The sequence below is a fragment of the Sorangium sp. So ce176 genome, from assembly GCF_051519835.1.
GTDB classification, from domain to species: domain Bacteria; phylum Myxococcota_A; class Polyangia; order Polyangiales; family Polyangiaceae; genus Sorangium; species Sorangium cellulosum_G.
Map to the genome: position 1 here is coordinate 461,371 of NZ_CP150371.1, position 115,343 is coordinate 576,713.

A 115,343-nucleotide genomic window follows, 5' to 3' on the forward strand; every position below is an offset into this window, starting at 1 on the left:
GTGAGACGTCACGTCATCCCTCGATCAGAGCCCATACCCCGCGGACATCCCGAAGAAGAACCCGGTGATGGACATGCCGGCGTCGAGCCGCGTCTGGAGCTGCTTGATCGGCTTGTACCGGAAGCTCACCTGCGGGAACGAGACCCACGGGAACACCGAGGGCTTCGCGCCCCCGTTGACCCAGCTCGGCTCGTCGTAGTCACCGTAGTGGTTGTTGGACGCGTCGCAATACGGGCCGCCCGGGCCGCCCGGGCCGGTGCAGCGGCTCCAGGAGCTCACGTCGTCGGGGCCCGGGTTCGACGCGGCGCCGTTCGGGTACGCCTGGGCGCGGTGGAGGTCGCCGAACACGACGCCGAGCCCGACGCCGCCGCCGACGAGGAGCGAGAAGCGGCCCTTCTCCTCGTCGAGCGGGATCTCGAAGAGGAGATCGCTCGTGAAATAGACCAGCTTCATGTCGCTGGAGACCATCTCCCAGGCGAACTGGTTGTCGTTCTTCCCCTTGAAGAGGAAGGGATCCATCGAGTAGTCGGCGTAGGACAGCGCCAGATCGAGCTCGAGGCCGTTCTTGCGCGTGGTGAACTCCGGGCCGAACGTGAAGACGTTCACCGACGCGCCGCCGTCGGCGAAGAGGTTGATCATGAACTTCGGGACGATGACGTTCCGGAACCGGACCCCGATGAACTTGTAGGCCTTGCCGTCCTTCTCGAGCGGGGCGTTGGCGTCGGTGGGCTCCGGCGCGGCCTCCAGCTCCCTGTCCTTCTCACCGGGCGTCTCGTCGCCCTGCGCCTTCTCGTCGTCGGCCTGCTTCTCGGCCGCGGGGGGGTCGTCCAGCTTGCTGTCGACGCCGTCCTCGGGCTGCGCGCGGGCGCTCGACGGGAAGCACACGGCGCCGAGCAGCGCGGCGAGCGCGGCGGTCCTGGCGTGCACCCCCACCGCGAGCTGCCGACCCATCTTCCAGTGGTACATTGTAGGTCACCTAGCGATGCGTAAGGTCAGGGCCGGACTCGGGCACTCGCGGGACGGGCGCGCCGGGGCGAGCTCCGTTTCGCCGCGCGCCCCGGTGTACCGGGTACCAGCCGAGGGGGGAGGGTACACGAGACGCAGCGCCGTGGGGCGCCCGCGGACCGCCCATGGCGGAGCTTTTTCCGGCGCGGCGGCGAGGCGGTGCGACGCCGCCGCGGCGCTTCCGCGGCGGCCGGCGTCTCCAGCACGGAGAGCGGCCGAGGTTGCGCACAGCGAAATGATCCGCAATAGACGGAAAGGATGATCCTTCACCAGTCCCAGGTGGAGCAGACGGTCGACCGCGACGAGCGGGACAGGTTCATCAAGGAGCTCGTGGTGGTGCGGGTCCGCAGCACCGCGGCCGAGGTGGCGCCGGCGAGCCGTGGGATCGAGGGGGCGCGCGCTCCCGGGGTGGAGGACTCGGTCGTCGACCGGGAGTCGGTGGTCCACGACGTGCCCCTCGCGATGATCCGCAAGCGCAGCGCGCAGCTGCGGAGCACGGTGGCGAGCGTGCTGCTTGTCCATGGGTACGGCCAGAACCGTTACATCTGGCACCTGCCGTCGCGGAGCTTCTCGAACTACCTGGCGCGGGCGGGCTTCGACGTCTTCAACCTGGATCTGCGGGGGCACGGTCGGTCGCGGCACCTCGGGGCGCGGCGGCCGGCTCACGTGACGGATTTCGTCCGCGAGGACCTTCCGGCGGCGATCGAGGAGGTCCGGCGCATCTCCGGCCCGCGACCTGTGTACCTGATCGGGCACTCGCTCGGGGGTCTCATCGGCTACGCGACCGCGCCGACGATGGGCGACGCGGTGGGGGGGATCGTCACGCTGGGGAGCCCTTACCTGTTCACGCACGGGTCGCGCGCGCTCGCGCTGCTCGGCCGGCTGATGTTGACGGTCGACCGCCGCGTCCCGCTCGGGCAGGGGGCGCTGGCGCTGTCGGCGTGGGGTGAGCCGTTCCGGTTCGTGCGCGCGTTCGTCGAGAGCCCGATCTTTCCGCTGCCGATCCGGGGCTTCGTGCCTGGCTCGATGGAGACGCGGGTGCTCACGCAGCACATGTCGCTGGCGATGGACAGCGGCAGCATCACGGTCCTGCGGAACATGTTCCTGGACGCCGTGGCGTCGCGGAAGAGCGGCCAGCACATGGGGAGCCTCTTCGGGTACGCCAAGGCGTTCGAGGGCCTGGATCTGCCGCTCCTCGTGATCGCCGGCACGTTCGACGACCTCGCGCCGCCGGCGTCGGTGAAGCCGGCGTACGACTTCAGCCGATCTTCGGACAGGACGTACCGCGAGTTCCCGCGCGGCCACCTCGACATCGTCGTTGGCCGGGACGCGCCGCTCACCGTATGGCCGCTCATCGAGGCGTGGCTGAAGACGCGCGTCCGGCGGGCGGCGGCGAGGGAGCGGGAGCGGCTGAGCGCGTAGGCTGAGGGAGAGTGCTCCGCTGTAGATCCTGCGGCGGTTCAGCCGGGAGCGGCCTCGCGCAGAGCTGCGCGGTGACCGTTCGTAAGCTCCACCCTGTGCTCGAGCCCCGCTGCGCCATCTGGGCCGCTCGCCCCCCGCATGGATCAGCTCGCTCAGCGGGTAGGACTGGACCTCGTGACCCTCCCCTTCGCACGAGCGACCGTGCCTGCCTGGCGAAGCTCCTGGATCACGGCTCGAAACTCAGGTGTGTTCGTCGTGCCGAGGGCTCTCGCTATCTGGGCGGCGTGGCACTGTGGGTTGTTCTCGATGAAGGTCCGCGCCTCGTCCCGCAGCTTCGCCAGCCCGGCTGACGAGCGTGTCCGGGCCGTTTCGCCGGCTGAGCTCCTGGGCGCGCCGGGTGATCGACCGGTCTTGGCTCGTCCTCGCCTGTCCTTCGATGCTTCGTGAACAGCTTTGCTTGTTGTCTTGTTCACGATGTAAACGAGATCGGAGACGAGCGCGTCGACCGCCTGGTTGATGCCCATCTGCGCGGAAGCCGTGGCTGCTTCGGCGACGCGCCTGTCCCGGTCGTGGTTCGAGAATTCATGAATCTGGCTGCCGGCGGCCACGAGCGTGGCAGACGGGGCATAGGTCTCGAAGGCGAACGCCAGCCCGTCGAGGTAGCCTCTTGAGTTGATCATCGTCCACGCGAACATGAGGGGTTTGCCGAGGATTGGCCTCCATAGAGGGTGCGACGAGCCGTCGATGATGAGCGTGTCGTCGTCCTCTCGCGGTGCTTTCGAGATGAGCAGCGTGTCGTCGTTCGGGTCGACGTCGATGTGAATGACATGACGGCCGAACCGGAGCTCGAGCCCGGTGAGCCACTCGAAGACGCAGGCGGTCTCGTCTGGATCGTGGAATATCCGTCGGCTGATGGACGTGAGCCGCTTGCCGACGAGCAGATCCAGGAGCTCGCGAGCTGTCTTGTGCGGGTTGGGCTCTACCTCTTGCATCCTTTGGCTTTCTCGGTCTTGTCCTGTTTGACCAGCTTCAGGGCGGTGTCTGCGAGACGGGCGTCTTCCTTGCTGGAGTTAGGGTCGGATTTGATCTTGGCAACTTCCTCCAGTGTCTTGTCTGCCATGTGTCCAGTCTGGTTCGCGGTGCTCGCGTTCCCGCCTCGCTCCTGGATCGCCTGGCGCACCGTCTTGTCCTTCATGTCGATCAGGTTGCCGAGGTTGCGCTTCCAGGCGCTGAGTCCGAGAGGGTCGATGTCGTTGATCGGGCTTCCATCAAAGCCGAACAGGTTGAGCCCACCAGCAATCCCGAGCGGATCCGGGCTGCACCATCCCCCCGTCTCCGGATCGAAGAACCGGAACCGCGTGTAGCAAAGCCCCGTCTCCTCGTCCGCGTACTGCCCCAGCAGCCTGAACGGCGACTCGACCGAGCTCCTGTGGCTGAGCTCGCTCAGCGGATCGCGCCGCACCTCGACGATCTTCCCCCAGGCCGAGTGCGCCGCTGCCCACGCCACGAGCCCCCGCGGGTCGAGCAGCTCCTTCGGGGTGCCGAGGTGGTCGTTGACGTAGGTGAGCACGCGCCCGTCTTGCTGTTGCAAGAGCGGCACGAACGTCCCCGGCGCGTGGACGAACGTCCGCCCGCCACGCTCGCTGTCGATGTCGGCCGCGAGCACGTCGCCATCCCAGACGAACTCCACCACGCGCGGCCGGCCGGCCGCCGTCGTGGCGGTGACCTCCTTGCGCACCCGCCTCCCGAAGGCGTCATAGGTCATCACCACGCGCGCGCCATCCGGCGTCCGCACCTCGCGCAGCCGGTCCCGGCAATCCCATGTGTACCGGGTCATCGCCTCCTCGGCCGGCGACCCGCCCTCGGGCCGGTTCGCCCGGTGCCGCGCCAGATCCACCTTCACCGTGCGCCGTCCGCGCGCGTCGACGTCGTACGCCGCCTGCTCGGTCTTCCGCAGCACCCCGCCGCGCTCGACCCGCCAGGTCGGCTGCGTCCGGCCCTGGTGCGGCGCCTCCGCGACCCGGCTCGCGCTGCTCCGCTCGGCGATCTCCGTGAGCATCCCCCGGATCGAGCCGGCTGGATCATACGCGAACACCTCGCGCCCCGCCCCGCGCTGCGCCGAGGCCAGCCGGCTGGCGCGATCGTACAGGTACGTCGTCACCCCCCAGCGCGCGTCGTCGACGCGATCCACGCGCCCGCGCGCGTCGTAGTGCCACTGCCGCGCGACCATCACCGACGGCACCCCCGGCCCCGGCGCCGTGGCCCGCTGCTCGATCAGCCGGTCCATCGCGTCATACGCGCTCCGCACCGCCACCCCGGCCTCGCCGCTCGCCCTCTGGATCTCCCGCCCCAGGGCATCGCGCTCGAACGCCACGCGGTGGCCGTCGTGATCGACAGCGACCAGCGCATCCAGCGCGTCGTACGCATAGCGCGTCCTCGCGCCGTCCGGCATCACGCGCTCCGCGCGCAGGCCGCGCTCGCCGTACGCGTACCGGATCGCCCTGTCGCCCTGCCGCTCGCGCACGATCCGCCCGAACGCGTCGCGCTCGAACCACGTCTCCACGCGCTGCCCGCTCGCCTCCTCCAGCACGGCCCCGAGCATCCGCCCCATCCGATCGCGCGCATACCGGATCACCCCGTCCGGCGTCTCGTCGGCCGTCAGGTTCCCCGCGCGGTCATAGAACAGGTTGCGCCACGTCCTGTCCGCGGCGTGCTCGATGCGCCCGAGCCGACCCGAGCTGCGGTATCCGTAGCGCAGCGTCCGCCCGTCGAGGCAGCGGGCTAGGCGCCGCCGGCGTCGTGCACACGCTCACGGCCATTCCCGTCATCTGGTGTCCGGAGCCCTCGTGCACGGTGTCCAGGCCGAGCGCGGTGACCTTCGCCATGGACAACGAGGATCCTCGCCGCCCCATGGAGCGTCAAGGCGACGACCCGCCAGCGGCCCCTCCGCGCGGAGGTCGATGCGCCGCGGACGGCCTGGTCAGCCGATCCGTGCCTGCGAGTCCCGGGACGCGCGGCCCCTTTGCTATGGTTCGCCGCATGCACATCGAGCTCCGGCAGCTGACCGCCGAGCAGCAGGGCGAGTTCGTTCATCCCATCCTCACCGCGTTCGGTGCGATGGCCAACCCCGAGCGCCTCGAGGGCACGAAGCGCCTCGCGGAGCTCTCGTCGCGCATCGGCGCGTACGACGGCGAATCGATCGTCGGAGCCGCCGGCTCGTACTCGCTCACGATGACGACGCCCGGCGGCGGCGCCGTCCCGGTCGCCGGGCTCACGATGGTCGCGGTGATGCCGACGCACCGCCGCCGCGGCATCCTCACGTCCCTCATCCGCCGCCACCTCGACGACGCGCGGGCCGAGGGGCGGCCGATCTCCTCGCTCTGGGCCACGGAGGGCACCATCTACGGCCGCTTCGGGTACGGCCTCGCGTCCCGGGCGTGCTCCATCTCGATCGAGCGGGATCGCGCCGCGTTCCGCGGAGAGGCCGGCGCGCAGGGCAGCGCGCGGCTGCTCGGAGAAGAGGAGGCGCTCGAGGCCTTCGCGCCTGTCTGGGAGCGCGCCCGCCCGCTCGCCCCCGGGATGCTCGCGCGCTCCGAGGCGTGGTGGCAGGTCCGCCGGCTGAGAGACGACGACTTCGTCCGCCAGGGAGGCGGCCCGCTCCAGCGCGTCGTCATCGAGGTCGACGGGCGCCCCGAGGCGTACGCGATGTACTGCATGCACCACAAGTGGGACACCTCCCAGATCCCGGTCGGATCGGTCCGCGTGATCGAGGCGATCGGCGCGTCGCCGCTCGGGACCCGGCTCATCTGGAGGTACCTCTTCGACATCGACCTGGCGCAGCGGATCGAGGCGAGCCTCCTGCCGCCGGATCACCCGCTCGGCCTGCTCGTCGCCGAGCCGCGGCGCCTGCGCCTCACGGCGAGCGACGGGCTGTGGGTGCGCATCGTGGACGTCGAGGCCGCGCTCGCGGCGCGCGCCTACGGCAGCAGCGAGCCGCTCACCCTCGAGATCACCGACAGCGATCGCCCCTCGAACGCCGGCCGCTTCCGGCTGCACGGGGGCGAACGGCGCGCGACGCGGACAGCGCAGGCGCCGGACCTCCGCCTCGACATCACGGCGCTCGGCTCGGCCTACCTCGGCGGCGTCTCGTTCCAGGCCCTCGCCGACGCCGGCCAGGTCGAGGCGCTCTCCGAGGACGCCATCGAGCGCGCCGATCGCCTGTTCCGCGCCGCGCGCGCCCCGTGGTGCCCCGAGATCTTCTGACCGGCCGCGCCGCGCCGAGGACCGGGCGGCCCATCCTCGGGCGCGCGCGCGCCCGAGGATCGCTCGCCGCTCGGGCCGATCCGTGCCACTTTCCGCGGCGATGACGCTCCCGCTCCGCGGCGTCTACGCGGTGACGCCGACGCGCCGCCGACGCTTCCTGTGGGCCGCCTGGTGGACGGCCGAGCCTGCGCGCGAGCCGTTCCGCCCGCCGGACGCGAGCCAGGGCGGCGCGCGGACCGTGGACGAGGCGCGGGCGCAGGCCGAGCGCGCCGCCGGGCGCCCGCTCGTCGAGATCGAGCCGGCGTGGGCGACGGCCTGGACCCGCGTCCTGCGCGGCGATCCCCCCTGGCCCAGGCCGCGCGCGCGCCGCGAGGCGCCCCCGCCGCCGCCCCCCGGGCCGTCGCGGCGCGCCCCGTCGCGGCCCGCCGCCGCGCGCGGCGCCTCGCCGTTCGCGGTGCTCGGCGTCACCGAGGCCGCGAGCGCCGACGAGATCCGCCAGGCGTTCCGCCGGCTCGCGCTCGTCACGCACCCCGATCGCGGCGGCGACGCCGGCGAGTTCATGCGCGTCAAGTGGGCCCACGACGAGGCGATGTCCCGCCTCTCCCGCCCCCGGCGGGAGCGGCGCTAGGGGGCGTTCGCCGCCGCGATCTTCCTCGCCTCGCCGAGGAGCGGGGCGTGCTCGCGCGCGAGCAGCGGGCTCTCCTGGAGCGCCCGATCGAGCACGTCGGCGGCGCGGCGGGCCAGATCCAGGCGCAGCGCCCGGTCGCGCTCCGCCTTCGCCTTGAGCAGGAGCAGCGCGCCCTGCTCGGCGCTCGCCGCGGGGAAATCCGGGTCGATCTCCAGCGCGCGGTCGACAAGCGCGAGCCCCGCCTCGACCTCCGCGCGCGCGTCGAGGAACCCCGGCGCGGCGACGGCCGCGCGCAGCCGGTGGACCTCGGCCAACCTCGCGAAGATCCTCGCGTTTCCGTCGTTCGCCTCGACGGCGCGGAGCAGCGAACGCTCCGCGGCGTCCAGCGGCGCCACGGGGATCCGCCCCCGGGACGCGGCCCAGCGCGCCGCGAGCAGGTCGACGCCCCCGAGCGCGAGCAGCGCCTCCGCGTTGCGCGGCCTCGCGGCCACGATGCGCTCCAGCTTGCCCCGCGCCGCGCGCAGCGCGTCGGTCGGGTCCTCGCCGCGCGAGAGCGCCCACCGCGCCGCCTCGGCGAGCGCGAGGCCCGTCCCCTGCTGCGCCTCGAGATCCTCCGGGTCGAGGTGCGCCGCCGCGCTGTAGCCGTCGAGCGACCGCGCGAGCGACACCTCCGGGCTCCGCCCGGTGAGCCGCTCGTACCGACCCTGGATCAGGTAAGCCAGCGCCAGGCTGTTGTACGATTGGTAGCTGTCCGGCCGCAGCCGGAGCGCCGCCTCGAGGTTGTCCATGGCCACCTCGAGCGACGCCTCGGGCGACACCCCGTGGTCGAGCTCGTACTGCGCCCGCTGCGCGTGGAACCAGCCCTGGTTGAGGCGCGGCGGCGCGTCGTTCGGGGCGATCTCGATCGCCCGCTCGATGTGCGACGCGCTGAGCTCGAAGAGGCGGATGGGGTCGGCGCCGCGGGACGCGCTGTACTCGGCCATCATGCCGAACGCGATCCCCGTGTCGTTCCACGCCCAGAACGAGTTGGGGTCGAGGGCGAGCGACCGCTGCATGCTCTCGATCGCGCGCTCGAGCGAAGGCCGCGTGTCGAGCCCCAGCGTGCCCTCGTAGGACGCGATGAGGAACAGGCTCGCCCCCATCGACCCGTACGCTGTCGCGTCCGACGGGTCCCCCTGGATCGCTTGCTCGCTCGCCGCGATCGCCCGGGTGAGGTCCGGCCTCGGGTCAGCGCCCCTCGACAGGTCCCGCCTGGCCCGGTGCACGTGGGCCCAGGCCTTCTTCGCGTGCGCGCCGCTCGCGCGCGGGTTGGCGTGGAGCGCCCTGTCGCAGCGATCGATGAGCTGCGCGAAGAGCCGCTCCACGTCGCCGCCGCGCTGCGCCTCGATCAGCATGATCTCGCTGAGGGCGCTCGCGGTCGCCTCGTGGAGCTCGGGGTCGCTCTCGGCCATCTGCGCCGCGGCGTCGTACGAGGCGACGGCGGCCCGGAACTCGACGAGCGCCGCCGCGTGGTCGCCGGCGTCGCGCGCGGCCGCCCCCTTCGCGGACAGGACGTCGCCCTCCAGCTTCTTCGCCTCGTACTCCCAGGGCGATCGCGCGAACGCCCGCCGCGCGTCGCCGAGCGCCTCGTCGAAGCGCCCCTCGTAGAGCTCCGTCAGCGCCGCGGTGTACGCCGACGGCGCCCCTGTCGACCTCACGCTGTCGCGCAGGTACTTGATCGCCGGGCCCTTGTGCCGCTCGTCGAGCTCGATCTGCTGCGCGGATCGCTCCCCCTTGTCGGCGAGGCGCCGCGCCCGGTCGAGCCCCTTCCGGTAGAGCATCCCGTGCGCGAGCCCCGCCGCGAACTTCGCCTCGCGCGCGGCATACCCGCTCCCGAGCGCCGCCTCGAGGTGCCGCAGCGCCTCCTCGGGCTCGTGCAGCGCGAGGTGCCCGCGCCCGAGCGCGTAGCGGCCCGGGCCCTCGACGAGGTCGCCCGCGGCCCCGCGCATCGCCTGCATCTTCCGGTCGATCTCGCCCATGCGCGCGCGGATGACCTCCTTCTCCCGCGACACGTCGTGGAGCGGGAGCGCGTACGCGTAGCGCATGAACAGCTCCATCTCCTTCACGTCCTGACCGAAGCCCTCGGCCAGCGACGCCACGTGCGCCGCGAGCTCCGCCTGGCGCGCGGCGGCGAGCTTCGCGCGGAGGGCGACGGCGCCCGAGAGCGAGAGCACGACCAGCGCCGCCGCGGCCGCCGAGACGGCGAGCCGGTGCTTCCTCGCCCGCTTCAGGGCGCTGTACACGAGGCTCGCGGGCCGCGCCTCGATCGGCTCGCCCTCGAGGTAGCGCCCGAGGTCGAGGGCGAGCATCTTCGCGGAGTCGTACCGCCGCTGAGGCTCCTTCTCGAGGCACTTCATCACGATCGTCTCCAGATCGACCGGGATCCCCTTGTCGATCTGGCGCGGCGGCACGGGCAGCTCGTTGACCACCCGCCAGATGAGGCTCGTCATCGACGGATCGACGAACGGCGGGCGCCCGGAGAGGACCTCGTAGAGCGTCGCGCCGAGGCAGTAGACGTCCGTGCGGCGGTCGAGCTGGCGCTGGCCCCCGGACACCTGCTCCGGCGCCATGTACGCGGGTGTCCCTTCATCGCTCGTCGTCGCCCGCCCGTCGGCCCCGATGTCCCGCGCGAGCCCGAAATCGAGCAGGTAGGGGCGGAAGGCGCCGTCGGCCGTCCGCTCGACGAGGATGTTCGCCGGCTTGATGTCGCGGTGGATCAGCCCGAGCCGGTGGGCGGCGTGGAGGCCGTCCGCCACGTCGGCGACGATCTTGAGCCGCTGCTCGAGCGACATCTGCTGCGCCACGCGGTGGAGCGGCTGGCCGTCGATGTACTGCATGGCGATGAACGGCTGGCCCTGGGCCTCGCCGACCTCGTACACCTTGCAGACGTTCGGGTGCTCGACCCGGGCCTGGGCCCGCGCCTCCCAGATGAAGCGCTGCGCGAGCTCCGGATCGTTGCCCCGGATGAGCTTGAGCGCCACGTACCGCTGCAGTCGGGGGTCCCTGGCCTTGTAGACCGTCCCCATTCCCCCTTTGCCGACCAGCGACAGGCACTCATAGCGATCCCAGTCGCGGATCGGAAACCGGCTCGGCGCGCGCGAGGAGGGCGGATCGACGCAGACGAACACCGTGTCCTGCGCGGCGCCCGAGCCCTCCGGCGGGAAGGACGAGGCAGGCGGAGCGGTGAGGACCGGCGTGGCGTGGGGAGCGGGCGGGGCGGGCGGGACTGACGAGACGGAGCGGGGAGCCCTGCTCGAGGGGGCGAGCGGGGCGCCCCTGGGCGTGGGCTCCTGGTCCGCCGACCTCGCGGCGCGCGCGCTCTCCGGGCCCGCTCTTCCCACTCGGCTCATCAATCGGACCCTTTTCGACAGCAAAGGCGGAACCCCCAGGGCTCGGGGCTTCGATCCTAGTCGAGGAAGGTCGTGATGACCTCCTTCGAGCCGTTGCACGCCGCATAACCCATCGCCGGGTCGCCCGCGGTCGAGCAAACGGAAGAGCAGTCTCCCGTCCGCTGGATGATACCGCACCCAACGACCGTCGAGCCGGTATCATGCCCCGTCGCGCAGGAGCGGCTCCTCGCGCGCGAGCGCTCGAGGTTGTCCGGGACGTGGCATGTGTAGAGCGCGGGCGTGTCGCTGAACAGGTTGCCCCAGAACGCGCCCTCCTTGCTGGCGAAGGCGCCGCGCTCCTCCGGGCCGGCGGCGAGCTGCGCGCTGCCCTGCGAGCGCATCGAGAGCATCACGCGCACGCCGAAGTAGTTGGTCCGCGCGGCGACGCAGGCCGAGACCCACCGCTGCTTGACCGGAGAGAGCGGCCCGTCCACCCACTCCGGGGCGAGCCCGACCGCCCCCCGGTGCTCCTCGGCGCCGTCAGGCCCGTCGAGCTCGATCGCCTGAGAGCGGTCGAGCGCGCACCCGACCGCGTAACGAATGAAGTCGCGGGACACGACCCCTTCGAGCGCCTGGACCCGGAGCGCGCGCAAGGAGGTGGACGGTATCGAGTCCGGCCTGAGCGCATTCGGCCAGAAGCCGTTCGGCCAGAAGCCGTTCGGCCAGAACCCGTTCGATACGACCCCGCTCGGCGAGCGCTCGCCCGGCGCCGGACTGACCGACTCAGCCTCTCCCATCGACAGGAGATCGGCCGTCGTCGCCAGGCGCTCACCCTCCTCGAAGACGTCCGGAGCGCAGCCGCACACCAGGCCAAGGAGCAGTGTGGACATCAACCTTCGCATCAGCACCTCCCTTGGCAGCTCCCAGCGAATGGCCCCGAATCGCCATCATCCGGAACCGCCTGGGTCGCTTGCCAGTGGGCGTCTTGGGTCGTGAGCACCTGGCGACAGTACAGAACTGTCGTACGACGGTAGACCGGAGTTTACGTCCATGTCAATACCCCGACGCGTGGTGTCGCCGCGCTCTGTACGCTTTCAGTATGGCGCGAGCGTGCGACGCCGGCTACGCGGCGATTCGCGGTTGAGGTGGCGCGCGGGCGCAGGTGGGCGGGTGTTCTGCTCGAGGAGAGGGGCCGGCGTGGAAAGATGCCAGCGTGGAAAGGGGCGGGCGAGGAAAGCGGCCAGCGCGGAAAGACACGAACGCAGAGCGGCGCGCGCCGTCCACGTCCTGGATCGATGTGGGGGGCGCGACATGCGTCCAAGGTGGGTCAAGCTGCGATACAGCTCAGGGCCCGTCGGCCCGCAGCTCAGTACTTGACCGTGCAGCCGAACGCCTCGGTCTCCTTCGTGGAGATCGGCTTGCTGGCGGTGAGCTCGGCCAGCGCGGCCTCGACGTAGTTCGTGACCTGCTCGCCCGGCTCGGGCTCACCGCCCTTCGTGCTGTCGATGGCGCCCGCGTAGACGAGCGTGCCCTGCGGGTCGATGATGACCATGTGCGGTGTGCGCTGGGCGCCGTAGGCGCGGCCGACATCGCCCTTCTCGTCGACGAGGATCGGATAGCTCATCCCGAACTCGCCCTTGGCCTTCACGTTGTCTTCCCTGGCGGCGCCCTGCTTGCCGGGGGCGCCCGAGTTGATGGCGAGCCACACGACGCCCTTGGCCATCTGCTGCGCGGGAACGTCCTTCAGGCCGCCCTTGCGGTGCGCGAGCTGCACGAACGGGCAACCGGGGTTGAACCACTCGAGCACGACCGTCTTGCCCTTGTGGTCGGCCAGCTTGACGGGCTTGCCGTCGAGGTCCGACAGCGTGAAATCCGGCGCGGGCTGGCCGACCTTCGCGGGGCCCGCGTTCGCCTGAGCCGCCGGCGCGTCCGCGGCCTTCGCCTTCTCGGCCTCCGCCTTGGCGGGCTGCTGCGCGGCGGCGCCTGTCGCCGCGGGGGCGGCAGGGGCGCTGGCGTCGCCGGGCTGGGTGCACGCCGCGAGCGACGCGGCGAGAAAGGTCAGGGGGATGAGCTTGTTCATGCCGGGACGCTTACCACGCTGCGTGCCCGGCGCATGGATCACGGGAACTCCGGCCATCGATCGCCGGTCGCCCACCGGTACCGCAGGCCGAGCTGCCCGAGATCCGCGCCCAGCAGGCCGAGCCGATCGGGCGTCGCCGCCACCACCATCACCGTCCCCACCGCGTCGAGGTGGTGTGTCAGCGAGACCGCCAGCAGAGGGCCGATGCGCACGACGGCGCCCTCGCGGCCCGGGTTGCCGAGCACCTCGGCGGCGGCGCCGAGCCGGAGCTCGCCGAACCTGTCCATCTCCGCCATGTAGCCGAGCCGGGCGCGGTAGAGGTACGGCGGCTTCATCACGGCGTGGAGCGCCTCCTCGTAGAGGTAGTACCCCTCCGGCGTGCCCAGCACCGCATAGCCCGTCGCGACGCCGAACAGGCTGCCTCCGAGCAGCGGTATCGAGCCCGACACCTCGAGCTCCCCGGCGATGTAGCGCGACCTCGGGCCGAGCATGAGCTCGGTGTCCCTGCGCGTGTACGACGCCCGGGGCTCGAGGAAGTACTGCGTCGTCGAGAACGCGTACCGCGCGCCGCCGCGGATCTCCAGGCTGGGCAGCGCCGCGCGAAGGCCGACGTACTCCGCGCCGCCCGAGGGCGAGACGCTCGAGTACCCCTCGATCCCGATCCACGACCAGTGCGGCCGGCCCACGCCGAGCGCGAGGCTCGGCCTGAAATAGATGACGCCGAGCTCCAGGACCGCGGAGACGAACGGGCGCGCGGCCGCGCTCCGCGCCCAGTACGAGCGCTTTTGCAGGAGGTCCACCCCCGAGGAGATCGCCGGCGGCTCGATGGCGGGCGGCGGCAGGTCGGCCGGATCCTGGGCGACGGCCGCGGCCGGGACCAGGACGGGCGCGGCGGCGACGGCGAGCGCGGCGGCGGCGAGCGCGCGGCGGCGGGCCATGACTAGAACCTGCCCATCAGGTACCCGCCGAGCGGCGCCGGCACGAAGCTGATCGACGCGGCGTCCGCGCGCGTCGAGGCCGGGGCGCCGCCGCGGTAGTGCAGGAGCCACGGGAGACCGAGGCCCGTCAGGGTGCCGACGGCCGCGCCCGTGAGCGCGTCGGTCGCGAAGTGCTGGTCCGAGACGACCCGCAGCGTCGCCACGGCGGCCGCCGCGCCGAGCGAGGCGACGCACGCGAGCGCGTCGGGCGCGCCGCCGCCGTAGAGGGGCAGGTGCGCGTGGTGCGAGCACATGAGCCCCGCCGCCGTGAACGCTGTCGAGCTGTGGCCGCTGAAGAAGCTCCGGTACCGCTTGCTCCCGCGGCAGTCGCGGTCCTGCTCCTGCTCCGGCCCGACGCACACGGCGCGGTAGGGGCGCTCGCGGCTCGTGAGCCCCGCGACGAGGCCGTTCACGGCCGCGTTCAGCGCGAGCGCCTCGATGTCGATCAGCGCGATCTCCCACGCGACGCTGCCGCGCCCGTGCCCCCACCAGGCCACGAGCAGGGCGTCCGCCGCGAGCTGGTTGGTCATCAGCGTGAGCAGGAGATCGCTCGCGTCCCGCGCCATCTCGCGCTGGCGGTCGCTCCGGATCCGGAGGACGTCGCGCGCGGCGCCGTCGAAGCCGTTCACGGCCGTCCACCGGCCCTCCGACGGCGGGATGGCCAGCGTCGCGAAGGCGGTGGCGGCGAGGAGCCCCGTGGCCACGTACTCGCTCGCGCGGAAGCGCGGCCAGCGCGGGTCCCACGTCAGCTCGGGCCGCGCGGCCTCGGGCGCCGTCGCCGCGGCGGCGCCCGAGGCAGCGCGCGCCGCGGGGGCCTCGGCCCGCGCCGCGGGCGCGGCGAGCAGCGCCGCCGCGGCGACGGCGCCCGAGGCAAGCCGCAGCGCTGCAGTGCACCTCAAGGAGCGGGCCGCGCGATCAGAAGTCGGGGTGGCCGATGACGAGGAACTCGAGCGGCCCGGCGCCCGCGTTGCGCAGCCCGTGGTGCACGTTCTTCTCGACGTGCATCATCTGGCCGGGGCCGAGGGGGACCTCGCGGTCGCCGATGATGCCGAGCGCCTTCCCGGCCAGGATGTAGATGGTCTCCGTTGTCTCGGTGTGGAGCTCGCGCGAGATCTCACAGCCAGGCTCCATCTTGCCCTTGTAAAAGCCGAAGCCGTCCCCGCGGTGCTTGCCGAGCAACTGCGCGAAGAAGACGCCTCGGTTGGGCAAGTACTCCATGACGTCTTCCTCGGCCGCGGTCAGCACCACGGCCCCGTCGATCTGCTGCCTCATGGCAACCCTCCTTCCCGCGAGTGAAGCTGCTGGAGAATCCATCAGTTACAGAAGCGTACCGCGTCCTGTCAACGGCGGTCGCGGCGGCCGCGGCCTCGTTTCAGAACGGCAACACGACGCTCGCACCCACGCGCAGCTCGTAGCTGAACGACATGGTCGTCAGGCCCTTCGGGGGCAGCTCGACGCGGCTGCGGAGAAACCCGTCCTTCTCCTCCAGCGTCCATCCGAGGGCCTCGACAAGCGCGACCTCCACCTCGGCCACCTCGCTGACGGGGATGCGCTCGGTGACGAGCACCCGCTTCGCGATGCTGGAGAGGTTGGAAAGAGAGAGCTTCACGCAGCGGCGGATCTTGCGGCTGCCGGTGATGGCCGAGGTGTCCTGCTCCTCGTCCACGGTGCGCCGCACACGCACGGCGTCGTCCACGCCGAAGCCGAGCTCGAACGGCTCGCCCGCGCCGACGAAGTCGAGCCGGCCGCGGCCGACGAGGCTGCCGCCCCGCGCGATCCGCACCGGGCCGGCGAGCAGCGGGCGCGGCCTCCCGGCGCCGCCGCCCCTCCCGGCGCCGCCGCCGTCAAGCGTCGCTGTCGCGCGCAGGTGCGCCGCGGGGTGGGCCTCGGGGTACAGCACGAGCGCGAGCTCGGCCGGGAGCGCGCGCCGCGCGATCTCGACGCGGAGCGGGCGGCCGTCGGAGGGGAGGGTGACCGGCTCGGTCGCCTCGAAGACAAGCGGCTCGCCCCCGTCGTCGACGCCGGGCATCTCGTCGACGGCGCGCGCCCCGCGGTCGAGCCCGGCCGCGGCGATCGCCTGGTCGCGCGCCTCGACGACGACGCGGCGGCGCTCGACGTCCGTCTTGCGCCGCAGCCGGAGGACGTCGTCCGCGAGGAGCGGCGCCTCGGCGCTCCGCGCCGGCCGCGCTGTCGAGAAGCGCGCGGCGACGTTCTCCCAGGCCTCGCCGGTCGCCTGCCACGCCGTCGCCCAGGTGGTGAGCTCGACCGAGCCGCGCGTCGCCTGCGCCGCGGCGTCGCCCGCGCTCGCGGCGTCGCCCGCGCCGTCCACGGCGAGCCGCGCCAGGTGCTCGGGGCGCCAGACCGCGCACGCGACGCGGTAGGTCAGCTCGATCTCGACGGGCTGCGGCGCGGGGGCGTGAATCTCCACCTCGATGACCGCCTCGTAGCGCGGCTGCTCGACCGACCCCTCGCGCAGCCGCGCCGTGGCGCGCCGGGCGTCGTCCTCCGCGTGCGCACGCGCCGCGCGCGCCTCGGCCGACGCGGCGAGGGCCTCGTCGAGCGCCGCGCGCAGCGCCTCGACGCCGGCGCGCCACGAGGCGAGCCGCGCGGGCTCGCCCGCGTCCTTCGGGACCTCGCCCATCGCGTGCGCCCACGTCGCGAGGAGCTGATCGAGGTGCGCCTCGCGGCGCGACGCCCGGTCCCGCGCGAGCTCGGCGGCGGCGGTCCGCCGGGACGCCTCGCGGTGCTCGCGCTCCAGCGCGTCGATCGCCTCGCGCCCGAGCGCCGCCTCCCGGTGCGCCCTCCACCGCACGCGCGCCGCCGTCACCCGGGCCGCGCCCGCGCCCTCCGCGCCCCCCGCCGGCGCGACGCGCGCCTGCACGGTGCGCTCGTCGACGAACACCGACACGCCGCCGATCGCGACCCACTGCGCCCCGGCCGCGACCTCGACGCGCGCCGCGCGCACGACCTCGGCGCGATCCTCGAACAGCGTCACCGCGCGCGCCGCGCTCGGGTGGGGGGCGCGCTCGGCGACGCTCGCCCCGGCGGCGTCTCCCGCGCCCGCGCTCCCCTCGCCCGCGCTCCCCTCGCCGGCGCTCTCCTCGCCGGGGCTCCCTCCGGCGGCGCCCCGCTCAGCCCGGCCCGAACCGTTCGCATCGCTTGCCATGGCGCGCTCGTTTCCCCTGTTATTCCCGGCGGTTACCGCCGACGACCTCGCTCTTCGAGGAGAACACCACCCGGTACGTGAAGGCCACGGAAGCCTTGCCGCCGGGCGCGAGCGGCACGCGCCAGCGCAGCCCGCCGCGCACGGGCTCGCCGAGCTCCTCCTGGCTGTACGGCTCGGCCTTCGGCTGCGACGAGAGCAGCTTGATCTCGACGTCCTTGTCGTCCGTCACCGGGATGCGGTCGAGGACCTCGACCTCGACGCTCATCCCGAGCGACGAGGAGAGGTCGATGGTGACCGCGTGCTCGACGGCGAGCGAGCCGCCGAGCAGGCCGGCGCTCGACTCGTCGACGCGCGCGTTCCTGGCGACCCGGATCCGCTCCTCGACGCCGAGGCCGGCGCGGAGGACGCCGCCCCGGTCGACGTGCCCGAGCGTGGACTGCGCGGCGAGGGCGCCGTCGACGAAGATCTCGACGGGCCCCTCGAGGAGCGGGGCGTCGAACGGGTTCTCGACGCGCGCCTCGCGGTAGACCTCGGCGGCCTCGCGCGGCGCTGTGACGAACCGGGGCGTCGCCGGGGCGCGCGCGGCGCTCAGGGCGACGCGGTGGAGCCTGCCGTTCGACGGCACGTCGGCGGCGCCTTCGCCGGCGTAGAGGTGATCGAACTGCCCGCGCGTGTCGCGCGGGTCCACGGCGCGGGGCGGGGCGGGGAGGTTCGTGACGTCCGCCTCTGCCCGCTTCGCGAGGCGCCGCGAGCGCCGGGGCCTCTCGCGCGTGAGCCGGCCGCGCTGCGGGCCCGCGCCGGGGAGGCGCAGCGCGTCGAAGTCGAGCCACCCTTCGACGAGCGCCGGCTCGAGCGGCGCCGGGGCCGAGCCGGCGTCCTCGGGCCCCTCGGCGAGCGCGTCGTCGGCCACGCCGGCCGTGAGCTCGGCGGCCTGCGCGCGGGCGAAGCCGCCCCTGGGGGCCGCGGGCGCGCTCGCCTGGGGCGCCGGCGGCCGAGGCGGCGCCCCGGAACCCCCGCCGAACGACGGGAGCGACAGCGACAGCCCGCGCGACTTGCGCGCCGGCGCGGGCATCGGCATCGGCTCGGCGAGCGTCATCGGGGGTGGCGGCGCGAAGGCAGCGCCGGGCGGCGCCGCCGGGGCCGCGGCGGGCGGGAGCTCCGCCGGCGCGGCCCTGGTCCGCGCCGCGGGCGCGGGGAGGGCGGCGACGAAGCGGTCGAACCCCTCGAACATGGCGTCGAGCCCCTCGGGCGCGGGGCGATAGCCGCGGCGCGGCGGGCGCTGGGCGCGGCTGAGCCGCAGCGAGGCGAGCTCCGGCAGCCGCGTATCCTGCACGAGCTCGGCGGAGGCGAGCGCGAGGCGCACGTCCTTCCAGTCCTCGCCGGAGGCCTGCGCCACGAACGCGTCGAGCTGCAGGGCGACCTCGGTCGCGCCGCGCGAGAACCGCGCCGCGTAGGCGGGCCACCAGCGCGCGGCGGCGACGGCGTACTCGAGCCGGATCGCCGGCTCGCCGCCCGCTTCCCCGCCCGCGGGCGCGAGCCGCACGACAACGTCGAGGCGCGCCGGGGCGCGCTCCTCGACCTCGCCGCTCGTCGCCTGCGCGGCGTCGAGCTGCGCGGCGCGGAGCTCCTTCCGGGCGCGCTCGAGCTCCGCCTCCAGCGCGGCGGCGCGCGCGTCGAGCGCGGCGAGCTCGTCCGAGAGCAGCCCGCTCACGGCGAGCGCGTCCCGGACGCGGGCCGCCGGGTCGCCCGGCCGGAAGCGCCGCGCGAGCTCCGGATCGAGCACGACGTCCGCGAGCCTGTCGCGCCAGAGGCGGAGGTGGGCCTGCTCGGCGGACAGGCGCTCGACCGCGAGCTCGAGCTCCCGGAGCTGCGCCGAGAGCGCGCTCCTCGAGACGGGCGCCGGCGGCACGACGAGCCGCGCGCGCACGCCGACGACCTCGCGCGGCGCCCGCGAGGCCCCCGCCGCGTCGCCGGCGGAGGGCGCGGTGGACACGAGCGCGCGGAAGCTCCCCGGCTCGGCGAGCGGGGTGATCCCCGGCACAGCGATCTCGGCCGCCCCCCGGGGGAGCGGCGCCGCGAGCGCGACGCGGCGGGTGACGATCGCCCCGCGCGCGTACACGACGACGCCCTCGATACGGCTAGCGCACTCGATCCTCTCGGCCGTCATCCGCTCGTCCCTCGCCCGCGAACGCCTTGTGGGAGCGCGACCGTACCACGCCGCGTCCGGGCGAGGCAGCGCGCCGTCGTCTCGTGTCGAGGAAGCTGAACCCCGGGAGCGCGTCGATGCCGTAGGCGCGGAGCGCGAGCGCGTCGAGCCTCTCGAAGTCGCGCTGCCGGAACGAGCTGCGGAGATCGCTCATCACGTCCTCCGCGACGCTCTCCGGCGGCGGCAGCCGGATCCGCCGCAGGTACTGCGCCTGGAAGCGCAGGTAGCCCCCGCGCATCTTGACCGCGTACGACCACACGAAGAAGAGGGCGACCCGGGAGCTGAGGAGCCCGCCGAGCGCCTCGAGATCCCAGCCCTCCGAGGTGATGAAATACAGGTTGTGGTGCGGGTGAAACCTGCCCTCCTCGTAGACCACCTCGTTGGATCCTGCGATGTCGGGGACGAGCAGCTTCCGGGCGAGCGCCACCTCGGGGTAGACGCGATCGATGGTGCGGAACCAGCTCGCGGCGTTCTTCTGGGCGATGTAGCGCTTCCTGATCTCGGCCTCGTGGGCGCGCAGGTACGCGGCGAGCTTCGGGTACTCGTCCAGATTGACCACCTTGCCGTCGCGCCCGAAGGTGTTGATGACGCACCGCCCGGCGTCGCGGACGCGGCCGTCCTCGATGTCGTCTCGCAGGACGAGCGGCACGAGGCGATCGCGCTCGATGTCGATGTCGTCGCGGACGATGTAGATCCTGTCGCTCCCCGTGGCGACGCCGATGCCGACGCGGGTGCCGCCCACCTCCTCGATCGGCGCGAACCGCGCCTCGAGGGAGCGCAGGGCCTCGAGGTGCGCCGGTGAGCTGAGCACCCAGGGGTCTTCCCCGTCGAACCAGGTGGGGTACTCCGACAAGGTGACGCCGGCGCAGCGCTCCGGCGCGCCCCCCTCCGCGCGCCGAAGAGCGGAGGACGCCGCCTCGCATTCCTCGGGAGAGGCGGTGCTCAGCGTCGCGACAGGGACGCTCCCCGTCTTGCCGCGCGACACGGCGAATATCGAGGGATACGCGACGACGTCGGACTCGAACGGAGAGGCGCTGTGCAGGTCGATGTAGCACTGGACCCGGAACCACCTCGAGAGCATCCGGCGGAGCGGCGCGCCGTAGCGGTTGAGCGTCCACCGGTCGGCGCAGATAAACGAGAGGACCCCGCCGGGCGCGAGGAGATCGAGGCCGCGCTCGATGAACGCGACGTAGAGATCGGCGCGGTCGTAGAGCGATCGGTAGCGTTGCCGGTACTCCTCCTGGAGCTCGGGAGAGAGCTGCTCGATCCGGATGTAGGGTGGATTGCCCACCACCGCGTCGAAGCGGCGTCCCTGGCTGGTGAGCAGGAAGTCGCCGTGGGCGATCCAGGCGTCCGAGAGGCGCCTCGCGTCGTCGGGCGGCAGCCCGAGCCGGGCGAGCGCGCCGGAGACCGCGAGGCGCGCGCGGCCCACGTGGTCTGGCTCGATGTCGTAGGCCCGGATGGCGGACTCGATGTCTCGCAGGTCGCGATCGTGGCGGCGCGCCGAGGAGATGAGCCGCTCGGCGGCGGGGACGAGGAACGCGCCGTGGCCGCAGGCCGGCTCGAGCAGCGACAGCGACGCGAGGTCCCGGTCCGCTGTGTAGCCCGCCAGATCGAGGATGAGGTTCACCACGTGGGGCTTGGTCAGCACCACGCCGTGGGCCTCCCCTGACGAGCGCTCGCCGTAGTCGTAGGCGCTCGGCGGGAGCATGACCGTCAGATCGAGGGCTGTCTGCATGGGCGCCGCCAGCATGCTAGCCGCGAACGGCGCGCCGCGTCCGGGTCGCGCGACGCCCGCGCGTCTCGCGCCGCGGCCGGCTGCCCTGGAGGGCGCGGGCCTCCGCGCGCGCGCACCTCTGGCGACCGTCCTCCGCGCTCCTCGGGGCACGCGCGCGCCGCGGGCGCGTTTCACAGGGCGTCGCCGGTGAATAGGGTAGAGTCGCCGGCATGGCCTTCCCCCCGCGTCTCTGCTCCGTCGATTCCGTCGATCGCGCCGCGGCGAGCCCCGCCTGCGCTGTCGCCCTCGGGCCGCCGCCGGTCGGCCTCCGCCCCGGGTCGCTCGAGGTGGGCGGATGATCCTCGGCATCGGCATCGACGTCTGCGGCATCGGACGCATGGAGGAGGCGCTTGCGCGGTGGGGGGAGCGGTTCTGGGAGCGGGTGCTGTCCGAGCCCGAGCGCCGGTCGCTCGCGCACCGCGTGGACCGGGCGACCGCGCTCGCGGGCCGCTTCGCCGCGAAGGAGGCGGTGGTGAAGGCGCTCTCCGGCGCGCCGGGCGTCGGCTGGCACCACCTCGAGGTGCGCGGCGCGCCGCGCACGCCCCCGACGATGGCGCTCCACGGCCCGGCGCGCGCGCTCGCCGAGCGCCTGGGCGTCAAGCGGGTGCACCTGTCGATCACGCACGACGCCGGCGTGGCGGCGGCGGTGGCCATTCTGGAAGGGGACGGCGAAGGCCGATCCCCGACCGATGATGAAGGGGACGGCGAAGGCCGATCCCCGACCGATGATGAAGAGGACGGCGAAGGCCGATCCCACCTGGACGACGAAGGGAAAGAGCGCTCGTGATTCCGGTCCTCTCGCGCGCGCAGATGCGCGCCTTCGACAAGCACGCGATCAACCAGTGCCACGTCCCCGGCGTGGTCCTCATGGAGAACGCGGGCCGCGGCGCCGCCGACGTCATCTCGGCGATCATCGAGGCGCGCAGCGCCGGGCAGCCCGGCGCCGCCGGTCTCCCCGGCCTCGCCGCGCGCCCCTCGCCGCACCCGATCGCGCCCGGCCAGGCGGCCGCGCGGGCGTTCTGGCCCGCCACGCTGCCCTCCGGGGGCGGCCCGCGCGCCGGGAGCGTCCCGCCGCCGCCGAACGGCCGCCGCGACGTCGAGGACGCCCGCGCCGCGCGGATCCGCGCGTTCCCGGTGCGGCACGTCCCGAGCCCGGGGCAGCCCGCGACCTACCCGCTCCACGCCCGCGTCGTCATCGTCTGCGGCGCCGGCAACAACGGCGGCGACGGCTTCGTCGTGGCGCGCCACCTCCTCGCCCGCGGCGCCGAGGTCCAGGTCTTCCTGGCGGCCCCGTCCGAGAAGGTCACCGGCGACAGCCGCATCCACCACGACGCGTACGTCGACCTCGGCGGCGCGCTGACCGAGCTCCCCCCCGGCGCGTCGCTCATCCCGCTCGAGGCAGCGCTCGCCGAGGCCGACCTCGTTGTCGACGCCGTCTTCGGCACGGGCCTCGACCGCCCGATCGAGGGCCACCTCGCCGACGTCATCGGCGTCCTCAACACCGCCACCTGCCTGTGCATCGCGCTCGACGTCCCCTCGGGCCTCGACGCTGACAGCGGCGCGCCGCTCGGCGCCGCGGTGCAGGCGGACGAGACAGTCACCTTCGGCCACCTCAAGATCGGCCTGCTCACGCCCGAGGGCGCGCGGCTCGCGGGCAACGTCCACGTGGTCGACCTCGGCGTCCCCGACCGGCCGATCCTCGCCCACGTGGGCCACGTCGCGGAGGTCATCCGCAAGGAGACGATCGGCGCGTACCTGCGCCCGCGCGAGACGAGCGTCTACAAGCACCAGGCCGGCAACGTGCTCGTGATCGCCGGCTCGCCCGGCAAGCTCGGCGCCGCGCTGCTCACCGCGCGCGCGGCGATGCGCACGGGCGCGGGCCTCGTGACGATCTGCACCTGGGCCGACACAGCGCGGGCGATGGAGTCGCGCGTCGTGGAGCTGATGACGACCCCGATCGATCCGGCGCGCATGGAGGCGACGCTCGACGCCGCGCTCGCCGGGCGGCGGGCGGTCGCGATCGGCCCCGGCTTCGGCCTTGACGACAGGGCGCGGGCCGCCGTGGACCACGTCGTGCTCGGCTGGAACGGCCTCAAGGTCGTCGACGCCGACGCCCTCACGCACTTCGCCGGCCGCCCCGAGGCGCTCGCGACCGCGCGCGGGAGCCTCGTCTTGACGCCGCACTCCGGCGAGCTCGGCCGGCTGCTCGGCCGCAGCGCGCGCGCCGTCGAGGAGGACCGCTTCGGCGCCGTGCGCGACGCCGTGGCGCTGACCCGGGCGATCGTCCTGCTCAAGGGGGCGCGCACGGTCATCGCGCTCCCGGACGGCCGCATGTTCATCTGCATGGCGGGCAACCCGGCGCTCGCCACCGCCGGCTCGGGCGACGTCCTGACCGGGATGATCGCGGCCCTGCTGTGCTCGATGGAGCCCTCCGCCGCCGTGAGCGCGGGGGTGCTGATCCACGCGCTCGCCGGCGACATGTGGCGCGCCCGGACGGGCAGCGACCGCGGGCTGCTCGCGAGCGAGATCGCCGAGCTGGTCCCCGGCCTGATCGCCGCGCTGGCCGCCGGGGTCGATCCGCTATCTATTTGATTTGATTATATAAATTCGCGCAGGTGCGGCGCCGGGGTGTCGCGCGCCCCGGCGCGGCCGCTCGTCTGGCTACCTCTTCAGGAGCTTGAACGCGTGCGTCCACCGGTTGTTCAGCAGCCCGGGGATGCACCAGAGCATGCAGAGCGGCTCGATCGCGCGCGCCGCCTCCACGCTCCCCATGTCCTCGGTCTCCCAGCCGAAGGTGTCGAGGATGCGCTCCACCTGCTTCTTCGCGTCGGCGCTCTCGCCGCAGATGAACATCGTCGGGCGGACGTCGCCGAAATCCGGATCGACCATCCACACGCTGCCGACGCACGAGAACGCCTTCACGAAGTTCGCCTCGGGCGCGCGCCGAACGAGCCGCTCGAGCAGCGACTCGTTCGGCCCCGTGAAGAACTTGAGCACGCCGTGGACGGGCGGCTCGTCCGCGATGGGGTTGGTCGCGTCGATGACCGTCTTGCCCGCGAGCGCCTGGGCGCCCGCGAGATCGACCGCCTGCTCGGCCGCGGTCCCCTTCACGGCGAGCACCACGAGCTCGCCGAACTGCGCCGCCTCCGCGAACGTCCCCACGGTCGCCTTCGGCCCCGCGTCCGACAGCCAGCTCGCGAGCTTCGAGGGGTCGCGCGTGGCGCGCATCACGCTGTAATCGTGCTTGAGAAAACCGTCGGCCAGCGTCTGCCCGACAATCCCAGAACCGAGAACCGCGACTTTGTTCATGGCGGGAGCATCGCACGCGCGCGGAGCCTGGCTCCAGCGGCGCTGTTCGAAACTCAAGGCATGCTCGGGCCGCGATCGCGAGGCGCCGGGCGCAGGAGGTATCATGAAAGCGCACGTCGCAACGTGGATCACCGCGCTCGCCGCCGCGGCGATCGTCGGATGTGATGCAGGCGAGGAGTGGTTTCCAGGGGATGACCGGCCCGGCAGCTCGGGGGCGGGGGCAGGCTTCTCGACGGGGGCCTTCTCGACGGGGGACTTCGCCGGGACGGGCGGAGGCGGGGTCGGGGACGAAGAGGCCGTCGTGTCCCCGGTGCCGCCGCCCCCCATCAGCGGCGGTACGCTCCTCGTGACCGCCGACAGGCAGCTCGCCGTCGCCGCGGATCCGGACCGCGACAGGGTATCCCTCGTCGATCTCGTCACCGGCGAGGTGGAGCCCGACCTCGCCCTGCAAGCGGGCGACGAGCCGGGGCGCGTGATCGAGGGGGCGCCCGGCACCGCGCACGTGGCGCTCCGCCGCGGAGGCGCGGTGGTCACGATCGATCTCGCGACCCGGGAGATGCACCGCAGGCCGGTCTGCCCCGCGCCGCGCGGGCTGGCCTACGACGCGAAGACGGAGCTGCTCCACGTGGCGTGCGCGGGAGGAGAGCTCGTCTCGCTCTCCTCCGACCTCGAGGCCCCGCCCGTGCGCGCGCTGCGCCTCGACCGCGACCTGCGCGACGTCGTCGTCGAGGGCGACGCGCTGCTCGTGAGCCGGTTCCGGTCGCCCGAGCTCCTCGTCGTCTCGAAGGACGGCGCGGTGGTCGAGCGCGTGAAGCCGCCGATCGCCGTCCAGCCCCGGTCGGAGCGCGTCTTCGAGCCGGCGGTGGCGTGGAGGATGGTCCCGCTGCCCGGGGGCGGCGTGGCCATGGTGCACCAGCGCGGCCTTGTCGATCCCATCGACATCGCGAACGCGGCGCAGAGCGGCTACGCGGGGTTCGACTGCGCGACGATCGTGACGCAGCCGGCGGTGACCATGCTGCGCCCGCTGCCCAGCGAGACCAACCCCGCGCCCGCGCCGCCCGTGGCCGGCGTGGGCGGCCTCGGGTTCGGCGTGCTCCCTGTCGACATGACGATCTCCCCGGACGGGTTCCGCGGGGCGATCTTGATGGCGGGCAGCCGCATGGTGTTCGAGACGCCGCTCGATCTGCTCGAGAAGACGGATGCGCTCGACTGCGAGTTCTCCGGCGGTCAGCGCAGCATCTCGGTGCGCGGGGACCCCATCGCTGTCGGCTACGACGAGGCGAGCAACCTGCTCGTGCAGCTCCGGGAGCCGCCGAGCGTCGTGCGCCTCTCGGCCCTGACCGGCGAGCTGGTCGCGACGTTCCCGCTCCCGGGCGAGCGCCGGGTCGACACGGGCCACGCGCTGTTTCACGGCCTCGGCGCCGCGCAGATGCCCCTCGCGTGCGCGTCGTGCCACCCGGAGGGGCTGGACGACGGGCGGGTGTGGTCGTTCCGTCCGATCGGCGCGCGGCGGACGCAGACGCTCGCGGGCGGCGTGACAGCGACGGCGCCGCTGCACTGGGACGGCGACATGACCGATTTCGGCACCATCATGAGCGAGGTGTTCGAGCAGCGGATGGGAGGCCAGCGGCAGAGCGACGAGCGCGTCGCGGCGTTCGCGTCGTGGCTCGACACGATCAAGCCCGTGCCCCTGTCGGCGCCGGCGGACGAGGACGCGGTCCGGCGCGGCGAGGCGCTCTTCAACGACAAGGAGGTGGCCTGCGCCTCGTGCCACGCGGGCGAGAAGCTCACGGACAACCGGACGGTCGACGTGGGCACGGGCAAGGCCTTCCAGGTGCCCTCGCTGCGCGGGCTCGCCGCGCGCGCCCCGTACATGCACGACGGCTGCGCCGCGACCCTCCACGACCGCTTCGGGCCGTGCGGCGGAGGCGACAAGCACGGCGTCACCTCGACGCTCTCGCCGGCCCAGATCGACGATCTCGTCGCCTACCTCGAGACGCTCTGACGCGGAGCCGCCCGGCGCGGCACGCCTCGCCACTCTGGCGCGCGCGCGGGGCCTGATGTCGATTTGACACGCGCCCGCGTGTCTCCGCCCGCGCCATCCGGCGTATTTCGCGGCGTTCGCGCGGTCCTCTCGGTGGCACCTGCCTTGCCAGTGCCGATGTGAAGGAGGTCCCGCCCATGCTCGTCCACGCCGCTCACGTCCCCGCCCGGTCCACGATTCCAGCGCCGCTGCCGCCCGGCGTGAGGCCCGCGCTCGGGCCCGGGCCGTCCCTCGGCGCGGCCGGGACGGCGCCGGGCGGCGGACCGCGGGCGGCGCTCGACGAGCTCCTCCGCGGCCTTGTCGAAATGACACCGGAGCTCTTCGGCCGCGCGCTCCGGCTCTCTCGATCGCCCGCGACGGCGGAGGACCTCGTGCAGGACACGGTGGAGCGCGCGATCCGGTTCGCGTCCAACTACGAGCCTGGGACCAACCTGCGGGCGTGGGTGCATCAGATCCTCTTCAGCGTCTTCATCACCCGTTGCCGGCGCAGCCGCCGCGAGCGCAACGCCCTCGACGTGCTCGCGACCGACCCTTGCGCGTGGACCGCGCCCGAGCGTCGCGCGGAGATGCACGCCCTCTCGCCCGGCGTGCGCCGCGCGCTCGCGACGCTCCCGCCGAGCTTCCGCGACACCGTGGTGCTCGTGGACCTCGAGGAGATGTCCTACAAGGACGCGGCGACGCAGCTCGGCGTCCCGGTCGGCACGGTCATGAGCCGCCTGCACCGCGGCCGGAAGCTGCTCGCCGAGGCGCTCCGGGGCGGGGCCGCGCCCGATCTGAAGATCGACGTCAGGGACGTGAGCGACGTGAAGGCGAAGGCGGACGTGAGCGACGTGACTACGGGCGTGAGCGACGTGAAGGCCGCCGCGTGAGCCATCGCGGCCGCTTGCCGCGCTGATCGGCGACCCCTACCATCGGCGTGCCACCGAGGAAGCGTTCCTCGCCAGGAGGCACCATGGCCACGCCCGCGAAAGAGCCCCACGTCGTGATCGTCGGCGGAGGATTCGGCGGCCTGAACGCGGCAAAGGCGCTCCGCGACGCGCCCGTCCAGGTCACGCTCGTCGACAGGACGAACCACCACCTGTTCCAGCCGCTGCTCTACCAGGTCGCGACCGCGAGCCTCTCGCCGGCCGACATCGCCGTTCCGATCCGATCGGTCCTGTCGCGCCAGCGCAACGCCCGCGTCCTGCTCGGCGAGGTGACGCGCGTGGACCTCGCCGGCCGGCGCATCACCGTCGACGGCGACACGCTCGACTACGATTACCTGATCCTCGCCGTCGGCGCGGCGAACAACTACTTTGGCCACGAGGAGTGGGCCCGGTTCGCGCCCGCGCTCAAGAACCTCGACGAGGCGCTCACCATCCGCGAGCGCATGCTGCTCGCCTTCGAGGCCGCCGAGCGCGAGCAGGACCCTGCCGTGCGCCGGCGGCTGCTCACCTTCGTCGTCATCGGCGGCGGCGCGACAGGCGTCGAGATGGCCGGCGCCTTCGCCGAGCTCGCGCGCTACATCCTCGCGCGCGACTTCCGCGCCCTCGACCCGTCGCTCTCGCGGGTGCTGCTCGTCGAGATCGGCCAGCGCATCCTCCAGGCCTTCCCCGAGCGCCTCTCGGCGAGCGCCGAGGAGCAGCTCACGTCCCTCGGCGTCGAGGTCATCAAGGGTCGCCGCTTCCGGACCATCGACGAGCAGGGCGTCGAGTTCGAGGACGGCGAGCGCCTCCCCGCCGCGACAGTCATCTGGGCCGCCGGCGTCCGCGGCACCCCGCTCGCGCACGCGCTCGGGGTCGAGCTCGACCGCATCGGCCGCGTGAAGGTCGAGCCGGACTGCTCGTTGCCCGGGCACCCGACCACCTTCGCCATCGGCGACATGGCCATGCTCCGCGACCGCAACGGCGTCGACGTGCCCGGCCTCAGCCCCGCCGCCATCCAGGAGGGGCGCTTCGTCGCGGGCTGCATCCTCGGCGACCTCACGGGCCGCCCGCGCGGGCAGTTCGCCTACCGCGACAAGGGGACGATGGCGACCATCGGCCGCTCGCGCGCCATCGCGAAGGTCGGGCGCCTGCAGATGTCGGGCATGCTCGCGTGGCTCGCCTGGCTCGGTGTCCACGTGCTCTTCCTCATCGGCTTCAAGAACCGCTTCGCTGTAATGTTCGCGTGGATGTGGCAGTACATCACCTTCAAGCGCGGCGCCCGGCTCATCACGGGCCACACGACGCGGGCAGCGCTCCCCGCCGCGGCGACCGCTGTCGCGCCGCCGGCGCCCCGCCCGTCGGCCAGGAGCGCGGTGGTCGACGCCGTCTCTGGCGGCGCCTGAGCGCCCTCTTCCCTCGCTCGCTTGACGCGCGCCCTCCACCATGGCGGATACGCCTCCAGTGAAGGCACGCAAAGCCCAGCAATCCGCGCGATCTCTGGCCGCCGAGCCGCCGCCCCCGGCGAGCGCGCCGGCGCCCCTGGCGAGCGAGCCGGGCGGGGACGATCCCGCGTTCGACGAGGCCTCGGATCTGACGCCTGTCGTCGCCTCCAACCTGAAGCGGTTCCGCGCCGAGCGCGGCCTGTCGCTCGAGCGCCTGGCGAAGGCTTCCGGGGTGAGCCGGGCGATGCTCGGGCAGATCGAGCTGGGCCAGAGCACACCGACGATCAACGTCCTCTGGAAGATCGCGCGCGCCCTCGGGGTCCCCTTCTCGGCGCTGATGAGCCAGGCGGCCTCGCCGGTGACGACGGTCATGCAGTCGGCGCACGCCCGCATCCTGCGCTCGAAGAACGGCGAGTTCTCTTCCCGGGCGCTCTTCCCGATGGATCGGCCGCGCAACGTCGAGTTCTACGAGCTCCGCCTCGCGCCGCGCTCCGTGGAGCACGCCGACGCGCACGCCCCCGGCACCGCGGAGAACCTGATCGTCACGGAGGGCTCGGTGGAGATCACCGTGGCCGGCGAGCGGCGCGTCCTCGAGACAGGCGACGCCATCCTCTTCGAGGCCGACAGCCCGCACAGCTACCGCAACCTGGGCGGCGCCGAGGCCGTCATGTACCTCGTCATGACCTACGGCTCGCGCGGGTAGCCCCGCGCGGTCGCTGTCGGCCTGAATGGCCTCGCTCTGCCTGCCCGGCCCCACGCTGCCTGCCTGGCCCCGCTCTGCCTTGCCTGTTTCCGGATCCCAGCCGCTCGGTCTCCCTCCGGTATCCAAGACGTGTCCTCCGTTATACTGTCAGATCTCCCTTGCGCCCTCCGCTTTAGCGTGAGATATGTCCGTTATAGCGGCGATGACCCGCTGGACGTTGCAAGGAGACGGCGCGATGCGGATCACCTGGATCGGGGGGTTGGATCGCAATCAGGCCCAGCTAGAGCGGATGGCGCTGCAGGCGGGCCACCACCTGGAGTTTCACACGGGCAACACAGGGGGCCGCGGGGCGGCCGAGCTGCGGGCCGCCATCGAGCGGGCCGACCTCGTGATCGTGTTGACGGACGTGAACAGCCACGGCGGCGTGCTGCTCGCGAAGAAGCTCTGCCAGAAGCTCGGCCGCGCCGCCTTCATGGCGCGCCGCATCGGCGCGTCGCGCTTCCAGCAGCTGCTCGACGCGCTCGCGCAACGGGAAGCACGGTTCCTAGCCACGGGATGAAGGAGTGAGGACGATCGATGCGATGCTGGATGATGGTGCTCTGCTGCGTGCTCGCGCTGGCGGCGTGCTCGAAGGGCGACGCGAGCAAGTCGGGGGGCGTGCAGCTCCTGAACGTCTCGTATGATCCCACGCGCGAGCTCTACGAGGAGGTGAACGCCGCCTTCGCGAAGCGCTGGAAGGAGCAGAGCGGGCAGGACGTCGTCATCAAGCAGTCGCACGGCGGCTCTGGCAAGCAGGCCCGCTCGGTGATCGACGGGCTCGAGGCGGACGTTGTCACGCTGGCGCTCGCCTACGACGTCGACGCGCTCGTGCCGAGCGGCCGCGTCAAGGACGGCTGGCAGGCTCGCCTCAAGGACAACAGCGCTCCTTACACATCGACCATCGTCTTCCTGGTGCGCAGCGGCAACCCGAAGGGCATCAAGGACTGGGACGATCTCGTGAAGGAGGGTGTGGCGGTCATCACGCCGAACCCGAAGACCTCGGGCGGGGCGCGGTGGAACTACCTCGCCGCGTGGGGCTACGAGCTGAAGCGGGCGGGCGGCGACGAGGCGAAAGCGAAGGAGTTCGTCGGCCGCCTCTTCAAGAACGTGCCGGTCCTCGACACCGGCGCGCGCGGCTCGACCACGACGTTCGTCGAGCGCCAGATCGGCGACGTCCTGATCGCCTGGGAGAACGAGGCGCTGCTCGCGTTGAAGCAGGCCGGCAAGGACAAGTTCGAGGTGGTCGTCCCGTCGATCAGCATCCTCGCCGAGCCGCCGGTCGCGGTGGTCGACAAGGTGGTCGACAAGCGCGGGACCAGGGCGGCGGCGGAGGCGTATCTCAACTTCCTCTACACGGAGGAGGGGCAGCGCATCGCGGTGAAGCACTTCTACCGCCCGCGCCATCCGGCGGTCCTCGCGGCGGCCGAGTCGGAGGGTGTCTTCCAGAAGGTCGCGCTCTTCTCGATTGACGAGATCTTCGGCGGATGGCAAAAAGCCCAGAAGACGCACTTCTCCGACGGCGGCGTCTTCGACCAGATCTACCAGGCCGGCAAGTAGAATTTCGTGGCTCTCCTGTGGCGGCGACAGAGCGTTCTGCCCGGCTTCGGGCTCTCGATGGGGATTACGGTAACGTACCTGTCGCTGCTCGTGCTCGTCCCGCTGTCGATGATCTTCCTCAGGACGGCGACGCTCGACCCCGGTGAGATCTGGGCGGTAGTGACGTCGCCGCGCGCGGTCGCCTCCCTGAAGATGAGCTTCTCCGCGTCGCTGATCGCGGCGGGCATCAACGCGGTCTTCGGCGTCCTCGTGGCGTGGGTGCTCGTGCGCTACACCTTCCCGGGCAAGTCGATCGTCGACGCGCTCGTCGATCTGCCCTTCGCGCTCCCGACGGCGGTCGGCGGCATCGCGCTCACGGCCATTTACTCCCAGCAAGGGTGGGTGGGCCGGTTCCTCTACCCGCTCGGGATCCAGAGCGCGTTCAGCCGCCTCGGCGTCGTCATCGCGCTCACCTTCGTGGGGCTCCCGTTCGTGGTGCGGACGGTCCAGCCGGTGATGGAGGAGCTCGAGGTGGATCAGGAAGAGGCGGCGGCGTCGCTCGGCGCGGGCCGATTCGAGATCTTCCGTCGCGTCCTCCTCCCGTCGCTCTGGCCGTCGATCCTCACCGGGTTCGCGATGTCGTTCGCGCGGGCGTTCGGCGAGTACGGGTCGGTCGTGTTCATCTCCGGGAACATGCCGCTCAAGACGGAGATCACGCCGCTCGTCATCATGACCAAGCTCGAGCAGTACGACTATGCGGGCGCGACGGCGCTCGCGATGGTGATGCTGCTCTGCTCCTTCGTCCTTCTCTTCCTGATCAACCGACTCCAGGCCTGGAGCGGCGCGCGCGTGTCGTCGCGGAGCCCTGTCGAGGCGCCGCGCCCGGCGCCCGCTGGTCCTGCCGGCGCGCCCGGGGTCGCGTCGTAATGGCGGGCGCGGCGGGCAAGCTGCGGGTGAGGTCGCGCGGCGCGGTGCGCGGCGCGACCTCCGAGCCGCCGCTGGTGCGCTGGGCGCTCACGGCGGCGGCGCTCGCGTTCCTCGGGTTCTTCCTCTTCCTGCCGGTCGTGGCGGTGTTCATCGAGGCGTTGAAGGACGGCCTCTCGGGGTACTGGCGGGCGATCACCGCGCCGGACGCCGTCGCCGCCATCGAGCTGACGCTGACGACGGCGCTCATCGCCGTGCCGCTCAACCTCGTCTTCGGCGTGGCCGCGGCCTGGGCGATCGCGCGCTTCGAGTTCACCGGCAAGAGCCTGCTGGTCACGCTCATCGATCTGCCGTTCGCTGTCTCGCCGGTGATCTCCGGCATGATCTTCGTCCTGCTCTTCGGGGCGCACGGGGTGATCGGCCCCTGGCTCATGGATCACGACATCCGGGTGATCTTCGATCGTCCTGGCATCATCCTGGCGACGACGTTCGTGACGTTCCCCTTCGTCGCGCGCGAGCTCATCCCGTTCCTGGAGAGCCAGGGGGCGGACGAGGAGCATGCGGCGCTGTCGCTCGGCGCGAGCGGGTGGAGCATGTTCTTCCGCATCACCCTCCCCAACGCGAAGTGGGGTCTGCTCTACGGCGTGGTGCTCTGCAACGCGCGCGCGATGGGCGAGTTCGGCGCGGTCTCGGTCGTCTCGGGCCATATCCGGGGACAGACCAACACGATGCCGCTGCACGTCGAGGTGCTCTACAACGAGTTCCACTTCTCGGCGGCGTTCGCCGTCGCCTCGCTGCTCGTGCTCCTCGCGCTCCTCACGCTCGTGGTGAAGCGCCTCATCGAGCACAGGGCGCAGCGAGAGACCGCCCCGCAGCTCGTCCCGGCCGTCAAGGCCGGCGCGCAGTAGCGCGGTCGCGGAGCGGGCGCCTCGCGGTTGGCGCTCGCCCTGCGCGCGGCGGGCGCGGAGAGGCGAGGACGGCTGGAGGACCGGAGGCGAGCGGGAGCGCCCGGGGCGCTGCGCTTCGCTGGAATCGCCTCTGCACGGCAGAACGGAGGGGGCGCGGAGAACAGCAGATCTCGGCGCGGGGGTGCGCCGCGACTCGGGCGCTGCCGCGCGCGCCCGGCTTGCGATGGGTCCCCGGTGCGCCAGGTTGCAGGGAGGGGGGGCGTCATGCGGTTTCTGGAAGCGGTTGGGCGTGCGATCGGGGGAGTCCTGGCTCCCTTTGTCTGGCAGGGCAGCCTTCTGCGGAGAGCGCGGCTGGTCCACGCCGACGGCGTGGTCTACTGCGCGGGGGTGAAGGCGCTCGCGGTGGAGGGCGATGTCGGCGCGCTGGCGCAGCGGCTCGCGGGGCCGGCGCTCGTGCGGCTGTCGAGCGCGCTGTGGCGATGGCGGGGCGGCAAGCGGGAGCGCCGCCCGGATGTGCTGGGCGTCGCGGTGCGGTTCCGGGCGAGCGAGGAGATAACGCCTGTCGCGAGCGGTGGTGATCAGGACCTGATCTTCCTGAGCGCGCGCCGCTTTTCGCTGATTCCGATCGCGTTGTTCACGACGAAGACGCGCGATTTCCTGGACAACGATTATTACGCGCAGCTCCCCTTCGACGTGGCCGATTTCGGTCGTGCGGAGTTCCGCCTGGTGCCGCTGCGCGCGTCGACGATGGAGGGCAATCGCCTGGACAGGCTGGAGCGCGCTGCGGCGTCGAGGCTCGCGCTGCTGCGGCTCGAGGTGAGGCGGGGGAAACGGGCGCGGTGGATGGCCGTGGCCGATATCGAGCTGTACGAGCCTGTGGACATCGACCAGAACGCGCTCCGCTTCGATCCGTTTCGCACGGGGCGGGGGATCGTGCCGCGCGGGTTGCTCCAGGCCACGCGGCTGGCGACCTATGCGGCCAGCTACTTCGGGCGGATGCTGGGGGCCCGGGGGACCCGGGGGCGAGCGCGGGGGACGCGGCGCGGCGGGCGCGAGCTGTAGGCGAGCGAGGGGCCTCTGGAGGTCGCGGGGAGCGATTCCAGGGCGCAGGACCGGCGGAGGAGCACGCGCCGTGCGTGCTCCTCCGCCGGGTCGAGGGCGCGAGGAGGAGCGGTGGAGCGCTCCGCGTTGAGGTGGCTCGGCTGCATAAATCGAGCTCGAGGTGCTGAAAGCGTTGACAGCGGGGCCGGGATGAGGCATGACCTCGCGCCGATTCGAACAGTCGGTGAGGTAGCCAAGTGGTTAGGCAACGGTTTGCAAAACCGTTATACGCGGGTTCGAATCCCGTCCTCACCTCCGCAAGCACGACAGCCCAGCGCTGACGGAAGCGCCGCCCCCGTATCGAGCCAGCAGGGCCTTTTGGTCCTGGCACACGGCTCCGGGAGGCCCCTTGTCGCCGGCACAGGCATCGAGCGCCGGATACCCGGCTGTACAGCTCCCTGCTGGACGCGGCCTGCACGCGCTGTCCGGCGATGTCGATCGGCGACGGACAACAGAGCGCTGCGTCGATATCGTCGCCTGGGCTTCGTCGAAGTGAGCCGGAGCGACTCGTCGCTCGCCATGATGCGAGGTTCATGGCGGGCTCACGCCGACACAGGAGAGGCTCGAGCGAGGTAGGGCCGTCGCCGGAGCGCGTCTCCTCGCGCTCTGGGGGCCGCGGGGCGCGACGGCAGCCATCGAGTCCGGCGCTGGACCGCAGTCGCTATCGAGTCCTGGACATCGCCGAACGGCTGACAGCGGGCGCCGCCGGGCGGCAGTGACGCGCGAGCGCAACGCGGGAGGAGCCTTTGACGGACAGGCCATCTCCCCCCGCCGCGTCGGCTCGCCTCGTGCGCGAGATGTTCGCCTGGATCACGGCGCGCGAGGCTGGACTCGCCGCCGGATGAGACGCCTGGCGCGCGGGACCACCGTGGAGATCGATCGTGGTAGCGTGGCGCGGCTGGATCACCGCACCCCGGGCGCCGCGGTGGCGCCGCGGGCTCCGGCGCGCTGACGCATGGCCTCGGACCCCCCGCGAAACCCCCCCGCGCACCCCGAAGGGGCCGGCGCTCGGCCCGCCCCGCTGGAACCCACGCTGCCGTACGACGCCGGCGCGGCGAGCTCCGACCCGACGCCGAGCGATCGCGCGCCGACGCGGCTCTGGTCGCCCCGGCACCCGCCGCCGGCGCCGCCCGCGCCCGCGTACGCTCCACCGGCGCCGCCCGCGCCCGCGTACGCTCCGCCGGCGCCTCCCGCGTACCCGCCACCGGCGCCGCCCGCACCCGCGCGCCCGCCGCGGGCGCGGTGGATCGCCGCGCTCCGCGCCCTCCTCCAGCGAAAGCCCCGCAACCCGGGCCCCAGGCCGCCGCGACGCGCGCAGCTCCTCCTGTGGGGCAAGCGGCTCGCGATCGCCCTCGCGTGCCTCGTCGCGGCCGCGACCCTCGCCTTCTTCTTCGTCGTCCGCCACTACGAGCGCGACCTGCCGACCACAGAGGAGCTGAAGAATTACAACCCGCCGCAGGTGACGCGGTTCCTCGCGCGCGATGGCACGGTCATCGGTGAGCTCTTCGTCGAGCGTCGGACGCTCGTGCCCGTCACCGAGATCCCGCCGGTGATGAGCCTCGCGGCGCTCGCGGCCGAGGACGCCAGGTTCTACAAGCACGACGGGCTCAACTACCTCGGCATGCTCCGCGCCCTGATCGTCAACCTGCGCTCCGCGGAGGCGCGCCAGGGCGGCAGCACGATCACCCAGCAGGTCGTGAAGAACGTGCTGCTCACGCACGAGCGCACGCTGGAACGCAAGATGCGCGAGCTCCTCCTCGCCCGGCGGATCGAGCAGGAGCTCACGAAGGACCAGATCCTCGAGCTCTACCTGAACCACATCTACTTCGGCCACGGGCGCTACGGGGTCGAGGAGGCCGCGCGGTTCTACTTCGGCAAGAGCGTCCGTCACGTGACGCTCGCCGAGGCGGCGCTCCTCGCGGGCATCGTGAAGGGGCCGTCCATCTACTCGCCGCGCGTGAGCAAGGAGCGCGCGGAGAAGCGCCGCGCCTTCGTGCTCGGCCAGATGCGCGAGAAGCGGTTCATGCCCGCGGCGCAGATCGACGCCGCCCTCGCGGAGCCGATCCGCCTCGCGCCCGAGCCGGAGCACTCGGACGAGCTCGCGCCGGAGGTCGTCGCCGAGGCCGAGCGCGCGCTGCGGCAGGCCGTGGGGCCCGAGGCCCGGTACGGCGGCTACACCGTCGTGACCTCGATCGACCCGAAGATGCAGGCCGCGGCGCGCGCGGCGGTGCGCCAGAACCTCGACGCGTACGCCGCCCGGCACGGCATCGCCGCGCCGTTCGCCCGGGCCAAGGGGGACCCGACGCCGTTCCAGGGCGAGCCCAGGGACCCGAACCGCGCCTACCTCGGCGCGGTGACCGGCGCCGACGACGGCCGCGGGACGCTGGCGATCCGCGTGGGCACGGTCCAGGGGACCGTCGACCTGCGCAAGGAGCGCCGGTACAACCCGCGCGGGCTCCCGCCGAGCCGCTTCGCCGAGATCGGCAAGGTGCTGCGCGTGCGCTTCGCGGGCGATCCCGAGGCCGGCAAGCTCCGGCTGGACCTCGGCCCGCAGGGCGCGCTCGTCGCGATCGACGCGCGCACGCGCGAGATCCTCGCGCTCGTCGGCGGCTACGACGGCGCGCGCGGCGGGCTCGACCGGGCGAGCCACGCGCACCGCCAGCCGGGGTCGACGTTCAAGGCGCTCGTCTACGGCTATGGCATCCACGCGCGGAAGCTCACGGCCGCGTCGATCCTCGAGACGGACCCCGCGGCGCTCGACGGCTACCAGCCGGGCAACCACGACGAGAGCGAGGGGCAGAGCCCGAAGCGCCTGCGCGAGGCGCTCGCGCACAGCGTGAACGTCGCCGCGGTGGCGGCGCTCCGGGAGGTCGGCCCCGAGGCCGTCGTCGCGTGGGCGCGTGAGCTCGGGATCGCCTCGAAGCTCGGCGCCGACCTGTCGCTCGCGCTCGGCTCGTACGAGGTGACCCCGCGCGAGATGGCGGCCGCGTACGCGACGTTCGCGGCGGGCGGCGCGTACCAGGCGCCCGTCGTCGTGACGAGGATCTCGGGGCCGCGCGGCGAGGCGCTGCCGCTGCCGGCGCGACCCCCGCCGCGCCCGGTGATGACAGCGGCCGAGGCGTACATCACGACGGACCTGCTCACGTCGGTCGTCAAGGTCGGGACCGCGAAGCAGGCGCTCTCGCTGCGCCGGCCGATCGCGGGCAAGACCGGCACGACGAACCACGCCAGGGACGCGTGGTTCGTCGGCTACTCGACCGACATCGCGTGCGCCGTGTGGACGGGCTTCGACGACGCCGCTCCCCTCGGCGCCCGCGAGGCGGGCAGCAGCGCCGCCCTGCCGGCCTTCGTCGCGTTCATGGAGAAGGCGCACGCGGGGCGGCCCGCGACCGACTTCCCGGAGCCGCTCGGGATCGTGCGCCTCGAGATCGACCCCGAGACCGGCATGATCGCGATGCCCGGCCAGGAGAACGCGGTAGAGGAGGTGTTCCTCGAGGGCACCGAGCCGACCGGCGTCGCGATCCCGGACCCGGCCGCAATCGGACAGGGGATCCTGGACCTGTTCAAGACGCAGTAGGCCCGCCGCGGAGGTCACGCCAGGTCACGCGACGTCCTCGCGGCTCATCCGGAGCAGCCACAGCGGCGCGAGCGCCTGCGACAGGCTCCGCACCAGCGCCGCCTCGGCGTACCCCATGACGTAGTCCTCGATCTCGATCGGCGCGGTCTTGCCCGGCCGGCGCGGCGGGTCGAACCGGATCCGCCGCACCACGTGAAGGAGCTCCGCCGGGTTCGGCGGCAGCGGGCGCCCGCGCCGCGCCGCCTCGTCGAACGCCGCCTGCCGCTCGAGGTGGTCGCGGACCGCGGCCGCGGGCGAGAGCCCCGGCCGCGCCGGCAGCACGCGCACCCGCACCACCTCGGGGCCGCGCGCGAGCGACGTCCAGACGTGGGCGCCCGTCTCGAGCTCGAAGAAGTCCCGCACGCAGAGCCCGACGACGCTCAGCACGAGCAGCTCAGGGCCGCTCGAGAGCGCCGCGTCGAGCCCCGCCGCCCCGCGGCCGTGCTCGACCGCGCGCGCGTGGCCGTCGCCTTCCGGCGCGCGGCCGGAGCGCGCGCCCGCCCACCCCTCGACCTCGCCGCCCGCCTCGCCGTACGCGCGCGCGAGCGCCTCGAAGAGCCCCTCTTCCGCCGCGCCGCGCGCGCCGGCGGGGCCCCCGGCCGGGGCCTCCGTGAAGCTCGCGGCGCGGAGCAGCTCGATCAGCACCGCGTGCTGGCCCGGCTCGTCCACCTTGCGGAGCGCGCGCCGCAGCGCGTGGCCCTCGGCGATGCACTCGAGCACCTCCTGCTTCGCCAGCCGCGGCAGCGGGCGCGCCTGTTGGCCCCGGTGGAACAGGCGCACGCGGGTGCGGCTCCACTCGTCGGCCACGATCACGTGCCGGAACCGCTGCAGCTCCAGGTCGAGGTGCCGCTGCTCGTCGTCGTCGCCGCTCCGCCGCCGCGCGAGCTCGATCCGCTCGCGGAACGCCCGGATCGCCCCGCGCATCGCGTCGAGGTTGTAGACCGCCTCCGCGTGCTCGTGCGCCTCGGGCCCCTCCGCGGCGGTGCGGCTGTGCTCCGCGAGGTGGTAGCGGATCCGCTCCGAGAGGCGCGCGATGCCGTCGCTCCGCTCGAGCGCGTCGACGAACTCGAGCAGCGGCGAGAGCTCCGCCACGAGCGCGTCGAGCGGCTGCTCCACGAGCGGCGCGAGCGCCCACGCCGCGGCCGCGGGCTCGGCCTCGACGAGCGCCTCGCGGTGCAGCACGAAGGGACCGGGGGCGGGGGAAGGGGAGGGGGACGCAGGCGAGCCGGCCGACGCGGCGCCGTCCTCGGCGGCGGCGCCGCGCGTGTGGATGCGCAGGAGCTGCATCGCGGCGGGCGCGCCGCCGGCGAGCGCGTCGCTCAGCAGCGAGCCGATCTCGTCCTCGACGAACCGCTTCACCGAGCGGGCGCCGTCCTCGGCGACGAACGCCTCGCGCGCGATCCGCTCGGCCACGCCGGCGCCCCGGCGCACGAAGACGCTCCGCTCCGTGAGCCCGCGACGGCAGAGCAGCCTGTCGAGCTCCTTCTCGGCCACCCGCACAGCGACCTCGGGCGTCAGCGGCCGGAACGGCACGACCCGATCGATCCGGTTGAACAGCTCGGGCGGGAAGAACTCGCGCACGGCCCGCGCGACCTCCTGGGCCGCCTCCTCCGCCATCGCGAGCGCGCGCGCCTCGGGCAGCCCCGCGCCGCCGAAGCCGAGCAAGGGCCGCGCCCGCGCGCCAAGGTTCGAGGTCATCACCACCACGGCGTGGTTGAAGTGCGCGGGCCGCGCCGCCGCGTCGGTGAGCCGGCCGTCCTCGAAGAGCTGGAGCAGCAGGCTGTGCACCGACGGGTGCGCCTTCTCGATCTCGTCGAGCAGCACCAGCGAGAACGGCTGCTCCCGCACCCTCTGCGTCAGGATCCCGTCGGGCGCGTAGCGGTCGCCGATGAGCCGCGCCGGCGCGTCGGGGCCGCTGTGCTCGCTCATGTCGAGGCGCAGGAGGCGCGACGCGCCGCCGTAGATGAGCTCCGCCATGCACCTGGCGAGCTCGGTCTTGCCGGTCCCCGTCGGCCCGGTGAACAGGTACACGCCGTACGGGCGCCGCGGGTCCACGAGCCCCGCCTTGATGCGCGCCACGAGGTCCGCCGCGGCGCGCACGGCCTCGGGCTGGCCGATGACCCGCCGGCCGATCTCCTCCTCGAGCGCGCCGGCGTCGAGCGGCTCGTCGCCGCCGAGCAGCAGCCTCGGCACGCCGGTCTTCTGCGACAGCAGCCGGAGCACGTCGTGCGAGCCGACAGGCCGCGGCCCGCGCGCCGCGGCCGGCTCCGCGGCGGGCGCGGGCCGGCCGCCCGCGCGGACGACCTCGCGCAGGAGGTCCATGGCCTTGCCCGGGAGCGCCTGCGCCGACAGCAGCGAGCCGCCAAGGTCGAGGATCGTCCGCAGCGCGTACGGGCTCACGCGGGCGGCGTGGCGCTGCTCGAGGGCGCGGACCTCGCGCACCATGAGGCGGAAGGTCTCCGAGGGCGTCGCCTCGGGGAGGAACAGCGGCGTGAACAGGGCCGCGAACGACGGCGCCTCCTGCTCGAGGAGGCGGAACGCCTCGGGCGAGCACTCCCCGACCATCACGATCTCGCGGCGGGAGAGCGGGCCGCGGAAGAAGTCGGCGAGCGAGCGCTCGCTCTCGCGCGACCGCCCGATCCGGCCGAAGTGGTGGAGGTCGTCGACCACGAGGATCGCGCCCCGGCTGCGCGCGTCCTCGACCAGCTCGACGCAGCGCTTCTCCCAGTCGCCGAGGTGGCTCATCCCGGCGATGATCCTGCGGCCGCTCACGGCGACGACGTCGCGCGCGCGGTCGAGGTTCCGGTGCGCGGCGTACCCGTCGGCCTCGAGGAGGTCGAGCACCGCCCGGTGGATCAGCGTCGTCTTGCCGCACCCCGGCGGGCCGACGACGAGGACGCTCTGGGCCCTGCCGGCGCCGAGCAGCAGCGCGAGCTGCTCGCGCGCGGGCGACCGCGGCGCGCCGCCGTCGAGGTCGCCCTGGGCCGCGCGCTGCGTGAGGCTCACGCCGAGGCCCGGCAGCACCTTGAGGCCCCGGCGCTTCTTCCAGCGGAACGCCGGATCGGCGCCGGTGTCGTCGTCGCCCGGCCGATCGGGCAGGTCCGCGAGCGCCGAGCGCGGGGCGCACGAGAACGACAGCGTCGTGAGGCGCTCCTTGCCGCGGCTCCAGAGCGCCGCGATCTCGTCGTCGTCGAGCGCGGCCCACGCGACCTGGAACAGGGCGCGGAGCTGCTCGTCCAGCGGGAGGTCGTCGCGGATCGGCGCCGCGTCGCCCTGCCGGGCGGGGTGGTAGGCGAAGACGATGCGCTCGTGCTCGGAGGCCCAGCGCGGCTCGAGCACGACGGGGCAGAGCCCGCTCACCTTGCGGCGATCGGCGAGGCCGGCGCCGGACAGCGTGAGCTCGAGGCGCACCTTCTCGAGCCGGATGCCGCGCGGCACCTCGAAGCGCGCGAGCTGCGCGGCGCGGGTCTTCTCGAAGATCGGCCTGAGCTCCTCGATGAGCAGGCGCCGCACGCGCTCCGGGTGCCGCCCCTCGCGCGAGCGCGTGCTCGGGCCGAGGCCCAGCGTCACGCACGCGACGTTCGTGGTCCTCCGCTCGAAGAGGGGGATCGTGAAGTACACGGCGGCGAGTGTAGTGGAGATCCCACGCCGCGAGGCGCCGCGGCCGGCTCAGCTTGTCTCAGGGGTGAAGTACGCGCTCCGATCCAGCCCGCTCCCCTCGCCCTCGAACAGGAGCAGGTGCGTGAGCGCGATCTCGTCGAGGCGCTCCCAGTACCACGCCGGATCCATGGAGACCCGCGCGCGGCGCCCCGCGATCAGCACCGCGCCCTCGACCTCGTCGTGCTCGCGCGCCGCCGCCCCGCGCCGCCTCGCCGCGGCCGACCCGGCGGCGGGCGGCGCGAGCGACCGGTGCTCCCACTGGTCCTCGGCGATGTCGGCCGCGTGCGCGACGAAGTGCACGAACACGTGCAGCCGCCCGTCGTTTGACGCGTCGCGCGCGGCGCCCGCCTCCCGCCGGCCCACGACGATCTGGTGCAGCCCCCGCTCGAGCGACAGGAACGCGCCCGCATACGCGCCCGTGCAGCGCAGGAGCACGCTCCGGAACCCGCGCTTCGGCCGGGCGAGCGCCTCGATCACGTCGCCCGGCGCGCGCGGCGGGCCCCACCGACGGCCCGCGGGCCACGCGGCGTCGCCGGGCCCGGCGCGGTCTCCGTCGATGTGCAGCGTCGCGCCCCACCCGCGCCGCGGGAGCTCCCTCAGGAGCGGCGCGAGCCACCTGTCGAACGCCCCCTCGTCGAGCTCCTCCAGGATCAGCGTGATCGCGTCGCGCCGCGCCTCCGTCGCGACCATCGCGCGCGGCAGCACCTTGCGGACGCCCTCCCACGCCGCGCGCGCCTCGCGCGCGAGCTCGCGCACCTCCTCGCCCTCGAGCAGCGCCATCAGCGCGAGCTCCTCGACGCTGTGCATCTCCTCCTGCGCGCTCGCGAGCCGCGCCCAGAGCTCGCTCAACCGGTGGTGCTCGGCCTGCAGCGCCGACGTGTCGAGCTCCTTCCGGCGGTCGCGCGACGGCCCGGTCGCGAGGCTGAGCTGGGTCAGCAGGAAGTCGATCTGCTCCCGGAGCTGCTCGATCGGCCCGAGGCCCATCCACTGGTCCACCTCGCGCCGGAGGTCGCCCACCTGCTCGACGCCGAACGCCTGCCGCGCCGCCCGCGCCGCGCGCCGCCGGCGCGCCTCGAGGCGGAGCGCGGGCGTCTCCGCGCGGCCGACCACGGCGCCGTCGACCGGCGCCTCCGGCTCGCCGGCCTCGGTGACCCACACAGTGAGCTCCCGCGCGTCGCCGCCGAGCCGCGCGAGCAGCCGCGCGAGCGGCGCCGCGAGGTGCTCCTCGATGTGCCGCCGGAGCGCCCGCGCGCCGTAGGCCGGCGCGTGACCGTCCTCGGCGAGCCGCGCGAGCGCGCGCGGCGACACCTCGAGCGCGACGCCCGCCTCGGAGAGCCCGCGGCGCTGGCTCAGGCGCTGGGTCGTGAGGCGGGCGACCTCGGCGAGCTCCGCGCGGGTCAAGGACCGGAACGGCACGACGCGATCGATGCGGTTCACGAACTCCTGCCGGAACGCGCCCGCGACCGCGCGCTGGTAGTGCGCCTCGTCCAGCGCGGCCCGCTCCTCCGGGGAGCCCGCGCCCGGCCCGCCGGAGAACCCCGCCTGCGCGCGCCGCTCCGCCGCGCCGAGGTTCGAGGTCATGATCACGATCGCGTTGTGGAAGTAGGCCGTCCTGCCGCGCGCGTCGGAGAGGCGCCCCTCGCCGAGGACCTGGAGCAGGAGGTCGAACACGGCCCGGTGCGCCTTCTCGATCTCGTCGAGCAGGAGCACGCAGAACGGCTGCTCGCGCACGCGCTGCGTGAGCAGCCCGCCCGCGCCGTCGGTCCCGCGGATCAGCCGATCGGCCGCGCCCTCGCTCGCGAACTCGCTCATGTCGAACCGCGAGAGCCGATCGGGCGAGCCGAAGAGCAGCGCCGCGAGCGCGCGGGCGAGCTCGGTCTTGCCGACGCCCGTCGGTCCCACGAAGAGGAACGCCGCGAGCGGCTTGTCCGGCGGCGAGAGCCTCGCCTTCACCACGGCGATCGTCTCGGCGAGCGCGCGCACGGCCCGCTCCTGCCCGACGACGCTCGCGCCGAGGTCGCGCGCCACGCGATCGACCCGGAGCGGCAGATCGTCGCGCAGCAGGAACGCCGGCATCCCGGTGCGCATCGAGAACAGCTCGTGGAGGTCGCTCCGCCCGAGCGTGACCGGCTCGCCCTGCGCGGTGCGCTCCCGCTCGTGCACGGTGCGCAGGTCCTCGTAGAGGCGGACGGCCTTGCCCGGGAAGGCGCTGTACGGGAGGTAGCGCTCCGCGAGATCGATGAGCGCCGTCAGCGCGTCGCCCGCGACGGCGGGGCGGTGCGGCTCGACGCGGGCGTCGCGCTCGGCGCGCTCCGCGAGCGCCCTGCGGGTGTCGGCGGCCGACAGCGGCTCGATCCGGATGCGGCTCAGGCCGGCGAAGAACGCCCAGTGCCGGCCCTCGAGCGCGTCGAGCCGGTCGTCGCGGAGCTCGCACACGACGCGCACGCGCCCCTCGTCGAGGTAGGGCTGCATCGCGCCCGCGAGGTCGACGTGGCCGCCGTCGACGCGCTCGGCGAGGAGGTCGTCGAGGTTCTCGAAGTAGAGCACCGCGTCGAGCGCCGCGGCGGCCTCCATCACGCCGTGGAGGCGCTCCTGCCACTGGCCGAGCCCGCTCATGCCCGCGATGAGCTGCGCGCCCGACGTCGCGTAGACGAGCCGCGTCTGGCGGGCGACGTACGCCTGCATGAGCGCGGTCTTGCCCGCGTGCTCCGGCCCGACGAGCAGCACGCCGAGGCGCTCCTCGCCGTCGAGCAGCGCGGCGAGGCGCGCGAGCTCCGCGTCGCGGCAGGCGAGCGGCGGTGCCGCGAGCGGGCTCCGCTGCGCGGCCACGTGGAGCGGGGTCGCGACCGAGACGAGCGCGTCCACCGCCTTCTTCCGCCGCGCGCGCTCGGCGACGGAGGCGACGCGCTGGCCGGGCTGCACGCGGTCGAGCTCGGGCAGCGGGGCGTGGAGCACCTCCAGGCGGTGCGCGCTTCCGGGCAGGAGCCCGAGGTGGTCCCACGTCGACAGCGACTGCGAGGCGAGGAGCCGGCGCACCTCGCGCCGGATCGCCGGCTCGAGCGGCTCGCCCGCCTCCACGTAGAACGCGTGGCCGAGGGCCGGCACGAGCACCCACGCGTCGCGCTCGTCGACGCGCGCCTGCGCCGTTCGCGTCGCGCGCGCCGCCTGCTCGCCTGCGGGCACGACGACGCAGGGGAAGCTCACGGGCACCTCGCGCCGCAGCTTGCGCGGCAGGTCGTCGCGCGGGACGGCGACGTCCACGGTGAGGAGGTCTGTGCCCTGCGGGAACGAGAGCCTGGAGATCGCCTCGGGCTGGGCGCGCGCCGCGTGCTCGCGCAGGAAGAGCCGCTGCTCGACGAGGACGTCCTCGTCGCGGCCGAAGCTCGCTGTGTCCGGCGCCGCGACAGGGAAGGCGAGGCACGCGCCGTCGAAGCGCTCGCGCACGAAGACGAGCGCGCGCGCGGTGCGCCCCTCGCGCGCGCCCGCGGAGTCCTCGGGGGTGCTCGCTGTGTCCTCGGGTGCGCCCGCTCCGTCCTCGGGTGCGCCCGCTCCGTCCTCGGGAGCGGGCGCGTCCCGTCCGTCGTCGCCCGAGGTCGTGCTCATCCGGGAGGGCGGAGCAGACCCGATCCGCCCTCCTGGCGCAATCGGATCAGCTCACGTGGGGTCGGCCTTGGGCGTTGTCGGCGTGCTCGGGGGCAGCTCGGGCTTCTTGATGTACTCGGTCGGGAGGTCGCCGGTGAGCGCCTTGAGGAACGCGACGACGGCCTTCACCTCGTCCGGCTTGGCCTCCACGCCGAGCTGGTGCCACGCCATCTTGGTCACGGTGTCGTCGAGCGTCGCGATCGAGCCGTCGTGGAAGTAGGGGAAGGTCTTCTCGACGTTCCTGAGGCTCGGGACGCGGAAGAAGAACTTGTCCTTCTCGTCCTTCGTGTGATCGAAGCGCCCGAAGTCCTTGAGGCCGGTGAACTCCTTCACGAGGCCGAGCTTCTGGAACGTCGAGCCGCCGACGGCGACGCCCGTGTGGCAGGTCGGGCAGCCGAGCGAGATGAACTTGTGGAACCCGACCTTCTCCTCGGCGGTGAGGGCCTTGTCGTCGCCGCCGAGGTACTTGTCGAAGCGCGACGGCGTGACAAGGCCGCGCTCGAACGCGCCGATCGCCTTGGCCATGTTGTCGTAGGTGATCGGGTCCTTGTCCTCGGGGAACGCGGTCTTGAAGAGGTTCACGTACTCGGGGATCGACTTGAGCGTCGCGATGACCCGCTTCTCGTCCGGCATGGCCATCTCGACGGGGTTCAGGATAGGCCCCTTGGCCTGGTCCTCGAGCGTGGCCGCGCGGCCGTCCCAGAACTGGGCGACGTGGTGGCCCGCGTTGTACGCGGAGGGCGAGTTGCGGCCGCCGAGCTGGCCCTTGTGACCCGACGAAAACTGCTTGTTGTCGACCCCGTACGACGAGAGGTCATGACACGAGTTGCAGGAGATATCGTGGTTCTTCGAGAGGCGCGCCTCGTACCACAGCATCCGCCCCAGGGTCACCTTCTCATCGGTGATCGGGTTCTTCTCGTAGTCGAACTTCGCGGGCAGGACCTTGAAGGACTTGACGTCGTCCGGGTTGAAGACGAGCGGCTTCGTCTCGCCCGCGCCCGGCGCGGCGGGCTTGCCCGTGGTCGATGCAGCGGGGGGCTGATACTCGTAATCCGCCTGCCGGTCGCACGCGCCCAGCCCGGCGGCGACGAGGAGCACACTGATGAGAGAAGAGGGCCAACGCATGATGTCTCCTGGCTCGTGAGGACGCGGTCCACGGTAGAAGTAGCCGCCCTGAACGTCAACGCGCGCCGCGGCCGCTCCGCCGCCATCCGCCGCCGGGGCCGTCGGCTATCAGGCGCGCTGTACGGCGGCCTCGCGGGGGGCGTCTGATCGGGTGATGCGTGTTACCGGGGGGTTGCAACTCTTGGTCTTGAAGGTAGCGCCATGGAGGCTGAGATGCCTCCTGAGCGCCTATCTACCCCGAGGTGCGCTCTCCCGTCTCGCCTTGTTTTCTCGATCTTTGCGCGGCGAGGCGGGCGGGGTGATGTGAGACGGGCGGCGCGCGGCGCGCGCCGCGTGACGGCCAGAGGGTGGAGGCGGCGGTGCGATGAGGGGCCCCTTGCGCGCACGGGGGCGGCTGGGCAACCCTTGCGGCCGTGGAGTCGCCGATCGACAGCGGGGTCGTCCTCATCACCGGCGCGTCGTCCGGCATCGGTCGCGCGGTGGCGCACGAGGTCGCCCGCCGCGCCCGGGCGCTCGTGCTGGTGGCGCGCCGCAAGGATCGCCTGGACGCGCTGCGCGCCGAGCTCGCCGCGGCGCGGCCGGAGCTCACCGTGCTCGTCTTCGGCTGCGACGTCACCGATCGGGCGGCGGTCGACGCGCTGCTCCGCGCCGTCGCGGCCGAGGTCGGGCAGGTCGACGTGCTCGTCAACAACGCCGGCTTCGGCGACGTCGGCGTGTTCGACCTCTCCGAGTGGTCGCGCACCGAGCAGATGATCGCGCTGAACGTGACGAGCCTCGCGTACCTCACGCACCGGCTCGTCGTCCCGATGGTGTCGCGCGGGCGCGGCGCGATCGCGAACGTGAGCTCCGGCTTCGGGCTCACGTTCGGGCCGGGGATGGCCTCGTACATCGGCACGAAGCACTTCGTCACGAGCTTTACCGAAGCGCTGCGCATCGACCTCGCCGGCACCGGCGTGCGGGTGACGCAGGTCTGTCCGGGCCCGGTGCAGACCGAGTTCAACGAGGTGGCCGGGAACTTCACGGGCCTCGAGCCGCCCGCGCTCCTGTCGATCTCCCCGGAGCGCTGCGCGCGCTCTCTCGTCCGCGCGGTGGACCGGGGTCGCGCGCTCGTGGTGCCCGGGCTGGTGGCGTGGTTCGTCGTGTACCTCGGCGTCCTGTGCCCGCGCTGGCTCCTCCGGCTGGCCTACTGGCCGATCGCGCGCGCGCTGCGCAAGAAGCAGCTCGCCGTGCGCGGCGCGACGGCGCCGCCCTGAGGCGCGCCGGCGCGGCCGCGGCTGACCTCACGGCGCGCCGGCGAGCGGGGCGTCGCGGGGGCGCGGCGGGCGCGGTGGCGCGGGCAGGTTCGCCCGCGGCGGCGTCCGCCCTTGTGGTAGCGTCGCTCGCGGCTCGCCAGGCCCTTCAGGAGAACGACGGATGAAGAAATATCGGTGCATCGTCTGCGGATTCATCTACGACCCGGCGCTCGGTGACCCCGACACCGGCATCGCGCCGGGGACGCTGTTCGAGCACCTGCCCGACACCTGGATTTGCCCCGACTGCGGCGCGACGAAGGCCGATTTCGAGCCGCTCGACGACTGAGCACGCAGGCGCGGGCACGTCGGTTGGCCGCCCACCGTGCCCGCGCCCCTCCCGGATGGCTCCCTCCGCCGCGCATCAGGGCGCGGCAGGAGCCGAGATCGAGGCGAGGAACGCTTGCGGCAGGCAGCGCCTCTCCGCGCTGCGGCCATGGCAGGCCGCGTACCGGACCGACGACACAGTCAGCGTGAGCTCAACGCAGAGCTCGAACGCGTTTCACGGACAGGCTCGCTTCGCGGCGAGCTCACGCCCGCCGTCGCCCAGCGTCGACCTGTGAAGAGATAAAGAAGACGAACTGTTAAGAAAGAGACGTGAGCAACTTCGAGGGTGGACCTGACAGGGATCGAACCTGCGACCTCTAGAGTGCGATTCTAGCGCTCTCCCAACTGAGCTACAGGCCCTCGCTTTCGAGAGCGCGGACTCTACTCGCCGGGGCGGCCCTGTCAAGCGCAGATCGCATTTTCCGTCCGCCCCCGGCTGTTCCGCGTGTTTCGTGCCTGTCTTGTCTGTCGCGCCCGCCCTGGAGCTGCGAGCTCGGCGGGGCCCCCGCGCCGCGCGACGTCTCCCCGGGCCGGGCAGCTCGGAAGGCCTCTCGCCGCGCAACGAGGGCGACGTCGGCTGGCGAGGTGCTGCTAGTTCGCCGGGCTCTCGGGCGCCTGCGCCGGCTCGGCCTGCGCGCGCGCCTGCGCCTTCGGGTTGTAGAAGGAGAAGAGCTTCTCGCGCTCCTCCCCGTAGCTCTGCGTGCTGCCCCACTTCGGGTTCCAGTCCTTCACCCAGTACACGTCGCCGGAGACGATCGCGTCCTCGGGCCGGCCCGTCCGCTCGGGGTAGCGGTACATGTACTCCTTCATCGCGTCGCGGTACGCGGTGTTGGCCGGCAGCTTGATGCGCGCGAAGTAGTCGCACCAGATCTGGGTGTACGCGAAGCTCTTCGCGTGCAGGAGGTCGAAGTTCGGCGGCTCGCCCGTGAACGGGTTGACGTGGCGGCCGTCGACCGTGACCGCATCGACGACGATCGTCCCGTCGTCCATCACCGGGTTGGGGGAGAACATGAACCAGCCCTGGAGGAACCGGAGCTTCTGCGCGAGGACCCGCGTCGGCTCGGGGTGCGGCACCTTCCAGCGGTTCTTGATGACCCAGAGCTCGACAGCCGCCTGGTTGACCGCGCCGACGAACATCACGAGGACGCCGATCTCGCGCAGCGCGCCGAGCGCCGTGCGGCCCCAGAGCCGGAGCGGCGCCGGCGGGGGCGCGACCTCCGAGCGCTCCGGGATCCGCGCGCCGAGCGCCCGGCCCAGGCTGCGGCGGTGCGCCGCCGCCATCGCCGCCGTCACCGCGCCGCGCACGCCCGGCAGGCGGATCGCCCACGCCACCGCGGGGCCGAGCGGGATCGCCGCGACGATGTCCGCGAGCGCGTCGGCGCCCGCGGCCAGCGCGCCGTCGGGGCGCCGCACCGACAGCCCGTGCGCCGCGGAGCTCGACGCCTCGAAGGTGAGCAGCCCGAACCGGTCCATCCGCTTCAGGACGCGGCAGGCGAGGACGGCGCCCGGCGAGCGCGGGTCGTAGAGCACGACCCGGGCCCGGTGCACGCGCCGCATCGTGCGCGCGGCGATCTCCCAGTCCTCGCGGCCGAACAAGAGCGTCGACATCACGCAGAGCGCCCACGCGAACGGCCCCAGCACGAACGTCATGCCGAAGCCGATGTGGAGCACGTTCATCATCACCATCGTGAGCCGGCGCGCCCAGGCGCGGCCGACCGGCGCCAGGAGGCACACAGGGATGGCCGCTTCGAAGGCGATCACCATCTTGGTCATGAACAGGATGATGAAGTTCGGCGCGTAGTCGCGGATGTCCGCCACGATGGGCGTCACCATCCGGTCGACGTAGAGCACGTAGTGGATCGCGGTCCCGTTCTTCCAGGCGGGGCCGGTCTTGTGCACCACGTTGAAGAAGTAGATCGCCGCGATCTGGATCAGCAGGACGGGCCCGAGGACGGTGACGTAACTGTCCGGCTTGAGCGGGTCGTCGATCGTGGTGCGGTCGTTCAGATCGGCGGCGGTCCGCTCGCGGCTCCGCTTCATCGAGGCGAGGAGCGCGTCGAGCGAGAAGCGATCGCCCATCGGCAGGAAGCACGTCCAGAGCAGGAGCAGGTTGTGGACGACGTAGCCGCCGTTCTCGATGAGCAGCACGCGCCCGTTCATGCTCGTGACGAACACGAGCGAGAGCACCTGCATGAGCTTCGTCTTCCAGCCGATGAGCAGGCAGACGTAGGTCGCGAAGATCACGACCCAGAGGACCCAGAGCTCGCCCGGCGTCGAGAAGGCGTTGACGAGCGAGAAGTTGCCGCTGCCCTGCGGGCGCCAGAGGTTCACGTGGTTCGGCAGGACGCCGATGTCCGCGAACATGTCGCTCCACGCCCACGAGCGTCGGAACAGGTCGCCGATGAGGAAGAAGCCGAGCAGGATGCGCGTGAAGCCGAGCGTCCGGCGGTCGAACGTGAAGAAGCTGTCCCGGAGGATGTCCCACATCGACGGCCCGGGCGGGCGCGGGGCGGGCGCCTCGTCGGCCTCCTCCGCGTCGTCGTCCCCGGCCGCGGCGTCCTGCGCGTCGTCGTCCCCGGCCGCAGCGCGGTCGTCCGCCGGCGCTTCCTCGCGCGCGCCGGAGCCCTTCGCGGCGGCGGCCTTCCCGCCGGCGCCGCGGCGCTCGGTGGGGTCCTCTTTCCGGAGCGCGCCCTCGAGCTCGCTCTCGTCGCGATCGTCGTTTGCGTTCATAAGGCGTCGAGATCGATCCTGCGCGAGCAGAGCGCTCGCCGCTGTGGTTCCTACCTACCGCAACCGCGCTGGCGCCGCACGAGGCGACCAGGGGCGCGGCGAGCGGGCGCCGGCCGGCGGCGAAGGGCGCGGACCGCGCGGGGCGCTTGATGCGCGCGGCGCGGGGAGGTAACGAGCACACGAGGTGCCCTGGATGCCCGACGCGGAAGAGCGCCTCACGCTCGCGACCTGCGCCTTCGTGGCCGGCTGCACCCTGCTTGCGCCGCGCGAGTGGGTCTCGGCGGGGCTCGCGCTCACGATCGCCGCGGCGCTCTTCGTGTGGCACCTCCGGCTGCGCCGCGGGGCCTCGCCCGGGGGCCCGGCGGCGCAGGCGCAGGGCGCCGCGGGCGCGCCGCGCGCGTCAGGCGAGGCGGGCGCTCAGCCCCGGCTGGGCGACGAGCGGCGCGAGTCCGCCTGAGCGCGCAGCGGCGGGCGGCCGAAGCGGGCGCGCACGCGATCGGCGAAGGCGCGCATCTTCGGCGTCCCGAGGAACCGCCGCTCCATGCGCCGCTTGCCGGGAATGTCGAGGAGCATCACGCCGATCAGGATCACCAGCGCGCCCGGGCCCGGGACGCCGGGCAGCGAGAGCATGACCCCGAGCGCCACCGCGAGGACGCCGAGCAGGTTCTTTCCGATGCGCGCCGACACGCGCATCCAGGCCGGGCGCCCCGGCAGGAAGGGCTCGTCCTCCTGCTTTACCAGGTAGTCCTCGGGCATCCGGACGAGCACGAACGCGACGAGCGCCGTGCCCCCGACGAAGCTGACGAGGGCTACCCCGGCGCCGATCGCGATCTGCTCGCGGTGCTCCAGCGCGAACGACAGCGCTGCCCGGACGGCATCCATCATCGAGGAGGCGAGGAGCATGCGTGAGGCGAGGAGCATACGGCGCGCGGCCGGCCCGGGCGAGGCCGGCCGCGCCGCTCAGGGGACGAGCACGGTGCCGATGGATCCCGGCGCGCTCGCCTCGCGCGCGAGATCGCCCGGGCGCAGGCGGCCGAGGATGTGGATGCGGCGGACGCCCTCTGCCAGCGCGGCGAACGACTCCTCGAGCTTCGGGATCATCCCGCGCGTGACGGCGCCGCTCGCGATGAGGGCGCGCCCCTCGGCGACCGTGAGGCTCGGGATGCGCGAGGCGGGATCGGCGACGTCGCGCAGCACGCCGGGCACGTCGCTCACGAGGAAGAGCCCGGCGGCGCCGAGCTCGACGGCGACCCGGTTGGCGACTGTGTCGGCGTTGATGTTGTAGACCTGCCCGTCCGCGCCCGCGCCGAGGCAGGCGAGCACGGGCAGGTAGCCGCCGCGCCCGAGCAGCTCGAGCAGCGCGCGGTCGACGCCGGTGATGTCGCCGACGAGGCCGAGGTCCACCGGATCGGGCCCCACGCTCGCGTGGACCTTCGGCGGCCGCTTGACGGCCGTGAGGGCTGGCCCGCTGGCGCCGTGGAGCCCGACGGGCCGCGCGCCCGCGGCGAGGAGCGCGGCGCACAGGTCGACGTTGAGCTTGCCGGCGACGACCATCTTCATGACGTCGAGCGTGTCGGCGTCGGTGACGCGCTGGCCCGCGACCTGCCGGACGGGGATGCCGAGCCGCTCCTGCAGCCGGGTGGCCTGCGCGCCGCCGCCGTGGACGACGATCGCGCGCGTGCCCGCGCGGCTGAGCGCGGCGAGGTCGCCGGCGAGGACGGCGAGGGCGGGGCTGCCCACGACCTCGCCGCCGAGCTTGATAACGAGCGGTCCTTCCGACGCTGTCACGGGCGCCTCCGCGCTGCTCTGGAACGTTGCATGCGCGGACACGTACCACTTCTGCCGCGGCCAGGGCAGAGGTCGCCGGCCGCGCCTCGCGCGCGCGACCTGCCGATCGCCGGCCGGCGGCCCGCGGGAGCGCGGTGGCCAGGCGGAACCCTGGGCGCCGGGGCGCGGCGGCGCCCGGGGTTCCGTGGCATGCTGGCGCGGTGATGCAGGCCCTCCGACAGGCGCTCTCCGGTCGCACGGAGCCGATGCTCGCGCTCCTCGAGCGGCTGGTGAACCTCAACTCGTTCACGGACAACCCGCGCGGCGGCGACGCGGTGGGCGAGGTCATCGCCAACGAGCTCTCGACGATCCCCGGCCTCTGCGTGCGGCGGCTCGCCAGCGCGCGCTTCGCGGCGCACTGGGTGGTGGAGAGCGAGGCGGCGAAGGCGTCGCCGGCGGGCCACGTCGCCCTGGTCGGGCACCTCGACACGGTGTTCCCGCCGGGGACCTTCGAGGGCTTCCGCCTGGACGGGGAGCTCGCGCGCGGGCCCGGCGTGCTCGACATGAAGGGCGGGATCGTGGTCGCGATCGAGGCGCTCCGGGCGCTCGAGAAGATCGGCGCGCTGCCCGAGATCCCGGTGCGGCTCGCGATCGTGTCGGACGAGGAGGTCGGGTCGCCGGAGGGGCGCCCGCTGCTCCAGCGCGAGCTCGCGGAGGCGTCGTGCGCGCTCGTGTTCGAGGCAGGGCGCGAGGGGGACAGGATCATCACCGCGCGCCGGGGCACGGGGAACGCCATGGTGAGGGCCACGGGCAAGGCGGCGCACGCCGGCAACGCCCACCAGCAGGGCGCGAACGCGATCTGGGCGCTCGCGCGCTTCATCGACTGGGCGCAGCGGCTCACCGATTACGGGCGGGGGGTGACGGTCAACGTCGGCATGGTGAGCGGCGGGCACGGCAGGAACACGGTGCCCGACGCGGCGGAGGCGGGGGTCGACTTCCGCTTCGTGAGCCGCGCGGACGGCGAGGCGATCATGGCGGCGCTCTCCGCGGCCGCGCACGAGGCGTCCGTCGAGGTGCCCGGCACCGCCGTGCGCGTCGCGTGCGAGATCGCGCGGTCGCCGCTCGTGCGGACCGAGGCGAGCGCCGCGCTCTACCGGGAGTACGCGGCGTGCGCGCGGGCGGCGGGGCTCGGCGACGCCGAGGCGCCGCTCATCGGCGGCGGGTCCGACGCGAGCTCGACGGCGGACATCGGGATCCCGTCGATCGACGGCCTGGGGCCGCGGGGGAGCGGCTTCCACACGAAGGACGAGCTCATCGAGGTGAAGACGCTCGTGCCCAAGGCGGAGGCGCTGGCGGCGTTCCTGCTGGGGCGGCGCGCCGCGGTGAGGTGAACGAGAGCGCGCACGTGTCCGCAAGCGAGCGTCTCGTCGTCCGCCACGCGCAGGGCGAGTCGCCCGGCGCCGAGGCGCCCCCGGGATGCGTTGACGCCCCCGCAAAGCACGTCATGATCGCGACATGTCCGGGGCAACGGCATCGATGGAACTCGCGATTCCGGTGGTCGAGCGGCCCGACATCTCCGGGCTCGTCGTGGAGGACGACACGCCGGTGGACAACCTGCCTTCGGAGAAGCAGCAGCGTCTGCTGACGGAGAGCCTGTACGCGAGCTGGGCCGGGCCGCCCTCGGAGGCGAGCGGAGAGCCTCGCCCGTTCCTCGCAGCGGCGAACGTGGGGCTGTTCGCGTCCGTGAGGCGCCCGCCGCTCGTCCCGGACTTCTTCCTCAGCGTGGATGTCGTGCCGGCTGAGCCCCGGTGGGCGAAGGAGAACCGGACCTATCTCTTCTGGGAGTTCGGCAAGCCGCCCGAGCTCGTCGTCGAGGTCGTGTCGAACCGCGAGGGCGAGGAGCTCGGCAAGAAGCGCCGCGGCTATGCGGCGATGCGCATCCCTTATTACGTGGTCTATGACCCGGCCAGGCACCTCGGGCAGGCGGCGCTGCACGCCTTCGAGCTGCGTGGCGATCTGTATGTGCCGATTCAGCCCTGGTTCGAGACCCTCGGGCTCGGCCTGGTAGAATGGGACGGCGAGTTCGAGGGGATGGGCGGCCCGTGGCTGCGATGGCGCCGGGAGGACGGCGTCGTCCTGCCCACCGGCGCGGAGCGCGCCGAGAGCGAGAGCAGGCGCGCCGAGAGCGAGCGCAAGCGCGCCGAGAGCGAGAGCAGGCGCGCCGAGAGCGAGCGCAAGCGCGCCGAGGACGCGGAAACCCGCGCGCAGCGGCTCGCCGCGCGGCTGCGAGAGCTGGGTGTGGATCCCGACGGCGAGACGTGATCGCCCGCGGCCGCCGCGCTCCTCTCCCGTCGCCGCTCCTCGCTACTCCAGCACCACGAACTTGAGGTAACGCCCCTCCCACCACGCCGGCAGCGTCGGGTGGTCCTCCGGCTGCCCGTGGATCGCTCGGACCCGCAGGTCGTCCCGCTCCAGGGTCGCGTCGTCCAGCGTGGCCAGGAAGTCCTCCGCCGTGATGTGGCTCGAGCACGACGCCGCGCACAGCAGGCCGCCGCGATCGAGCACGCGCGCGACCGCCGTGTGCAGTCGCCGGTAGGCGCCGAGCGCCCGCGGCCTGGCGCGCTCGCTCGGCGCGAAGCTCGGCGGATCGCAGATGATGAGATCGTACCGGTCGCCGCGCGCGCGGGCCTTCTCGAGGAAGTCGAACGCGTCCGCCGTCACGAACTCGTGCGCCGCCGGATCGACGCCGTTCTCCCGGAAGGTGCGCTGCGCCGACGCGTGCGCGGCCGACGCCGAGTCCACGGAGGTGACCCGGCCTGCGCCGCCGAGCGCCGCGGCCACCGAGAAGCCCCCCGCGTAGCTGAACAGGTTCAGGACGCGCCGGCGCCCGGCCGCGAGCGCGCGCACGCGGGCGCGGTTGTCGCGCTGGTCGAGGAACGCCCCCGTCTTCTGCCCGCGCGCGAGGTCGACCTCCATCGCGACCCCCATCTCCCTCACGAACAGGCGATCCGGCAGCGGCGGTCCGTGCAGGTGCGCGAGCTTCTTCCCCTCCGCGTCCCCGCTCGCCGACGACGGCGCGCGCGCGCGCAGGCCGATCGAGCGCACCCCGCGGGCGCCCAGCGCGCGCGCCAGGTGCGGGAGCAGCCGATCGAGCCACGGCGCCAGCATCTCGCCGTCGAGGCGGACCACCGCGGCGCGGTCGTACCTGTCGATGACGAGCGACGGCACGCGGTCCCCCTCGCCGTTGCACAGGCGGTAGGCCGTCGTGTCGCGTCCGGCGAACCAGCCGTCGCGCAGCGCGAAGGCGCGCTCGATCCGCTCCGCGAGGGCGCGCTCGTCGAGCGGCGGCGCCTGCGTGCGCTGGAAGACGCGGACGGCGATCGCCGACTCCGCGTCCCAGAGCCCCCGCCCGAGGAACGGCGCGCCCTCGGCCGACAGCTCGACAACGTCGCCCGTGGCCGCCGCGCCGGCGGCGCGGGGCGCGCGCTCTCCGCGCCGGCGCTCCCCGCGCTGGACGGCGTTCTCGCCGCCGCCCGCGATACCGTCTCGGTACACCCACGGGTGGCCACGGCGGACGGCGGCGGCGGCTGTCGCGGTGAGATGGACCCGCATCGACCCCGCCTAGCACGGTAAGCTCGCAGCGTGCTGCACCGCGTTCGTCCGATCGGCTGGGCCTGCCTCGCGGGGATCCCGCTCGCCGCTGCGGCCGGCTGCACGCAGGACCATGACCTCCTCGGCCGAGATCCGCCGGCCGCGGCGAGCACGTCGGGCGCCGGCGCCGGCTCGGGGGCGACCTCGAGCAGCGCCGCCACCTCCGGCGCGGGCGGCGGCGACGTCGTCGATCCGCCGGGGCCGACGAGGCTCACCGTGGTGAACGGCGTCGCCGACCGCGACGCGGTCCGCTTCTGCTTCCTCGCGTACCCCGACGGCACCGGCGCCGGCGTCGACCCCTGGCCGGGCGCCGGCGAGGGCCTCGAGTTCGCCCGGGCCCAGGTGGTCGAGCCGCTCGGCGCGGTGATCCCCGAGGGGGCGAGCGTGGGCCCTCACGTGATCGCCGGCGATCTCGGCGCGATCGAGGGGCTCGACTGCGCCGAGATCCTCGCGCTCGCCGCCGAGGCCTCTCCCCCGGTCGTGGCCGTGGCGCTCCCCGTCGTGCCGGCGCCTGTGTTCGCCGAGGAGAAGAGCCTGCTCCTCGTCGCCACCGGCTGCCTCGGCGGCGAGGGGCACACCCACGCCCTGGAGAAGCAGGCCTGCGGCGACGCTTACACGATCGACACGCCGACCGCCGGCCTCGTCGCGGTCGCCATGTCGCGGCGGACACGCTTCGACAGGATCGGGCTGCAGGTCGCGCACGCGAGCGCGGCGACCCCGGTCATCGACGTTCACCTCACCCCAGAGCGCTCGTCGGTGAGCGGGGTGATCCTCGCGCAGGAGCTCTCGTACGGGGCGATCTCGCCCTCCCCGCCGTTCACCGGGCTGGCGCGGGCCGATCTCGGCGCGCCCGAGGACGTCGCCGTCCAGGCCTACGACCCCGTCGAGGGCACGACGATGGCCTCGGTGCCGATGCGCGAGATCCTGGCGAACAGCGACGTGGAGGCGACCAGCATCGCGGACGGCCGGGGGTTCGTGCTCGTCGCCGTCGGCGCCGCCCCGGGGACGGAGCGCGGTGGGTTCTGGCAGCCCCACACGTACACGCTGTTGCAGTCGGATCCCTGATCCTGTCTGAACGTCCCGTTGGCGGCGGAGTTCCGTGCTGCGCCGTTCGTCAGCGCTCCAACCGCACCTCGCCCGGCTGCCCCGGCGATTCGCCGTGATTCCGCCTTGGGCATGACGACTCCCGTGCAAGCGCACGCACTCTCGCGTTGCTCGCGTGGTGCGCTGCGTCGTCCGGTGTGCTGGCACCACCCTCATCGCTGCTCAGAGAGCGACAAGGATGCCTCCGACGCGTCTGACGGGCTTGCAGCGCTCGTTGTCTTATTGAAGGATAATGGTTCTGCCCCCACGGTCCCGGGGTTCGCTCTCTCCTCCGCAGCTCTCCTTTGGTAGGCCCGCCGCGGCTTTGTCGGTCCTTCACACCGCGCTCGGCCGGGAAAACCATGAGTCGCTTGAAGGGATGGATCGCCCCGTACGGACGACAAGACAGGAGAACCACGCGCCGTGACGAGCGAGCGAATCTCCAGTATAACGCGAGTGCCTGAATTGTGAGGGGGGAAGAGGATATGACGACACAGCTGTTTATCGGGGCGAGCTCCTCGGCGGATCCAAAGATGGCTGCGGCCGAGTCCGTGGCGGCGGCGCTCCGCGCGTCGGCGCGCCCCGAGCTCGTGGCCTCCCCGCCCGGACCGGCCTTGCAGCCCGGATCGGCGCGCCCCGCCTTCGCGCTCGTCCTTTCGACGGACCAGTACGACGCCGACGCGCTCGCTGCGGCCGTGACGAGCGAGCTGCCCGGGATCCCCTGGGCGGGGTGCTGCACGGCGGGGGTCTTTGCGGGCAGCCGGCTCCTCCGGCAGGGGCTCGTCGTGGGGTTGATCGTGTCGGACGCCGTGCGTGTCGGCGTCGGCGTCGCGCACCCGGTGAGCCAGGACGGACGGCGCGCCGGGGTGCTCGCCGCGTCGCGCGCGCTCGAGGGGTTCCCGTCGTCCGCCGCGCCTGGGTGGAGCCGCGCGCTCATCGTGCTGCCGGACGCGCTCACAGGCAACGCGGCCGACGTCGTGCGCGGCGCGGTCGAGGTCGGCGGGACGGGCGTCGTCTGGGCCGGCGGCGGCGCGGGCGACAACCTCCGCTTCGTGCGCACCGCGCAGTTCGCGGGCGGGCGCGCCTACTCGGACAGCGTCGTCGTCGTCGCGATCGACTCGCCGGCCCGCATGGCCACCGGAATCCGCCACGGCTTCCGGCCCTACGGCCCCCCGACGATGGTCACGCGCGCCGAGGGGACGGTCGTCGCGGAGCTCGAGTTCGAGGGCGCCTTCTCGGTCTACCAGCGCACCGCGCGCGCGCGCGGAGATCAGGTGAACCTCGACGGCTTCGCCACCTTCGCGATGACCCACCCGCTCGGCATCCCGCAGGCCGACGGCGAGCACGTCATCCGCGATCCGCTGCGCGTCGTCACGCCGGGCGGCCTCTACTGCGTCGGCGAGGTCCCGGACGGGTGCCTCATCCGCGTCATGGAGGGCGATCCCATCGGCCTCGTCAGCGCCGCGCGCGAGGCCGCGACCACCGCGCGCGACGCCGTGGCCGGGCCGATCGCCGGCGCGTTCGTGTTCGACTGCATCTCGCGGTGCATGATGCTCGGCGACACGGTGCGCGACGAGCTGACCACCTTCGAGAACGAGCTCGGCCAGAGCGTCCCCGTGATGGGCTGCCTGACGTTCGGCGAGGTGGGCGCGCTGGGCCGGGGGGTACCGCAGTTCCACAACAAGACCGCTGTCGTGCTCGCGCTGGGGGCTTGAGCGTCGGAGCGGCTGGAGCCTTGCCCATGGCGAGCGACGAAGATCACGAGATCCAGGAGGAACGGCTGGCGCTCCTCAGCGTCCTCCAGGAGCTCACGGTCGCAGCGCTCGACCTGTTCGATCCTCGCCAGTCGATGGCGGTCTTCCTGGAGCGGCTCGCCGAGCGGCTGAGCTGCGTCGCGGTGATCGTGCTCGTCGAGCCGACGCCGCTCGCCCCCCGGCTCCTCGACGCCGCGGGGCTGTCGGCGAGCTCGCGCGCCCTGCCCATCCCGCCGCGCGTCACGCCCCCGGCGGCCGCGCCCGGAGGCGAGGGCCAGGGCCTCTGCCTGCCGTTCCCCGAACTCGCGCGGCCCGGGCTCGTGACCTGGCACTTCTCGCTCGAGGGGCAGGGCGACAGCGGCGCTTCCTGCCTCATCCTGTGCTTCGAGGGCGAGCCCCCGTCCGCGCCGCGGTACCGGGGCATGATGCGCCGGCTCGCGGGGACCTTCCGCACGGCGCTCGTGCACCGGCTGCTCTACGCCCGCATGATCGAGAACGAGCGCGAGCGGGCGCGGCACCTCGCCGCCGCCGAGGCGGGGCGCGCGGCGGCGGAGGCGGCGCAGCGCCGCGCCGCGTTCCTCTCGGAGGCGAGCCGGCTGCTCTCCAGCTCGCTGAACTACGAGGCGACCCTCGTGCGCGTCGCGCGCCTGCCGGTCCCGTTCGTCGCGGACTGGTGCATGGTCGACATGATGGAGCGCGAGGCGATGCTCCGGCGCGCTGTCGTCGTCCATGCCGACCCGCAGAAGAGCGAGCTCGCGCGCCTCCTCCAGGGCCAGACGCCGATGGATTCGGTCCTCCCGTCCGGCGTGGCGCGCGTGCTGGAGACGGGCGAGGCGGTGCTCTGCGAGGTGGCGGGCGCGCCCGCCGCTGCGGAGCGAGGGCTGGACGCGCGCGACAGCGACCCGCCCGTGTCGGCCAGCGAGGCGCTCCTCAAGGAGCTCGGCCTGCGGCGCTACATCGCCGTGCCGCTCGTCACCCGCGGCACCATGCTCGGCGTGCTCACGATCGCCTCGGGCCGCGACGATCTGCTGTACGGCGCCGAGGACCGGGCCCTCGCCGAGGAGCTCGGGCGGCGGGCCGCGCTCGCGATCGACAACGCGCGGCTCTACGAGAGCGCGCAGCGGGCGATCCGCGCCCGGGAGGAGCTCGTGGCGGTCGTGTCGCACGACCTCAAGAGCCCGCTCGCGACCATCGTCATGAACACGAGCCTCCTGCGCCGGAAGCTGCCGAGCTCGGACGAGGCGGCCGACCTCCGGCGCCCCGTCGAGCGCATCCAGAAGTCGGCCGATCGCATGAACCGCCTCATCCGCGATCTGCTCGACCTGGCGAAGCTCGACGGCGGCCACATCTCGATCCAGCCGGCGCCGCACGACGTCCCTGGCCTGCTGAGCGACGCCATCGAGATCCTGCGGGAGGAGGCGGCCGAGAAATCGCTGCGCATCGAGCAGGGCGTCGAGCAGGGCGTCGACCGGGCGCTCTGCGACCGCGAGCGGGTCCTGCAGGTGATCGCGAACATCGTCGGCAACGCGATCAAGTTCACGCCCGCGGGCGGCGAGGTCGCGCTCCGCGCCCAGCCGTGGGGCAGGGAGGTGCTCGTCTCGGTGCGCGACACAGGCCCGGGCATCCCGGAGGATCAGCGGGCGCGCATCTTCGAGCGCTACTGGCAGGCGAAGGAGACCGCCCACAAGGGCACGGGGCTCGGCCTCTCGATCGCGAAGGCGCTCGTCGAGGTCCACGGCGGGCGGATCTGGGTCGAGAGCAAGGTCGGCGAGGGGAGCACGTTCTTCTTCACGCTCCCGATGGTGGGCGCCGCCGGGGCGACCTCGGGCGTCGCGGCGGGCACGCGCCTCGGGGCCTGACGGCTTCGATCGGGGTCCGCCGTACAGCGGCGTAGTCACGCCACTGAGACAGAAATGTCCCTTGTTCTCGCGTCTTGGCGGGCCGATCCGTTCATCGCTATACCTACCGCGATGAACGACGTCGGGAACGACAAGGGCGACGTGACGCCGGCCCAGGCTCGAGAGGGCGAGGACGAGGGGGAGCTCGTCAGGGCCGCATTGCAGCTCCTGGGCATCCGCAACCTGGTGCTCGCGATCCACGATCCGAGCTTCCCGTCGGAGGACGCGGAGGACACCGGGCGCGGGTCCCCGTACACCGAGGGGGGTCGCCGGTTCCTCCGGTTCGCGCGCGATCTCGGGTTCAACGGCATCCAGCTCGGCCCTCAGGGGGAGACGTCGGCCGACAACGCATCTCCGTACGACGGCACCATCTTCTCGCGGAGCACGCTGTCGATCGCGCTCGCCCGGCTGACGGAGGACGGCCCGTGGGGCGCGCTGCTCCGCCCCGGAACGGTGACGGAGATCGTCGCCGGCAAGCCCGGCGGCCACGACGGCCGCGCGCAGCACGGCTACGCGTACCGCGCGCAGCGCGCCGCGCTCCGGGAGGCGTTCGCGTCGTACGTCGACCGGCGCAAGCGCGGCGAGCTCGACGACCTCGCCGGCCGCCTCGCCGCGTTCAGGAAGCGGAACGCCGCGTGGATCGAGCGGGACGCGCTCTACGGCCCCCTCTGCGACGAGCACCGGAGCGGCTGGTTCCACGGCTGGACCGGCGCGCCGGATCTCGATCGGCGCCTCTTCGCGCCCGGCCCCGGCGAGGTGGTCGCCTGCGAGGAGCGCAGCCGGGAGCTCCTCGAGCGGCACCGCGACGACGTCGACTTCTACGCCTTCTGCCAGCTCCTCGCGCACGAGCAGCACGCGGCGCTCCGGGGCGTGACGGCCGCGCTCGGGCTCAAGCTCTATGGCGACCTGCAGATCGGTTATTCGCCCCAGGATGCCTGGGCCCATCAATCGGTCTTCCTGAAGGGCTATCTCATGGGGGCTCCGCCGAGCCGGACCAACCCGGAGGGCCAGGTGTGGAACTACCCTGTCCTGGATCCGGCCCAGTACGCGGACGCCTCCTCCGGCGCGCTCGCGCTCGTGCGGGCCCGGATGGACAAGATGTTCGACGAGTTCGACGGGGTGCGCCTCGATCACCCGCACGGCCTCGTCTGCCCCTGGGTCCACGTCGCCGACGCCCCCGATCCGCTCCGCGCGGTCCAGGGCGGCGCGCGGCTCTTCTCGTCGCCCGATCTGCCGGATCACCCGCTGCTCGCCCGCTACGCCATCGTCTCTCCCGCGCAGCTCAACCGCGGTGTACCCCGGTATGCCGACGACTGGGTCTCCTCGCTGACGCCGGAGCAGGTCGGGCGCTACAGCGTGATCTTCGACACGATCGCGAGCTGCGCCGAGGCCCGCGGGCGCGCGACGACCGACATCGTGTGCGAGGTGCTGAGCACGCTCCCGTTCCCGCTCCGGGCCGTGCTCGAGCGGCACGGGCTCGGGCGCTTCCGGGTCACGCAGAAGGCCGATCTCGACAACCCGAAGGACGTCTATCGCAGCGAGAACGCCGGGCCCTCCGACTGGATCATGGTGGGGACCCACGACACGCCGCCGCTCTGGAGGCTGCTCGACGCGTGGGAGCGGAGCGGCGCGCTGGAGCGGCAGGCGGCGTACCTGGCCTCGCGCCTCGCGCCCTCGCCGGCCGAGGAGGGCGCGATGGCGCGCGCGCTCGCGTCCGACCCGCGCGCGCTCGCGCAGGCCAAGTTCGCCGACCTCTTCGCGAGCCAGGCGGCGAACGTGATGATCTTCTTCTCCGATCTGCTCGGGCTGAAGGAGATCTACAACGCTCCCGGGACGATGGGTGACCACAACTGGTCGCTGCGGGTGCCTCGCGATTACGAGCGGTCGTATCCGGAGATGCGCGCGCGCGGCGCGGCGCTGGATCTGCCGCGCGTGCTCGCGCTCGCGCTGCGCGCGCGGGGCGGCGCGGAGTCGGAGGAGCGCCGCAATCTCGCCGCACGGCTCGAGCGCCGCGCCGGCGCGGCGCGCAGCCAGCGCTGACCGTCGCCAGAGCGAACGGTAACGACGCGCCTCGACCGCCGCGGTCTGCGCGCGCGGGCGGGCGCCGGGGCCTCCGGCGCGCTCTGGCCGGTCCGCGCGACGCGGGGCGTCGCAGGGGCTCAGCGGTCAAAAAGCTTGCATCCAGGGCGCTCGGGCTGCATTGATCCGAGCGAGCGCCGCGGTTCATGGGGCCTCGCCCGTGCGGCGCGGCGGCGCTGGCGACCGTGCGACAAGGTGGTCAATCGCCCGCGCATCCCTCGAGTCCAGTACGAGATGGGAGACACAGGTGAGCACGACCAAAGCGTCTCTTGGTACCTTGTTCCTCATGCTCTCCCTGGCCGCGCCTGCGCTCGCGCAAGAGGCGGCGCCGCGGCAGCCCATCACGGACAAGACGAAGGAGCGTTGGGCGAAGAGCCAGGGAGGCCGGTTCGGATTCGAGATCGACGTCCTCAGCTCGTCGTACCAGACGCAGCTCGCCGAGGTGGGCGCAGATCCCGATGAGGTCGAGGTCACGGAGTCCGAGCGGCTCGGCGTCGCCATCACCGCCTCCACGCAGTACAAGCTCTTCGCGGGTCTCCACCTCGACGCGGAGATGCCGTTCGCCTACGGCGATGTCGCGGGCCCCCAGTCCACGGACCTGTTCGGCCAGCGATTCACGAGCGCCGCGCGCCACAGCAAGTTCTTCCTCGGCAATCCCACGTTCGGCCTCCATTACGCTGGCAACCTGCTGCCCAACCTCGCGCTCTTCGGCGGCATCGGCCTGACGGTCCCGCTCCACCCGCACCCGGGCAGGAGCCTCGAGGTCGCGGCGGTGGCGAACTTCCCCGCGCGTGCCTACTTCGATGCGCAGCGCGTGCTGCTCGGGCACTGGGCTTTCCGGGCGCGCGTCGGGACCGAGATCCACTTCGGCAAGATGCTGTTCCTCACCCACGACGTGGCGACTCAGGTCTTCCTCCCGACCCGGGAAGGCGACATGACGAAGTCCGTGATCGAGCAGGGCAACGAGATCGAGTTTCGCCCGTTCGGGGGCTTCGGCCTCGGCATGCGCCTCCAGGCGGCGTTCCCCCTCTCTTCCAGCAACTCGGCCCAGCTCGCGGCGGAGCCGTTCATCGCCTGGGAGCCTCTCGTGAAGGGCTCGTTCACGCGCGTCGGCGCGCTGGTCGCGCTGGACGACGACCTCGGCTTCGGCCTCGATCGGGGAAAGGTCGCCACCATCCGCGTGGCCCTCGGCAGCAAGTGGTAGGGAGGCGGGCGCGGCAGCGGCGAGCTACGCTGAGCGCAACCCCATGACCACCCCCTCGACCTCCGACGCCTGGGTCGGCTGCCCGCGGCCGAACCCCGCTTCCCGCCTCCGCCTCTTCTGCTTTCCCTATGCGGGCGGCGGCGCGTCGATCTACAGCGCCTGGTGGCGCGAGCTCCCCGCGCACACGGAGCTCTGCGCGATCAAGCTCCCCGGCCGGGAGGCGCGCCTCAGCGAGCCGCCGTTCGAGCGCCTCACGCCGCTCGTGCAGGCCCTCGCGACAGCGCTCGACGGCTGGCTCGCGAAGCCGTTCGCGTTCTACGGCCACAGCCTCGGCGCGCTGGTGAGCTTCGAGCTCGCGCGCGAGCTGCGCCGCCGGGGCGCTCCGCTCCCGCGCCACCTGTTCGTCTCGGGGCGGCGCGCGCCCCACCAGCCCATCTCTGCTCCGCTCCACGGCCTGCCGGACGACGCGTTCCTGGCGTGGCTCCGCCGCATGGGGGGCACGCCCGAGGAGGTCCTGCGCGAGCCGGATCTCCTCGCGCTCTTCCTGCCCGTCCTCCGCGCGGACGTGGCCGTCAACGAGGCCGAGCCGTTCGTCCCCGGGCCCCCGCTCGACTGCCCGATCTCGGCCTTCGGGGGCGACGACGACGAGCGCGCGAGCCCCGCCGATATCGAGGCATGGCGCGAGCTCACGCGCGGGCCCTTCCGGGCCGAGGTGTTCCCCGGCGGGCACTTCTTCCTGCGGACCGCCCGCGCGCCGCTCCTGCGGTCGATTTCAGCCGTGCTCGACGACGTCGCGCGCGATCTCCCCGCCTGACAGCCGGCGCCGGGCGGGTGTTGAGCCCGGGCCCGGAGCCATGCAAAGAAGGGGGACCCGCAGCCTCCCTGCCCCGGAGACCCGAACGATGACCGAATTTCAGTACCAGGACATGCTGCCCCTCGGCCATGACGAGACCCCGTACCGCCTCGTCAGCCGCGACCATGTCTCCACCTTCGAGGCCGCTGGCTCGACCTTCCTCAAGGTCGAGCCGGAGGGGCTCACCCTGCTCGCGCGCGAGGCGATGCGCGACATCGCCCACCTCCTCCGGCCCGGCCACCTCGCGCAGCTCGCGCGGATCCTCGACGACCCCGAGGCCTCCTCGAACGACCGCTTCGTCGCCCTCGAGCTCCTCAAGAACGCGAGCATCGCCGCGGGGGGTGTGCTCCCGTCGTGCCAGGACACCGGCACGGCCATCGTCGTGGGCAAGAAGGGCCAGCTCGTCTTCACCGGCGGCGGCGACGAGGCCGCGATCGCGCGCGGCGTCTTCGAGACCTACCGCGCGCAGAACCTCCGCTACTCGCAGCTCGCGCCGCTCGACATGTACAGGGAGGTCAACACGAACGACAACCTCCCTGCGCAGATCGAGCTCTTCGCGACCGACGGCGACGCCTACAAGTTCCTCTTCATGGCGAAGGGCGGCGGCTCCGCGAACAAGAGCTATCTTTACCAGGAGACCAAGGCGCTCCTGAACCCCGAGAGCCTGCTCTCCTTCCTGGAGGCGAAGCTCCGCGCGCTCGGCACGGCGGCGTGTCCGCCGTACCACCTCGCGATCGTCGTCGGCGGCACCTCGGCCGAGTACACGCTCAAGGCCGCGAAGCTCGCCTCGGCGCGTTACCTCGACACGCTCCCTGCCGAGGGCAACGCGCGTGGCCGCGGCTTCCGCGATCGCGATCTCGAGCAGAAGGTCCTCGAGCTCGCGCAGCGCACCGGGATCGGCGCCCAGTTCGGGGGCAAGTACTTCTGCCACGACGTGCGGGTCATCCGCCTGCCGCGCCACGGCGCCTCGTGCCCGGTGGGCATCGCCGTCTCCTGCTCCGCGGACCGGCAGGCGCTCGGCAAGATCACGCGCGAGGGCATCTTCCTCGAGCAGCTCGAGAGCGACCCCGCGAGGTACCTGCCTGACCCCACGGAGGCGGATCTCGGGGGCGAGGTCGTGAAGCTCGATCTCCGCCGCCCGATGAGCGAGATCCGGGCCGAGCTCTCGAAGTACCCGATCCGGACGCGGCTCTCGCTGACCGGGCCCATGATCGTCGCGCGCGACATCGCGCACGCGAAGATCAAGGAGCGGCTCGACCGCGGCGAAGGCATGCCGAGCTACATGCAGGAGTTCATGGTCTACTACGCCGGGCCCGCGAAGACGCCGGCGGGCTACGCCTCCGGCTCGTTCGGGCCCACCACGGCCGGCCGCATGGACGCGTACGTCGATCTCTTCCAGGCGAGCGGCGGCAGCTACGTCATGCTCGCCAAGGGCAACCGCTCCCCCGCGGTCACCGCGGCCTGCAAGAAGCACGGCGGCTTCTACCTCGGCTCGATCGGCGGTCCGGCCGCGCGCCTCGCCAAGGACTGCATCAAGAAGGTCGAGGTCCTCGAGTACCCCGAGCTCGGCATGGAGGCGGTCTGGAAGATCGAGGTCGAGGATTTCCCGGCCTTCATCGTGGTGGACGACAAGGGCAACGATTTCTTCGCCGACATCAACAAGCCCTCTGGCCGCAAGCTCGACGTCGCAGGCTGATCGCCGGCATCCGATCGGGCGTGGAGAGCTCACGTCCGTTCGTCCGTGACACGGCGGGCGAGCTGAGAAAGACGCACTTCCCGCTACAAACATCCCCTGAGGCGAAGCGTCACGCCTGGGGCGTGTTTGCTCCTGCTCAGCTCGATATTTGCTCCACGAGAGTCTCTGCGGCGGCGATCTGGTGAGGCACGGTCCGTGCTCTTGGGCTCCTGCGAAAGGAGCTGAGCAATGACAGTTCGACCTGAGCGCACCGTGCCCCATGGCCAGCCTGAGCCCGGACACCACCGTTTCGAGGATCGGCACGGTGGACCGGACGGGGCTCGTCATCCCATGGAAGAGGAGCGCCTCGAGAGGCTGGTGCGCGCCGCGCAGGAGGTCTCGGATCAAGCAGCGCGCGACAGGCGCGGCGAGCCTGGTCAGGATGGACCGGCCGACCACGGCCGCGTCGACTCTCGACCGGCTCCGAGGACCGCCAGCATCGCTGACATCGAGCGCGCGGACTACGAGGGGATGCTCTCCCCGGAGGAGACGTGATGGGCGCGCGCGCGATGAGCCTCGATGCGGTCGTCGGACGGTTCGCGCCGAGCGTGCTCCGCAAGGCGGAGCGCGCCCCCCTGGCCCCTGCGCTCGACGCGGAGATCCGCCACGTCGACACGTGGAGCGCAGGGCGCCTGGCGTACTACGTGGACACGCGCGCCACGGGGCGCCCGGTCGTCCTCCTGCATGCGATCGACGCGGCCGCCTCGTCGAAGGAGGTGGCTCCCCTGTTCGACGCGCTCCGCGCGGAGCGGCCCGTCTATGCGCTCGATCTCCCGGGGTTCGGGCTCTCGGAGCGCACCGATCGCGCTTACGATCGTGAGCTCTACCGCGCCGCCGTGCGCCGGTTCCTCACGGACGTGGTGCGCGAGCCGGGCGGCGCCGACGTCATCGCGCTGTCCCTCTCCTCGGAGTTCGCCGCCGCCGTCGCCTGCGAGGAGATGAGCCTCGTCCACAGCCTCGTGCTCGTCTCCCCCACGGGGCTCGGCCGCGAGGCGCCCGGCGCGAGCGTCGTCCTCCGGGCGATCTCGCATGTCCCTCACGTCGCCGAGGCGCTCTTCCGCGTGCTCGCCACGCCGTCGAGCATCCGCTGGTTCCTGAAGAAGAACTTCGTCGGCGCGCCGGATCCCGGCCTCGTCGACTACGCTATCCGCACGTCGAAGGAGCCTGGCGCCCACCGCGCCCCCCTCGCGTTCATCGCCGGCGACCTGTTCACCGAGGACGCGTTCCAGCGTCTCTATGCGCGTCTGCCCGTCCCCACCCTGGTCCTCTACGATCGCGACCCCCACGCGCGCTTCGACCGTCTCGACGAGCTCGCGCAGCAGAACGCGCGCGTCGAGGTCGCTCGCGTCTCCCCGACGCGGGGTCTCCCGCACTTCGAGCAGCTCGATGCCACGCTCGAGGTCGTGCGCAGGTTCTGGACGCAGGACCCCTGGTAGATCCCCTACAGCAGAGCGACCCTGGCGGCGCTCAGGCTCCGCGCAGGGCGGATACCGCGTCAGACGGCGAGCCGACCCTCGGTCGCCGGCAGTCGGCGTGTGGGCGCCATCACCGACATGCCCCATGGTCTCGTGGGGCCGGCCCGTGCTGGCATCCCCGCCGGACCCGTGCGGCCCGGCTTGCGTCGCACATTCCCGTCACCGCGCTCGGGGCCGTCGGTGTACAATGACAGTGTGGCCGCTCAACTGGCATGTTGGCACGGTTACCGTGTGCGCACGGCCACAGGCCGGAGACCTCGCTCCAGCCGAGTTTGTCAGCGCGCCAACATTCACTCCCGTCGACCTGGCGGCTCGTCGCCCCTGCCAGGTGCGTATTCATCGGCCGATGAAGCGCTGCGCCAGGATGCCGCGTCGCGCCACCCACGTGTCGGGTGCGCAAGTGTTTCCGAGCGTAAAAGTCTTTGCAAACTTCAGGTCAACGGAGTAGTTAAGCTCTTATAGCGGGGGATGTCGTGAATGCAGGCGGGCAAATCATCTCTGCGAACAAGCAAGCGAGTAACAGCTTGCTTGGTAGATACCGCCTAGTTGCAAAATTAGGCCGCGGTGGGATGGCGGACGTGTTCCTCGCCGTTTCCCGCGGGCCCGGGTCGTTCAACAAGCTCGTTGTCGTGAAGTGCCTCCGCGTCGGCATGGCGGAGGACCCTCGCTACGTCCTGATGTTCCTGGACGAGGCGAAGCTGTCGGCACGGCTCAACCACCCGAACGTCATCCAGACCTACGAGATCGGCGGCGAGAGCGGCGGGTACTTCATCGTCATGGAGTACCTGGAGGGCCAGCCGCTCAAGGACATCGTGCGGGCGGTCGTGAGCGGCTGTGCCGGCGCCAGCAACTTCACGCGCGCGGCGTGGGTCCGGGTCATCGCCGAGACGCTGCGTGGCCTTCATTACGCGCACGAGCTCACGGATTTCGACGGCCGGCTGCTCGGCATCGTCCATCGCGACGTCTCGCCGCACAACATCTTCGTCACGTACGACGGCGCGGTGAAGATCGTCGATTTCGGCGTCGCGAAGGCGTCGCTCAACGCGGCGCACACCGAGAACGGCACCTTCAAGGGCAAGATGGCGTACGCCGCGCCCGAGCAGGCGATGGCGAGCGAGGACGTCGACCGACGGGCCGACCTCTTCGCGATCGGCATCGTGCTCTGGGAGCTCCTGGCGATGCGCCGGCTGTTCGATGGCGATCATGTCGCCGTGATGCACCAGCTCCTCACGCGGGACATCCCCCGGCTCTCCACGGTGGTGCCGGACATCGACCCGGCGCTCGACGAGATCGTGGCGAAGGCGCTCCAGCGCGACCCCGCGCGGCGGTTCGCCACCGCGCAGGAGATGGGCGACGCGCTGGAGAGCTACCTCCTGGTCTCGGGCGAGGACGTCCGGAAGGAGCAGCTCGGCGTGTACGTGCTCGAGATGTTCGCGGAGAGCAGGGCGCTCGTGCGCCAGCAGGTCACCGCGCAGTTCGAGTACCTGAGCTCGCTGGACGTCACCGGCGACATCCAGCGCGCCTCCATGATCAGCGATTTCCCTCGCGCGTCGATGGTCATGGGGATGAACCGCTCGATGTGGCCCTCTGCGACCGGGCTGCCGGTCCTCACCGAGCACAGCACCCCTGGCCTGCCTCAGTACGAGCAGCCGGCGGCCGATCCCGACAGCCTGGGCGCGACGGTGGGGCGCCCCTCGCCCTGGCGGCAGCGCGGGTACCTGTTCACCGCGCTCGGCGCGGCGGCGCTGCTGGGCGCGGGGGCCGTCGCGATGGCGCAGCGGGGCACCTTGCCGGATGGCGGCTCCGTGCAGGCGTCGGACGTCGTGCCCGCGACGACGGCGTGGGCTCCTCCGACGGCATCGGCCTCTCTCGAGAGCGCTGGCCCGAAGGCGAAGGTCACCATCAAGAGCGAGCCGTCCGACGCCAAGGTGACGTGGAACGGGACGGAGCTCGGCAAGACGCCGCTCAGCATCGAGCTTCCCACGGGGATGCAGGTCGTCGTTGTGTCGAGGGCCGGGTCCTTCGACGAGTCGCTGTTCCTGCAGCTCGCCGCGTCGGACGCCGTCGAGCGCACGGTCACGCTCCGACCCCAGGAGATCACGCCGGGCGCGACGTCTCGCTAGCCCGTCGGACGAACGTCGCGAGCGGCCCGATCCGGGGGAGTTGTCGCGCCCCGCCCGAGGCTCGGACGGGGCGCGCGGATGCCGTGCGGAGGGTTACTCCAGCTCGATGAGACCGCAGCCGATGCGGCCGCCCGCGCTCGGATCGGCCGCGGCGTGAACGACGATCGAGTACTTCGTCACGTCGGTGCTGGCGCCGTCGCCCACGGTCCAGATGTCGGTGCCGCGCGTGACCGTGTGCGTGCCCTCGCCGCTCGCGTCACACGTGAAGCTGCCGAGCCCCTCCCCGTTGGGGATCCAGTGGCCGCCCGCAGCGTCAGCGTTGTCCTCGCAGCTCTTGTTCTCGTGCAGATGAGCCGAGTGCTCGCCTTCGGGGCAGCCGGACACCGTGATGGTGAGCGTCACCTCGTCTCCGTTCTGCGTGAAGGTCGCGGTCCCTTCCAGCTCGCCCGAGCTCGTCGCCTCGAGCGCCGCCTCGGCGCGCGCGGAGGCGCCGCCGCCGTTCCCGCCTCCACCGCCGCCGTTCCCGCCTCCACCGTCGCCGCTGCTCCCTCCATCGCCGCCGCCGCTCCCCGACGCGCTCGTGGAGGCATCACCGCCGCCTCCTGAGCCGCTCGTGGACGAGGTGCTGGTGGTGCTGGATCCACCGGGGGAGTCGCCGTCGTCTCCGCACGCCGTCAAGAGAGCGCTGGCGCCAAAAGCGAGCAACGAGAGCTTCAACCACCGTGACATAAGTCTCCTTTCCTCGGCGCGACCCGAGCGGGCAAGCAGTTGCCCGCTGGACGCGGCCAGGTCATCGAGCGCAGGAGTATGTCCCAAGACGGCGTGTATCCAAACAGCTCCGCAACAAAAAGCACACCCGCAGCGTCGAGCCGGTGGTGCGAATCTGATTACGCTCGACAAGGAAGGCCGCTGCGCGCGGCGCCTCGCGCGCGCCGTGCGGGGCTATCGAGGCGTGAGCGCTGGAGCGGTCGACGCTGCCCTGGAGGCGAGGCGCTCGTGTTCTCGACCAAGCCATTCAAGGAAATCCTGATTCCAGGGAGGGCCGTCAGGCCAGCCCTCACGGATGCGGGCGGCGAGCTCGAGATCCCATCTCCCATAGAGATCCACGAGCGCGTCGTGTGCCGTGCGGCCCGCCAGCGCTTCAGGATTGCCGCTGGGCTCGCCGCCGTGCGCGAACGCGTCGTCGCACACGTAGTAATTGCATGTCGCCGCGCGCCGCTCTGGCGGGATGGTGCAGCCCTCGTGACCGTGGAAAGCGCACCTCTTCGGCAGCGCACGACCGTCGCTGTCCCGGGGCTCCACGCGGAGCATGAGCAGGCCGCGCTGGCCAGGGCGCAGGCTGCCGCCCGCCATCTGCTCCAACAACCAGCCTGCGCCGCCCAGCGACACGATTCTCCCGATGTCCGACCACTCGACCCCTGGCGGGCTGGCGCAGCAGCCGGTCGACCCCTGCGGACAGGCGCCGCACAACGTCGAGTGCACCCTCGTGTTCGCGCCTGCGAGCTCCAGCCGGATCATCGCCCCTCCGGCGCTCCAGGATAACGACGCCGCCCGAGCCGTCCAGCGACCGATCCCGGCCCTTCAGCTCGGCTCACCGCGACAGCGCAACCTCGGCGTCCGACGGGCGGCCCCCGCCGCACCCCCGCGATCCGGGGCGATCACCACACCCCCCGCACCGTGATGCCGCTGGCGGACGCCGTGACCTCGGCGCGTTGCTGCGTGAAGAGCGCGAAGCCGAGCGTGCCGGCTGCGAGCAGGCCGCCCGTGATGAAGCTGGCCGTGCCGAGCTCGCGCGCCGTGAACATCGTGTTCTCGTAGTCGGCGGCCTTCTTGCATTCCGGCGCGATGAGGCGAAGGCAGTTGTTGCCTCCGACGCTCCGCGCGGTCTCGTCCCGGTTCACTTCCGCGTCGTGCGCCACGACCATCAGCACGCCGCCGAGCGCCAGGAAGAGCGCCGAGCCCGCGATGCCCCCGGCGATGACGCCGGTCCTCAGCCCCGAGCTGGGCGGCGCGCTCGCCGGCGCCGGGCCCCTCGTCACCGTGGGTTTGAGCGCAGGGGCCGTCAGATCGAGCCGCACCTCGCGGACCTCTCCGCGGCGGACATCGATGTCGACCCGGACGGCGGCGGCGCCGTTCACCGTCGCGGCGATGGAGTGGTGTCCCGGGTTGACGGGGATGAGCTTGTCGCGCTCGACCGTGACCGGCTCGCCGTCGATGGTGCAGGAGGCCCCGGCGGGGACGAGGAGGCGGATCTCGCCCACGAGCTGCCGCGCGCGGGCCAGGTCGAACAGGCGCGACTCGTACAGCTCACGCTCCTCCGGCGTGCTCGGCGGCCGCATGATCTCCTTGCAGAGCGACAGCCAGCGCACCGCAGCGGGCGCGTCGCCGATCCGGTAAGAGAGCGCCCCGATGTTGCAGGCAGCGACCTGCGAGCGATCCATCCTCCATATCGCCTCCCACAGCTCGCGGGACTCCGCGAAGCGGCCCTCTGCTTGCGTGGCGTTCGCCTGGACGCGCAGGCGGGTCACCGCGTCTTCCACGGGCTCTTTTGTGGGCTCGGCGCGACCGATGGATGAGAAAATCAGGAGAGCGATAGCAATGCACGGTCCCGGGCCGAGGTGCGATATCCTGCTCACTGGGTAGGACCTCCTGGCCCGAGGTTCATGTCAACCGCGCTCCCGGGGCTCTCTTCGGCGGCGCAGGCCGATAGCCTACCAGAGGTGGCCGCCGGACGACTCGACTCTTCGTCTGCCGAGCGGGCCAATGGCTCCACGCCAGGGCATGAACGCCACGCCTCAGGCGCGCCCGCGTTGGGCGGCGCCTGAGACGGTTCTGATCGAAGAATGGGGAAAGGGGGAGCGTATAATTACGCCTTGGGCGCAATCAGATGCTCGAGCCCGCGCAGCGGGATGTCCAGCCACTCAGGCCGGTTGTTGAGCTCGTAGCCGAGCTCGTAGATGCACTTTTCGAGCATGTAAAAGTCGAGCAGGAGCACCGTGTCGGTGTCGCTCGCGGGCACGTACGGCCCCGTCTCGTCGGTCCGCACCTCGGCGGCCGCCTGGGCGCGCGCGATCGTCTCCAGGTATCCCGCGAGGTAGCTCGCGGAGATCCAGGCCACCCAGGCCTCGGTCCACGGCTTGAGGACGGCGACGTCCTCCGGCCGGAGGCGAGCGTCCCGGAGCGCCGAGGCGCCGGCGTAGTCGAACGAGCGCAGCATCCCGGACACGTCCCGGAGCGGGCCGCGCTTGTAGCGGCGCTCGCTCAGCGGCCTCGCCGGCTCCCCCTCGAAATCGATCAGGATGAAGTCATCGCCCGTCGAGAGCACCTGGCCGAGGTGGAAGTCGCCGTGCGTCCGGATGCGGGTGACGTCGAACTTCCTCGACACGATCTGCTGGAGCTTCGCGTTGATCTCGGCCTCGCGCTGCAGCATCGCCGACACCTGCTCCCGCACGTTCTCGGGGAGCGAGCGCTCGCGCTTCCTCAGCAGCGCGAAGGTGCGCGCGAGCATGCCGTGCGCCGACTGGAAGATCGACTGCTGGTGCAGCGTCGTGAACGACTGCCGCCCGAACGAGGGGTCCTTGCTCTCCTTGCCGAGCGTGAGGTGGAGCTGCGCGGTGCGCTCGCCGAGCAGCCGCATCCTCACGAGCTCGGTGCCCATGAGCTGGTTCACGATCGGCGGCGGCACCGTGCGCGACGCGTCGACCAGCGTGCCGGTCGGCATGGGCGGCGCGCCGCCCTTCACCGACTCCTCATCGGCGAGCACCCGCTCGAAGAAGCGGTTCAGCGACTCGAGCGTGCTCGACCACGCGTCGCTCTGGCTCTGCACGTACTCCTGGAGCATCGCCACCGTGGTCGCCTCGCGACCGCGGGCCTGGTACTCGATCGCGCCGGCGAGCCGCGGCGTGGACGGGAACTGATGCTCGGTCAGGTACCTGCCGATCTCGAGCTCCGGGTTGATGCCCTCCTCGACCTGCCGGAAGATCTTGAGGAGCAGCTTGTCGCCGTAAATGATGGTCGTGTTGCTCTGCTCGCTCTCGGCGATGCGCGCCGGGAGCTCTCCCTCGGCGCCGAGCGCCTCGAGGGTCGTCCCGAGCGGCAGCGCGTGGAGCTCGCCGGCGGCGCCCGCCGCGACGCCCTGCGACCGGATCGCGGCGAGCACCAGCGCGGCGAACTCCGGGGTCGCGAGCGCGTCGTACAGGACGCCCTCCGGCGCGGCCGCGCTCTCCGCGTCCGGATCGCGCACCGTGACGTCCGCGATCACCGCGTGGCGCGTGCGCGTCGAGAGCTCCCGCGCGCGATCGCTCGTCGCGAAGCCGACCGGCACGACGTACGTCTCCGGCGAGCCGTCCGTGTACTCGACGCGCACGAGCAGGATGAAGTGCTGCGCCGCGCCCCGCTCGTCGAGCGCCATCGGGATCACGTCCGCGAGCGTCGTGGAGCGCCGGGTGCGCGCCTTGCCGCGGAACCAGCGGCGCGCCGCGATGTACTTGCCGATCGCCGGCTCGAGCGCCCTGCGGCCATCGGGGGAGAGGAGCGCCTGCCACGTGCCCCTCGTCGAGATCGCGGGCGCCGCCTGGCCCTCGCCCGTGGGCACCGCCGCGACCGCCGGCTCCAGCGCGAACCAGTAGAAGTCGTGCGGCCCGAGCGACAGGGAGTAGCCGCGGCTCGTGATCTCCGGGAAGCGGCTCCTGCCGAACAGCTCGACGGGCACCATGCCCGCGAAGCGCGCGAGGTCGAGCTCGACGTGCTGCGCGTAGCGCGAGAGGTTCGCCACGACGAGGAGCCGCTCGTCCCCGTGCGCGCGGACGAACGCGAGCACCTTGCTGTTGTCCGGGTGCAGGAACTCGATCGTCCCGCGGCCGAGCACCTTGTTCTGCTTGCGCAGGGTGATGAGCCGCTTCATCCACCAGAGGAGCGAGGCGGAGTTCTGCTGCTGCGCCTCGACGTTGATCGCCTCGTAGTGGTACTCGGGATCGATGATGATCGGCAGGTACAGCTTCTGCGGGTTCGCCCTGGAGAAGCCGGCGTTCCGGTCGGCGCTCCACTGCATCGGCGTGCGCACGCCGTCGCGGTCGCCGAGATAGATGTTGTCTCCCATCCCGATCTCGTCGCCGTAGTAGAGGACGGGCGTCCCCGGCAGCGAGAAGAGCAGCGCGTTCATCAGCTCGATCCTGCGCCGCGTCTTCATGAGCGGGGCGAGCCGGCGGCGGATGCCCAGGTTGATGCGCGCTGTGTGCTCCTGCGCGTAGACGCGGTACATGTAGTCCCGGTCCTCGTCGGTCACCATCTCGAGCGTCAGCTCGTCGTGGTTCCGGAGGAACGTCGCCCACTGACAGCTCTCGTGGACCACGGGCGTCTGCTTCAGGATGTTCACGATCGGGAAGCTGTCCTCGAGCTCCACCGCCATGAACATCCTGGGCATGAGCGGGAAGTGGAAGTTCATGTGGCACTCGTCGCCGTTGCCGAAGTACGCGGCGGCGTCGGCGGGCCACTGGTTGGCCTCGGCGAGGAGCATGCGATCGGAGAAATTCGCGTCGATGTGGCGCCTGAGCTTCTGCAGGAACTCGTGCGTCTCCGGCAGGTTCTCGCAGTTCGTCCCGTCGCGCTCGTAGAGGTACGGCACGGCGTCGAGCCGGAGCCCGTCCACGCCCATCTCCAGCCAGAAGTCGACCACCTTGAACACGGCCGCGTGCACGTCCGGGTTCTCGAAGTTGAGGTCGGGCTGGTGGGAGTAGAAGCGGTGCCAGTAGTAGGCGTTGGCCACCGGATCCCAGGCCCAGTTCGACGTCTCGAAATCCTTGAAGATGATCCGGGCGTCCTTGTAGCGGTGGGGCGTGTCGCTCCACACGTAGAAGTCGCGCCAGCGCGAGCCCTTGGGGGAGGTCCGCGCTCGCTGGAACCACTCGTGCTCGTTCGAGGTGTGGTTCAGGACGAGCTCGGTGATGACGCGGATGTCGCGGCGGTGCGCCTCGCGCAGCAGGCGGGCGAACTCGCGCCGGGTGCCGTAAGAGGGGTTGATGTTGGTGTAGTCCGCGATGTCGTATCCACCGTCGCGCAGCGGCGAGGGGTAAAAAGGCAGGAGCCAGATCGCGGTGACGCCCAGATCTTGAAGGTAATCTAGCTTCTCAATAAGCCCCTCGAAGTCGCCGATGCCGTCGGCGTTCGAGTCGCTGAACGCGCGGACATGGAGCTCATAGATGATCGCGTCCTTGTACCAGAGGGCGTTGCCTTCAGCGGGAGGGGGCTTCTGATCCTGGCTCATGGCTGCTCCGACGGGTGCGCTATCCGCGCTGACGACGCCGGGCGCAAAAGACACAGCGGCACAGACCTCAGGCGGCGTGAGCCGCCGCCGAGCCAGGAGAGGCCAGGAGGCAAGGCACGCTGGGAGGTCCACCACTGGGCGCGCACTGCCGTCCCACGCAGGTGACGCGGAACACGTGTATAATTTAACTACTTGGAATTGCAAGACCGCGCTGGACCGACCTCGGATAGCACGTAGGGCGCGGGGCGCAAAGCGGCGCGGCGGCCGCCGGCGGCCTCAGCGATGCCGTGCGCTGTCGAGATCGCTGCTTCGTGAGCTCGACCCACACGTCGAACCGCAGCCGGTGTAAGAAGCGCTGGCACCTCGTTCTGTGATCGGGCGAGCTCATGCCCATCGAAGGAGCATTCTCATGCTGCGTGTCTTCCACGTACTCCCGCTCTGCCTCGCCGCGCTCGGAGCGCTCGCGTGCTCGTCGACGCCCGAGCCGACGACGGACCCGACCAACCCGTGCCCGCCCGGCCAGTGGTGCGCCGCGGCCATGCCGACGGCGACCGCGACCGCGGTGCCCACGACCACGGCCACCGCCGCACCCGCCGGCACCGCCGCCACGCCGGTCCCGCCGGTCGCCGCGGTGGCCGCCACGCCGATCCTCCAGGGGATGGGCACGACCGAGGCCCCGGGGATGAAGGCGGACGGCGGGCCGTTCGCAGGGCAGTTCCAGGAGGGCCAGACGCTCGAGCAGGAGATCAACATCTCGGCTGGCAAGTGCTACACGGTCGTGGGCATCGGCATCGGGGTCCAGGAGCTCGACATCCAGCTCGTCTCGCAGCCGGCGCCCGCGCTGCCGCCCGTCGTGCTCGCGCAGGACAGCACCACCGGCGCCGCGGCGACGCTCGGCGGAAAGGCCTCCGGCTGCTGGAAGAACCCGCTGCCGATCGGCGGCCCGGGCAAGGTGATCCTCAGGGCGACGAAGGGCGCGGGCATCGCGGCCGCGCAGGTCTTCTCCAAGTAAACCTGCGTCAACCTGCTCCCGCGTGCGGCGGCTCCGTGGCGCGCGCGGGAGCGACGGCGGCGCTGTGGCGCACGCGGGAGCGACGGCGGCGCCGTGCCGCGCGCTATGCTTCCTGTTTCCGCCGTCTGCCTCTTCCCCTAAGGGCAGGCGAACGCGTCCTTGTGCCGCGCGCAATGCCATGAGCGAGACGATCTTCCTCGGCCCCGAGGCCAGCTGCGCGTGTGTGACGCCGCGGGCTTGGTTGTCGCCCCGGCTCCCGCCGGACCTCGAGGAGCAGGCGGTGCGGCGCGTCGCGTGGATGTCGCTCTGCACGCTCGTCGTGGGTGCCTTCGGCTTCATCGTGTCGGAGCTCTTCCCGAGCCTCCGGCTCGGCCCCCACACGATCCGCTTCGCGGTCTACCTGCCGTTCATGCTCGTCTCGGCCGCGCTCTTCGTCGTCGCGCGGAAGAGGCTCCTCTCTCCGCCGCGGATCGTCGACCTCTCGTTCGCCTACAAGATCCTGGGCGCCGCCTCGCTCGCCGTGGTCACGAACGCGCAGCCGTGGCCGGAGGGGCCGATGCTGCCGGGCTGGTCGCCGGTGGCCATCTGGGTGCTGATGTTCCCCATCATCGTCCCGGCCCCGAGCGTGCGCACGCTGCTCACCTCGACGCTGGCGATCCTCACCGAGCCGGCGTTCCTGTGGGTGCTCGTCCAGTCGGGGTTCATGGAGCTGCCCTCGCGCGACGCGATGCTCCGTCGCTTCTTCCCGAGCGTCATCGCCCTGGCGCTCTCGGTGCTCGTGTCGCGCGTCGTCTTCGGGCTCGGGCGCAAGCTCGACGCGGCGCGGGAGCTCGGCAGCTACCGCCTCGTCGAGCGGCTCGGCGGCGGCGGCATGGGCGAGGTGTGGCGGGCCAAGCACCGGATGCTCGCGCGCCCGGCCGCCGTGAAGCTGATCCGCCCGGAGGCGTTCCTGGGCGCCGCGGCGACCTACAGCACAGCGAAGCTGCGGTTCGAGCGCGAGGCGCAGGCGACCGCGGCGCTCCGATCGCCGCACACGATCGGCATCTTCGATTTCGGCGTCGCCCGGGACGGGTCGTTCTACTACGTGATGGAGCTGCTCGACGGCATGGACCTCGACACGCTCGTCAAGCTGGACGGCCCGCAGCCGCCAGCGCGGGTGGTCCACCTGCTCCGGCAGGCCTGCCACTCGCTCCACGAGGCGCACAAGGCCTTCCTCGTGCACCGCGACATCAAGCCGGCGAACCTCTTTCTGTGCCGCTACGGCGCGGATCTCGACTTCCTGAAGGTGCTCGACTTCGGGCTGGTGGCCGAGCGCCGGAAGGACGCGGCCCCCTCGACGCTGACGGCGGACAACGCGATCACCGGGACGCCCGCGTTCATGGCGCCGGAGGTCGTGGTCGGCGACCGCCCGATCGACGGCCGGACCGACATCTACGCGCTCGGATGCGTCGCGTACTGGCTGCTCACGGGCGCGCTCGTGTTCGAGGCCGACACGGCCATGAAGACCGTGCTGCTCCACGCGACCGAGGCGCCCGTCGCGCCGTCGAAGCGGGCGGCGCGCGCGATCCCGCCGGCGCTCGACCGGCTCGTGCTCGACTGCCTCGAGAAGGACCCGGCAAAGCGGCCGCAGTCGGCGCACGAGCTGTCCGAGCGGCTCGCCGCGCTGCGCATGGAGGCCGCGTGGACCGAGCAGCACGCGGCGGCGTGGTGGGAGTCGGTCGCGCCGCCGTCGCTCGCGAATCGCCCGGCGAAAGCGGCCGTCGACGCGTTCGGCTGAGCGCCGCGCCGTCAGCGGACGTCGACGTCGATGGTCATGAGCTGGCCGCCGCGCTCGATCGCGATGGACAGGTGGCTCGCGGCCCTGAGCCGCGCGTAGGCCTCCAGCGCCTCCTGCGGGTCTGTGACGTCGAGCCCGTTGATCGACCTCAGCGAGTCCCCGGTCTCCAGCCCGAGCGTCTCGAGCAGCGAGCCGCGCCTGAGCCTGAGCTTCTGTCCGACGATCGGGCCTCCCGGCCGCTCCGGGGTCGCCCGGGCGGAGCGCGTGAGGAGCGCCTGCTGCTCGAGGATCCGGTCGACCACCGCCCGGTCGACGTGGATCTCCGCGGCGCTCACGGGCTGGATGCGCGCGGCGATCTCGGGCGGGATCGAGCTCAGGCTGGCGTCGCCGCCGACCGGCCTGGCCTGCGGCCGGGGCCGCGGCTCCGGCGCCTCCTCGACCCTGGCTTTCCCGAGCCGCATCTGACAGCGCGCGCCGCCTGCGGTGAGCCAGACGCGGTCCCAGGCGATGCGCGCGAGCGTGCCTCCCGGCGTGCGGCCGCCGAGACGCTGGATCTGCGTCCGCCCGTCGGGGCCCTCGATCGCCGCGAACGACCACGCGGCGTCGTCCGACGCTGCGATGAGCACCACGCGCCCGGCCTCGCAGATCGGGTCGCGCCACGGATCGTCGCTCCTCCCCGCATCGCCGGGCGCGCGCGCCTCGGGAGCGCCGCCCGGCCGCGGGAGGAGCGGCCCCGTCGCCGAGTCGAACGGGTTGCGCTGCAGGATCGCTTCGGCGCTCGTCGCGTGCAGGCCGTCGTGAGGCGCCCGGCGGGGGACAGGCGGCGCGGGAGCGCTCCTTCCGTCTCTGTCCGGGATGATCTCGCTCCCGACCGGGCGCGAGACCCCGGCCGCCTGAAAATAGAAGGCGGACGCGATCAGCGTGCCCGCGATCCACGGGAAGTGATGCTTCACAGCCGCATCCAGGTCCACGGGTCCTGCTCTTTCTGGGACGCGCGCGCTGCCGTCCTCGAGGCGAGCGCCGCGCGCACGCCGGCGTGGAGACGACCGTGCACGATGTCGCCACTGGCTCGCTCCCCCGGGCCGAGCAGCACCGCGCGTGCCCGGCTCGCGCGCGCTGGCGTGCGCCGAGCGCCGCCCCGCGCGGGCGCACGCCAGCGCGCGCGCCTCGACCCGAACGGATCAGCGCGCGCCGTCGCGCGCCGCGCCGACGTTCATCGAGGGGGTGTTCGAGACGGGGAGGAGGAGGAGGAAGGCCCGGGACGGCGTCGGCCCGCGCGCGGCTCGCTCAGGGCTTCTTCTCGGGCGCCTTGGCGGCGGCCGTCTTCGCGGACTCGCCGCGTCCGCGGCGGTACACCCAGGCGGCGAGGAGCTTCCGGTCGTTCGCGGAGATCTTGTCCTCGAACGCCGGCATGTGGCCCTCGAGGTCCTTCGACATCGCCGCCGGCGGGTAGGCCTTGCCGCTGCCGGGGTTCGTGATCTGCGCCTCGATCCACGCGACCGAGGCCCAGCCGCGGAGCTCGGGCGCGGCCGACTCATCGTCGTCGGTCTTGCCGTCGAGCCGGTGGCAGCTCGTGCACCGCTGCCGGACCAGCTTCTCGCCCGGCGTCCCGGTGCCGGGCTCCCCGCGCGCCTGCGCCTCCAGGAACGCGACGATCGTCTCCTGGTCGGCCTCGCTCATCGGCGTGAACACCTTCGCCGCCTCGGGATCCGCGGGCGGCTTGGACACCGACGGCATCATCTCCTTGAACGCCGTCTTGCCGAAGAGGTGGTCGGCGTCCGGATCCCTCAGCACCTCGAGCGCCCAGGCCTTCGTCCCGAACCCGGTGAGGTCCGGCGCCGTCTGCTTCTCCTTGGGCGGCCCGAGATCGTTGAGCCGGTGGCAGCTCGCGCACTCCTTCTTGTAGAGGTCCTCGCCGCGCGTCTCCGGATCGTTCCGGAGCATCGCGAGCGCGCCCTCGGGCGGGACGCCCTGCTTGAACAGCACCATCGCGCGCGCGCTCCGCTCGGCGTTCTGCGCCTGCGAGCGCTGGTAGCCCTCGTCCTTCGCGTCGGACGCGAACGACTTGCCCAGGAGGCCGACGGCCCCGAGGCCGATCAGGAACAGCGGCGCGAGCGCCGGCAGGCGGGAGCGGAGCGGGCCGGGCTTCCGGTCGATGAACGGGAGCAGCGCGAGGTAGAGCCCGATCACCCCCGGCACGCCGACTGTCGCGATGAGCTCCAGCTTGCCGGGGAAGAACTTGCGCAGCTCGAAGAGCGGGCGGAAGTACCACGCCGGGCGCGCGTTGTAGTCGCTGACCGGGTCCGCGGGCGCCTCCAGCGGGGCGCCGTGCTCGATGGCCGCGAGATCGAAGAGGACGACAAGCACGAGCGCCGTGGCCAGCAGGATCATGCCGAGCTGCTTCGGGTAGAACCGATCCGCCTTCCGGAGATCGGCGCCGTACGGCGCGCCGAAGCCGTGCTTGCGGAACAGCGCGAAGCTCGCGGCGAGCAGCAAGGCCATGACCGCCGGCAGCACGAAGACGTGCAGGCTGTAGAGCCGCGTCACGGTCATGTGACCGAGCGACGCCCCGCCGACGACGAGCTCCTGCGTGAGCGGTCCGACGACGGGGACCGCGCCCATGATGCCCGTCTCGACGCGCGCCCCCCAGTAGCCGTCCTGGTCCCACGGGAGCGGGTTGCCCGAGAAGGTGAACCCGAGGATCACCCCGAGCAGGCCGAGCTTCAGGAACCAGTTGACCTCGCGCGGGGCGCGGTACGCCCCGTGGATCGCGATTTGCCCCACGTGGATCGCGATCAGGATGACCAGCGCCTGCGCCCCGAAGTAGTGGAGGCCCCGGATGAGCCAGCCGGCGCGCAGGGTGAAATTGATGTGCGCGACGCTCGCCCACGCCGTTGTCGCGCTCGGCGCGTACGCCGACATGAGGAGCGCGCCCGTGACGACCTCGACAAGCAGCAGCAGCGCGAGCGCGCCTCCCCAGACGTAACCGATGCGCGCGCCGCCGGGGATCGGCTCGTCGAGCAAGCGGCGGATCGGCTCGCGGTGCCCGATGCGTTCGTTCAGCCAGTCGCCGAGGCTCACCCTGCAATCTCCTGGAGCTCGGCGGTCCCGTCACGGTAGCGCCGGAAGTCAACCTCGACCCAGCCGTCCACGACCCGCGTGGCGAGCGGATCCATGGGCCGCGGGGACGGACCCGTCTCGGGCACGCCCGACAGGGCGAAGCGCGACGAATGGCACGGACAGTTGAAGCTCTTCTTGTCGTCGTTGAGCTCGACGCCGCAGCCGAGGTGCGGGCACGTTGCGCTCATCGCGCGGATCTTCTCGCCCTCCCGGATGACCCAGATCGCGCCGAGCATCTGATCCTTCGCGACAGTGAAGGCGTCGCGCTCCTCGCCGACCACCTTGAGGCGCCGCGGCTCGTCCGGCGGCAGGTCCGCGAGGCGACCGACCCGGACCCAGCGCTCGCGCCCGCCCGCGGAGCCCGCGTTGCCGGCGGCGGAGCCGCTGAGGAAGCTCGCGGCCGGGGCGGCGAGCGCGCCCGCGTAGGCCAGGCCGCCGATCGCCACGAGCGCCTTCAGGGCGCCGCGCCGCTCCTCGGGGGGCGGGGCTCCGATCGGCGCGCTGGCGCTCGCGGACACCCCGGGCGCCCCGGGTTCGTTCGGCAATCCATATCCGAGGTACCCACCGGCACCAGGTTCCTTTTGCGTCGGCTCTGCCATCTCGTAGGCTCTCCCTCGCTCGTGCCGCTCTCCGAGCGCCCCACTCAGACTCGGAGCGGACCCTCGGCGGCCGGAGCGGACGGCAGCATATCGAAAATACAGGCGTAACGTTGAATCCTCGCCATCGCGCACACCGGGGCGATCGCACCGCCGCCGGCACAACCGAAAGTTACCTTTCAGGTGTCCAGGCCCCGTTCGCGCGATCCGTCGCCTGCGCGCTCGTCGTGTCCGCCGCGCTCGGGGCGTCCGCCTGCGCGACGCGTCAGCCGCCGGCGTGCACGCGCCCGGACCTCAGCGGGTGCGCCATCGAGGACGTTTCCTTCGAGGGCGGCGAGGTGATCAGCGGCGATGAGTTCGCCGACCGCATCGCGACGGCGGAGAGCTCGCACCTGCTCGGCGGCGCGTTCGAGCGCGTGCCGATCCTGAGCATCTGGGACGCGCTGACGGTCGAGTACGAGCGGTTCGACCGGTTCGTCCTCGAGCGGGACATGGCCCGCATCGAGCGGTACTACCGGGCGCGCGGGTTCTACAACGCGCGTGCGCGCGCGGCGCGGGTGCAGCGCATGGGCGGCCCTGGCAAGGAGGGGCGCGTCCAGGTGCGCATCGTCGTCTCCGAGGGAGATCCGGTGAAGGTCGCGTCCGTGGATCTCCAGTGGCGGGACTGGACGCTGGAGAAGGGGAGGGACATCGCCCGGCCGGTGACCGAGGCGAAGAACCAGCTCAAGATCGGCGAGCGCCTCGACGAGGACCAGTACGAGCAGCTCAAGAAGTCGCTGCTCCGGGTCCTCACCGATCGCGGCTTCGCCTACGCGACCGTCGAGGGGCACGTCGACGTGGACCTCGTGAAGAACGAGGCGCGGGTCCGCTACACGATCGAGCTCGGCCCCGAGTGCACGTTCGGCAAGGTGAACCTGAAGGGGCTCGGCGAGCTCCCGGAGGCGCCCGTCCGGACGGCGATCGGCATCGAGGAGGGCGAGCGGTTCTCGACCTCGGTGCTCGCGGACGCCGAGCAGGCGCTCGCCGACTTCGGCGTGTTCGGCGCCGTGGCGGTGAAGCCCGAGCTCGCGCCGCCCGGGCAGCCGAGGAGCCCGGTCGTCCCCGTGACCTTCTCCGTGGAGCCGGCCGCGCTGCGCGCCGTGCGGCTCGGCGGCGGTGCCGAGGTCGGCTCGCGCGTCGAGGCGCACCTCGTCGCCGGGTGGGAGGACCGCAACTTCCTTGGCGGCCTGCGCCGCTTCAACATCGAGGCCCGGCCCGGGCTTGTCTTTTATCCGGTGGAGTTCTCGACGCTTTTCGGCAGCGAGCTGAAGGACGACTTCCGCGTCCTGCCGGAGATCCAGCTCCGGTCCGAGCTCCGCCAGCCCGGGGCGTTCGAGCGCCGCACGGCCGCGGTGCTGCGGGGCTCGTTCAAGCTCTATTGCCCGCAGACAGGCGAGTTCTGCACCAAGCCGGACCGGCCCGAGGAGAAAGAGGGTGAGTCAGGAAGTCCTGCAAATCCCCCTCCGGAAGAGCCGGAGCACTCGATCGTCGGTTACCGCGAGTACGTCGGATCCATCGGGCTGGAGCGGCCTTTTCTGAAATCGGACCTGAACGCTTCCCTGCTCTACAACGTTCAGCTCAACAGCCCGTTCACCTACAACGCGGCGCCGCTGCCGGTGGGCTTCGGGACCATCTTCATCCCCTATCTCCAGGCGACGGTGTCCTACGATCGCCGCCTGAACCGGGCGGGGAAGCCCGACAGGCTCACCCCTCACCACGGCTATTACGTCGCGCTCGACGCTCAGCTCGCCGGCTACCTGGCGGCGGACACCGCGCTGGCCAGGACCCTCGTCGGCCCGACAGCCGTCAACGCGAAGAGATTCCACGAAGCCCGCGATATCCGCCTGCAGCCCGAGTTTCGCGCCTACCTCCCGGTGTCGAGGAGATGGACCCTGGGCTTCCGCATGATGACCGGGTGGCTGTTCCCGACCAACGCGGACCTCCAGTACGGCGAGGCGTCCTTTGACCCGACCCGGTGTCACACCAGCGCGAGCAACGAAGAGCGGGCGAGGTGCGGGGCCGACCTCCAGCTCATGCAGTTCCGCGGGTTCTTCAGCGGCGGCGCCACGAGCAACCGTGGATACGGATTCAACGAGGTCGGCCCGCACGCGCGCGTGCCGTCTCCCACGGCGACGGAGGACACGGACATCGAGAAGGCCCCGCTCGTCCCGATCGGCGGTCGGCTGCTCTGGGAGGCGAGCCTCGAGCTCCGGATCCCGCTCGGGGAGAGCTTCGGCACCGTGATCTTCGCCGACGCGGGCGACGTCACCCGCGAGCTCAGCCTGTTCCGCTCCGGGGCGCAGCGGCCGCACATCTCGGCCGGCGTCGGCCTGCGCTACACGACGCCGGTCGGCCCGCTGCGCTTCGACGTCGGCTACCGCGTCCCGTGCCTGCAGGTGTTCGGCAAGTGCACGCCCGGGGAGGAAGACTGGCCCGAGGACGAGCGGGTCCCGGAGGCGCTGTTCGACGTGCTGCCCATCGCCGTGAACCTGGCGATCGGCGAGGCGTTCTGACGTGACGCTGACGTGATGACGGGGTGCTGAGGTGGAGCACAAGCCGCCGGGCGGCGGCGCGGCCCGCGCCTCTCGGCGGGCCGCGGGAGCGGGCTCAGCCCTCTTCTTCCTCGACGTTCCACGCGGACAGCGCGGTCATCCCGATGGCGACAGCGCAGCCGCCGCACAGGGCGGGCTCCTCGAACCGGAGCTCCTCGCCGCGCGACCACATGTAGAGGCCGCGCCCGGCGGGCTCCCCCTCGATGGCCGTGTCGCACACGTCGCAGCGGAGCTCCGTTGCGCCCGAGGTTGCCTGGCGCGCGCGCAGCGCGTTGTCGGCGACGGCGTCGATCGAGATGCAGATCGGATGAGTCAATGTCCCCGTGAGCCGGAAATCCGCGTTCGCGGTCCCCTCCGGTGCAGGGCGGGGATCCAGGTTCGCAGTCCCCTTCAGAGCGCCTTCAATCACATCCACCTCCGGCGGCAGGGCCGAATCTAGCTCAGGCCGAGACGGGACGCACGAGAAGGCTGCTCCTGATCTCCGTCAGGCTTGCTCCAGGGCGTAAATGTGGGGAAGCACGGGGGATCGTGCGCCATGAACCTCACGGCGCGGCGATCTCCCGTGCGCTGTCAACGGAATTTGAAGGGATCTAGGCGCTGGCGGACGCGGCCGTATCAGCGGCCTCTTGCGAGGCGGCCGCGCGGCTGCCGGCCGGGCGATCGAGGGCGCAGCTCTCTTCGAGCAGCTCGACCACGTCGAGCTGGCGGATCGAGTCCTCCTTGGACTGATCCTTGAGGCCGTCGGTGATCATCGTCTGGCAGAACGGGCAGGCTGTCGCGATCGTCTTCGCCTCGGTCTGGAGGAGCTGCAGCGTCCGCTTGACGTTCATGCGGTCCTTGTTCTGCTCCTCCATCCACATCTGCGCGCCGCCGGCGCCACAGCAGAGGCCCTTCTGCCGGTTCCACCCCTCGGCCTCGACGAGCTGCACGCCGGGGATGCTCTTCAGGATGTCGCGCGGCTGCTCGTACACGTCGTTGTAGCGGCCGAGGTAGCAGGAGTCGTGGAAGACGACCTTGCCCTGGACCGGCTTCTTCGGGACGAGCTTCTTCTCGGCGACCAGGCCGAGCAGGAAGTCGGTGTGGTGCACGACCTCGAACTTCGCGCCGAAGTCGGGGTACTCGTTGGCGAGCGTGTTGAAGCAGTGGGGGCAGGTCGTGATGATCTTCCGGATGCCGCCCTGCTCCTTGTAGCCGTTCAGGGTCGCGGCGTTCTGCTCGGCGAGCATCGCGAAGAGGTACTCGTTGCCCGCGCGGCGCGCCGGATCGCCGGTGCACGTCTCCTCCTGGCCGAGGATCGCGAAGTCGACGCCGGCGGCCTTCAGGAGCCTGGCGGTCGCGCGCGCGATCTTCTTCGCGCGGTCGTCGTAGCTCGCCGCGCAGCCGACCCAGTAGAGCACGGGCGCCTGCGGCTTCTCGGCCATGGAGGGGATCTCGAGCCCCTCGGCCCAGTTGCCGCGGTCGATGCGCGCGAGGTTCCAGGGGTTGCCGTTGACCTCCATCGCGTTGAACGGGTTCCCGAGCTCGGCGGGGAACTCGCCCTTCACGAGGACGAGGTGGCGGCGCATGGAGACGATCTTGTCGACGTAGCTGATCATCACCGGGCACTGCTCCTCGCAGGCGCGGCACGTCGTGCAGGCCCAGAGCACGTCCGGATGGACGACGTTCGCCACGAGGTCGACGGGCTTGTACGCGGCCTCGGGGGTCGGGACCGGGTTCTCCGGCGACGCCTGCTCCGCGTGCTCGGAGCCCTCCTTCGCCTCGGCGCCCTCGCCGTCCGTCGCCCCCGCCCCGTCGCCGGCGTGCCCGTTCGCCTGGGCCGCGTGGCCGTCGGCGAGCCCCCTCGGGCCGCCCGGCCTGTTGATGAACTCGCTCTCACGGCCGTACAGGTGGTCGCGCAGGTCGAGCGTGAGCTGCTTGGGGCTCAGCATCTTGCCCGTCTTGTGGGCCGGGCAGTTGTCGGTGCAGCGGCCGCACTCGGTGCACGTGTAGAAGTCGAGGATCGCCTTCCAGGTGAAGTCTTCGATGCGGCCCACGCCGACAGGGGCGGCCTTCTCGGGCTCCTCGGCGGCCTTCATGACCATCTCGCCGATCGCCTCGGCGCTGCCCGCGACGAGCGGCAGCCGGCCGCGCGGGTCGAGGTCGCGCGTGAAGACGTTCGGGATCGACGTGATGATGTGGAAGTGCTTCGAGTGCGGCAGCAGGTTCAGGAACACGAGCACCAGCGTGACGTGCGTCCAGAAGCCGATGTGCGCGAGGACGACGAGCGTCCCCGGGCTGGCGCCGCCCACGAGGACGCCGAACAAGGACCCCGCCGGGGCGGGGAACAGGTGCCAGCGGAGCGCCGCCGGGTCCGCGGGGACGCCCGCGAACGGCGCCGTCACCGTCGCGATGCGCTCGCAGAGCGCCGCGTCGCCGGGGCCGCACGTCATCGTCGACCACCTGTGGTGCAGCGCCATCGCGGCGCCGTCATAGAGCATGTCGCTCACCATCATCGTGACGATGATGCCGAGGATGAGGAGCCCCTCGCCGGAGAGGGTCATGCGCCGCTCGCGCTTGATCGCCCGGTAGTAGATGAACACGAGCGCGCCGGCGACGACCAGCGTCGCCATGACGTCCTTCACGAACTCGTAGATGCCACCGAGCGGCACCGCGCCGATGCCCGGCAGCCGCACGGGCTCGTGCCCCAGGATCCAGAGGTCGAACGCCGGGTCGAAGCCGCGGCCCCAGAGGATCATCGTCCGGAGCAGGAGAACGAGGAATCCGAAGAAGATGAGCTTATGCGCCAGCCCGGCGAGCGGGTAGTAACCCATCTTCCGCTGGCGGAAGGCGTACTCCCAGGTGCCCCTGAGGCGCTCGGCGATCCGATCGAGCCGGCTTTCCCCGCGCCCGACCTTGAGGAGCTGCCAGCGCCGGTTGGCGCTCCACGCAAAGGCGGCGAAGAGGCCGACGAGCAATGTGAGCATCCACGTGGGATTCATTCGCGGGACATCTCCGGGTGTAAAATGGCCATGTCTTTTAAGGTGGGGGAGCGGCGGACGTCAACCGCGCGGCGGCCATGAAACGCGCGCGGAGAGCGCGCGGTGTGACCACGAGGCGCGCGCCTCGTGGTCGTGGTCTCGCGCGGTCGCCGTCGGGCGGCGTGGAGGGTTCCCGCAAGGGCGGATAGGCCGCTGCGCGAGGGACGCGTGGTCGCGTCGTGACCGCGGGAGGCGCGCGTCGCCAGAGGCTCAGAGCGTGAACTCGACGCTCTTCTCCTCGGTCGCTGCGGAGGGCGACAGGTCGAGCACCATGCTGTACGAGCGCTGGCCGATCCGCGCGCTCAGGCGGACGCGGATCGGGGCGGTCGCGTCGTTCAGCTTGTCGAGCCGCACGACGACGCGGTAGCGGCCGCGGGCCGGCTCGCCCTCGGTGAGGAAGACGTTCTCCACGTTCTGCTCCTGGCACTCGCCGCTCACGCGCGGGCAGTCGCGGTCCTTCATGAGGCCGCTCGCGGTCGGCTCCCCGACACGGGCGAGCTCTCCCGTCGGGTCATAGACGTTGAGATCGACGTCGGCCTCGGGCTCCTCCCAGGCGATCGTGAACTGGAGGATCCCGGTGTGGAGCCCGCACCCCTCGTCGATCACGCCGTTGCAGTTGTTGTCGTGCGCGTCGAAGCAGAGCTCGACCCCCGTCGGCGTGCAGGCGACCTCGAGCCCGACGCCCTCCGAGACCTTGAGGTCCTTCGGCTCGAGGGGCGGCCTGGGCGGGGGCGGCGGCACCTCGATGCAGCCTGCGAGCAGCAGGGCGAACGGGGCCGCCGCGCGCGGGAGGAGGGCGAGCGCCGCGCGCAGGCCGCCGAGCGCCGCGCGGGCCGCGGCGAGGCGCGCGCGGAGGCCGCGGGGGGCCGGCGGGGGCGGGGCGGCGCCGCGGGCGCGGCGATCGCGCCGCGGAGGACCGGAGAATCGCATGGGGAGCCGCATGCTATCCACCTTCGGGCTCCTGCGGGGCGCCGGCGCTGCGCTCTCCGGCCGCGGGATTCGCAGGCGGTCGGCGCGGCCTGGGGCCGCGCGGCTCCGGGGGCGGAGGGGGCGGCCCCCCGAGCGGCGCGGGCAGGTGCATGCCCCGCGCGGCCAGGATCTCCGCGGCGTGGGGCACGGTGAGCACCAGCGCGCGGGCGTAGAGCTTGATCCGGTGGGGCTCGGGCAGGTCGCCGGGGCGGCCGCTCGTCGCGTGCTCGAGCAGGATCGCCGCGGTGACGCTCACGTTGAGGCTCTCCGCGAAGCCGCGCATCGGGACGCGCACGGCGTGGGCGCAGGCGGCGGCGAGGTCGGGGCGGATGCCGTCGCGCTCGTTGCCGAGCACCAGCGCGAGGCGCGGGATGCTCGAGAGATCGCGCGGGGTGAGATCGCCGTCCGGGTGGGTCGCCACGAGCTCGTGCCCGGAGGCGCGGAGGTCGGCCACCGCGGCCTCGGCGCTCGGGTGCGTGTGCACGTCGACCCAGCGCTCGGAGCCGCGCGCGACGGTGTTCGAGACGAGGAACGGCTCGGCCCGCTCGATGATGTGCAGCCGCTGCAGGCCGAACGCGTCGCACGAGCGGAGCACGGCGGCCCCGTTGTGCGGATCGTGCGGCGCGTCCATGGCCACGGTGACCGCGTCGAGCCGCGCCGCGATGACCCCGCGCAGCCGCGCGCTGCGCTCGCTCGTGACGAACTCCTCGAGGATGCGGGCGACGGCGGCTACATCGAGGACATCGAGCGCGGCGAGCAGCCTTCGCTGCTCCTGCGCGACGAACGAGCAGTTGGGGGTCGAGCGGCGCATGAGGGGTCGGGGCCCCTCTATAGCGCGGCGCGCGCCCGGAGGCTGCGGCGCAGCGCGCGGGGCGGCGCGGGCGGGCGCGCGCGCCCTCGGCCGCCGCCGCGATCCCGCCTGCGGCGCTGGCCTCGGCCGCCGCGCCCCGCTGGACCGGCGGCGGCGCGGGAGAGGTCCGGGGATCAGGGGTCGATCGCGATCGCTACCTGCTCGGCCTCGCCGTACTCGACCACGGCGCAGTCGCCGGGAGATCCGTCTTCCCAGACCAGACAGACGAAGTCGATCTCGGCGTCGAGCGCGATCATCGGGTGGTGCCACACGCCGGGGCGATACGTCACGCCCTGGGCGCCGTGCGCGATGAAGGCGGCGAGCGTCCCGAGGTCGGGCCGGTCGCCGCCCAGGGCGACCACGACGAGGTAGCGGCGCGCGGTCATCGGCACGAACGCCTGCGTCGAGCCGGGGTGCTTCTCCAGCAGGGCGATCGGGAGCGGGAACGTCGTCCGCGGGGCGCAGCGGAACACGGAGACGTTCAGCGCGGCGTGCCCGGGACGGAGGTCCTCGATCTCGGCGAGACGGTCGAAGCGGAGGGCGGTCCCCTGGTTGGCCGGCCTGCCCGGCTGTCCGTGCGGTGAGGCCATGAGGACATCGCCGTAGGGCGCATACGCTGCGGGGCTGAGCGGGTGAGCGGCGATGCGCGGGCGGTCGTTCATCGGGCCGTCGACTGTGGCGGTGCGCCACGCATGTGGCCCCCGCGCAGGGGCGGCCGGAGCGCGAGCGAGGGGCGACAGGGTACCACGTCGCCGGCGGGCCGCGCCGATCAGCGCCCGCGGACGCCACGAGGCCGCGGTCTTGCATGGCGAGAATCCACGCCTACCCGGGCGGTAAAGAAAGCGACCGTGGAGCCAGTCATGCGGATTGTTCACCCTTTGACGTTTCGGAAGCGCCTGGCAGTGGTCCCCGTTTTCCTGGCGGTGCTCGCCCTCATCGCGTCGGTGATGGGCTGCCAGCGCTACGATGTGCTCGTGGAGAAGGATCAGATCGCGGCCCAGAAATGGTCGGATCTCGAGGCGAACCTCCAGCGGCGCTACGACCTCGTCCCGAACCTGGTGGCGGTCGTGAAGGCGTCGGCCAAGCACGAGGAGCAGACGCTGGCGAGCGTCGCCGAGGCGCGCGCCCGCGCCACCAGCATCCAGCTCAACGCCGAGGACCTGACCGATCCCGAGAAGGTGCAGGCCTTCCAGAAGGCGCAGGAGCAGCTCAGCGGCTCGCTCTCACGGCTCCTCGTCGTGCAGGAGCAATATCCGGATCTCAAGGCGAGCCAGGGCTTCCACAGCCTCCAGGTCCAGCTCGAGGGCATCGAGAACCGGATCCTCCGGGCGCGCGAGGAGTACAACCAGGCGGCGCGCGAGTACAACGCGGAGCTCCTGAAGATCCGCGGCCAGGTGGTGAACAAGGCCACGGGGCAGCCGTTCAAGCCGCGCGTGTACTTCACCGCCTCTCCCGAGGTCCAGACGGCGCCCAAGGTCTCGTTCTGATGAAGGAGGCGGCGATGCGCCCGGTTGTCTCGAGCGGAGCGCGGCTGCGGGCCGTTGTCAGGGCCGTCGCGGCCGCTGTCGCGCTTGTCTGCGCGCTCGTCGCCCGGCCCGCCCTGGCCGACTTCAAGCCGCCGGCGCTCACCGGGCACGTCGTCGACACGGCGGGGCGGCTCGACCCGGTCGACGTCCGCGCTCTGGACGCGAAGCTCGACCGCATCCGCCGCCAGACCGGGTTCGAGATCGTCGCCTTCGTGGCCGGATCGCTCGAAGGGGAGACGATCGAGGATGTCGCCTACGAGGCCTTCAACGCGTGGCAGCTCGGCCAGCGCGGGGCCGACAACGGCGTCCTGCTCGTGATCGCCCCGTCCGAGCGGCGCGTCCGGATCGAGACGGGCAAGGGCGTGGGCGGAGCGCTCACGGATCTCCAGTCGAACGACATCATCCGGCAGACGATCAGCCCGCTGCTCCAGCAGGACCGATTCCGCGACGCCATCGACCAGGGGACGACCGAGATCGCCCGGGCGCTGATCGCCGGGACGCCCGAGGAGGAACGGCGACCGGCCCCTGGCACGCAACCGGCGCCCGCCCCAGCGTCGCCGATCAAGGTCGGCATCACGGTCATCGCCGTGGTGGCGGGGCTCCTGCTCGCGCTCATCTCGCCCGGCTTCCGCTGGTTCCTCTGGTTCGCCCTGCAGGCGATCCTCTTCCGGGGCGGCGGCGGAGGCCGCGGCGGCGGTGGATCCGGGTTCGGCGGCGGCGGCGGCGGTCGCTCGGGCGGCGGCGGGTCGAGCGGCAGCTACTGAGCCGGCACGGGCTCGATCAATTCACGGCGTACAGAGCGGATCGGCCGCCCGGTCGCTGTCGACGTCGGCTTCCCGTCGAACGAACCTGGCGCGCCGGATCGATCCTCTCGGCTGCTGCCGTCTCTGGAGCTCGGCGGGTGAAGCGTCGGGGGGATACCGGACGGCCGGGAGGTTCGAGGTAGGGAGTTGTCCGCCTGCTCGCGAGCGCGGGCCGCGCAGCGGCGTCCAGCTCGGCGCGAACCGGCGGGCGGGCGCGACCCGAGCTCGCGATCGACGCGCGCGGGAACGGAGGCGGCGCCGAGGTCGTGCTCACGCGATCTTCGACGGCGCCTTCACCAGGCAAAGCTACGATCGCTCCATGGCTGTTGCTCTCCGCCCTGTCTTCGTTGTGGACGCTGTCCGGACCCCGATCGCCCGTTACGCCGGCGCCCTGGCGATGGTCCGCCCCGACGACCTCGCGGCGCTCGTCCTCGACGCGCTCGTGCGCCGCCATCCCTCGCTCGCGCCGCGCCTCGACCAGGTCGTCCTCGGCGCGACGAACCAGGCCGGAGAGGACAACCGCAACGTCGCGCGCATGGCCGCGCTGCTCGCCGGGCTCCCGTACGAGGTCCCGGGCGTGACGGTGAACCGCCTCTGCGGCTCGGGGCTCGAGGCGGTGGCCGACGCCGCGCGCATGATCGCCACCGGCGAGGCCGACTGCGCGATCGCTGGCGGCGTCGAGAGCATGACGCGCGCGCCGTTCTCGATGCCCAAGCAGGCCGAGCGGTTCGACCGGAGCGCGCCGGCCGTCTACGACACGACCCTCGGCTGGCGCTACCCGAACCCGAGGATGGGCGCGCGGTTCGAGCTCCAGTCGATGGGGGAGACCGCCGAGAACGTGGCCAAGAAGCACGGCATCAGCCGCGAGGAGCAGGACCGGTTCGCGCTGCTGTCCCACGAGCGCGCCACGCTCGCCTGGGAGTCGGGCGGCTTCGCCGCCGAGGTGGTCCCCGTCCCCGTCCCGCAGAAGAAGGGCGATCCCTTCCTGTTCGAGCGCGACGAGTCCGTGCGCGCCGACGCCTCGCTCGAGGCGCTGGCGAAGCTCAAGCCGGCCTTCCGCGACGGCGGGTCCGTCACGGCGGGCAACTCGTCGCCGCTCAACGACGGCGCCGCCGCCCTCTTGCTCGCCTCGAGCGACGCCGTCCAGGCCGCCGGCGCGACGCCGCTCGCGCGCGTCATCGCGACCGCGACCGCGGGGGTGGATCCGAACCTGATGGGGGAGGGGCCGATCCCTGCGGTGAAGAAGCTCCTCCAGCGGGCCGGGCTGCGCGTGCCCAACGTGGATCTGTTCGAGCTCAACGAGGCGTTCGCCGCGCAGGCGCTCGCGTGCTCTCGGGCGCTGGAGCTCGATCCGGCGCGCGTGAACGTGCGCGGCGGATCGATCGCGCTCGGACACCCGATCGGCTGCTCGGGCGCGCGCATCGCCTGCACGCTCGTGCATGCGATGCGCGCGCGCGGCGCCAAGGTCGGGGTCGCCTCGCTGTGCATCGGCGTGGGCCAGGGCATCGCGACGCTCTTCGAGCGCGCCTGAGGCAAATTCGCCCCTCTTCCGCGGCGCGAGATGCGCTAAGACCGCCGCACAAGAACGCAGCGAGGAGGGCCCTCCTCCTTCGGCTGACGTCGCCGCCCCGGCGGCAAGGAAGAGGAGAAGGCCCGATGCAATTCCCCCCGATCAACGTGCCCGGCACCGGCGAGCTGCACGCCCGACTGAAGACCTCGCTCGGCGACATCGTCGTCAGGCTCGAGGAGCAGCGCGCGCCCAACACCGTCAAGAACTTCGTCGGCCTCGCCACGGGCACCATCAAGTGGACGGATCCGAAGACCGGCGAGGCCATGCAGGGCGCGCCCTGTTACGACGGCATCCGCTTTCACCGCGTCATCTCGGGCTTCATGATCCAGTGCGGCGATCCGCTCTCGCGCCACCCGGACATGGCGGCGCGCTGGGGCACCGGCGGCCCGGGCTACAAGTTCGAGGACGAGTTCAACCCCGCGCTGCGGCACGACGGCCCCGGCGTCCTCTCCATGGCGAACTCCGGCAAGAACACGAACGGCGCGCAGTGGTTCATCACCGAGGGGCCCACGCCGCACCTCGACAACCGGCACTCGGTGTTCGGCAAGGTCGTGAGTGGACTCGACGTCGTCAACCGCATCGCCAACGTGGCGACCACGCGCGATCGGCCGAACCAGGACGTCGTCCTCGAGCGCGTCGAGATCTTCCGGCAGTAGCGCCGTCGAGCGCCGCGCGACGGCGCGCGGCGTCGCGCGACGCGGCCAGCCCCGTCGACGGATGGCGGCTGGCGAGCGAGGGCGAGACGCAGGAGGAATGCGGTAAGTAGGGAAGAAGATTCATCTTTCTTCCGGAACGCCCGCCCTCCTGCGCCATCCCGGACGGGCCGGGAGGCGCGCCGCGCTGCGCCCGCTCAGCGGGCGCAGCAGACGGTGATCCTGTCCTCGCCTTCCTCGATCTCCCCCCTGGGCTCGCCGCCGCGCGGCCGGCAGCTGCCGGCTCCGGTCACCTCGATCCTCACCGATGTGGCGGGGGGCGGATCGTCGACGCAGCCCCCGTCGAACGGCACTGTCTCGACCGGCGTCCGGCAGCCGTTCCTCTCGAAGAGCGTCAGCGTCGCTGCGCAGCTCACGCCGCTCGCGTCGCACGTGCACCGCGTGCAGCCGCGCTCGTCGATCACGGAGCTCGCGAACACGTGTCGCTCGCCGAATTCCTCGGGGCAGCGCCGCTCCCCCTCGCGCCAGATGCAGGCGCCCTGCTCGAACGGCGCGTCGATCTCGCGCGGGGCGCAGGCCTCGCCTGCCGAGCAGCCGCCGGCGTCCGGCCCGGGCGCACACACGACGCCCTCGGTGCCGAAGCGCGGCGGCGGCAACGTCGCCTCGCCGCCCGACGCGGCGCACGTCGCCGAATCCACGGGCGCTTCGCCGCTGTAGCTGCCCGGCCGGAAGTCACTGCCGAGGTTGATGCAGTCCGTCGATTGCACCGGCAGCGTCACGTTCGCCCCGCCACACCCGTCGTCCCCGTACACCGTGACCGCCGGCGTCTCGCACGCGACGTCCGGCGCGCCGCACGCGCACGGGCTGCAGGTCGCCGGCTCGTCGACGGGATCGCGGCCGCCCACGTCCACGCGCGTGGGGAAGCCCGCGGGGCAGTCGACGTCCGCCGCTGCGCGGCCCGCGTACAGGATGCCGGGCCCCTGCCAGCCCTCGGGGACGGCGACGCAGGTGAACCCGCTGCAGTCGTCGTCGGCGCAGTCGACCTCGCCGTCGCGGTCGTCATCGTCGCCGTTCAGGCATTGCTCGGCGCCGCCTGCGCCGCTGCCCGTTGTCGCCGCGGTCGTCGTCGCCTGACCGCCGCCGGCCCCGCCGGAGCTCCCGGACGAGCCCGGGGAGGGCAAGGGGTTGAACTGATCGAAGTCCTGGGTGCAGGCGCTCGCGGCGAGGAGAGCGACGAGCGCGGTGACGCTGGGGAAGGCAGAGCGGCGCAACACGACCTCCGGGATCGGCGAGCTTCGCCTCGGAAAAGAAGCCCTGACGACGGTATCACGAACCGCCTGCCCTCATGGCGGGCTCCGCGGCCGAGGAGCCTCCGTGCCCGTCCGCGGCCTCCTTGCTGCGGCGCTCCGTGCTGCGCTGCGCGCCCCGCGCTGCGTCACCCGGGCGGGGGCGCGGGCGGCTCGTCCGGCCAGAGCGCGGCGAGCGTCTGGAGCTCGTGCGTGAGCTCCTCGGTCGCCTTGTGGGCGAGCCGCGCCCTCTCTGCGCCGAGCGCGTCGGTGACGGCCGCGCGCTCGTCGGGCGACAGCCCCTCGGCGTCCCTCATCTGCGCGAGCGCCTCGTCGACGTCGTGGAGCTGGCCGAGGCGGCGCTGGAGCCGCGACGCGGACTTGGCCGTGCGCTCGGCGCGCTCGCCGAAGAGCGGGGAGAACGTCTCGGCGGAGTAGCGCAGCCGCTTGAAGCGGATCCGGAGCGCGTGCATGGCCGCGCCGTCGCCCGGATCGGCCGCCGCGAGCGCGCGCACGTCGTCGAGGGCGTCGCCGATCGCTCGTCGCGCGAGCGCCTCGGCGCCGCGCCGCTTCGCCTTCTTCTTGCGCGAGACGCGCCGCTCGAGCCGCGCGAGGTACTTCTCCAGCCGAAGCCGCTTGCCCGGCGCCGGCGCGTCGGCCTGCGTCGCGCCCGCGTCGCCCGGCGCCGGCGCGTCGGCCGGCGTCGCGCCCGCGTCGCCCGGGCGGTCCCGCCGGAGCAGCTCGACGATGTGCGCGCGCGCCTCGTGCTCCCGGCGCGATCGCCGCTGGACCCATGCGCCGACGGCGGCCCGCGCCTCGTCGCCCAGATCGAGCGCGGTGAGCGTCTCGCGCAGCACCTCCTCGTCGCGCAGCGTGCCGGTCGCCCGCGCGAACTCCCGGAGCCCGTCGGCGATGGGCCGGAGGCGCCGCTTGCCGTAGATGCGCCGCGCGGGCTTGAGCAGCGTCCGCAGCCGGCGGAGCGAGACGCGGAAGTCGTGCACCGCCTCGGCGTCCGGCTCGGCGCCCTCGCCCTGCGCGCTGGTGGCGACGACGCGCCGCGCGTCGGCGCGGACGCGGTCGATGCAGGAGAGCAGCGCCGGACGCAAAAAGTCAGCGGCGGAGCGCTTCGCGCCGCCCTCGCCTTCGCCGCCTCCCGGTGGCGGGGCGCTCCCCTCCTGGGGCGTCACAGCCGCGTGAGCGCCACTGTCACCAGGGGGCGCCTCCCGAGCTTCGCCTCGATCGTCCTGCGCGCCGCGAGCCGCGCCGCCTCGATGATGTCGTTGTCGCGGCGCCGCGCGCGCGGCTCGCAGTCGTTCACCGCCTGCGCGACCGCGCGCGCCGCGGCCCTCAGCGCGCCGCCCTCGAGCTCGCCGGTGACGCCGCGGGCGAGGACCTGCGGCGGCGCCGCGAGGGCGCCGTGCACGTCGACGACGAGCGACACGAACGCCACCCCGGAGCGGCCGAGGTTCGCGCGCTCCCGGAGGACCTCCTCCCCGAGCTCCTCGCCGTTCGCCGTGGCCACGCGGCCGGCGATGGCCCGGCCGCTCCGCCCGAGCGGCTGCGTCGCGCCGATCTCGACGACGTGGCCGTTCTCGGCGACGAGCACCTCGGAGACGCCGCGCTCCCGGGCGAGCGCCGCGTGCCGCGTCAGGTGGTGCAGCGCGCCGTGCACCGGGAGGAAGCTGCGCGGCTGCGTCATGTCGAGCATGCGTGTCTGTTCCGTTCGATGCGCGTGCCCGCTCGCGTGGACGCGCCGATCCGTCGACCACGTCACGAGCTCCACGCCCAGGCGGAGCAGCCCGGCCATCATGTCGACGACCGGACGATCGTTGCCAGGGATGACCCGGCTCGAGAGGATGACCCGATCCCCCTCCTCCAGGCGCAGGTGCGGGTGCGTCCCCGACGCGAACCGCGTCAGCGTGGAGGCGCGCTCGGCCTGGGTGCCGCTCGCGACGACGAGGAGCCGCTCCCGCGGCATGGACGACGCGACCTCGGGGGGCACGAGCAGGTCGCTCGGCCACGGCAGCCGCCCCACGGCCTGCGCGGCCCGCACGTGCGTCTGCACGCTGCGGCCGAGGAGGCAGATCTTGCGGCGCGCGCGGACCGCGGCCTGACCGAGGGCGAGCAGGCGCTGGACGTTGGAGGCGAAGACGCCGACAACGACGCGCGCCGGCGCGGTCTCGACGAGCTCGGCCAGCGCGTGGGCGACGTCGCGCTCGCTGCCCGCCTCGCCGGGCGAGTCCACGTTGGTGCTGTCGGAGAGCAGCAGCCGGACCCCGTCCTTGCCGAGCGCGCGGAAGCGGGCCTCGTCGGTCGGCTCGCCGTCGAGCGGCGACGGGTCCAGCTTGAAGTCCCCGGTGTGGACGACGAGCCCCGCGGCCGTGTGGATCGCGAGCGCTGTGGCGTCGACGATCGAGTGCGTCACCCGGATCGGCTCCACGACGAAGCCGCCGATCGCGACCTCGCGCCCGACCTGCGTCGCCACGAGCCGCGCCTTGTCCTCGAGCCCGTGCTCGGCGAGCCGGTAACGCACGAGCTCCAGCGCGTGCGGCGGGCCCCAGACGGGGACGTCGAGGTGGCGCAGGAGGAACGGCAGCCCGCCGATGTGGTCCTCGTGACCGTGCGTCAGCACGACGCCCCGCACCCGGTCGCGGAGCGCGAGCACGTGATCGAAGCGCGGGTGGTAGACGTCGATGCCGAGGTCCGAGCTCGGGAACGTCACGCCGCAGTCGATGAGCAGCACGCCGTCTGCCTGCTCGAGCGCGAGGCAGTTCATCCCGACCTCGCCGAGGCCGCCGAGAGGCACGAGCCGCAAGGTGGACGGGGCTGGCGGGGGGAGCTGGCTCGTGGCGGGGGCGCTCTGCTCGGGATGCACGTTCCGTGGAGGGGGGTCTGCCACCCAGGTCGCCGGGGGCCTGCGGCCCGCGGCTTGCTGAGCTGGTCTGTAGGAGAGAAGACGACGGCTTCACGATGTAGAACGAGATGCGCTCGCCGTCCCCTTCGAAACTTAGCGCGACAGTGTAGCCACAGGGTGGCCCCTTGCGTCACGCTCTCTCTTTCCAGCGCCGGCGCGAGGCCCGCGGCGCCGGCGTCACCCGGGTCGCCCGGGGCTCGCGCCGCGCGGTCCGTTCCTGCGCACCTTGTCTTCCCCGGCCCTCCCTCGCCATGGCCTGGCCGCCGCTCGGCGGCGGGCGCGGCGCAGTCTCTCCTCTGAACGTCCCCAGGAGCCACCGGTGATCGCTGCCCTGCTCATCAATCTCCTCCGCCTGCTGCTGCTCCCGGTCAGCGCGCTCCGCTGGGCGTTTGCTGCACCACGGGGCGGGTATGTCGTCCTCGAAATCGACGGCCGCGTTGTCGATCTCCAGCCCCCGCGGGTCCGGCTCGCCCTCTGGTGGCGCCCCAGGCAGCGGGCGCCGCTCTCGGTGGAGCGCGTCCGGGAGCTGGGCAAGCACCTGATGAGGGACCCGCGCCCGGCGGGGCTGCTCCTCCGGATGCGCTCGGTCCACGCGGGGCCCGCGGTGATCGCCTCGCTGCGGGACGCGCTCCTCGAGATCCGGGCGGGGGGCAAGGACATCGTCGCCTACCTGCCGATGGGGGCCGACAACACGATGCTCCTGCTCGCCTCCGCGGCGCGGGCCGTCGTCGTCGGGCCCGAGACGCTTGTGTCGCCGCTCGGGTTCGCGGTGGAGGGGCGCTACGTGCGCCGCGCGCTGGAGCAGGTAGGCGTCGAGCCCGAGGTGTTCGCGAAGGGCATGTACAAGAACGCCGGCGAGGTGCTCGTGCGCGACGCGATGAGCGAGGCGCAGCGCGAGCAGGTCGGCGCGCTGCTCGACGCGCGCTTCGCCGATCTGATCGCGTCGCTCGCGCAGGGGCGCCGCGTCGACCGCGAGACGGTCGCGCGGTGGATCGACGAGGCGCCCTACGGCGCGGAGCAGGCGGTGGCGCGGGGCATCGTCGACGCTGTCGCGTACGAGGACGAGCTCGAGCACATGCTCGCGACGGGGCTGCTCCCCGGCACGATCTCGCCGCGGCGCGCCGAGGGCGGCGCCGGCGCGGACGGCGGGGCGCGCGCGGCCGCGCGTCCTGCGAGGACGCGCCTCGTGTCGGCGGCGCGCTACCTCGGCGCGCGGCGCGCGCCCTCGATGCGGCCGATGTGGCCGCGCCCGATCATCGGCGTCGTCGAGGTGCACGGCGCGATCGTCAGCCGCGCCCGCTTCCGGGGCGCCTCGCTGGCGAGCGAGGAGCGGCTTGTCGCGAGCCTGCGCGCGGCGCGTCAGAACCCGCGCATCCGGGGGGTCATCCTCCACATCGACTCGCCGGGCGGCTCGGCGCTCGCGTCGGACAGGATCCACCACGAGGTCACGCGGCTCGCCGAGGTGAAGCCGGTCGTGGCGTGCATGTCGAACGTGGCGGCGAGCGGCGGGTACTACGTGGCGGCGGCGGCGCACGCGATCGTGGCGCAGCCGCAGACGATCACGGGGAGCATCGGCGTGGTCTCGGCGCGCTTCGCGCTCGGTCCGCTGCTCGAGCGCCTCGGCGTCTCGACCGACGTCGTGAAGCGCGGCGCGCGGGCCGATCTGTTCTCGCCGTCGCGCCGGCTCGACGCGGGGGAGCGGTCGGTGATGGAGCGCGAGCTCGACGCGATCTACGGGACGTTCCTCCGCGTCGTCGCGCGCGGCCGGAGGCGGCCGGTCGAGGAGATCGAGCCGCTCGCGCAGGGGCGCGTCTACAGCGGCGCGGAGGCGCAGGCGCGCGGGCTCGTCGACATGCTCGGCGGGTTCGAGCGGGCGCTCCACGAGCTGCGCCAGATGATCGGGCCGAAGGCGGCGGCCATCGAGCCGACGATCGTGCGTGCGTCGCGGTACATCCCGCCGCCGCCGCTGCTGCCGGCGCCGGTGCCGACGTTGCTCGATCTCGTCGGGCTGCGGGGGATCGCCGGGGAGGTCGCGCTCGCGATCCACTGCGAGGGGGAGCGGGTGCTCGCGTACTGCGGGGAAGCGGCGGAGCTCGACTGACCCGAGGGGCGGGAGCGTGCGGGGCGCGCGCTCGCTGGGGCCCCGCCGAGCTCGCAGGGGCGCTGATCAGCGACAAGGTGCTCAGACAGCGGCCCGTCCCCGGCGCGCGCCCGCACGCTCCCACCCCTCCCACAGCTCCACAGCTCGGACGGCGTCCTTTGCACGCGCCCGCTCGAGGTCTGTGGGATTTGTTGGATGGCTTTCCGGAGGTGTCAGATTTTGTCGGGGGAAAGCTGTGAGCAATCTGTGCGCCCGTTGGGTAGCACTTGTTCAGAGCTGATCGGAGAACGCTACGAAACGTGGGGCGAACGGGCGGGGCCCTATATGTGGGCCCTGTTAGGCCGGGGATCCCAAGATGTAGCGGTTCTCCTTGACGCACGAGGGCTTCGCGGGTTTGACTAGCAGGCGGTCAGGCGCTCCCGAATGTCGGCGCACGCCTTTCAGGCATGGCACCTGAAACTATGCTCACGGCTCGTGAAACGGAACGTTTGAGCAGGTAGTCGGGGAGAAGCGACGAGGACCCGTGGAGATCGAGGCGATGAGCGCCTCGTCGTCTCCAGGGAACTCTTTGTGCTTTCGGTAGGACCCGGGCCACCGACAGGTGCGGTGGCTCACAGGAGGACTTGGAAATGGCCCAGTCGGCAGTTGTGGGTGACGGCGGTAAGCTTCCCGCCGGGAACGGCAAGATGACGGCGCGGACGAAGGAAGAAGGAGGGGCCCGTCCGGTGACCGGGGGGGCTGCCAAGGCGCAGACCAACGGCGCGGCCGCGAAGACGGCCGCGAAGAAGGGGGCCTCTCGGCCGCGCGGGCTTGCGTTCGAGCGGCGGTTCACGCATCGCGGCGTGGACCCGCTCGACGAGGTCACCTGGGAGCGCCGCTCGAGCGTCATCACCAACCCCGACGGCTCGGTCGTCTTCAAGATGGAGGGGGCCGAGATCCCCGCCGGCTGGTCGCAGCTCGCGACCGACATCGTCGTCTCCAAGTACTTCCGCAAGGCAGGGATCCACGGAAAGAAGGAGCTCGGCGAGACGAGCGTCCGCCAGGTCGTGCACCGGCTCGCGCGCACCATCCGCGAGGCGGGCGAGCACTTCGGCGGCTACTTCGCCTCGGCCAAGGAGGCCGACACCTTCGAGGCGGAGCTCTCGTACCTGCTCGTCCACCAGTACGGCGCGTTCAACTCGCCCGTCTGGTTCAACTGCGGGCTCTTCCACCGCTACGGCATCGAGGGATCGGGCGGCAACTACGCGTGGAACGAGGCGTCGGCCGACGCGGGGAACGGGAGCGCCGCCGTGAAGGCGGGCGCGGCGGCGCAGCGGGCGGGCGCGGTCGACGAGATCGTCGAGACCCGGAACGCCTACGAGCGGCCGCAGTGCTCCGCGTGCTTCATCCAGGCGGTCCAGGACGACCTGATGAGCATCTACGACCTCGTGAAGAGCGAGGCCCGGCTGTTCAAGTACGGGTCGGGCACGGGGACGAACTTCAGCGCGATCCGCGGGAAGCAGGAGAAGCTCTCGGGCGGCGGGACGAGCTCGGGGCTCATGAGCTTCCTCGAGGTGTTCGACCGCGCGGCCGGCGCGACAAAGAGCGGCGGGACGACGCGGCGCGCCGCCAAGATGGTCTGCCTCGACATGGACCACCCGGAGATCGTCGACTTCATCCAGTGGAAGGTCCGCGAGGAGAAGAAGGCGATGGCGCTCATCTCCGCGGGGTACCCCTCCGACTTCAACGGCGAGGCCTACCACACCGTCAGCGGGCAGAACTCGAACAACTCGGTGCGCGTGAGCGACGACTTCATGCGCGCGGCGGCGACGGGCGCGTCGTGGGAGACGCGCTCCCGGACGACCGGCGAGGTCATCGACACGCTGAGCGCGAAGGATCTCTGGCGCCAGCTCGCCGAGGCGGCGTGGGGCTGCGCCGATCCGGGCGTGCAGTACGACACGACGATCAACCGCTGGCACACCTGCCCGAACACGGCGCGCATCAACGCCTCGAACCCGTGCTCGGAGTACATGTTCCTCGACGACTCGGCCTGCAACCTGTCGAGCCTGAACCTCACCCGGTTCCTCCGCGAGGACGGCTCGTTCGACATCGAGGGCTACCGCCACGCCGTGCGGGTGTTCTTCGTCGCGCAGGAGATCCTCGTCGACTTCTCGGCCTACCCGACCCGGAACATCGCGAAGAACTCGCACGACTACCGGCCGCTCGGGCTCGGCTACGCCAACCTGGGCACCCTGCTCATGCTGCAGGGCATCCCGTACGACTCCGACCAGGGGCGCTCGGTCGCCGGCGCGCTCACCGCGATCCTGTGCGGCCACGCCTACCGGGTCTCGGCGGAGATGGCCGCCGCCAAGGGGCCGTTCGCGGGCTTCGCGAGGAACCGCGAGCCGATGCTCCGGGTGATGGGCATGCACCGCGACGCCGCGTACGCGATCGACCGCGACCGCTGCCCGGAGCCGCTCTGGCGGGCGGCGTGCGCCGACTGGGACGAGGCGGTGCGGCTCGGGCAGGAGCACGGCTACCGCAACGCCCAGGCGACGGTGCTCGCGCCGACCGGCACCATCGGGCTGCTGATGGACTGCGACACGACGGGCATCGAGCCCGACTTCTCGCTCGTGAAGTTCAAGAAGCTCGCGGGCGGCGGCTACTTCAAGATCGTGAACCAGTCCGTGCCCGAGGCGCTCCGGCGGCTCGGCTACCCCGAGGCCGAGGTGCAGGAGATCGTCGCCTACGTCTCCGGCACGAACACCCTCCTCGCGGCGCCGCACGTGAACCGGGCGTCGCTCAAGGCCAAGGGGCTCACGAACGACGACCTCGCGAAGGTCGAGGCCGCCATCCCCGGCGTGTTCGATCTGGATCTCGCCTTCGGCCCCTGGATCCTCGGCGAGGAGGCGTACGACCGCCTCGGCGTCTCCAAGGAGTCCCGGGCGCGCTTCGGCTTCTCGCTGCTCCAGCACCTCGGCTTCTCGCCCGCGGAGATCGAGGAGGCGAACGAGACGATCATCGGCCGCATGACGGTGGAGGGCGCGCCGCACCTGCGCGACGAGCACTACGCGGTGTTCGACTGCGCCAACCGCTGCGGCAAGAAGGGCCGCCGGTACCTCGCGCCGATGTCGCACGTCCGGATGATGGCCGCGGCGCAGCCGTTCCTGTCCGGCGCTATCTCGAAGACCGTGAACCTGCCGAACGACGCGACGGTCGAGGACGTGCAGCGGATCTACGAGGAGGGGTGGCGGCTCGGGCTCAAGGCGGTCGCGCTCTACCGCGACGGCTGCAAGGCGTCGCAGCCGCTCTCGTCGACCTCGAGCACGAGCGAGAGCAAGGACGCGAAGAGCAAGGCCGACAAGGCCGACAAGGCCGAGATCGCCGGGCCCGTGCTCCAGGCGGCGGCCGCGCTCCAGCCGCGCCCGCGCTCGCCCTCGGCGGCGGCGCCGGAGCGGTTCCGCCTGCCCAGGAAGCGCCAGGGCTTCACGCAGGAGGCGCGCGTCGGCGGGCACAAGATCTACCTCCGCACCGGCGAGTACGACGACGGGACGCTCGGCGAGATCTTCATCGACCTCCACAAGGAGGGGGCCGCGTTCCGGTCGATGATGAACTGCTTCGCGATGGCGGTGTCGATCGGGCTCCAGTACGGCGTGCCGCTCGAGACGTTCGTCGAGCAGTACACCTTCACCCGGTTCGAGCCGCAGGGCGTCGTCGAGGGGCACGACTACGTGAAGTTCTCGACGTCGATCGTGGACTACCTCTTCCGCGTGCTCGGGGTCGAGTACCTGAACCGCTACGACCTCGCCCACGTGCAGCCGGTCACCTCGGCCATGGAGGACCCGGTCGAGTCGCGGGCGCAGGAGAGCGGCGCGGCGTCGTTCTCGCAGGCCTCGCCGGCGGCCGTGCTGCTCGAGGGCGGAGGGCGGACGGCGAGCGCGCTCGACGCGCAGCTCGAGGACATGATGGGCGACGCGCCGGTCTGCGACGGGTGCGGGCACATCACCGTGCGCAACGGGGCCTGCTACAAGTGCCTCAACTGCGGCAACAGCATGGGATGCAGCTAGGTGACGGGCGGGGGTGGGGGTGATGCGGGAGGGGCGGGCGGGGGGCCCCTCCCACGAACTCGCGCCTCTTGGCGGCTAGTGCCTCGTGAACGGGAGGGTCGGGTCTGGAAGCGCGTCGCTGCGCTGCAGGCCGGCGCTCGGATTCGTGGGGCCCTACCCCCGCCCGCCCCTCCCGCATCACCCCCACCGGCTTGGGGGAAAAGGGGGGCGAGGGGCGATCGCCTGGGAGATCGCAGAGGGCGGGGCGGGGGGCGGTGAGCGCGGGCGGTGGGGGAGGGGACCTCGTGCTGCGCGGGAAGTGCTGCGGGGACGCCCGGACGTGCTTGTACCGGGCCAGCCGGATGGTTGTGCTTCGCGGAGCTCTGTAAAAGACGAGGCATGTCGCGTTCGGCCATGGCCTTCGTCGTCCTCACCTGCGGAATCCTGTCCGGCGCCTGTCAGAAAGAAGAAGCAGAGCCGGAGACGATCGCCGCGCCCACGCCATCGGTCGCGCCAGTGGCCGCCGATCCTGTGCCCACCGCGACCCCGACGCCCGTTGCGACCCAGGAGCCCGCGGCGGCGCAGGAGCCCGCCGCTGTGGGGGCTGCTGAACCAGCAGCGGCAGAGGCAGGGGCGGGGACGGCCGCGGGGGCGACAGGGACGGCGACGGGCCGCGGAGGAGGTGCCTCCATCCAGGCGTGCTGCACGGCGCTCCACGCGGTCGCCACCAAGTCGGGGAAGTCGGAGGAGGCCAAGTCGAAGGCGGGGACGGCATCCCACCTCTGCGCCGGGATCGAGAAGCTCGTGAAGAGCGGGAAGACCCCGCGCGCCAAGGCGCTCACCCAGATCCGAGCGAGCCTCGCCGGGACCACGCCGCCCGCCGAGTGCAACTGAGCCGCGACGCGAAACGGCGCCGGGAGGCCGCGCCCAGGAGCTGCCATGCCCTCCAAGCGGGTTACCGATCGTCAGAAGAGCGCCAGCTCGGTCATCGCAACGGGGGAGACCCACGCGGACCGGGTCGCCACGGAGATCAAGGCGCTGCTCTCTCCCTACCTCCACAAGGGAGAGGAGATGCCGAACATCGCCCTCCTCGCGCACCTCGTCGCCCGCGCGCTCGCCGACGCGCGCGAGCGCATGGTGACGGCCGATGAGGCCCTCGCGGACGAGATCGCCGACGACGGACCGCCGCGGGAAGGCCGCGACGAGGTCGCCCACGAGCTTCACGACGAGCTCACGGACCTCCGCGATTGGCTCACCAACCTGTACGGCGCTGCGGCCCTCGAGCAGCTCGGCTTCGCCGAGGCCACGCCGCACGATCCGGTGCAGATCGAGCGCTTCGCCGGCGAGGTCACGCGCGCGCTCAGCAGCAAGGAGCTGCCGAAGCCGCGCCGAGCCGGGGTTCGCTGGGACGCCGACGACGCGGTGCTCCGGATCGAGCGCCGGCGAGACGCGCTCGTCAGCCACCTGAAGGACGCGGCGCGCGAGGCGCGCGAGGCCGAGGCGACGCGGATGGCCAAGAGCACGGCCATCGCGCTGTTCGACGAGCGGTTCGGCCGCATCGCGACGTTCCTGGGAGGGCTGTTCCGGCTGGCAGGCCACGCAGACCTGGCGAACCAGGTGCGCCCGTCGTCGCGCCGATCCGGGCTCACCGAGGCCGACGCGCCGCCGGAGGATCCGACAAGCGTCGCGCCGGCGAGGCGCGGGGGCTCCGCAGCCGAGAACGAGTGAGCGCCGCGGCGGGCCGCCAGGCCATCCTTGCGCAATCGCAAGGCCAGGTCGCGCCGGCCGCCCGGATCGCGGGGGCGATGGCCGGGGCGCAAGGCGCGGTCGCACGAGGCTCTCCGCGCGCCCTCAGGCGAAGTGGTCGTACCCCCGCGCCGCGACGCTCGTCAGCTGCCCCTCCGGCCCGCGCAGCGCCACGTCGCTCGCGCCCTCCTCGCGCGGCGCGCAGCGGCCGATCGCCACGAAGCCCGGGAGCGATCCGACGTCGGGGCCCGCGACAGCGATCGCGTAGTCCTCACCGCCGTGGAGCGCGAGCGCCAGCGCGTCCGCGTCGAGCAGCGCGGCGGCGTCGCGCAGGTCGGCGCTCACGAGCGCCGCAGGATCGAGCAGCACGCGCACGCCGCTCGCGCGCGCGAGGTGCGCCAGGTCGGCGGCGAGGCCGTCGGAGACGTCGATCGCCGCGCGGGCGACCGAGGCCGCGCGGAGGCCCGCGTCGATGCGCGCCGCCGGCCTGCGAAACGCCCGGATCGCCCGCTCGGCCGCCGCGCCGGGCGGCGACATGCCGCGGTCGAGCAGCGCGAAGCCCGCCGCGGCGAGGCCGACCGGGCCCGCCAGCGCGAGCGCGTCGCCGGGCCGCGCGCCGTCGCGCCGGAGAGGCGTGGCCGCGACGCCGAGCGCCGTCGTCGTGATCGAGATCTCGCCGCCCCGGGAGAGGTTCCCCCCGATGATCGCCGTGCCGATCTCGTCGCACGCGGCGCGCTGGCCGCGGGCGAGGGCGCCGAGCTCGTCGTCGCTCACGTCGAGGGGCAGCACCAGCGCGGCGAGCAGGCCGACCGGGCGCGCCCCCATCGCCGCGAGATCGCTCGCCGCAGCCATCGTCGCCCGGTAGCCGAGATCCTCGAAGCTCATCAGATCGCGCCGGAAATGAACGCCCTCGACCGCGCTGTCCACCGTCCAGACGAGCGGCTCCGCGGCGCCGGCCAGCGCCCCGCCCGGCGGCGCCGCGGGCGCGAGGATCGCGGCGTCGTCGCCGATGCCGCAGAGCACGTGCTCGCCGGCCGCGGCCCCGAGCACGGCGCGCAGCATCTCGATGCGCTTCCACTCGGAGCGCGCGGTCATTGGAAGATGGGGGGCACGACGCTGTTCGCCGGCGAGCCCGCGACCGTGGGCAGCTTGACCACGAACACGGTGCCGCGCGGCTCGTTCGGCTCGATGCGCACCGTGCCGCTGTGCGCTTCGACCAGGCGCTTGACGATCGAGAGACCGAGGCCCGTGCCGCCGTGCTCCCGCGTCGAGCTCTGATCGATCTGGTAGAACGGGTCGAACACCTTCAAACGTTCGGCGGGAGGGATGCCGACGCCCGTGTCCACGACGCGGATCTCGACCGCCTGCTGGAGCGGCGCGACGAGCACCAGCCCGGGCAGGTCGTCCGTGTCGTCGCTCACGGCGCGCGCGACGAGCATCACCTCGCCGCCCGGCTCGGTGAATTTCACCGCGTTCTCGACGAGGTTGATGAACACCTGCCGCAGCCGGTCGCCGTCCCCGAGCACCGGCGGGAGATCGGTCTCGGCCTGGATCCGGAGCTCGACCCCCTTCTTCGCGGCCGCCGGCGCGATGGTCGACGCCGCCTCGAACAGCACCGGGCCGACCGCCACCTCGCTGCGGTGCACGATGAGCGTGCCGCTCTCGAGCTTCGACAGATCCAGGAGGCTCATGATGAGCCCGAGGAGCTGCTCGCTCTTCGACCGGATCGTCTCGATGAACTCGCGCTGCTCGCCGGTCAGCGGCCCGCCGATGCCCTCGGCGAGCATCTCGCTGTAGCCCATGATCGACGTGAGCGGCGTCCGGAGCTCGTGCGACACGGTGGCCAGGAAGTTCGACTTGAGCCGGTCGAGCTCCTTCAGCCGCTCGTACGCCTGCTGCAGCTCGGCGTTCTTCTGCGAGAGCTCGCGGAAGCTCTCGCGGATCGACGCCACGTGCATCGTCGACGTGAGCAGCGACTTGTGTCCGCTGAACAGGATCAGGTCGAGGACGGCGCGGAGGTGGTCCGCGATCTCGCCGAGCCGCTCTGGCCGGAGCCGCGCCACGCGCGGGAGCGCCTCCGCCGCGCGGGGAGCGTCGGCCTGCGCCGCCGCCTCGGTCTGCGCCGCGGCCGCGGCGTCCTCCGGCAGGTACGGCCCGAGGACCGAGCGGCCGATGGTGCGGCCGTCGTACTCGATCGGGAACACCTGGTAGAGCGCGCCGGTGAAGGGCGCCTCCGCGAGCTCGCCGCCGGACTCCGCGAGCGTCGCGCCGCTCGTCGACTGGATCCGGATCGGCAGCCCGAACAGCGTGTGGAACGACGCCGTCATCTCCCCGAGGGCCTGGCGGTCCACGAGATCCTCGAGCGACAGCGGGCCGATGCCGACCAGATCGACCACCGGCGCGGCAGCAGGCGGCGGCAGCGTCGACGGCTCCGGGTCGCTCGGTGCCCCGTCGCGCTTCGAGGAGCTGGGCGCGTCCGCGACGCGGGCCGACGGGATCGGCGCGGAGCTCGGCATGTTGAGGAGATCCTCGTCGTCGAGGCCGAAGTCCGCCGTCGTCCCCTTGTGGGCGTCGGGCTTCATGGGCTGCCGCCCATTCGCCTCGCCAGGAGGTCGTTCACCGAGCCCGTCACCCCGAGCTGGCGCGCCGCGCTGTTCAGGAGCTCCTCGCCGCTGATCGACAGGCGCTTCGAGAGCTGGTGCGTCTGATCCAGCGTCTCCCAGGTGAGGTGGAGCAGCCCCATGAACGTCTCCACCGTGCCCACGCCGCGGGTCGCGATCGCCCGGTACACCGGCTCCTTGCCGCGCGTGGCGAGCCGCGCGAGCTCCTCGTCGCTCCGGATGTCGGGGAGGTCGCGCTTGTTGAACTGGATGACGAGCGGCATCCGCGCGAGGTCGAGGCCGTTCTCCCGCAGGTTCTGGCGGAGGTCGAAGAACGCCTCGGCGTTGCGCTGCGTCTCGGAGATCTGCGAGTCCGCGATCAGCGCGACCCCGTCCGCGCCCTGGAGCACGAGCCGCCGCGTGGCCGCGTGCATCGGCTGCCCCGGAACGGTGAACAGCTTGATGCGGAGCGAGACGTCGCCGTCCTTCGCGCGGAAGGTGAGCGGCAGGAGATCGAAGAACAGCGTGCGATCGTCCTGCGTCTCGAGGGTCATCAGCCGTCCACGAGCGTCCGACCCGGCGAGGCCGTGCAGCGAGACGAGGTTCGTCGTCTTGCCGCTGAGCGCGGGGCCGTAATAGACGAGCTTGATCGTCACTTCACGGGCTGCGAAATCGAGCTGCACGGCCGCATTCTCGCATGAGCGCCGGACGATTGGATACGGCCACGGCGGCGCGGACGAGGAGCCCGGCTCGGGCGCCGGCTCCTCCCCTGTGTCAGGAGGCCCGCGCGGCGCTCAGGCCGAGCCGCCGGGCGCGTTGGGCACGCTGGAGACGGGCGGCGGGATCGGCTTGCTCTCGCCGTTCTCGACAGTCCAGAGCGCGCTCCGGAGCCCCTCCAGGCGCGCCGTCAGCCCCTGGAGCGACTCGGCGTGCGCGTCGCACGCCTTGAGCTGGGTCTCGCTGCTCGGCTCGACGCGCTCCCGCTCCTCGCGGGCCGCCTTGAGCACCTCGATGACCTCCCGGTGCAGCTCCTGGCCGGCCGTGACCACCCACGCGTCGAGCCGGCTCGCGAACTCCTGGATCATCTCGTCGAGCTTCGGCCCGATCCGGACGGCCGCCTCGCGCAGCGCGACGGGCGCCATCTCCTTCGCCTTCTTGCGCGTCTCGGCCTCGACCTTGTCCTTCACGTAGACGGCCAGGACCGGGGCGGCGAGCGCCAGGATCCCGCCGAGCAGGGCGTTCGTGAACATCACGCCGAGCCCGATCGTGAAGAGCGCGAAGACCCCGACATCGTAGCCGAAGGTGTCGACCTCGACGTTCGGCGGCTTCACGTCGCCCCCGAGCGCCTCGCTGACCCGCTTGGCCACGTCGTGCGCGTCCTCCCGGACGAGCGCGATCGTCTTCTCGGCGAGCGTCTCGAGCGCCGTGGCGATCTCCTTCGTCTCGGCCTGCGCCCACTCGGCGAAGGTGCGCTCCAGGAAGGCGCCGAGGTAGACCTTGATCTCGTCGGTGTTGGCCTCGTCGATGATCGCCGGGAGCTGCCGGAGCACGTCGTCGACGAAGCGATCCAGGTCGCGGCGCACCCACGCCCGGATGGCGCTCACCTCCTCGCGGATGCCGGCGCGCCGCTCCTCGATCGTGCGCGACTGGCCGGCGAGATCCTTCTCGATCATCTCGATGCGGCGGCTGAGCTCGTCGCGCGACATCGCGGTCGCGCGACGCCGCGCGTCGACGCCCTTGACGAGCAGGCGCGCGGCCTCGAGGCCCTCGCCGAGCGCGTTGTCGAGGAGGATGCGGCCGCGCTCCTCGGCGAGGAACCGGGTCAGGTGATCGAGCAGCTCCGGCATGCCGCTGCCGGGCCGATCGCCCTCCAGCGCCCGCTCGCTCGAGATCGGGAAGACCACCGGGGACTTCACGAGCTTGCCGAGCTCGCTCCGGATGTAGGCGAGCGCCTCGACCTCCTCGTCCTGGCTCCAGATGTCGCGCTTCGTGACGACGAAGAGGATCTTGTCGCGCGACTGCCCGAGCAGCTTGTCCTGGAGGAAGACCCGCTCGCTCTCCTTGAGCGGCTGGCCGGCGTCGATGAGGAACAGCACGGCGTCCGACCGCGGGATGTAGCTGTAGGTGATGTCCGCGCGCTGGAGCGAGAGGTCGTTCACCCCGGGGGTGTCGACGAGGACCACGCGCTCGCGCAGGAGCTCGGCCGGGTAGCCGACCTCGAGGAACTTCACCTCGCCCGCGCCCGACGAGCGCTCGCCCCCGACGGTGAACGCCCGCACGTCCTCGAAGGGCAGGGAATTGCGCTCGCCCGACGCGTAGACCACCTCGGCGCGCGGGTCGGCCGCGTACTCGAGGTGGTGGATGACCGCCGTGGTGGGCGTCACGCCGACGGGGAGGATCGAGGCGCCGAGCAGGGCGTTCACGAAGGTCGTCTTGCCGTGGTTGAACTCGCCGACCACGACGAGGTGGAACCGGTCGGCGTCGAGCTTCTTCACGAGATCGTTCGTGATGCGCGTGGCGACGCTCCTGGCGCCGAGGGACTCGGCGAACACCACGAGATCCCGGAGCGCCCCGGTCACGTCGTCTTTGCGGCTATGGAAGGATTCGAGCATGTGCGTTCTACCTCGGCCTTGGTCGGGGAGCTGGCGAGGAGGGTGCCCCTCAGCCCCAGATCTTGATGACTTCGTGCACCTTCTCGTCGACCTCCTCCATGGAGAGGCCGCCCGAGCCGAGCCCTGCGTGGCGCTTGTAGAGATCGCTCTCGGCGAAGGCCCGGAGCGCCAGGACGCGCTTCGGCAGCCACGGGTGGCTCGCCGTGAACTCGGCGAACCTGCCGATCCCGCCCTTGCCCTCGTCGTGCTGGGCGATGAACGCCTCGAGGTTCAGCTCCTCGTAGAGCTTGGTCGAACCGAGCGCGAGCTTGGTGAGCGCGCGCGTCGAGACGTCGAGGCTCTTCGCGCAGAGGAGCCCGGCGCGGTCGCAGGTGACCTCGGCGCGGCGCGACCAGCCGGAGAGCGCGAGCATCGCCGGGCCGACGATCCACTTCACGAACACCGACGCCATCCGCGTCAGGTAGTGCATCGCGGTCAGGTAGACGACGTGGCTGTTGTGGATGTGGCCGCACTCGTGGCCGATGACGCTGAGCAGCTCGTCGTCGGTGAAATGGTCCACGAGCGCCGAGTGCACCATGATGAACGAGTCGTCGTTCGTGCCGTAGGTCGCGGCGTTGAGGGTGGGGCTGTTGACGATGTAGATCGTCGGGATCGCGATCCCGAGCGTCTCGGCGCAGTGGACCGCGAGGTTGTGGACGCGGGGGAACTGCGCGGGCCCGACCTTGACGGCGTGGCCGAGGAGCTCGTTCTTGCCGACCGTCTTGAACAGCCTGACCGCGGCCGTCACGGCGAGCTCGACCGGACGCATCTTCTCGAACGCGAGCCGCGTGTTCTTATCGGACACGTAGGCGTACGCGTTGCCAGCGCCATCGCCGCCGCCCGCGCGCTGGCCTTTCCGTCTCTCGATGAAGCCCTTGAAATCGAGCGATCCGACCTGTGCCATCCGGCGAAGGTAACGGTCGGGCAGCGGCCGCGCAACGCCACCCTCGACCGGCGCCGCGAACTTGACGCAAAATCACGTAGCGACGTTCGCTCCCACCCGAACCCGAGGCGGAGCGGGCGCGGCGCATCAGGCGCGGCGCATCAGACGCGCATCAGATGCCAAGGAGCGCGAGGAGCCCGTCCGGGCCGAGGCGCTCGAGCGTCCGCTGCCGCGCGAGGAAGCGCCGGAAGTCCTTGTAGACGCCGCTGCCCTTGGGGCGGAGCTCGAAGTCGGTGATCCGCGTGATCGAGAAGCGCAGCGCGGCCACCAGGCTCTCGTGGAAGAGCCGGCCGCGCTCTTCGGCGGAGAGCGGCCGCACCGAGGTGTAGCCGCCGGCGAGCGCGGCCGCGAGCGCGGGGTCGAGGTCGTCGCCGAAGCACCACGCGAGCATCGTGACGGCGAGGTCGAACGCGGCGCTCCCGCGCGAGGCGCTCTCGAAGTCGAGCAGGGCGGAGATCTCGCCGTCCTGCCAGAGCACGTTGTCGCGGAAGAGATCGCCGTGGATCAGCGCCTCGGGCCCGGACGTCCGCGGCGTGGCGGCGCGGATCCGTTCCAGCCGGCCGGTGAGCTCGTCCACGGCCGCAGCCACCTCGGGCGGGAGGGCCTGCGCGCCGCCCGCGTGCGCGCGCAGATTTCGGAGCCGCTGGTCGAGGCCATCGAGGTCGAACCGGCTCGCGCTCGCCCCCTCGAACGAGGCGCCGACGAGGTGCACCCGCGCCAGCGCCGAGCCGACGCGGCGGGTCGCGTCCGGCGTGACGCGCGCCTGGCACAGCGAATCGCCGGCGACCCACGGGAACAGCGCGACAGGCTTTCCTGCGTGCTCGGCGATGAACGCGGGGCCCTCCGGCCCGGGCGCCCTGTCCTGGCGCCGGAGCGGCTGCGGCGTGGCGACGCCCCCGGCCGCGAGGTGCTCCAGCATGCGCGCTTCGCGGGAGGCCGCGGCGAGCTGCTGCTCCTCGTACACGCGCAGGAACACCTGGCCGCGGCCGTCGGCGAGCGTCAGCGCGAAGTTGGAGTTCACGCTCCCGGCGAGGAGGCCGCGCACGTCGGCGATCTCCAGGCCGTAGAGCGCGCCGATGCGGCGTGCATCCGCGAGCGAGAGCGGGGTCAGGATAGCCATCGCGCGCAGGGTAGCCTCGACGCGCGCGGAGGCTCTACAGGAAGTTGGCGGCGTACGGGGAACACGGGCCATCGCCGGCAACCCGCCGCGCGCCGAGCAGGTGAGGAGGGTTGGGGGAAACGGCGGCAGACGGATTGGAGGCAGATGGGAGACGGCGACGCGCGGCGAGAAAATGGAGGCTCCGCGCGACGATCTGCAGGGGCCCTGCTCGCGGACCGGACCCGGGTGCATTATGAATGCGTGGGAGCGACATACCCTTCCTCTATCGAATGCCCACACTCTACGGAAACACCACCGGACTCAGCCCGCTAGCCACCAAGACCCTCGAGCGCATCTACCGCCGCAAGGTCCCGCTCGTCACCATCGCCACGCCCGAGCTCATCAAGGCGCTCGCCGAGGCGTCGCACGAGACAGGGCGCCAGGTCGGCGCGCTCGTCCACCGCTCAGGCGAGATCGACTACGTCGTCGTCGGCGACGCGACCCGGCTGATGCTGCCGGACATCGGGCGCCTCCGCGCCGCGCAGGGGCGCTTCCGGGCGCTGCGGCTCGTCCACACGCACCTCTTCAACGAGCCGCTCACGCGAGACGACCTCGTCGACCTCGTCCGCCTCCGGCTCGACCTGGTCGCGGCCGTGCAGCTCACCCCGCAGGGCGAGCCGCGCACGATCCAGTACGCGTACAACGTCCCGGTGCACGGAAAGGACGAGGTCACGGTCACTGTGGAGGGCGCCGCGGGCGACGGCGACGGCCGCCGGCAGGCGGAGCTGCCGTACCGGACCGTGGGACCCGTCGCGGTCGGCCGCGTCGATGTCGATTTCGGCGCGCTCATCCAGGCGCTCGAGGACGAGTTCACGAAGCGCTCGCGCACGCGGTCGGTCGCGGCCAAGGACGGCCGGGCGATCCTCGTCCACGTCGCCGAGAAATCGAAGGTGGGCGCGCTCGCGCGGGCCGAGGAGAGCCTGCGCGAGCTGACCGAGCTCGCCGGGACCGCGGGCGTCGACGTCGCGGACACGGTCCTCCAGCTCCGCGACCGCATCGACCCGCGGCTCGTCCTCGGCAAGGGCAAGCTGGATGAGGTCGTGCTGCGGGCCTCGGAGCTCGACGCGGAGACGCTCGTCTTCGACCGGGATCTCACCCCGTCGCAGGCGTCCGCGATCGCGAAGCACACCGACCTCAAGGTGCTCGACCGGACGCAGCTCATCCTCGACATCTTCGCCCAGCGGGCCGAGTCGTCCGACGGCAAGCTCCAGGTCGAGCTGGCCCAGCTCAAGTACACGCTCCCTCGCCTCGGGCAGAAGGACGACTCCCTGTCACGCCTGACCGGCGGCATCGGCGGGCGCGGTCCTGGCGAGACGAAGCTCGAGATCGGTCGACGCCGCGCGAAGGAGCGCGTCTCC

General features: G+C 72.5%; 85 protein-coding genes and 2 tRNA genes (2 of these 87 only partly in view). 44 read left to right on the forward strand and 43 right to left on the reverse strand.

Annotated elements, in window-relative coordinates; translation table 11 throughout:
- Window positions 1–12 carry the 5' portion of a sigma 54-interacting transcriptional regulator gene (locus tag WMF42_RS01740; protein ID WP_437689896.1) on the reverse strand. 4,617 nt of this gene lie to the left of the window's left edge, so only the first 12 of its 4,629 coding nucleotides appear in the window; it begins with the start codon at window positions 10–12; its stop codon lies off the left edge, out of view.
- A 12-nt stretch (window positions 13–24) separates the two neighbouring features.
- Window positions 25–966 carry a hypothetical protein gene (locus WMF42_RS01745; RefSeq protein WP_437689897.1) on the reverse strand — a complete coding sequence of 314 codons (942 nt, stop codon included), beginning with the start codon at window positions 964–966 and terminating at the stop codon, window positions 25–27.
- A 297-nt stretch (window positions 967–1,263) separates the two neighbouring features.
- Between WMF42_RS01745 and WMF42_RS01750 the strand changes: the two genes are divergently transcribed.
- Window positions 1,264–2,427: an alpha/beta hydrolase gene (locus WMF42_RS01750; protein WP_437689898.1), complete on the forward strand. Its 1,164-nt coding sequence runs from the start codon at window positions 1,264–1,266 to the stop codon at window positions 2,425–2,427.
- Window positions 2,428–2,579: 152 nt separating this feature from the next.
- Here WMF42_RS01750 and WMF42_RS01755 read toward each other — a convergent pair whose 3' ends face one another.
- Together WMF42_RS01755 and WMF42_RS01760 are read right to left on the reverse strand one after the other, a co-directional pair.
- Window positions 2,580–3,419, reverse strand: coding sequence for a DUF6334 family protein (locus WMF42_RS01755; protein ID WP_437689899.1), 840 nt, complete (start codon window positions 3,417–3,419; stop codon window positions 2,580–2,582).
- Window positions 3,407–5,062 carry an RHS repeat domain-containing protein gene (locus tag WMF42_RS01760; protein ID WP_437689900.1) on the reverse strand — a complete coding sequence of 552 codons (1,656 nt, stop codon included), beginning with the start codon at window positions 5,060–5,062 and terminating at the stop codon, window positions 3,407–3,409. The genes WMF42_RS01755 and WMF42_RS01760 overlap by 13 nt, the downstream gene beginning before the upstream one ends.
- Before the next feature lie 404 nt (window positions 5,063–5,466).
- Here WMF42_RS01760 and WMF42_RS01765 point away from each other — a divergent pair, with 404 nt between their 5' ends.
- Window positions 5,467–6,690, forward strand: coding sequence for a GNAT family N-acetyltransferase (locus tag WMF42_RS01765; protein WP_437689901.1), 1,224 nt, complete (start codon window positions 5,467–5,469; stop codon window positions 6,688–6,690).
- 100 nt (window positions 6,691–6,790) lie between these two features.
- Window positions 6,791–7,318, forward strand: a complete 528-nt coding sequence (locus WMF42_RS01770) for a J domain-containing protein (protein WP_437689902.1) — start codon at window positions 6,791–6,793, stop codon at window positions 7,316–7,318.
- Here WMF42_RS01770 and WMF42_RS01775 read toward each other — a convergent pair.
- The 9 genes from WMF42_RS01775 to WMF42_RS01815 form a co-directional block, all read right to left on the reverse strand.
- Window positions 7,315–10,707, reverse strand: a complete 3,393-nt coding sequence (locus WMF42_RS01775) for a protein kinase domain-containing protein (protein WP_437689903.1) — start codon at window positions 10,705–10,707, stop codon at window positions 7,315–7,317. The genes WMF42_RS01770 and WMF42_RS01775 overlap by 4 nt on opposite strands.
- 56 nt (window positions 10,708–10,763) lie before the next feature.
- Complete coding sequence (locus tag WMF42_RS01780; protein ID WP_437689904.1) at window positions 10,764–11,588, reverse strand: hypothetical protein; 825 nt, start codon at window positions 11,586–11,588, stop codon at window positions 10,764–10,766.
- 464 nt (window positions 11,589–12,052) lie between these two features.
- Window positions 12,053–12,766, reverse strand: coding sequence for a thioredoxin family protein (locus WMF42_RS01785; RefSeq protein ID WP_061607444.1), 714 nt, complete (start codon window positions 12,764–12,766; stop codon window positions 12,053–12,055).
- A 38-nt stretch (window positions 12,767–12,804) separates the two neighbouring features.
- A complete protein-coding gene (locus WMF42_RS01790; protein WP_061607445.1) occupies window positions 12,805–13,704 on the reverse strand; it encodes a hypothetical protein in 900 nt (299 codons plus the stop codon).
- Between the two features lie 2 nt (window positions 13,705–13,706).
- Window positions 13,707–14,642: a phosphatase PAP2 family protein gene (locus WMF42_RS01795; RefSeq protein ID WP_437689905.1), complete on the reverse strand. Its 936-nt coding sequence runs from the start codon at window positions 14,640–14,642 to the stop codon at window positions 13,707–13,709.
- A 16-nt stretch (window positions 14,643–14,658) separates the two neighbouring features.
- On the reverse strand, window positions 14,659–15,015 hold the full coding sequence (locus WMF42_RS01800) for a cupin domain-containing protein (RefSeq protein WP_061605734.1): 357 nt from the start codon (window positions 15,013–15,015) through the stop codon (window positions 14,659–14,661).
- A gap of 100 nt (window positions 15,016–15,115) precedes the next feature.
- Window positions 15,116–16,909, reverse strand: coding sequence for a DUF4139 domain-containing protein (locus WMF42_RS01805; protein WP_437689906.1), 1,794 nt, complete (start codon window positions 16,907–16,909; stop codon window positions 15,116–15,118).
- A gap of 19 nt (window positions 16,910–16,928) precedes the next feature.
- Window positions 16,929–19,076 (reverse strand): DUF4139 domain-containing protein, encoded by a 2,148-nt coding sequence (locus WMF42_RS01810; RefSeq protein WP_437689907.1) that lies wholly within the window; start codon window positions 19,074–19,076, stop codon window positions 16,929–16,931.
- A complete protein-coding gene (locus WMF42_RS01815) occupies window positions 19,048–20,853 on the reverse strand; it encodes an Eco57I restriction-modification methylase domain-containing protein (RefSeq protein ID WP_081426416.1) in 1,806 nt (601 codons plus the stop codon). Before WMF42_RS01815 ends, WMF42_RS01810 begins: the two co-directional genes overlap by 29 nt.
- Before the next feature lie 209 nt (window positions 20,854–21,062).
- Between WMF42_RS01815 and WMF42_RS01820 the strand changes: the two genes are divergently transcribed.
- From WMF42_RS01820 to WMF42_RS01830, 3 genes are read left to right on the forward strand one after another with little or no spacing between them, the layout of a single operon-like run.
- Window positions 21,063–21,191 (forward strand): hypothetical protein, encoded by a 129-nt coding sequence (locus tag WMF42_RS01820; RefSeq protein WP_267888074.1) that lies wholly within the window; start codon window positions 21,063–21,065, stop codon window positions 21,189–21,191.
- Window positions 21,188–21,679: a holo-ACP synthase gene (gene acpS / locus WMF42_RS01825; protein WP_437689908.1), complete on the forward strand. Its 492-nt coding sequence runs from the start codon at window positions 21,188–21,190 to the stop codon at window positions 21,677–21,679. Before WMF42_RS01820 ends, acpS begins: the two co-directional genes overlap by 4 nt.
- Window positions 21,676–23,484: an NAD(P)H-hydrate dehydratase gene (locus WMF42_RS01830; protein WP_437689909.1), complete on the forward strand. Its 1,809-nt coding sequence runs from the start codon at window positions 21,676–21,678 to the stop codon at window positions 23,482–23,484. Before acpS ends, WMF42_RS01830 begins: the two co-directional genes overlap by 4 nt.
- A gap of 69 nt (window positions 23,485–23,553) precedes the next feature.
- On the opposite strand, the gene WMF42_RS01835 is transcribed toward WMF42_RS01830, so the two are convergent.
- A complete protein-coding gene (locus WMF42_RS01835; protein ID WP_061607828.1) occupies window positions 23,554–24,201 on the reverse strand; it encodes an NADPH-dependent F420 reductase in 648 nt (215 codons plus the stop codon).
- Window positions 24,202–24,304: 103 nt separating this feature from the next.
- Here WMF42_RS01835 and WMF42_RS01840 point away from each other — a divergent pair, with 103 nt between their 5' ends.
- The 11 genes from WMF42_RS01840 to WMF42_RS01890 all read left to right on the forward strand — a co-directional run bounded on the left by WMF42_RS01840 (window position 24,305) and on the right by WMF42_RS01890 (window position 37,380).
- Window positions 24,305–26,206: a c-type cytochrome gene (locus tag WMF42_RS01840; protein ID WP_061607827.1), complete on the forward strand. Its 1,902-nt coding sequence runs from the start codon at window positions 24,305–24,307 to the stop codon at window positions 26,204–26,206.
- Between the two features lie 176 nt (window positions 26,207–26,382).
- Window positions 26,383–27,114: an RNA polymerase sigma factor gene (locus WMF42_RS01845; protein ID WP_061607826.1), complete on the forward strand. Its 732-nt coding sequence runs from the start codon at window positions 26,383–26,385 to the stop codon at window positions 27,112–27,114.
- Between the two features lie 83 nt (window positions 27,115–27,197).
- Window positions 27,198–28,553 (forward strand): NAD(P)/FAD-dependent oxidoreductase, encoded by a 1,356-nt coding sequence (locus WMF42_RS01850; protein ID WP_061607825.1) that lies wholly within the window; start codon window positions 27,198–27,200, stop codon window positions 28,551–28,553.
- Window positions 28,554–28,611: 58 nt separating this feature from the next.
- Complete coding sequence (locus WMF42_RS01855; RefSeq protein WP_233561401.1) at window positions 28,612–29,295, forward strand: helix-turn-helix domain-containing protein; 684 nt, start codon at window positions 28,612–28,614, stop codon at window positions 29,293–29,295.
- Between the two features lie 235 nt (window positions 29,296–29,530).
- Window positions 29,531–29,854, forward strand: a complete 324-nt coding sequence (locus WMF42_RS01860) for a DUF2325 domain-containing protein (protein ID WP_061607824.1) — start codon at window positions 29,531–29,533, stop codon at window positions 29,852–29,854.
- A 17-nt stretch (window positions 29,855–29,871) separates the two neighbouring features.
- A complete protein-coding gene (locus WMF42_RS01865; RefSeq protein WP_155798307.1) occupies window positions 29,872–30,891 on the forward strand; it encodes a sulfate ABC transporter substrate-binding protein in 1,020 nt (339 codons plus the stop codon).
- 6 nt (window positions 30,892–30,897) lie between these two features.
- Entirely contained in the window at window positions 30,898–31,797 is a 900-nt protein-coding gene (gene cysT / locus WMF42_RS01870) for a sulfate ABC transporter permease subunit CysT (protein WP_061607823.1), read from the forward strand.
- Window positions 31,797–32,702 carry a sulfate ABC transporter permease subunit CysW gene (gene cysW, locus WMF42_RS01875; RefSeq protein ID WP_061607822.1) on the forward strand — a complete coding sequence of 302 codons (906 nt, stop codon included), beginning with the start codon at window positions 31,797–31,799 and terminating at the stop codon, window positions 32,700–32,702. The genes cysT and cysW overlap by 1 nt, the downstream gene beginning before the upstream one ends.
- A gap of 369 nt (window positions 32,703–33,071) precedes the next feature.
- Window positions 33,072–33,764 (forward strand): hypothetical protein, encoded by a 693-nt coding sequence (locus tag WMF42_RS01880; protein ID WP_437689910.1) that lies wholly within the window; start codon window positions 33,072–33,074, stop codon window positions 33,762–33,764.
- A gap of 222 nt (window positions 33,765–33,986) precedes the next feature.
- Window positions 33,987–34,058, forward strand: a tRNA-Cys gene (locus WMF42_RS01885).
- A gap of 700 nt (window positions 34,059–34,758) precedes the next feature.
- Complete coding sequence (locus WMF42_RS01890; RefSeq protein WP_437689911.1) at window positions 34,759–37,380, forward strand: penicillin-binding protein 1A; 2,622 nt, start codon at window positions 34,759–34,761, stop codon at window positions 37,378–37,380.
- Between the two features lie 24 nt (window positions 37,381–37,404).
- Here the strand turns inward: WMF42_RS01890 and WMF42_RS01895 are convergent, their stop codons facing one another.
- Genes WMF42_RS01895 through WMF42_RS01905 form a run of 3 tightly spaced genes read right to left on the reverse strand, consistent with a single transcriptional unit; the run spans window position 37,405 to window position 45,846 of the window.
- Complete coding sequence (locus tag WMF42_RS01895; protein ID WP_437689912.1) at window positions 37,405–41,040, reverse strand: AAA family ATPase; 3,636 nt, start codon at window positions 41,038–41,040, stop codon at window positions 37,405–37,407.
- Between the two features lie 48 nt (window positions 41,041–41,088).
- Window positions 41,089–44,682 carry an AAA family ATPase gene (locus WMF42_RS01900; RefSeq protein WP_437689913.1) on the reverse strand — a complete coding sequence of 1,198 codons (3,594 nt, stop codon included), beginning with the start codon at window positions 44,680–44,682 and terminating at the stop codon, window positions 41,089–41,091.
- Between the two features lie 51 nt (window positions 44,683–44,733).
- The gene (locus WMF42_RS01905; protein ID WP_061611374.1) at window positions 44,734–45,846 is read right to left on the reverse strand and encodes a cytochrome-c peroxidase; all 1,113 of its coding nucleotides are present in this window, start codon (window positions 45,844–45,846) and stop codon (window positions 44,734–44,736) included.
- Window positions 45,847–46,259: 413 nt separating this feature from the next.
- On the opposite strand from WMF42_RS01905, the gene WMF42_RS01910 reads away from it, so the two are divergent.
- Window positions 46,260–47,099, forward strand: a complete 840-nt coding sequence (locus tag WMF42_RS01910) for an SDR family NAD(P)-dependent oxidoreductase (RefSeq protein ID WP_437689914.1) — start codon at window positions 46,260–46,262, stop codon at window positions 47,097–47,099.
- Between the two features lie 160 nt (window positions 47,100–47,259).
- Entirely contained in the window at window positions 47,260–47,424 is a 165-nt protein-coding gene (rd, locus tag WMF42_RS01915) for a rubredoxin (RefSeq protein WP_434045226.1), read from the forward strand.
- A gap of 325 nt (window positions 47,425–47,749) precedes the next feature.
- On the opposite strand, the gene WMF42_RS01920 is transcribed toward rd, so the two are convergent.
- A tRNA-Ala gene (locus WMF42_RS01920) sits at window positions 47,750–47,822 on the reverse strand.
- 231 nt (window positions 47,823–48,053) lie between these two features.
- Entirely contained in the window at window positions 48,054–50,192 is a 2,139-nt protein-coding gene (locus tag WMF42_RS01925) for an HTTM domain-containing protein (RefSeq protein WP_061612944.1), read from the reverse strand.
- Window positions 50,193–50,385: 193 nt separating this feature from the next.
- On the opposite strand from WMF42_RS01925, the gene WMF42_RS01930 reads away from it, so the two are divergent.
- Window positions 50,386–50,649: a hypothetical protein gene (locus WMF42_RS01930; RefSeq protein WP_434045228.1), complete on the forward strand. Its 264-nt coding sequence runs from the start codon at window positions 50,386–50,388 to the stop codon at window positions 50,647–50,649.
- Here the strand turns inward: WMF42_RS01930 and WMF42_RS01935 are convergent.
- Window positions 50,610–51,095, reverse strand: coding sequence for a hypothetical protein (locus WMF42_RS01935; protein WP_061608377.1), 486 nt, complete (start codon window positions 51,093–51,095; stop codon window positions 50,610–50,612). The two genes, WMF42_RS01930 and WMF42_RS01935, sit on opposite strands and share 40 nt — an antisense overlap.
- A gap of 57 nt (window positions 51,096–51,152) precedes the next feature.
- The gene (argB, locus tag WMF42_RS01940) at window positions 51,153–51,980 is read right to left on the reverse strand and encodes an acetylglutamate kinase (RefSeq protein WP_061608378.1); all 828 of its coding nucleotides are present in this window, start codon (window positions 51,978–51,980) and stop codon (window positions 51,153–51,155) included.
- Window positions 51,981–52,183: 203 nt separating this feature from the next.
- Between argB and WMF42_RS01945 the strand changes: the two genes are divergently transcribed.
- Together WMF42_RS01945 and WMF42_RS01950 are read left to right on the forward strand one after the other, a co-directional pair.
- Entirely contained in the window at window positions 52,184–53,350 is a 1,167-nt protein-coding gene (locus tag WMF42_RS01945; RefSeq protein ID WP_437689915.1) for a M20/M25/M40 family metallo-hydrolase, read from the forward strand.
- A 145-nt stretch (window positions 53,351–53,495) separates the two neighbouring features.
- Entirely contained in the window at window positions 53,496–54,281 is a 786-nt protein-coding gene (locus WMF42_RS01950) for a Uma2 family endonuclease (RefSeq protein WP_437689916.1), read from the forward strand.
- Between the two features lie 42 nt (window positions 54,282–54,323).
- Here WMF42_RS01950 and WMF42_RS01955 read toward each other — a convergent pair whose 3' ends face one another.
- A complete protein-coding gene (locus WMF42_RS01955) occupies window positions 54,324–55,571 on the reverse strand; it encodes a class I SAM-dependent rRNA methyltransferase (protein WP_437689917.1) in 1,248 nt (415 codons plus the stop codon).
- 30 nt (window positions 55,572–55,601) lie between these two features.
- Between WMF42_RS01955 and WMF42_RS01960 the strand changes: the two genes are divergently transcribed.
- The 10 genes from WMF42_RS01960 to WMF42_RS02005 all read left to right on the forward strand — a co-directional run bounded on the left by WMF42_RS01960 (window position 55,602) and on the right by WMF42_RS02005 (window position 69,814).
- Window positions 55,602–56,675 (forward strand): hypothetical protein, encoded by a 1,074-nt coding sequence (locus tag WMF42_RS01960; RefSeq protein WP_437689918.1) that lies wholly within the window; start codon window positions 55,602–55,604, stop codon window positions 56,673–56,675.
- A 551-nt stretch (window positions 56,676–57,226) separates the two neighbouring features.
- Window positions 57,227–58,408, forward strand: coding sequence for an FIST signal transduction protein (locus WMF42_RS01965; RefSeq protein ID WP_437689919.1), 1,182 nt, complete (start codon window positions 57,227–57,229; stop codon window positions 58,406–58,408).
- A gap of 26 nt (window positions 58,409–58,434) precedes the next feature.
- Window positions 58,435–60,306 (forward strand): GAF domain-containing sensor histidine kinase, encoded by a 1,872-nt coding sequence (locus WMF42_RS01970; protein WP_061608360.1) that lies wholly within the window; start codon window positions 58,435–58,437, stop codon window positions 60,304–60,306.
- Window positions 60,307–60,417: 111 nt separating this feature from the next.
- Entirely contained in the window at window positions 60,418–62,385 is a 1,968-nt protein-coding gene (locus WMF42_RS01975; protein ID WP_437689920.1) for a 4-alpha-glucanotransferase, read from the forward strand.
- 325 nt (window positions 62,386–62,710) lie between these two features.
- Window positions 62,711–63,628: a hypothetical protein gene (locus WMF42_RS01980; RefSeq protein WP_061608380.1), complete on the forward strand. Its 918-nt coding sequence runs from the start codon at window positions 62,711–62,713 to the stop codon at window positions 63,626–63,628.
- 43 nt (window positions 63,629–63,671) lie between these two features.
- The gene (locus tag WMF42_RS01985) at window positions 63,672–64,442 is read left to right on the forward strand and encodes a thioesterase II family protein (protein ID WP_061608361.1); all 771 of its coding nucleotides are present in this window, start codon (window positions 63,672–63,674) and stop codon (window positions 64,440–64,442) included.
- An 88-nt stretch (window positions 64,443–64,530) separates the two neighbouring features.
- Entirely contained in the window at window positions 64,531–66,177 is a 1,647-nt protein-coding gene (locus WMF42_RS01990) for a fumarate hydratase (protein ID WP_199693683.1), read from the forward strand.
- A 330-nt stretch (window positions 66,178–66,507) separates the two neighbouring features.
- Entirely contained in the window at window positions 66,508–66,711 is a 204-nt protein-coding gene (locus WMF42_RS01995) for a hypothetical protein (RefSeq protein ID WP_061608363.1), read from the forward strand.
- Window positions 66,711–67,652, forward strand: coding sequence for an alpha/beta fold hydrolase (locus WMF42_RS02000; RefSeq protein ID WP_061608364.1), 942 nt, complete (start codon window positions 66,711–66,713; stop codon window positions 67,650–67,652). Before WMF42_RS01995 ends, WMF42_RS02000 begins: the two co-directional genes overlap by 1 nt.
- Before the next feature lie 608 nt (window positions 67,653–68,260).
- On the forward strand, window positions 68,261–69,814 hold the full coding sequence (locus tag WMF42_RS02005) for a protein kinase domain-containing protein (RefSeq protein WP_437689921.1): 1,554 nt from the start codon (window positions 68,261–68,263) through the stop codon (window positions 69,812–69,814).
- Between the two features lie 93 nt (window positions 69,815–69,907).
- On the opposite strand, the gene WMF42_RS02010 is transcribed toward WMF42_RS02005, so the two are convergent.
- The 4 genes from WMF42_RS02010 to treS form a co-directional block, all read right to left on the reverse strand.
- Window positions 69,908–70,543: a superoxide dismutase family protein gene (locus WMF42_RS02010; RefSeq protein ID WP_437689922.1), complete on the reverse strand. Its 636-nt coding sequence runs from the start codon at window positions 70,541–70,543 to the stop codon at window positions 69,908–69,910.
- 213 nt (window positions 70,544–70,756) lie between these two features.
- Window positions 70,757–71,332, reverse strand: coding sequence for a hypothetical protein (locus tag WMF42_RS02015; protein WP_437689923.1), 576 nt, complete (start codon window positions 71,330–71,332; stop codon window positions 70,757–70,759).
- Between the two features lie 140 nt (window positions 71,333–71,472).
- Complete coding sequence (locus tag WMF42_RS02020) at window positions 71,473–72,354, reverse strand: hypothetical protein (RefSeq protein ID WP_061608368.1); 882 nt, start codon at window positions 72,352–72,354, stop codon at window positions 71,473–71,475.
- Between the two features lie 326 nt (window positions 72,355–72,680).
- Window positions 72,681–76,076: a maltose alpha-D-glucosyltransferase gene (gene treS / locus WMF42_RS02025; RefSeq protein WP_437689924.1), complete on the reverse strand. Its 3,396-nt coding sequence runs from the start codon at window positions 76,074–76,076 to the stop codon at window positions 72,681–72,683.
- Between the two features lie 409 nt (window positions 76,077–76,485).
- Between treS and WMF42_RS02030 the strand changes: the two genes are divergently transcribed.
- Complete coding sequence (locus WMF42_RS02030) at window positions 76,486–77,088, forward strand: hypothetical protein (RefSeq protein ID WP_061608370.1); 603 nt, start codon at window positions 76,486–76,488, stop codon at window positions 77,086–77,088.
- A 178-nt stretch (window positions 77,089–77,266) separates the two neighbouring features.
- On the forward strand, window positions 77,267–78,865 hold the full coding sequence (locus tag WMF42_RS02035; RefSeq protein ID WP_061608371.1) for a serine/threonine-protein kinase: 1,599 nt from the start codon (window positions 77,267–77,269) through the stop codon (window positions 78,863–78,865).
- An 11-nt stretch (window positions 78,866–78,876) separates the two neighbouring features.
- Here WMF42_RS02035 and gspC read toward each other — a convergent pair whose 3' ends face one another.
- The 3 genes from gspC to WMF42_RS02050 all read right to left on the reverse strand — a co-directional run bounded on the left by gspC (window position 78,877) and on the right by WMF42_RS02050 (window position 82,530).
- Complete coding sequence (gene gspC, locus WMF42_RS02040; protein WP_437689925.1) at window positions 78,877–79,818, reverse strand: type II secretion system protein GspC; 942 nt, start codon at window positions 79,816–79,818, stop codon at window positions 78,877–78,879.
- Window positions 79,819–80,152: 334 nt separating this feature from the next.
- Window positions 80,153–81,946 carry a cytochrome b N-terminal domain-containing protein gene (locus tag WMF42_RS02045; protein ID WP_437689926.1) on the reverse strand — a complete coding sequence of 598 codons (1,794 nt, stop codon included), beginning with the start codon at window positions 81,944–81,946 and terminating at the stop codon, window positions 80,153–80,155.
- Window positions 81,943–82,530, reverse strand: coding sequence for a ubiquinol-cytochrome c reductase iron-sulfur subunit (locus tag WMF42_RS02050; RefSeq protein ID WP_233561495.1), 588 nt, complete (start codon window positions 82,528–82,530; stop codon window positions 81,943–81,945). The genes WMF42_RS02045 and WMF42_RS02050 overlap by 4 nt, the downstream gene beginning before the upstream one ends.
- Window positions 82,531–82,808: 278 nt before the next feature.
- Between WMF42_RS02050 and WMF42_RS02055 the strand changes: the two genes are divergently transcribed.
- Entirely contained in the window at window positions 82,809–85,133 is a 2,325-nt protein-coding gene (locus WMF42_RS02055; protein ID WP_437689927.1) for a BamA/TamA family outer membrane protein, read from the forward strand.
- Window positions 85,134–85,227: 94 nt separating this feature from the next.
- On the opposite strand, the gene WMF42_RS02060 is transcribed toward WMF42_RS02055, so the two are convergent.
- The 5 genes from WMF42_RS02060 to WMF42_RS02080 all read right to left on the reverse strand — a co-directional run bounded on the left by WMF42_RS02060 (window position 85,228) and on the right by WMF42_RS02080 (window position 90,670).
- Window positions 85,228–85,581, reverse strand: a complete 354-nt coding sequence (locus WMF42_RS02060) for a hypothetical protein (RefSeq protein WP_155798405.1) — start codon at window positions 85,579–85,581, stop codon at window positions 85,228–85,230.
- Between the two features lie 181 nt (window positions 85,582–85,762).
- Entirely contained in the window at window positions 85,763–88,135 is a 2,373-nt protein-coding gene (locus tag WMF42_RS02065; protein WP_437689928.1) for a (Fe-S)-binding protein, read from the reverse strand.
- A 264-nt stretch (window positions 88,136–88,399) separates the two neighbouring features.
- On the reverse strand, window positions 88,400–89,119 hold the full coding sequence (locus tag WMF42_RS02070) for a hypothetical protein (RefSeq protein ID WP_437689929.1): 720 nt from the start codon (window positions 89,117–89,119) through the stop codon (window positions 88,400–88,402).
- Window positions 89,120–89,132: 13 nt separating this feature from the next.
- The gene (locus tag WMF42_RS02075; protein ID WP_437689930.1) at window positions 89,133–89,969 is read right to left on the reverse strand and encodes a TrmH family RNA methyltransferase; all 837 of its coding nucleotides are present in this window, start codon (window positions 89,967–89,969) and stop codon (window positions 89,133–89,135) included.
- A gap of 173 nt (window positions 89,970–90,142) precedes the next feature.
- Window positions 90,143–90,670 (reverse strand): ureidoglycolate lyase, encoded by a 528-nt coding sequence (locus WMF42_RS02080; protein ID WP_063815922.1) that lies wholly within the window; start codon window positions 90,668–90,670, stop codon window positions 90,143–90,145.
- Between the two features lie 240 nt (window positions 90,671–90,910).
- Between WMF42_RS02080 and WMF42_RS02085 the strand changes: the two genes are divergently transcribed.
- The 4 genes from WMF42_RS02085 (at window position 90,911) to WMF42_RS02100 (ending at window position 94,563) form a co-directional block, all read left to right on the forward strand.
- The gene (locus tag WMF42_RS02085; protein WP_233562282.1) at window positions 90,911–91,495 is read left to right on the forward strand and encodes a LemA family protein; all 585 of its coding nucleotides are present in this window, start codon (window positions 90,911–90,913) and stop codon (window positions 91,493–91,495) included.
- Window positions 91,496–91,509: 14 nt separating this feature from the next.
- Window positions 91,510–92,298, forward strand: a complete 789-nt coding sequence (locus WMF42_RS02090) for a TPM domain-containing protein (RefSeq protein WP_437689931.1) — start codon at window positions 91,510–91,512, stop codon at window positions 92,296–92,298.
- A gap of 358 nt (window positions 92,299–92,656) precedes the next feature.
- Complete coding sequence (locus WMF42_RS02095; RefSeq protein ID WP_437689932.1) at window positions 92,657–93,868, forward strand: thiolase family protein; 1,212 nt, start codon at window positions 92,657–92,659, stop codon at window positions 93,866–93,868.
- Window positions 93,869–93,993: 125 nt separating this feature from the next.
- Entirely contained in the window at window positions 93,994–94,563 is a 570-nt protein-coding gene (locus WMF42_RS02100; protein ID WP_061611216.1) for a peptidylprolyl isomerase, read from the forward strand.
- Window positions 94,564–94,757: 194 nt separating this feature from the next.
- On the opposite strand, the gene WMF42_RS02105 is transcribed toward WMF42_RS02100, so the two are convergent.
- From WMF42_RS02105 to WMF42_RS02115, 3 genes are all read right to left on the reverse strand, one after another.
- Window positions 94,758–95,831 (reverse strand): hypothetical protein, encoded by a 1,074-nt coding sequence (locus WMF42_RS02105; protein ID WP_061611215.1) that lies wholly within the window; start codon window positions 95,829–95,831, stop codon window positions 94,758–94,760.
- A 164-nt stretch (window positions 95,832–95,995) separates the two neighbouring features.
- On the reverse strand, window positions 95,996–96,952 hold the full coding sequence (locus tag WMF42_RS02110; RefSeq protein WP_437689933.1) for a CHAD domain-containing protein: 957 nt from the start codon (window positions 96,950–96,952) through the stop codon (window positions 95,996–95,998).
- Between the two features lie 77 nt (window positions 96,953–97,029).
- The gene (locus WMF42_RS02115) at window positions 97,030–98,721 is read right to left on the reverse strand and encodes a ribonuclease J (protein WP_061605482.1); all 1,692 of its coding nucleotides are present in this window, start codon (window positions 98,719–98,721) and stop codon (window positions 97,030–97,032) included.
- Window positions 98,722–99,079: 358 nt separating this feature from the next.
- On the opposite strand from WMF42_RS02115, the gene sppA reads away from it, so the two are divergent.
- From sppA to WMF42_RS02135, 4 genes are all read left to right on the forward strand, one after another.
- The gene (gene sppA, locus WMF42_RS02120; protein ID WP_061605483.1) at window positions 99,080–100,861 is read left to right on the forward strand and encodes a signal peptide peptidase SppA; all 1,782 of its coding nucleotides are present in this window, start codon (window positions 99,080–99,082) and stop codon (window positions 100,859–100,861) included.
- Window positions 100,862–101,490: 629 nt separating this feature from the next.
- A complete protein-coding gene (locus WMF42_RS02125) occupies window positions 101,491–104,907 on the forward strand; it encodes a vitamin B12-dependent ribonucleotide reductase (protein WP_437689934.1) in 3,417 nt (1,138 codons plus the stop codon).
- A gap of 378 nt (window positions 104,908–105,285) precedes the next feature.
- A complete protein-coding gene (locus tag WMF42_RS02130; protein WP_233560940.1) occupies window positions 105,286–105,780 on the forward strand; it encodes a hypothetical protein in 495 nt (164 codons plus the stop codon).
- Window positions 105,781–105,825: 45 nt separating this feature from the next.
- Window positions 105,826–106,614: a hypothetical protein gene (locus WMF42_RS02135; protein ID WP_437689935.1), complete on the forward strand. Its 789-nt coding sequence runs from the start codon at window positions 105,826–105,828 to the stop codon at window positions 106,612–106,614.
- Between the two features lie 123 nt (window positions 106,615–106,737).
- Here the strand turns inward: WMF42_RS02135 and thiL are convergent, their stop codons facing one another.
- From thiL to WMF42_RS02165, 6 genes are all read right to left on the reverse strand, one after another.
- Window positions 106,738–107,727 (reverse strand): thiamine-phosphate kinase, encoded by a 990-nt coding sequence (thiL, locus tag WMF42_RS02140; RefSeq protein ID WP_437689936.1) that lies wholly within the window; start codon window positions 107,725–107,727, stop codon window positions 106,738–106,740.
- Window positions 107,724–109,214 carry a sensor histidine kinase gene (locus tag WMF42_RS02145; RefSeq protein WP_437689937.1) on the reverse strand — a complete coding sequence of 497 codons (1,491 nt, stop codon included), beginning with the start codon at window positions 109,212–109,214 and terminating at the stop codon, window positions 107,724–107,726. Before WMF42_RS02145 ends, thiL begins: the two co-directional genes overlap by 4 nt.
- A complete protein-coding gene (locus WMF42_RS02150; protein ID WP_061612608.1) occupies window positions 109,211–109,915 on the reverse strand; it encodes a GTP-binding protein in 705 nt (234 codons plus the stop codon). The genes WMF42_RS02145 and WMF42_RS02150 overlap by 4 nt, the downstream gene beginning before the upstream one ends.
- Before the next feature lie 111 nt (window positions 109,916–110,026).
- A complete protein-coding gene (locus tag WMF42_RS02155; RefSeq protein WP_437689938.1) occupies window positions 110,027–111,844 on the reverse strand; it encodes a dynamin family protein in 1,818 nt (605 codons plus the stop codon).
- 49 nt (window positions 111,845–111,893) lie between these two features.
- Window positions 111,894–112,787, reverse strand: a complete 894-nt coding sequence (locus WMF42_RS02160; RefSeq protein ID WP_061612610.1) for a M48 family metallopeptidase — start codon at window positions 112,785–112,787, stop codon at window positions 111,894–111,896.
- A gap of 151 nt (window positions 112,788–112,938) precedes the next feature.
- Complete coding sequence (locus tag WMF42_RS02165) at window positions 112,939–113,946, reverse strand: homoserine kinase (protein ID WP_061612611.1); 1,008 nt, start codon at window positions 113,944–113,946, stop codon at window positions 112,939–112,941.
- Window positions 113,947–114,215: 269 nt separating this feature from the next.
- On the opposite strand from WMF42_RS02165, the gene hflX reads away from it, so the two are divergent.
- On the forward strand, window positions 114,216–115,343 hold the 5' portion of the coding sequence (hflX, locus tag WMF42_RS02170) for a GTPase HflX (RefSeq protein WP_437689939.1). It continues 741 nt past the right edge of the window; only the first 1,128 of its 1,869 coding nucleotides appear in the window; its start codon is at window positions 114,216–114,218; its stop codon lies off the right edge, out of view.

Excerpts from the sequence above, each read along its gene's own strand:
- WMF42_RS02165 (WP_061612611.1), bottom strand. The coding sequence starts at position 113,946 with ATGGCTATCCTGACCCCGCTCTCGCTCGCGGATGCACGCCGCATCGGC.
- WMF42_RS01950 (WP_437689916.1), top strand. The coding sequence starts at position 53,496 with ATGGAACTCGCGATTCCGGTGGTCGAGCGGCCCGACATCTCCGGGCTC.
- WMF42_RS01775 (WP_437689903.1), bottom strand. The coding sequence starts at position 10,707 with ATGAGCCGAGTGGGAAGAGCGGGCCCGGAGAGCGCGCGCGCCGCGAGG.
- WMF42_RS02070 (WP_437689929.1), bottom strand. The coding sequence starts at position 89,119 with ATGCGATTCTCCGGTCCTCCGCGGCGCGATCGCCGCGCCCGCGGCGCC.
- WMF42_RS01965 (WP_437689919.1), top strand. The coding sequence starts at position 57,227 with ATGGCTGCGGCCGAGTCCGTGGCGGCGGCGCTCCGCGCGTCGGCGCGC.
- WMF42_RS01810 (WP_437689907.1), bottom strand. The coding sequence starts at position 19,076 with ATGACGGCCGAGAGGATCGAGTGCGCTAGCCGTATCGAGGGCGTCGTC.
- WMF42_RS02080 (WP_063815922.1), bottom strand. The coding sequence starts at position 90,670 with ATGAACGACCGCCCGCGCATCGCCGCTCACCCGCTCAGCCCCGCAGCG.
- WMF42_RS02160 (WP_061612610.1), bottom strand. The coding sequence starts at position 112,787 with ATGGCACAGGTCGGATCGCTCGATTTCAAGGGCTTCATCGAGAGACGG.
- WMF42_RS02155 (WP_437689938.1), bottom strand. The coding sequence starts at position 111,844 with ATGCTCGAATCCTTCCATAGCCGCAAAGACGACGTGACCGGGGCGCTC.
- WMF42_RS01785 (WP_061607444.1), bottom strand. The coding sequence starts at position 12,766 with ATGAACAAGCTCATCCCCCTGACCTTTCTCGCCGCGTCGCTCGCGGCG.
- WMF42_RS01955 (WP_437689917.1), bottom strand. The coding sequence starts at position 55,571 with ATGCGGGTCCATCTCACCGCGACAGCCGCCGCCGCCGTCCGCCGTGGC.
- WMF42_RS02130 (WP_233560940.1), top strand. The coding sequence starts at position 105,286 with ATGTCGCGTTCGGCCATGGCCTTCGTCGTCCTCACCTGCGGAATCCTG.
- WMF42_RS01865 (WP_155798307.1), top strand. The coding sequence starts at position 29,872 with ATGCGATGCTGGATGATGGTGCTCTGCTGCGTGCTCGCGCTGGCGGCG.
- WMF42_RS02125 (WP_437689934.1), top strand. The coding sequence starts at position 101,491 with ATGGCCCAGTCGGCAGTTGTGGGTGACGGCGGTAAGCTTCCCGCCGGG.
- WMF42_RS02065 (WP_437689928.1), bottom strand. The coding sequence starts at position 88,135 with ATGCTCACATTGCTCGTCGGCCTCTTCGCCGCCTTTGCGTGGAGCGCC.
- WMF42_RS01970 (WP_061608360.1), top strand. The coding sequence starts at position 58,435 with ATGGCGAGCGACGAAGATCACGAGATCCAGGAGGAACGGCTGGCGCTC.
- WMF42_RS01980 (WP_061608380.1), top strand. The coding sequence starts at position 62,711 with ATGCTCTCCCTGGCCGCGCCTGCGCTCGCGCAAGAGGCGGCGCCGCGG.
- WMF42_RS01905 (WP_061611374.1), bottom strand. The coding sequence starts at position 45,846 with ATGCGTTGGCCCTCTTCTCTCATCAGTGTGCTCCTCGTCGCCGCCGGG.
- WMF42_RS02090 (WP_437689931.1), top strand. The coding sequence starts at position 91,510 with ATGCGCCCGGTTGTCTCGAGCGGAGCGCGGCTGCGGGCCGTTGTCAGG.
- thiL (WP_437689936.1), bottom strand. The coding sequence starts at position 107,727 with ATGACCGCGCGCTCCGAGTGGAAGCGCATCGAGATGCTGCGCGCCGTG.
- WMF42_RS01930 (WP_434045228.1), top strand. The coding sequence starts at position 50,386 with ATGCCCGACGCGGAAGAGCGCCTCACGCTCGCGACCTGCGCCTTCGTG.
- WMF42_RS01745 (WP_437689897.1), bottom strand. The coding sequence starts at position 966 with ATGTACCACTGGAAGATGGGTCGGCAGCTCGCGGTGGGGGTGCACGCC.
- WMF42_RS01975 (WP_437689920.1), top strand. The coding sequence starts at position 60,418 with ATGAACGACGTCGGGAACGACAAGGGCGACGTGACGCCGGCCCAGGCT.
- WMF42_RS01770 (WP_437689902.1), top strand. The coding sequence starts at position 6,791 with ATGACGCTCCCGCTCCGCGGCGTCTACGCGGTGACGCCGACGCGCCGC.
- WMF42_RS02005 (WP_437689921.1), top strand. The coding sequence starts at position 68,261 with ATGGCGGACGTGTTCCTCGCCGTTTCCCGCGGGCCCGGGTCGTTCAAC.
- WMF42_RS01845 (WP_061607826.1), top strand. The coding sequence starts at position 26,383 with ATGCTCGTCCACGCCGCTCACGTCCCCGCCCGGTCCACGATTCCAGCG.
- WMF42_RS02145 (WP_437689937.1), bottom strand. The coding sequence starts at position 109,214 with ATGAAGCCCGACGCCCACAAGGGGACGACGGCGGACTTCGGCCTCGAC.
- WMF42_RS01805 (WP_437689906.1), bottom strand. The coding sequence starts at position 16,909 with ATGGCAAGCGATGCGAACGGTTCGGGCCGGGCTGAGCGGGGCGCCGCC.
- WMF42_RS01790 (WP_061607445.1), bottom strand. The coding sequence starts at position 13,704 with ATGGCCCGCCGCCGCGCGCTCGCCGCCGCCGCGCTCGCCGTCGCCGCC.
- WMF42_RS02015 (WP_437689923.1), bottom strand. The coding sequence starts at position 71,332 with ATGATCCGGCTGGAGCTCGCAGGCGCGAACACGAGGGTGCACTCGACG.
- WMF42_RS02095 (WP_437689932.1), top strand. The coding sequence starts at position 92,657 with ATGGCTGTTGCTCTCCGCCCTGTCTTCGTTGTGGACGCTGTCCGGACC.
- WMF42_RS02010 (WP_437689922.1), bottom strand. The coding sequence starts at position 70,543 with ATGTCACGGTGGTTGAAGCTCTCGTTGCTCGCTTTTGGCGCCAGCGCT.
- WMF42_RS01765 (WP_437689901.1), top strand. The coding sequence starts at position 5,467 with ATGCACATCGAGCTCCGGCAGCTGACCGCCGAGCAGCAGGGCGAGTTC.
- WMF42_RS02135 (WP_437689935.1), top strand. The coding sequence starts at position 105,826 with ATGCCCTCCAAGCGGGTTACCGATCGTCAGAAGAGCGCCAGCTCGGTC.
- WMF42_RS01750 (WP_437689898.1), top strand. The coding sequence starts at position 1,264 with ATGATCCTTCACCAGTCCCAGGTGGAGCAGACGGTCGACCGCGACGAG.
- WMF42_RS02030 (WP_061608370.1), top strand. The coding sequence starts at position 76,486 with ATGCTGCGTGTCTTCCACGTACTCCCGCTCTGCCTCGCCGCGCTCGGA.
- WMF42_RS02100 (WP_061611216.1), top strand. The coding sequence starts at position 93,994 with ATGCAATTCCCCCCGATCAACGTGCCCGGCACCGGCGAGCTGCACGCC.
- WMF42_RS01990 (WP_199693683.1), top strand. The coding sequence starts at position 64,531 with ATGACCGAATTTCAGTACCAGGACATGCTGCCCCTCGGCCATGACGAG.
- WMF42_RS01995 (WP_061608363.1), top strand. The coding sequence starts at position 66,508 with ATGGAAGAGGAGCGCCTCGAGAGGCTGGTGCGCGCCGCGCAGGAGGTC.
- cysW (WP_061607822.1), top strand. The coding sequence starts at position 31,797 with ATGGCGGGCGCGGCGGGCAAGCTGCGGGTGAGGTCGCGCGGCGCGGTG.
- WMF42_RS01780 (WP_437689904.1), bottom strand. The coding sequence starts at position 11,588 with ATGCGAAGGTTGATGTCCACACTGCTCCTTGGCCTGGTGTGCGGCTGC.
- treS (WP_437689924.1), bottom strand. The coding sequence starts at position 76,076 with ATGAGCCAGGATCAGAAGCCCCCTCCCGCTGAAGGCAACGCCCTCTGG.
- WMF42_RS01900 (WP_437689913.1), bottom strand. The coding sequence starts at position 44,682 with ATGAGCACGACCTCGGGCGACGACGGACGGGACGCGCCCGCTCCCGAG.
- WMF42_RS01755 (WP_437689899.1), bottom strand. The coding sequence starts at position 3,419 with ATGCAAGAGGTAGAGCCCAACCCGCACAAGACAGCTCGCGAGCTCCTG.
- WMF42_RS01925 (WP_061612944.1), bottom strand. The coding sequence starts at position 50,192 with ATGAACGCAAACGACGATCGCGACGAGAGCGAGCTCGAGGGCGCGCTC.
- WMF42_RS01850 (WP_061607825.1), top strand. The coding sequence starts at position 27,198 with ATGGCCACGCCCGCGAAAGAGCCCCACGTCGTGATCGTCGGCGGAGGA.
- WMF42_RS01820 (WP_267888074.1), top strand. The coding sequence starts at position 21,063 with ATGGCCTTCCCCCCGCGTCTCTGCTCCGTCGATTCCGTCGATCGCGCC.
- WMF42_RS02000 (WP_061608364.1), top strand. The coding sequence starts at position 66,711 with ATGGGCGCGCGCGCGATGAGCCTCGATGCGGTCGTCGGACGGTTCGCG.
- WMF42_RS01800 (WP_061605734.1), bottom strand. The coding sequence starts at position 15,015 with ATGAGGCAGCAGATCGACGGGGCCGTGGTGCTGACCGCGGCCGAGGAA.
- WMF42_RS01835 (WP_061607828.1), bottom strand. The coding sequence starts at position 24,201 with ATGAACAAAGTCGCGGTTCTCGGTTCTGGGATTGTCGGGCAGACGCTG.
- WMF42_RS01890 (WP_437689911.1), top strand. The coding sequence starts at position 34,759 with ATGGCCTCGGACCCCCCGCGAAACCCCCCCGCGCACCCCGAAGGGGCC.
- WMF42_RS01935 (WP_061608377.1), bottom strand. The coding sequence starts at position 51,095 with ATGCTCCTCGCCTCCTCGATGATGGATGCCGTCCGGGCAGCGCTGTCG.
- WMF42_RS01945 (WP_437689915.1), top strand. The coding sequence starts at position 52,184 with ATGCAGGCCCTCCGACAGGCGCTCTCCGGTCGCACGGAGCCGATGCTC.
- WMF42_RS02075 (WP_437689930.1), bottom strand. The coding sequence starts at position 89,969 with ATGCGCCGCTCGACCCCCAACTGCTCGTTCGTCGCGCAGGAGCAGCGA.
- WMF42_RS01860 (WP_061607824.1), top strand. The coding sequence starts at position 29,531 with ATGCGGATCACCTGGATCGGGGGGTTGGATCGCAATCAGGCCCAGCTA.
- acpS (WP_437689908.1), top strand. The coding sequence starts at position 21,188 with ATGATCCTCGGCATCGGCATCGACGTCTGCGGCATCGGACGCATGGAG.
- WMF42_RS01840 (WP_061607827.1), top strand. The coding sequence starts at position 24,305 with ATGAAAGCGCACGTCGCAACGTGGATCACCGCGCTCGCCGCCGCGGCG.
- WMF42_RS02035 (WP_061608371.1), top strand. The coding sequence starts at position 77,267 with ATGAGCGAGACGATCTTCCTCGGCCCCGAGGCCAGCTGCGCGTGTGTG.
- WMF42_RS01815 (WP_081426416.1), bottom strand. The coding sequence starts at position 20,853 with ATGCAGACAGCCCTCGATCTGACGGTCATGCTCCCGCCGAGCGCCTAC.
- WMF42_RS01985 (WP_061608361.1), top strand. The coding sequence starts at position 63,672 with ATGACCACCCCCTCGACCTCCGACGCCTGGGTCGGCTGCCCGCGGCCG.
- rd (WP_434045226.1), top strand. The coding sequence starts at position 47,260 with ATGAAGAAATATCGGTGCATCGTCTGCGGATTCATCTACGACCCGGCG.